At 70.4% G+C, this 94,566-nt stretch carries 84 protein-coding genes, 8 tRNA genes and 7 pseudogenes (1 of these 99 cut by a window edge); 35 read left to right on the forward strand and 64 right to left on the reverse strand.

Annotated elements, in window-relative coordinates; translation table 11 throughout:
* Positions 1-31: the final stretch of an ATP-binding protein gene (locus tag ACFVV1_RS29925; protein WP_389995497.1), read on the forward strand. Its footprint begins 2,174 nt before the window's first position; only the last 31 of its 2,205 coding nucleotides appear in the window; the start codon falls outside the window, past its left edge; it ends in the stop codon at positions 29-31.
* 17 nt (positions 32-48) lie between these two features.
* Here ACFVV1_RS29925 and rpsD read toward each other — a convergent pair whose 3' ends face one another.
* Positions 49-663 carry a 30S ribosomal protein S4 gene (gene rpsD / locus ACFVV1_RS29930; RefSeq protein WP_030918857.1) on the reverse strand — a complete coding sequence of 205 codons (615 nt, stop codon included), beginning with the start codon at positions 661-663 and terminating at the stop codon, positions 49-51.
* A gap of 188 nt (positions 664-851) precedes the next feature.
* On the opposite strand from rpsD, the gene ACFVV1_RS29935 reads away from it, so the two are divergent.
* On the forward strand, positions 852-1,556 hold the full coding sequence (locus tag ACFVV1_RS29935) for a DUF2470 domain-containing protein (RefSeq protein WP_389995500.1): 705 nt from the start codon (positions 852-854) through the stop codon (positions 1,554-1,556).
* Positions 1,557-1,619: 63 nt separating this feature from the next.
* Here the strand turns inward: ACFVV1_RS29935 and ACFVV1_RS29940 are convergent, their stop codons facing one another.
* Complete coding sequence (locus ACFVV1_RS29940; protein WP_389995503.1) at positions 1,620-3,002, reverse strand: replication-associated recombination protein A; 1,383 nt, start codon at positions 3,000-3,002, stop codon at positions 1,620-1,622.
* Between the two features lie 69 nt (positions 3,003-3,071).
* Complete coding sequence (locus ACFVV1_RS29945) at positions 3,072-3,707, reverse strand: vitamin K epoxide reductase family protein (RefSeq protein ID WP_389995506.1); 636 nt, start codon at positions 3,705-3,707, stop codon at positions 3,072-3,074.
* Between the two features lie 163 nt (positions 3,708-3,870).
* On the opposite strand from ACFVV1_RS29945, the pseudogene ACFVV1_RS29950 reads away from it, so the two are divergent.
* A pseudogene (locus ACFVV1_RS29950) lies at positions 3,871-4,609 on the forward strand (ATP-binding cassette domain-containing protein).
* 63 nt (positions 4,610-4,672) lie between these two features.
* Here ACFVV1_RS29950 and hisS read toward each other — a convergent pair.
* Together hisS and ACFVV1_RS29960 are read right to left on the reverse strand one after the other, a co-directional pair.
* The gene (hisS, locus tag ACFVV1_RS29955; RefSeq protein WP_389995509.1) at positions 4,673-5,935 is read right to left on the reverse strand and encodes a histidine--tRNA ligase; all 1,263 of its coding nucleotides are present in this window, start codon (positions 5,933-5,935) and stop codon (positions 4,673-4,675) included.
* A 15-nt stretch (positions 5,936-5,950) separates the two neighbouring features.
* Positions 5,951-6,637 (reverse strand): MBL fold metallo-hydrolase, encoded by a 687-nt coding sequence (locus ACFVV1_RS29960; RefSeq protein ID WP_389995512.1) that lies wholly within the window; start codon positions 6,635-6,637, stop codon positions 5,951-5,953.
* 154 nt (positions 6,638-6,791) lie between these two features.
* Here ACFVV1_RS29960 and ACFVV1_RS29965 point away from each other — a divergent pair, with 154 nt between their 5' ends.
* Both ACFVV1_RS29965 and ACFVV1_RS29970 read left to right on the forward strand, forming a co-directional pair.
* Positions 6,792-7,586 carry a peptidylprolyl isomerase gene (locus tag ACFVV1_RS29965; RefSeq protein WP_389995514.1) on the forward strand — a complete coding sequence of 265 codons (795 nt, stop codon included), beginning with the start codon at positions 6,792-6,794 and terminating at the stop codon, positions 7,584-7,586.
* A 203-nt stretch (positions 7,587-7,789) separates the two neighbouring features.
* Positions 7,790-9,019 (forward strand): DUF349 domain-containing protein, encoded by a 1,230-nt coding sequence (locus ACFVV1_RS29970; protein ID WP_389995517.1) that lies wholly within the window; start codon positions 7,790-7,792, stop codon positions 9,017-9,019.
* A 48-nt stretch (positions 9,020-9,067) separates the two neighbouring features.
* On the opposite strand, the gene ACFVV1_RS29975 is transcribed toward ACFVV1_RS29970, so the two are convergent.
* Positions 9,068-9,388 (reverse strand): hypothetical protein, encoded by a 321-nt coding sequence (locus ACFVV1_RS29975; protein ID WP_389995520.1) that lies wholly within the window; start codon positions 9,386-9,388, stop codon positions 9,068-9,070.
* 66 nt (positions 9,389-9,454) lie between these two features.
* Here ACFVV1_RS29975 and ACFVV1_RS29980 point away from each other — a divergent pair, with 66 nt between their 5' ends.
* Complete coding sequence (locus ACFVV1_RS29980) at positions 9,455-9,958, forward strand: MarR family winged helix-turn-helix transcriptional regulator (RefSeq protein WP_389995523.1); 504 nt, start codon at positions 9,455-9,457, stop codon at positions 9,956-9,958.
* 38 nt (positions 9,959-9,996) lie between these two features.
* Here ACFVV1_RS29980 and ACFVV1_RS29985 read toward each other — a convergent pair whose 3' ends face one another.
* The 15 genes from ACFVV1_RS29985 to pgsA form a co-directional block, all read right to left on the reverse strand.
* Complete coding sequence (locus ACFVV1_RS29985) at positions 9,997-12,576, reverse strand: RelA/SpoT family protein (protein WP_389995525.1); 2,580 nt, start codon at positions 12,574-12,576, stop codon at positions 9,997-9,999.
* Between the two features lie 169 nt (positions 12,577-12,745).
* Positions 12,746-13,300, reverse strand: coding sequence for an adenine phosphoribosyltransferase (locus tag ACFVV1_RS29990; RefSeq protein WP_389995528.1), 555 nt, complete (start codon positions 13,298-13,300; stop codon positions 12,746-12,748).
* Positions 13,297-14,400: a protein translocase subunit SecF gene (secF, locus tag ACFVV1_RS29995; protein WP_389995531.1), complete on the reverse strand. Its 1,104-nt coding sequence runs from the start codon at positions 14,398-14,400 to the stop codon at positions 13,297-13,299. The genes ACFVV1_RS29990 and secF overlap by 4 nt, the downstream gene beginning before the upstream one ends.
* 1 nt (position 14,401) lies before the next feature.
* Positions 14,402-16,150 (reverse strand): protein translocase subunit SecD, encoded by a 1,749-nt coding sequence (gene secD, locus ACFVV1_RS30000; protein WP_389995534.1) that lies wholly within the window; start codon positions 16,148-16,150, stop codon positions 14,402-14,404.
* A gap of 146 nt (positions 16,151-16,296) precedes the next feature.
* The gene (yajC, locus tag ACFVV1_RS30005; RefSeq protein ID WP_389995536.1) at positions 16,297-16,788 is read right to left on the reverse strand and encodes a preprotein translocase subunit YajC; all 492 of its coding nucleotides are present in this window, start codon (positions 16,786-16,788) and stop codon (positions 16,297-16,299) included.
* A 164-nt stretch (positions 16,789-16,952) separates the two neighbouring features.
* Positions 16,953-18,038, reverse strand: coding sequence for a Holliday junction branch migration DNA helicase RuvB (ruvB, locus tag ACFVV1_RS30010; protein WP_389995539.1), 1,086 nt, complete (start codon positions 18,036-18,038; stop codon positions 16,953-16,955).
* An 88-nt stretch (positions 18,039-18,126) separates the two neighbouring features.
* The gene (gene ruvA, locus ACFVV1_RS30015; RefSeq protein WP_389995542.1) at positions 18,127-18,750 is read right to left on the reverse strand and encodes a Holliday junction branch migration protein RuvA; all 624 of its coding nucleotides are present in this window, start codon (positions 18,748-18,750) and stop codon (positions 18,127-18,129) included.
* Positions 18,747-19,322 (reverse strand): crossover junction endodeoxyribonuclease RuvC, encoded by a 576-nt coding sequence (gene ruvC, locus ACFVV1_RS30020; protein ID WP_389995545.1) that lies wholly within the window; start codon positions 19,320-19,322, stop codon positions 18,747-18,749. Before ruvC ends, ruvA begins: the two co-directional genes overlap by 4 nt.
* A gap of 136 nt (positions 19,323-19,458) precedes the next feature.
* Positions 19,459-20,211: a YebC/PmpR family DNA-binding transcriptional regulator gene (locus tag ACFVV1_RS30025; RefSeq protein WP_389995548.1), complete on the reverse strand. Its 753-nt coding sequence runs from the start codon at positions 20,209-20,211 to the stop codon at positions 19,459-19,461.
* Between the two features lie 61 nt (positions 20,212-20,272).
* A complete protein-coding gene (pdxT, locus tag ACFVV1_RS30030; RefSeq protein ID WP_266745124.1) occupies positions 20,273-20,866 on the reverse strand; it encodes a pyridoxal 5'-phosphate synthase glutaminase subunit PdxT in 594 nt (197 codons plus the stop codon).
* A gap of 6 nt (positions 20,867-20,872) precedes the next feature.
* Positions 20,873-21,793, reverse strand: coding sequence for a pyridoxal 5'-phosphate synthase lyase subunit PdxS (pdxS, locus tag ACFVV1_RS30035; RefSeq protein ID WP_389995550.1), 921 nt, complete (start codon positions 21,791-21,793; stop codon positions 20,873-20,875).
* A 167-nt stretch (positions 21,794-21,960) separates the two neighbouring features.
* Positions 21,961-22,458, reverse strand: a complete 498-nt coding sequence (locus ACFVV1_RS30040; RefSeq protein WP_389995719.1) for a hypothetical protein — start codon at positions 22,456-22,458, stop codon at positions 21,961-21,963.
* A 462-nt stretch (positions 22,459-22,920) separates the two neighbouring features.
* Positions 22,921-24,129, reverse strand: coding sequence for a glycosyltransferase family 4 protein (locus ACFVV1_RS30045; RefSeq protein WP_389995553.1), 1,209 nt, complete (start codon positions 24,127-24,129; stop codon positions 22,921-22,923).
* Positions 24,126-25,061, reverse strand: coding sequence for a phosphatidylinositol mannoside acyltransferase (locus tag ACFVV1_RS30050; RefSeq protein WP_389995555.1), 936 nt, complete (start codon positions 25,059-25,061; stop codon positions 24,126-24,128). Before ACFVV1_RS30050 ends, ACFVV1_RS30045 begins: the two co-directional genes overlap by 4 nt.
* Entirely contained in the window at positions 25,058-25,732 is a 675-nt protein-coding gene (gene pgsA, locus ACFVV1_RS30055) for a phosphatidylinositol phosphate synthase (protein ID WP_389995558.1), read from the reverse strand. The genes ACFVV1_RS30050 and pgsA overlap by 4 nt, the downstream gene beginning before the upstream one ends.
* 268 nt (positions 25,733-26,000) lie before the next feature.
* Here pgsA and ACFVV1_RS30060 point away from each other — a divergent pair, with 268 nt between their 5' ends.
* Both ACFVV1_RS30060 and ACFVV1_RS30065 read left to right on the forward strand, forming a co-directional pair.
* Positions 26,001-28,226 carry an elongation factor G-like protein EF-G2 gene (locus tag ACFVV1_RS30060; protein WP_389995561.1) on the forward strand — a complete coding sequence of 742 codons (2,226 nt, stop codon included), beginning with the start codon at positions 26,001-26,003 and terminating at the stop codon, positions 28,224-28,226.
* Positions 28,227-28,373: 147 nt separating this feature from the next.
* Positions 28,374-30,044, forward strand: a complete 1,671-nt coding sequence (locus ACFVV1_RS30065) for a hypothetical protein (protein WP_389995563.1) — start codon at positions 28,374-28,376, stop codon at positions 30,042-30,044.
* Positions 30,045-30,110: 66 nt separating this feature from the next.
* Here ACFVV1_RS30065 and ACFVV1_RS30070 read toward each other — a convergent pair whose 3' ends face one another.
* The gene (locus ACFVV1_RS30070) at positions 30,111-30,671 is read right to left on the reverse strand and encodes an HIT family protein (protein WP_389995566.1); all 561 of its coding nucleotides are present in this window, start codon (positions 30,669-30,671) and stop codon (positions 30,111-30,113) included.
* A 66-nt stretch (positions 30,672-30,737) separates the two neighbouring features.
* Here ACFVV1_RS30070 and ACFVV1_RS30075 point away from each other — a divergent pair, with 66 nt between their 5' ends.
* Entirely contained in the window at positions 30,738-31,415 is a 678-nt protein-coding gene (locus tag ACFVV1_RS30075) for a potassium channel family protein (RefSeq protein WP_389995569.1), read from the forward strand.
* 98 nt (positions 31,416-31,513) lie between these two features.
* Here the strand turns inward: ACFVV1_RS30075 and thrS are convergent, their stop codons facing one another.
* From thrS to ACFVV1_RS30090, 3 genes are all read right to left on the reverse strand, one after another.
* On the reverse strand, positions 31,514-33,499 hold the full coding sequence (gene thrS, locus ACFVV1_RS30080; protein ID WP_389995572.1) for a threonine--tRNA ligase: 1,986 nt from the start codon (positions 33,497-33,499) through the stop codon (positions 31,514-31,516).
* Between the two features lie 184 nt (positions 33,500-33,683).
* Positions 33,684-34,946 carry a hypothetical protein gene (locus tag ACFVV1_RS30085; RefSeq protein ID WP_389995575.1) on the reverse strand — a complete coding sequence of 421 codons (1,263 nt, stop codon included), beginning with the start codon at positions 34,944-34,946 and terminating at the stop codon, positions 33,684-33,686.
* Positions 34,946-35,512 carry a DUF4365 domain-containing protein gene (locus ACFVV1_RS30090; RefSeq protein ID WP_389995578.1) on the reverse strand — a complete coding sequence of 189 codons (567 nt, stop codon included), beginning with the start codon at positions 35,510-35,512 and terminating at the stop codon, positions 34,946-34,948. Before ACFVV1_RS30090 ends, ACFVV1_RS30085 begins: the two co-directional genes overlap by 1 nt.
* Before the next feature lie 206 nt (positions 35,513-35,718).
* Here ACFVV1_RS30090 and ACFVV1_RS30095 point away from each other — a divergent pair, with 206 nt between their 5' ends.
* A complete protein-coding gene (locus tag ACFVV1_RS30095) occupies positions 35,719-36,444 on the forward strand; it encodes a 3'-5' exonuclease (RefSeq protein WP_389995581.1) in 726 nt (241 codons plus the stop codon).
* 97 nt (positions 36,445-36,541) lie between these two features.
* On the opposite strand, the gene ACFVV1_RS30100 is transcribed toward ACFVV1_RS30095, so the two are convergent.
* A tRNA-Val gene (locus ACFVV1_RS30100) sits at positions 36,542-36,613 on the reverse strand.
* Between the two features lie 39 nt (positions 36,614-36,652).
* On the reverse strand, positions 36,653-37,099 hold the full coding sequence (locus tag ACFVV1_RS30105) for an SRPBCC family protein (protein ID WP_389995584.1): 447 nt from the start codon (positions 37,097-37,099) through the stop codon (positions 36,653-36,655).
* An 83-nt stretch (positions 37,100-37,182) separates the two neighbouring features.
* Between ACFVV1_RS30105 and ACFVV1_RS30110 the strand changes: the two genes are divergently transcribed.
* Positions 37,183-39,750 (forward strand): SCO7613 C-terminal domain-containing membrane protein, encoded by a 2,568-nt coding sequence (locus ACFVV1_RS30110; protein WP_389995587.1) that lies wholly within the window; start codon positions 37,183-37,185, stop codon positions 39,748-39,750.
* A gap of 267 nt (positions 39,751-40,017) precedes the next feature.
* Here ACFVV1_RS30110 and ACFVV1_RS30115 read toward each other — a convergent pair.
* Both ACFVV1_RS30115 and ACFVV1_RS30120 read right to left on the reverse strand, forming a co-directional pair.
* Positions 40,018-40,089: transfer RNA gene (locus tag ACFVV1_RS30115), tRNA-Val, on the reverse strand.
* 54 nt (positions 40,090-40,143) lie between these two features.
* Entirely contained in the window at positions 40,144-40,635 is a 492-nt protein-coding gene (locus tag ACFVV1_RS30120; RefSeq protein ID WP_389995589.1) for a TIGR02611 family protein, read from the reverse strand.
* Between the two features lie 190 nt (positions 40,636-40,825).
* Here ACFVV1_RS30120 and ACFVV1_RS30125 point away from each other — a divergent pair, with 190 nt between their 5' ends.
* Together ACFVV1_RS30125 and ACFVV1_RS30130 are read left to right on the forward strand one after the other, a co-directional pair.
* The gene (locus ACFVV1_RS30125) at positions 40,826-41,239 is read left to right on the forward strand and encodes an SsgA family sporulation/cell division regulator (RefSeq protein ID WP_003959770.1); all 414 of its coding nucleotides are present in this window, start codon (positions 40,826-40,828) and stop codon (positions 41,237-41,239) included.
* Positions 41,240-41,592: 353 nt separating this feature from the next.
* Positions 41,593-42,165 (forward strand): CGNR zinc finger domain-containing protein, encoded by a 573-nt coding sequence (locus ACFVV1_RS30130; RefSeq protein ID WP_389995592.1) that lies wholly within the window; start codon positions 41,593-41,595, stop codon positions 42,163-42,165.
* 4 nt (positions 42,166-42,169) lie between these two features.
* On the opposite strand, the gene ACFVV1_RS30135 is transcribed toward ACFVV1_RS30130, so the two are convergent.
* The 3 genes from ACFVV1_RS30135 to ACFVV1_RS30145 all read right to left on the reverse strand — a co-directional run bounded on the left by ACFVV1_RS30135 (position 42,170) and on the right by ACFVV1_RS30145 (position 44,382).
* Entirely contained in the window at positions 42,170-42,325 is a 156-nt protein-coding gene (locus ACFVV1_RS30135; RefSeq protein ID WP_389995594.1) for a hypothetical protein, read from the reverse strand.
* 342 nt (positions 42,326-42,667) lie between these two features.
* Complete coding sequence (locus ACFVV1_RS30140; RefSeq protein ID WP_389995597.1) at positions 42,668-43,687, reverse strand: LacI family DNA-binding transcriptional regulator; 1,020 nt, start codon at positions 43,685-43,687, stop codon at positions 42,668-42,670.
* Positions 43,688-43,920: 233 nt separating this feature from the next.
* The gene (locus tag ACFVV1_RS30145) at positions 43,921-44,382 is read right to left on the reverse strand and encodes a hypothetical protein (protein WP_389995600.1); all 462 of its coding nucleotides are present in this window, start codon (positions 44,380-44,382) and stop codon (positions 43,921-43,923) included.
* Between the two features lie 230 nt (positions 44,383-44,612).
* Between ACFVV1_RS30145 and ACFVV1_RS30150 the strand changes: the two genes are divergently transcribed.
* On the forward strand, positions 44,613-45,128 hold the full coding sequence (locus tag ACFVV1_RS30150) for a DsbA family protein (protein WP_389995603.1): 516 nt from the start codon (positions 44,613-44,615) through the stop codon (positions 45,126-45,128).
* Positions 45,129-45,140: 12 nt separating this feature from the next.
* Here the strand turns inward: ACFVV1_RS30150 and ACFVV1_RS30155 are convergent, their stop codons facing one another.
* The 3 genes from ACFVV1_RS30155 to ACFVV1_RS30165 form a co-directional block, all read right to left on the reverse strand.
* On the reverse strand, positions 45,141-45,977 hold the full coding sequence (locus tag ACFVV1_RS30155) for a GNAT family N-acetyltransferase (RefSeq protein ID WP_389995605.1): 837 nt from the start codon (positions 45,975-45,977) through the stop codon (positions 45,141-45,143).
* 63 nt (positions 45,978-46,040) lie between these two features.
* Positions 46,041-46,862: an aminotransferase class IV gene (locus tag ACFVV1_RS30160; RefSeq protein WP_389995607.1), complete on the reverse strand. Its 822-nt coding sequence runs from the start codon at positions 46,860-46,862 to the stop codon at positions 46,041-46,043.
* Positions 46,862-47,896 carry a chorismate-binding protein gene (locus ACFVV1_RS30165; protein WP_389995722.1) on the reverse strand — a complete coding sequence of 345 codons (1,035 nt, stop codon included), beginning with the start codon at positions 47,894-47,896 and terminating at the stop codon, positions 46,862-46,864. The genes ACFVV1_RS30160 and ACFVV1_RS30165 overlap by 1 nt, the downstream gene beginning before the upstream one ends.
* A 163-nt stretch (positions 47,897-48,059) precedes the next feature.
* Here ACFVV1_RS30165 and ACFVV1_RS30170 point away from each other — a divergent pair.
* The 5 genes from ACFVV1_RS30170 to ACFVV1_RS30190 all read left to right on the forward strand — a co-directional run bounded on the left by ACFVV1_RS30170 (position 48,060) and on the right by ACFVV1_RS30190 (position 48,502).
* A tRNA-Gly gene (locus tag ACFVV1_RS30170) sits at positions 48,060-48,132 on the forward strand.
* Positions 48,133-48,169: 37 nt separating this feature from the next.
* Positions 48,170-48,243 (forward strand) — tRNA-Cys (locus ACFVV1_RS30175).
* A 1-nt stretch (position 48,244) separates the two neighbouring features.
* A tRNA-Val gene (locus ACFVV1_RS30180) sits at positions 48,245-48,316 on the forward strand.
* A 19-nt stretch (positions 48,317-48,335) separates the two neighbouring features.
* Positions 48,336-48,407 (forward strand) — tRNA-Val (locus tag ACFVV1_RS30185).
* Between the two features lie 23 nt (positions 48,408-48,430).
* A tRNA-Val gene (locus ACFVV1_RS30190) sits at positions 48,431-48,502 on the forward strand.
* Between the two features lie 115 nt (positions 48,503-48,617).
* On the opposite strand, the gene ACFVV1_RS30195 is transcribed toward ACFVV1_RS30190, so the two are convergent.
* From ACFVV1_RS30195 to ACFVV1_RS30205, 3 genes are all read right to left on the reverse strand, one after another.
* On the reverse strand, positions 48,618-48,902 hold the full coding sequence (locus tag ACFVV1_RS30195; protein WP_389995610.1) for a zf-TFIIB domain-containing protein: 285 nt from the start codon (positions 48,900-48,902) through the stop codon (positions 48,618-48,620).
* 68 nt (positions 48,903-48,970) lie between these two features.
* Positions 48,971-49,936, reverse strand: coding sequence for a phosphotransferase family protein (locus ACFVV1_RS30200; RefSeq protein WP_389995612.1), 966 nt, complete (start codon positions 49,934-49,936; stop codon positions 48,971-48,973).
* A gap of 214 nt (positions 49,937-50,150) precedes the next feature.
* A complete protein-coding gene (locus ACFVV1_RS30205) occupies positions 50,151-50,360 on the reverse strand; it encodes a hypothetical protein (RefSeq protein ID WP_389995615.1) in 210 nt (69 codons plus the stop codon).
* 638 nt (positions 50,361-50,998) lie between these two features.
* On the opposite strand from ACFVV1_RS30205, the gene ACFVV1_RS30210 reads away from it, so the two are divergent.
* The 8 genes and pseudogenes from ACFVV1_RS30210 (at position 50,999) to ACFVV1_RS30245 (ending at position 57,088) form a co-directional block, all read left to right on the forward strand.
* Positions 50,999-52,378 carry a protein kinase gene (locus ACFVV1_RS30210; RefSeq protein ID WP_389995618.1) on the forward strand — a complete coding sequence of 460 codons (1,380 nt, stop codon included), beginning with the start codon at positions 50,999-51,001 and terminating at the stop codon, positions 52,376-52,378.
* A gap of 43 nt (positions 52,379-52,421) precedes the next feature.
* Positions 52,422-52,760: pseudogene (locus ACFVV1_RS30215) on the forward strand (TrmH family RNA methyltransferase); the annotation flags it as partial.
* A pseudogene (locus tag ACFVV1_RS30220) lies at positions 52,757-53,161 on the forward strand (C40 family peptidase); the annotation flags it as partial. The pseudogenes ACFVV1_RS30215 and ACFVV1_RS30220, both read left to right, overlap by 4 nt.
* Positions 53,162-53,249: 88 nt before the next feature.
* Positions 53,250-53,557: pseudogene (locus ACFVV1_RS30225) on the forward strand (DUF6112 family protein).
* Positions 53,557-54,246: a hypothetical protein gene (locus ACFVV1_RS30230; protein WP_389995621.1), complete on the forward strand. Its 690-nt coding sequence runs from the start codon at positions 53,557-53,559 to the stop codon at positions 54,244-54,246. The pseudogene ACFVV1_RS30225 and the gene ACFVV1_RS30230 overlap by 1 nt, the downstream one beginning before the upstream one ends.
* 27 nt (positions 54,247-54,273) lie before the next feature.
* Entirely contained in the window at positions 54,274-55,665 is a 1,392-nt protein-coding gene (locus tag ACFVV1_RS30235; RefSeq protein WP_389995623.1) for an ATP-binding protein, read from the forward strand.
* Between the two features lie 325 nt (positions 55,666-55,990).
* A complete protein-coding gene (locus ACFVV1_RS30240) occupies positions 55,991-56,500 on the forward strand; it encodes a hypothetical protein (protein ID WP_389995626.1) in 510 nt (169 codons plus the stop codon).
* Between the two features lie 123 nt (positions 56,501-56,623).
* The gene (locus tag ACFVV1_RS30245) at positions 56,624-57,088 is read left to right on the forward strand and encodes a DUF6221 family protein (RefSeq protein WP_389995629.1); all 465 of its coding nucleotides are present in this window, start codon (positions 56,624-56,626) and stop codon (positions 57,086-57,088) included.
* A gap of 95 nt (positions 57,089-57,183) precedes the next feature.
* Here the strand turns inward: ACFVV1_RS30245 and ACFVV1_RS30250 are convergent, their stop codons facing one another.
* From ACFVV1_RS30250 to ACFVV1_RS30295, 10 genes are all read right to left on the reverse strand, one after another.
* Entirely contained in the window at positions 57,184-57,651 is a 468-nt protein-coding gene (locus tag ACFVV1_RS30250; protein WP_389995632.1) for a hypothetical protein, read from the reverse strand.
* Positions 57,652-57,996: 345 nt separating this feature from the next.
* Positions 57,997-58,074: transfer RNA gene (locus tag ACFVV1_RS30255), tRNA-Thr, on the reverse strand.
* A 364-nt stretch (positions 58,075-58,438) separates the two neighbouring features.
* Complete coding sequence (locus ACFVV1_RS30260; RefSeq protein WP_389995635.1) at positions 58,439-59,338, reverse strand: TrmH family RNA methyltransferase; 900 nt, start codon at positions 59,336-59,338, stop codon at positions 58,439-58,441.
* Between the two features lie 102 nt (positions 59,339-59,440).
* Positions 59,441-60,703, reverse strand: coding sequence for a uroporphyrinogen-III C-methyltransferase (cobA, locus tag ACFVV1_RS30265; protein WP_389995639.1), 1,263 nt, complete (start codon positions 60,701-60,703; stop codon positions 59,441-59,443).
* 257 nt (positions 60,704-60,960) lie between these two features.
* The gene (cobT, locus tag ACFVV1_RS30270) at positions 60,961-64,320 is read right to left on the reverse strand and encodes a nicotinate-nucleotide--dimethylbenzimidazole phosphoribosyltransferase (protein ID WP_389995641.1); all 3,360 of its coding nucleotides are present in this window, start codon (positions 64,318-64,320) and stop codon (positions 60,961-60,963) included.
* Between the two features lie 332 nt (positions 64,321-64,652).
* Positions 64,653-65,891 (reverse strand): precorrin-6y C5,15-methyltransferase (decarboxylating) subunit CbiE, encoded by a 1,239-nt coding sequence (gene cbiE / locus ACFVV1_RS30275; protein ID WP_389995644.1) that lies wholly within the window; start codon positions 65,889-65,891, stop codon positions 64,653-64,655.
* Positions 65,892-65,998: 107 nt separating this feature from the next.
* Complete coding sequence (locus tag ACFVV1_RS30280; RefSeq protein WP_389995647.1) at positions 65,999-66,676, reverse strand: GNAT family N-acetyltransferase; 678 nt, start codon at positions 66,674-66,676, stop codon at positions 65,999-66,001.
* Between the two features lie 103 nt (positions 66,677-66,779).
* Positions 66,780-67,646, reverse strand: coding sequence for a MetQ/NlpA family ABC transporter substrate-binding protein (locus ACFVV1_RS30285; RefSeq protein WP_389995650.1), 867 nt, complete (start codon positions 67,644-67,646; stop codon positions 66,780-66,782).
* A 72-nt stretch (positions 67,647-67,718) separates the two neighbouring features.
* Positions 67,719-68,390 (reverse strand): methionine ABC transporter permease, encoded by a 672-nt coding sequence (locus tag ACFVV1_RS30290; RefSeq protein WP_389995653.1) that lies wholly within the window; start codon positions 68,388-68,390, stop codon positions 67,719-67,721.
* A complete protein-coding gene (locus ACFVV1_RS30295) occupies positions 68,387-69,445 on the reverse strand; it encodes a methionine ABC transporter ATP-binding protein (RefSeq protein ID WP_389995655.1) in 1,059 nt (352 codons plus the stop codon). Before ACFVV1_RS30295 ends, ACFVV1_RS30290 begins: the two co-directional genes overlap by 4 nt.
* 593 nt (positions 69,446-70,038) lie before the next feature.
* Between ACFVV1_RS30295 and ACFVV1_RS30300 the strand changes: the two genes are divergently transcribed.
* The gene (locus tag ACFVV1_RS30300) at positions 70,039-70,398 is read left to right on the forward strand and encodes a hypothetical protein (protein WP_389995658.1); all 360 of its coding nucleotides are present in this window, start codon (positions 70,039-70,041) and stop codon (positions 70,396-70,398) included.
* Positions 70,399-70,400: 2 nt separating this feature from the next.
* Positions 70,401-70,838 (forward strand): hypothetical protein, encoded by a 438-nt coding sequence (locus tag ACFVV1_RS30305; RefSeq protein WP_389995660.1) that lies wholly within the window; start codon positions 70,401-70,403, stop codon positions 70,836-70,838.
* Between the two features lie 37 nt (positions 70,839-70,875).
* Here ACFVV1_RS30305 and ACFVV1_RS30310 read toward each other — a convergent pair whose 3' ends face one another.
* The 3 genes from ACFVV1_RS30310 to ACFVV1_RS30320 all read right to left on the reverse strand — a co-directional run bounded on the left by ACFVV1_RS30310 (position 70,876) and on the right by ACFVV1_RS30320 (position 73,254).
* Positions 70,876-71,379 (reverse strand): GNAT family N-acetyltransferase, encoded by a 504-nt coding sequence (locus ACFVV1_RS30310; RefSeq protein ID WP_389995663.1) that lies wholly within the window; start codon positions 71,377-71,379, stop codon positions 70,876-70,878.
* Positions 71,380-71,415: 36 nt separating this feature from the next.
* Positions 71,416-71,982: a sigma-70 family RNA polymerase sigma factor gene (locus tag ACFVV1_RS30315; protein WP_389995666.1), complete on the reverse strand. Its 567-nt coding sequence runs from the start codon at positions 71,980-71,982 to the stop codon at positions 71,416-71,418.
* Between the two features lie 93 nt (positions 71,983-72,075).
* The gene (locus ACFVV1_RS30320) at positions 72,076-73,254 is read right to left on the reverse strand and encodes a glycerophosphodiester phosphodiesterase (protein WP_389995668.1); all 1,179 of its coding nucleotides are present in this window, start codon (positions 73,252-73,254) and stop codon (positions 72,076-72,078) included.
* A gap of 234 nt (positions 73,255-73,488) precedes the next feature.
* Between ACFVV1_RS30320 and ACFVV1_RS30325 the strand changes: the two genes are divergently transcribed.
* Positions 73,489-74,160, forward strand: a complete 672-nt coding sequence (locus ACFVV1_RS30325; protein ID WP_389995671.1) for a lysophospholipid acyltransferase family protein — start codon at positions 73,489-73,491, stop codon at positions 74,158-74,160.
* Positions 74,161-74,260: 100 nt separating this feature from the next.
* On the opposite strand, the gene ACFVV1_RS30330 is transcribed toward ACFVV1_RS30325, so the two are convergent.
* Both ACFVV1_RS30330 and ACFVV1_RS30335 read right to left on the reverse strand, forming a co-directional pair.
* Positions 74,261-75,805 carry an MFS transporter gene (locus ACFVV1_RS30330; protein WP_389995674.1) on the reverse strand — a complete coding sequence of 515 codons (1,545 nt, stop codon included), beginning with the start codon at positions 75,803-75,805 and terminating at the stop codon, positions 74,261-74,263.
* Complete coding sequence (locus ACFVV1_RS30335) at positions 75,802-76,353, reverse strand: TetR/AcrR family transcriptional regulator (protein ID WP_389995677.1); 552 nt, start codon at positions 76,351-76,353, stop codon at positions 75,802-75,804. Before ACFVV1_RS30335 ends, ACFVV1_RS30330 begins: the two co-directional genes overlap by 4 nt.
* Positions 76,354-76,437: 84 nt before the next feature.
* On the opposite strand from ACFVV1_RS30335, the gene ACFVV1_RS30340 reads away from it, so the two are divergent.
* Positions 76,438-76,962, forward strand: coding sequence for a hypothetical protein (locus ACFVV1_RS30340; protein ID WP_389995680.1), 525 nt, complete (start codon positions 76,438-76,440; stop codon positions 76,960-76,962).
* A 39-nt stretch (positions 76,963-77,001) separates the two neighbouring features.
* On the opposite strand, the gene ACFVV1_RS30345 is transcribed toward ACFVV1_RS30340, so the two are convergent.
* The 4 genes from ACFVV1_RS30345 to ACFVV1_RS30360 all read right to left on the reverse strand — a co-directional run bounded on the left by ACFVV1_RS30345 (position 77,002) and on the right by ACFVV1_RS30360 (position 81,911).
* On the reverse strand, positions 77,002-77,910 hold the full coding sequence (locus tag ACFVV1_RS30345) for a sigma-70 family RNA polymerase sigma factor (RefSeq protein WP_389995725.1): 909 nt from the start codon (positions 77,908-77,910) through the stop codon (positions 77,002-77,004).
* Positions 77,911-78,072: 162 nt separating this feature from the next.
* A complete protein-coding gene (locus tag ACFVV1_RS30350) occupies positions 78,073-79,083 on the reverse strand; it encodes an aldo/keto reductase (protein ID WP_389995683.1) in 1,011 nt (336 codons plus the stop codon).
* Positions 79,084-79,195: 112 nt separating this feature from the next.
* Complete coding sequence (argH, locus tag ACFVV1_RS30355; protein WP_389995686.1) at positions 79,196-80,629, reverse strand: argininosuccinate lyase; 1,434 nt, start codon at positions 80,627-80,629, stop codon at positions 79,196-79,198.
* Positions 80,630-80,717: 88 nt separating this feature from the next.
* The gene (locus tag ACFVV1_RS30360) at positions 80,718-81,911 is read right to left on the reverse strand and encodes an argininosuccinate synthase (protein WP_389995688.1); all 1,194 of its coding nucleotides are present in this window, start codon (positions 81,909-81,911) and stop codon (positions 80,718-80,720) included.
* A gap of 231 nt (positions 81,912-82,142) precedes the next feature.
* Here ACFVV1_RS30360 and ACFVV1_RS30365 point away from each other — a divergent pair, with 231 nt between their 5' ends.
* Positions 82,143-82,754: a pyridoxamine 5'-phosphate oxidase family protein gene (locus ACFVV1_RS30365; RefSeq protein ID WP_389995691.1), complete on the forward strand. Its 612-nt coding sequence runs from the start codon at positions 82,143-82,145 to the stop codon at positions 82,752-82,754.
* Positions 82,755-82,810: 56 nt separating this feature from the next.
* Positions 82,811-83,512, forward strand: coding sequence for a L,D-transpeptidase (locus ACFVV1_RS30370; protein WP_389995693.1), 702 nt, complete (start codon positions 82,811-82,813; stop codon positions 83,510-83,512).
* Positions 83,513-83,586: 74 nt separating this feature from the next.
* Here ACFVV1_RS30370 and ACFVV1_RS30375 read toward each other — a convergent pair whose 3' ends face one another.
* From ACFVV1_RS30375 to argC, 5 genes are read right to left on the reverse strand one after another with little or no spacing between them, the layout of a single operon-like run.
* Positions 83,587-84,123: an arginine repressor gene (locus tag ACFVV1_RS30375; RefSeq protein ID WP_266745179.1), complete on the reverse strand. Its 537-nt coding sequence runs from the start codon at positions 84,121-84,123 to the stop codon at positions 83,587-83,589.
* A 10-nt stretch (positions 84,124-84,133) separates the two neighbouring features.
* A complete protein-coding gene (locus tag ACFVV1_RS30380; protein ID WP_389995696.1) occupies positions 84,134-85,330 on the reverse strand; it encodes an acetylornithine transaminase in 1,197 nt (398 codons plus the stop codon).
* Positions 85,327-86,229: an acetylglutamate kinase gene (gene argB / locus ACFVV1_RS30385; RefSeq protein WP_389995699.1), complete on the reverse strand. Its 903-nt coding sequence runs from the start codon at positions 86,227-86,229 to the stop codon at positions 85,327-85,329. The genes ACFVV1_RS30380 and argB overlap by 4 nt, the downstream gene beginning before the upstream one ends.
* Positions 86,226-87,380 (reverse strand): bifunctional glutamate N-acetyltransferase/amino-acid acetyltransferase ArgJ, encoded by a 1,155-nt coding sequence (gene argJ, locus ACFVV1_RS30390; RefSeq protein WP_389995702.1) that lies wholly within the window; start codon positions 87,378-87,380, stop codon positions 86,226-86,228. The genes argB and argJ overlap by 4 nt, the downstream gene beginning before the upstream one ends.
* Entirely contained in the window at positions 87,377-88,405 is a 1,029-nt protein-coding gene (gene argC, locus ACFVV1_RS30395) for an N-acetyl-gamma-glutamyl-phosphate reductase (protein WP_389995704.1), read from the reverse strand. Before argC ends, argJ begins: the two co-directional genes overlap by 4 nt.
* A 453-nt stretch (positions 88,406-88,858) precedes the next feature.
* Between argC and ACFVV1_RS30400 the strand changes: the two are divergent.
* A pseudogene (locus tag ACFVV1_RS30400) lies at positions 88,859-89,422 on the forward strand (transposase); the annotation flags it as partial.
* Positions 89,423-90,026: 604 nt separating this feature from the next.
* Positions 90,027-92,163, forward strand: a pseudogene (locus tag ACFVV1_RS30405) (SpoIIE family protein phosphatase).
* Positions 92,164-92,284: 121 nt separating this feature from the next.
* Here ACFVV1_RS30405 and ACFVV1_RS30410 read toward each other — a convergent pair.
* Together ACFVV1_RS30410 and ACFVV1_RS30415 are read right to left on the reverse strand one after the other, a co-directional pair.
* Positions 92,285-92,554 (reverse strand): annotated as a pseudogene (locus ACFVV1_RS30410) (transposase); the annotation flags it as partial.
* Between the two features lie 271 nt (positions 92,555-92,825).
* The gene (locus ACFVV1_RS30415) at positions 92,826-93,992 is read right to left on the reverse strand and encodes a DNA gyrase subunit B (RefSeq protein WP_389995707.1); all 1,167 of its coding nucleotides are present in this window, start codon (positions 93,990-93,992) and stop codon (positions 92,826-92,828) included.
* Positions 93,993-94,566 lie beyond the last annotated feature (574 nt).

The raw sequence follows: 94,566 nt of genomic DNA on the forward strand, positions 1-94,566 counted from the left end.
GACGGGGAGGGGCGGGCCGGAGCGCTGGTGAGAGCGGCTACGCCTGGATCAGCGGGCGTAGTACTCGACGACGAGCTGCTCGTCGCAGATCACGGGGATTTCCTTGCGGTTCGGGTCCCGGTCAAGGCGGAAGGCCAGGGCCTTCAGGTTCACCTGCAGGTAGCGCGGGGTCTCGCCGTCGGGGGCGTAACCACCCTCGCGGGCAACCTGGAAGGGGTGCTTGTCGCGGCTGCGCTCGCGGACCATCACGATGTTGTCGGGACGGACACGGAAGGACGGCTTGTCGACCTTGCGGCCGTCGACCTCGATGTGACCGTGCACGACCATCTGGCGGGCCTGGTAGATGGTGCGGGCGATACCCGAACGCAGAACCAGGGCGTCGAGACGACGCTCGAGCTCGACGACCAGCGCCTCGCCCGTCTTGCCCTCGGCCTTCTTGGCGCGGTCGTAGGCACGCGCCATCTGGCGCTCGCTGATGTCGTACTGGGCACGCAGACGCTGCTTCTCCAGCAGACGGACCTTGTAGTCCGAGTTCTGCTTGCGACCACGGCCGTGCTCGCCCGGCGGGTAGGGGCGGGCCTCGAAGTACTTGACGGCCTTCGGCGTCAGCGCGATGCCGAGCGCACGGCTCTTCTTGACCTTGGGACGCGACTGGTTAGGCACGTTCTCCAGACCTCCATCGTAGGTTAGGTTAGGCTCACCTTACTTGAGGAGATCGCATGTCTCGCCCGGGGAACACCACACACATCACGGACAGCACTGACAGCGTCGACACCCCTCAGGGTGCCGATACGACGGAGGACCGATCAGATCGTGGTCAGCCGCGTCCCGGCGGGCTTGAAAACACTCGGATGCCGTCAGCAGCCGAGCGCACACGAACTCTCGTACAGAGTACCTGTTCGGCGGTGCTGCTCGTTCCCGGGCTGAACGGGGCCGGCCCGGATCAGCTGATGCCGTCGACCAGGAATGTGGGCCCCGACGGGGGTCTGTTTCTCGAACTCCCCGTGGATTCCCCGGCCGTACGGGCCGCGACACACGCCGAGGGCGACGGGCCGACCGCTGTGCTGGAGATCACGGACGTCGCCCCGGTCTCCGTACCGCACCGCATCCGCGGGCACGCCCGGCTCTCCGGCCGGCTCGCCACCGTACCCGGTGTGTCGGGGCCCGGCCGGATGACGCTCCGGCTGGAGACGGGCGAGGCGTACGTCGACGATCTGTGGGGCGCCGAGGAGGTCGGGCCGGAGGAATTCCGGGACGCGGCGCCCGACCCGCTCGTCGGACACGAGGCGGAGCTGCTGCAGCATCTGCACGCGGCGCACGGCGAACAGCTGGGCACGTTGTGCGGGCTGCTGGGCGAGCATTCGGCCCGTCGCCGCTGCGCGGCCCACCGGCCCTCCGTCGTACCGCTCGCGCTGGACCGGTACGGACTGCGGGTACGCGTCTGCGAGGACCGGCGGCGGTGCTTCGACGCACGCTTCGAATTCCCCGAGCCGGTGCGCGACATCAGCGAACTGCGCCACGCCATGCACACGCTCTTCGAGGCAGCGGCGAACTGAACGGAGGGACCGCTTCCCGACGGCCTTCCGGCCTCGCCCGGCCTCAGGTCCCGCCCGTCCCCGTCAGTCCGTGGACGGGCTCGCGTCGCCCTCGGAGCCCGAGCGGCCGAGGCGCTCGCGGACCCGCTCCACCACATCCGCGTAACGCGCCTCCGCGCCGTAGCGCGTGGGCCGGTAGTAGTGCTTGTCGCGCACGGCGTCCGGGGCGTACTGCTGGGCGGCGATGCCGCCGGGGACGTCGTGCGGATACACATAGCCCTGGGCGTGGCCCAGCTTGGCCGCGCCCTTGTAGTGGCCGTCGCGCAGATGGGCCGGGACAGGGCCCGCGAGCCCCTTCCGTACGTCCTCCTGGGCGGCGAAGATCGCCAGCGTCGCCGCATTGGACTTCGGGGCGAGGGCCAGGGCGATCGTGGCATGGCTCAGGGTGAGGGCCGCCTCCGGGAATCCGATCATGGCCACCGCCTGGGCGGCCGCGACGGCGATGGGCAGTGCCGTGGGGTCGGCGAGACCGATGTCCTCGCTGGCCGAGATCATCAGCCGTCGGGCGATGAACCGAGGATCCTCCCCCGCCTCGATCATCCGGGCCAGGTAATGCAGCGCGGCATCGACGTCGGAGCCGCGGATCGACTTGATGAGTGCGCTCGCCACGTCGTAGTGCTGGTCGCCGTCCCGGTCGTACTTGACGGCCGCGCGGTCGACCGTTTCCTCCAGGGTCAGGAGGGTGATCTCCTTCTCCTGCTTGGACAGCGCCGCACCGGCCGCCGCCTCCAGCGCCGTCAGCGCCCGACGGGCGTCGCCGCCCGCGATACGCAGCAGATGTGCCTCGGCGTCCCCCAGCAGCGCCACCGCGCCGCCCAGCCCGCGCTCGTCGGTGAGGGCGCGCCGCAGCAGGCCGCGCAGATCGTCGTCGGTGAGCGATTCCAGGGTGAGCAGGAGCGAGCGCGACAGCAGCGGCGAGATGACCGAGAAGTACGGATTCTCGGTGGTCGCGGCGATCAGGGTCACCCAGCGGTTCTCCACGGCCGGGAGCAGGGAGTCCTGCTGTGCCTTGGAGAAGCGGTGGATCTCGTCGAGGAAGAGGACGGTCTCCTTGCCGTAGCCGCCGGTGGCGCGGCGGGCACCCTCGATGACGGCCCGTACTTCCTTGACGCCCGCGGTGATCGCGGAGAGCTCGACGAAGCGCTTGTTGGTGGCCTTGCTGACCACGTACGCGAGAGTCGTCTTCCCAATGCCGGGCGGGCCCCAGAGGATCACCGACGAGGGCCCCGCGGGCCCGCCGTTCCCCTCGCCGACGAGGCGGCGCAGCGGCGAGCCCGGCTTGAGCAGATGCTGCTGGCCGACGACCTCGTCGAGGGTGCGGGGGCGCATCCGGACAGCCAGGGGGCTGCTGGACGGGTCCTTCTCCTGGCGGTCTTCGGCGGCTGCGGTAAAGAGGTCGGGCTCCACGTTTTGAAGCCTATGTCACGGCACCGACATCCCTGCCGGGCCGGTTGCCCGGCGGGAGCCGCGGTCCGGTCAGCTGGTCCAGAAGTCCCACCAGCGGGTCAGGATCAGCATGCCGATGATGCCGACCCACAGGACGGGAGGAACCCAGTGGAACTCCGTCAGCCCGTTGCGCAGCCAGTTCGGCGCGGGCAGGATCCGGTGCTTGATGTTGTGCGTGGTGACGTAGCAGAACATGAAGATCGTGGCGACCCAGGCCAGGCAGCACCACAGGCAGAGCGAGTTGATGTTGTAGAGCGACTGGTACTGGAGCCAGGTGCAGAAGCCGACGCCGAACAGCATGCCGGCGTTCATCCCCAGCCAGTACCAGCTGCGGAAGCGGGCACCCGCGAGCAGTGCCAGGCCGATGCCGATGATCACTGAGTAGGTGACCAGACCGAGCATCGGGTTCGGGAAGCCGAAGGCGGCCGCCTGCTCGCTCTTCATGATGTTGCCGCACGCGACGACCGGGTTGAGGCTGCATCCCGGTGTGAAGTTGGGGTCTTCCAGCAGCTTGAACTTGTCGATCGTGATGACCCAGGCGGCGAGGAGTCCGGCGGCGCCCGTGATCACCAGCAGCAGTGCCAACGCCCGGCTGCCGCCGATGGTCCTCTTCCCGCCGTCCTCTTCCTGGTCGGAGGAGGGGTGGTCTACCGCTGCAGTCGTCATATCGCCGTTCCATCAGTGAGTGGCCTGCTGGGCATGGTCATTGTGCCGCACCGCATCGCGGGTCTTCCGTTCGATGGACATAAAGGTGTACGCGAAGCCTCACGCACGACCGGTACGGAACCCGCCGGTCCGCGGGAACATCCGGACCACGACTCGATGTGCGGTGGAGGTGCGCGGACTGCGCACGCGCTACGGCGAACTGACCGCGGTCGACGGCTTGGACCTGGGGATCCGGCGGGGCGAGGTGTTCGGAATCCTCGGACCGAACGGGGCCGGGAAGAGCACGACCGTGAAGATTCTGCAGGGCCGTCGCAGCCGTGACGGGGAACCGTGTCGGTGCTCGGCGTGGCCCCGGCTTCCGCCGACCGCCGTTGGCGTTCGCGGGTCGGAGTCGTCTGGCAGGATGAATCCGCGCCCGCCGAGTTGACGGTGCGCGAGACGGTGACGCATTTCGCCCGCTCCTACCCGAGGCCGCGCGACTGCGAGGACGCCGTCCAGTGGCTGACCTTCGGGTGGATCTTCCTGCTGGGGATCACTGCCTGCGCGCTGCTGGGTATCGCGATCAGCAGTGTGCCGAGGTCGGGGCGGAGCGCGACCTCGGTGGTCGTCCTGCCCTTCCTCGTCCTGCAGTTCATCTCCGGTGTCTGCATCCCGTTGTCTCCGGTGTCTGCATCCCGTTCATCGGGCTGCCCGACTGGATGCGGAACATCGGCGCGCTGTTCCCGCTGAAGTGGATGTGCCAGGGCTTTTGCGGTGTGTTCCTGCCCGAGTCGGCTGCCGTGATCGAGCAGGCGGGAAGCTGGGAGTACGGGAAGACGGCGCTGGTGCTGGGGGCCTGGTGCGTCGCCGGTCCGGTGCTGTGTCTGCTGACCTTCCGGCGGAAGGACCGGCGCGACGACTGAGCGGGGGGGCGTCGCCGGTCGCCGGGCGGGCTGGGATGACAGCCCGCCCGGCGGCCGGGGGCGCTACGCCAGGCGCTCGCGGATCGTCTCGGCCACGTCCGCCAGGGGGACCGCCGTCTGCTCGCCGGACTCCATGTCCTTGAGCTGGACGACGCCCTCGGCCAGGTCCCGCTCGCCCGCGACGATCGTGAACCGGGCGCCCGAGCGGTTCGCGCTCTTCATCGCACCCTTGAGGCCGCGGTTTCCGTACGCGAAGTCCGCCGCCACGCCCTCGCGGCGCAGCTGCGTGACGATCCCGAAGAGCACCCGCCGGGCCTCCTCGCCGAGCGGTACCGCAAAGACGCTGGTGGCCGCGGGCAGTTCGAGCTCGATGCCCTCCGCCTCCAGCGCGAGCACCGTACGGTCCACGCCGAGCGCCCAGCCGACCGACGGGAGCGCAGGGCCGCCGATCATCTCGGACAGGCCGTCGTAGCGGCCGCCGCCGCCCACCGCGGACTGCGAGCCGAGTCCGTCGTGGACGAACTCGAAGGTGGTGCGGGTGTAGTAGTCGAGGCCGCGGACGAGCTTCTCGTCGTCCTCGTACACCACACCGGCCGCGGAGAGCAGGTCGCGTACCTCCTCGTGGTACGCCTTGCAGGCGTCGCACAGGTAGTCGCGCAGTACCGGGACGCCGGCCAGCTGCTTCTGCACCTCGGGCCGCTTGTCGTCGAGGACCCGGAGCGGGTTGATCTCGATGCGGCGGCGGGTGTCCTCGTCCAGGTCGAGCTCGCGCAGGAAGCCCTGGAGCGCGTCCCGGTAGACGGGGCGGCACTCCTTGTCGCCCAGCGAGTTGAGCAGGATGCGGAAGTTCCGCAGACCCAGCGTGCGGTAGGCCTGGTCGGCCAGGATGATCAGCTCGGCGTCGAGCGCCGGGTCCTCGGCGCCGATGGCCTCGGCACCGACCTGCGAGAAGTGCCGGTAGCGGCCCTTCTGCGGGCGCTCGTAGCGGTAGTAGGAGCCGGAGTACCAGAGCTTCACGGGCAGGTTGCCGAGCTTGTGGAGGTTGGCCTCCAGCGCGGCGCGCAGCACGGACGCGGTGCCCTCGGGGCGCAGCGCCAGCTGGGAGCCGCCCTTGGTGGTGAGGGTGTACATCTCCTTGGTCACGATGTCGGTGGACTCACCGACACCGCGCGAGAAGAGGGTGACGTCCTCGAAGCCGGGCGTCTCGATGTAGCCGTAGCCGGAGTTCTTCAGGGGTGCGGCGATCGCCTCGCGCACCGCGAGGTACTTCGCGGAGTCGGGCGGGGTCAGGTCGTACGTGCCCTTGGGGGCCTTGAAGGTGCTCACGGTTTTTTTCTCTCGTCACATTCCTCGTCGGGGCGCGTCCATACCGTGCAGATACGGATTCGAGGCGCGCTCGCGGCCGATGGTCGTCTGGGGGCCGTGGCCGGACAGCACCACGGTCGAGTCGTCGAGCGGCAGGCACACGCGGGCCAGCGACTCGAGCAGCTCGGCGTGGTCGCCGCCGGGCAGGTCGGTGCGTCCGACGGAGCCGGCGAAGAGCAGGTCGCCCGAGAAGAGGATCTGCGGAACATCCGCGGCCTGGGGCATCCTGAACGTCACCGACCCCTTGGTATGGCCGGGCGCATGCGCGACACCGAACTCCAGACCGGCCAGCTTCAGCAGAGCGCCGTCGCTCAGCTCCTTGACGTCGTCCGGCTCCCCCACCGTCAGCTCGCCCATGAGCGGCATCCCGATGGAGCGGCCGAGGGCCTTCTCCGGGTCGCTCATCATGTACCGGTCCTCCGGGTGGATCCAGGCGGGGACGTCGTGCGCTCCGCACACCGGGACGACCGAGGCGACGTGGTCGATGTGGCCGTGGGTCAGTACGACGGCGACGGGCTTCAGCCGATGCTTCTTCAGTGCTTCCTCGACTCCGGATGCGGCCTGATGGCCCGGGTCGATGATCACGCACTCCTCGCCTGCGGCCGGGGCGACCAGGTAACAGTTGGTCCCCCAGGCTCCGGCGGGGAACCCGGCAATGAGCACGATCGTCCTTACTGGTCGTCCGACGATGGATTGCGACTGAGAAGGTCGCGGCAGTTCAGAGCCTACCGGCGCTCCTCATTCCACAGCTAACCCATATACGGTACGGGCAGCCCAGGCCCCATCCCCATCACACGACCAACAAGGAGATCACCCGGTGGTCAGCAGCGATCAGCGGCGGCGGCAGCTCGCCAGGGAGAAGTTCGAGCGGCAGCAGCAGCGCCGGGAGGAGGCCCGTCGCCGGACACGGCGGCTGACGGTCGTCATCGCGTCCGCGGTGGCCGTGGTGGCGGTCGTCGGGGTGGGCGCGTATCTCGCCCTCGACGCAGACGGCGACGGCGACGGCAAGAAGGACAAAAGCGATGCGGCCGCGAGCCCCTCGGCTTCGCCGTCGCCGAGCGAGAGCAGCGCGCCGGAGCCCGCGATGAAGATCGACAAGACGTCGAAGTACGCGATGTCGCTCAAGACGAGCCAGGGCGACATCGCGTTCACGATGGACGCGGCGAAGACCCCGCACACCACGAACTCGTTCAAGTCGCTGGCCGACAAGGGCTTCTTCGGCGGTACGAAGTGCCACCGGCTGACCACGCAGGGCATCTTCGTCCTGCAGTGCGGTGACCCCAAGGGCGACGGCACGGGCGGCCCCGGCTACACCATCCCGGACGAGAATCTGACCGCGCTGGGCAAGGCGGGCAAGGACAGCACGGTGACCTATCCGGCGGGCACGGTGGCGATGGCGAACACCGGACAGGCGCACACCGGCGGCAGCCAGTTCTTCCTGGTGTACAAGGACAGCAAACTGCCGCCCACCTACACCCCGTTCGGCACGATGGACGACGCCTCGCTGAAGGCCGTCAAGGACATCGGTGCGGCGGGTGTGGCCGGCGGTGCCGCTGACGGTGCGCCGAAGAAGGCCGTGGACATCTCGAAGGCCGCTGTCGCGAAGTCGTGACGCGGCCGGGGCGGCCGGACCGTGCCGTCCGGTGGTGACGGCGAAGCGCGGGCCGGATTATTTTCAGCCGCGCTGAGTGCGGACAGCCGGGCGGCCGGTCGCCTAGATTGGCGTTGTGCAGGGCGGGCGCTGCCCGCCCCAGGAAACTGTGGACGATGCCAGGGGGGCGAACCCTCTCGCAGGCATCAGGTGGAGGAGGCGCTGTGAGCAGCGACCCGTGGGGCCGTGTCGATGAGACGGGCACCGTGTACGTGCGTACAGCCGATGGCGAGCAGGTCGTCGGATCGTGGCAGGCGGGTTCCCCCGAGGAGGCTCTGGCCTACTTCGAGCGCAAGTACGAGGGCATTGTGGTCGAGATCGGCCTCCTCGAACGGCGGGTGAAGACCACCGACCTGTCGGCGAAGGACGCCACGACCGCCATCGAGCATCTGCGCGTGCAGGTGGACGAGCATCACGCCGTCGGCGACCTCGACGCGCTCCGTAAGCGACTCGACGCGCTGGCCGCAACGGTCGAGTCGCGGCGCGAGGAGCGCAAGGCCCAGAAGGCGAAGCAGACCGACGAGGCGAAGCACGCCAAGGAGGCGCTGGTCGCCGAGGCCGAGGAGCTGGCGCAGAGCGAGCAGTGGCGCTCCGCGGGCGAGCGGCTGCGCGCGCTCGTCGACACGTGGAAGGGCCTTCCGCGGCTCGACCGCAAGTCCGACGACGAGCTGTGGCACCGCTTCTCGCACGCCCGCTCGGCGTTCTCCAAGCGCCGCAAGGCCCATTTCGCGTCGCTGGACGCCCAGCGCGAGGAGGCCCGTAAGGCCAAGGAGAAGCTGGTCGCGGAGGCCGAGTCGCTGTCCGGTTCCACGGACTGGGGGACCACGGCCGCCCGTTACCGGGACCTGATGACGGAGTGGAAGGCGGTGGGCCGCGCCCAGCGCGAGTCCGAGGACGATCTGTGGAACCGTTTCCGCGGTGCTCAGGACGTCTTCTTCGCCGCCCGCAGCGAGGTCTTCGCCGAGCGGGACGCGGAGCAGGGCGAGAACCTCAAGCTGAAGGAGGAGCTCGCCGCCGAGGCCGAGAAGCTGATGCCGGTGCAGGACCTGAAGGCGGCCAGAGCCGCGTTCCGGGCCATCAACGAGCGCTGGGAGGCCATCGGCCATGTGCCGCGTGACGCCCGCCCGAAGGTCGAGGGGCGGATGCACGCGGTGGAGCGGGCCCTGCAGGAGGCCGAGGAGTCGGAGTGGCGCCGGACGAACCCGGAGGCGCGTGCGCGCGCCGCGGGTCTGACGGGTCAGCTGCAGGCGGCCGTGGACAAGCTGCGTACGCAGATCGACACGGCCCGCGCCTCGGGCAACAATGCCCGGGCCGACAAGCTGGCCAGGGAGCTCGAAGGCCGGCAGGCGCTGCTGGACCAGGCGCTGAAGGGCCTGGAGGAGTTCGGCGGCTGAGCCCGCGGCTGTCCGTTCGCCGTGGTACGTCAGGCCGGAGGGCCCCTGTCATGGACGGGGGCCCTTCGGCCTGTTCGGGGCGAGGAGGTGCGCGCCGTTCTCGGTGGTGGGGCTGGTGGGTGCGGGTCGGTGCCAGTCGGCGGCGCCACCGGTCAGCACGGGGTGGCCGCCCTCGGCCGGGGAGAGTTCCCGCGGGGCCTCGATGGCGGGGTCCTCGACGGCGTCCGGGGCGGCGGCGTCACCGGAATCCGCTCCCGCCGCCCGTTCGGCACGCCGCTGCCCGAGGGCGCCGTACCCGATCAGGGCCGCGCCGGCCGCCATCGGGCCGAGCAGGACCGGCGTCGGCCTGAGCAGCCCCGGCTCGGTCATTTACTTAAGGTATCTACACTCTGCCTCCTCCTTCGCGGAAGCCTCTCCGTGGGGCAGGATGACCTCATGGCGCAACATTCGGACGATCCCCTGGACGACCTGGTGAGAGCAGTGACGACACTCTCGTACGCGATGGGCCGCAGCCGGGTGCACGACCAGCTCACGGCAGCCGTGGGCGTCAGGATCGACCGGCCCGAGGTGGCCCTGCTGCGCGTGCTCTGCGCCGGCGAGGAACCCTTGCGGATCACCGATGTCGCTCAGCGGCTGCTCGTAAGGCCGCCGCATGTCACGCGGCAGGCGGCACGGCTGGAGGAGGGCGGTCTGATCCGCCGCATGCCGGACCCGCGTGACCACCGCGCGCAGCGGCTGGAACCGACGGAGCGCGGCCGCAGCATGGTGGAGCGGCTGTCGGAGGGCGTACGGAACACGTTCGGCGAGGTGCTGGGCGGCGTGCCGGACGAGGAAATCCGCAGCGCGGCGAAGGTCATCGGGCTGCTGGTCGCCGATTCGGCCACTCGGCTGGTCTCGGACCACGCCTGCGGCCACGACGAGCAGCAGCCCCCCGCGTAGTCACGCGAAGGGCTGCTGGGGGGAGTGCCGCCGGCCGGTCAGGGCCTGCGCGCCGAGGTGACGCGATAGACGTCGTAGACGCCCTCCACGCCCCGTACGGCCTTCAGTACGTGTCCGAGGTGCTTCGGGTCGCCCATCTCGAAGGTGAAGCGCGAGGTGGCCACCCGGTCCCGGGAGGTCTGGACGGCCGCCGACAGGATGTTGACGTGCTGGTCGGACAGGACGCGGGTGACGTCCGAGAGCAGTCGCGACCGGTCCAGGGCCTCGACCTGGATGGCGACCAGGAAGACCGAGGACTGGGTCGGCGCCCACTCGACGTCCAGGATCCGTTCCGGCTGCTGCGACAGGGAGTCGACGTTGACGCAGTCGGCGCGGTGCACGGAGACGCCGCTGCCTCGGGTGACGAAGCCGATGATCGGGTCGCCGGGGACCGGCGTGCAGCAGCGGGCCAGTTTGACCCAGACGTCCTCGACGCCCTTGACGACGACACCGGGATCGGCGTTGGAGCGGCGCTTGCCGCGTCCGCGTGAGGGCGGCGAGCTCTCCGCGATGTCCTCGTTGGCGGCGTCCTCGCCGCCGAGCGCCTGGACGAGCTTCTGTACGACACCGGCGGCGGCCACATGGCCCTCGCCGATCGCCGCGTACAGGGACGAGATGTCGGGGTAGCGCATCTCGTGGGCGAGGGTGACCAGGGAGTCGCCGGTGAGGATGCGCTGGATCGGCAGGTTCTGCTTGCGCATGGCGCGCGCGATGGCGTCCTTGCCCTGCTCGATCGCCTCGTCGCGGCGCTCCTTGGAGAACCAGGCGCGGATCTTGTTGCGGGCACGGGGCGACTTGACGAAGCCCAGCCAGTCCCGGGACGGTCCGGCACCGGCCGCCTTCGAGGTGAAGACCTCCACCAGGTCGCCGTTGTCGAGGGTCGATTCGAGCGGTACGAGCCGCCCGTTGACCCGTGCCCCTATGGTCCGGTGGCCGACCTCCGTATGGACGGCGTACGCGAAGTCGACCGGCGTCGCACCCGCGGGGAGCGCTATGACGTCGCCCTTGGGCGTGAAGACGAAGACCTCGTTGCGGGAGAGGTCGAAGCGCAGGGACTCCAAAAACTCGCTGGGGTCCTCGGTCTCCTTCTGCCAGTCCAGGAGCTGGCGCAGCCACGCCATGTCGTTGACGGTGTCCTGGCGCGCGCCCTTGCCCGTGCTCTTGGGTACGTCGGTACGCACCTTGGAGGCGCCCGCGACGGCCTCCTGCTTGTACTTCCAGTGCGCGGCGATGCCGTACTCGGCGCGGCGGTGCATGTCGAACGTACGGATCTGCAGCTCGACCGGCTTGCCGCTGGGACCGATGACCGTGGTGTGCAGCGACTGGTACATGTTGAACTTGGGCATCGCGATGTAGTCCTTGAACCGGCCGGGGACCGGATTCCATCGCGCGTGGACGGTGCCGAGCGCCGCGTAACAGTCGCGGACGGTGTCGACGAGGACCCGGATGCCCACCAGGTCGTAGATCTCGGCGAAGTCCCGGCCGCGCACGATCATCTTCTGGTAGACGCTGTAGTAGTGCTTCGGCCGGCCGGTGACGGTGGCCTTGATCCGGGCGGCACGCAGGTCGGCCTGGACCTCGTCGGTCACTATGGCGAGGTACTCGTCGCGCTTGGGGGCCCGCTCGGCGACGAGACGGACGATCTCGTCGTACATCTTGGGGTAGAGGATCGCGAAGGCGAGGTCCTCCAGCTCCCACTTGATGGTGTTCATGCCCAGGCGGTGCGCCAGCGGGGCATAGATCTCAAGCGTCTCGCGGGCCTTCTTCTCCTGCTTCTCCCGCTTGAGGTAGCGCATGGTGCGCATGTTGTGCAGCCGGTCGGCGAGCTTGATGACGAGGACGCGGGGATCCTTGGCCATGGCCACGACCATCTTGCGTACGGTCTCGGCCTGTGCGGCCTCACCGAACTTGACCTTGTCCAGCTTGGTGACGCCGTCCACGAGCAGGGCGACCTGGTCGCCGAAGTCCCGTCGCAGGGTGTCCAGGCCGTACTCGGTGTCCTCGACCGTGTCGTGCAGCAGGCCGGCCATCAGCGTCGCCGGGTCCATGCCGAGCTCGGCGAGGATCGTCGTGACGGCGAGCGGGTGCGTGATGTACGGGTCGCCGCTCTTGCGCTTCTGGCCGCGGTGCCAGCGCTCGGCGACCTGGTAGGCGCGCTCGATCTGGCGCAGTGTGGCGGTCTCGATCTTGGCGTCGTTGCTGCGGACGATGCGCAGCAGCGGTTCGAGCACCGGGTTGTACGGGCTGGAGCGCTGCACACCGAGGCGGGCGAGCCTGGCCCGTACCCGGTTGGAGGAGCCACCGGAGCGGGTCGCGGGAGCGGCCGGGGTGACCGGCTTGACGGCGGGCTTCGCCGGGGGCTTCGAGGCGGACGCGGCCGGCGAGGAGGGCGCGACCGGCTGGGCGGGGGAAGCGGGCGCGGGCCGCAGCACCGCGGCACCGGCCGTCGCCGGGCCCGTACCGGGCTCGGGTACCGGGGGCTTCGGCTTCTGCGCAGGCTGCTTCTTCCCGGGCGTGGCTGAGGCCGCCGCGGGCTTGTCGGGCTGCGGGGCGGCGACTGGCTGGGCCTCGTCTGGCAAGAGCGCTCCTCGTGCGGATCCGGATACCCGGAAAGGCCATCGTATCGATCCTGTGGCTCGTCCTCCCCCGGGGACCGTGAGACCCCTCACAACGCGAAACGGGCACCCGGTTGTTCCCGGGTGCCCGTCCTTCGCGCATGAGCCGTTGCCACGTACGGTCCGCTGCCGCTCAGACCGTGATCAGAACCTCCAGCGGTGCGCCGCGCAGGCCCTGCTCCAGCCGGGCACGACCGGGCAGGAAACCGAGCTCCATGAGGACCGCGACGCCCGCGACCTCGGCACCGGCCCGCCGGATCAGCTCCAGCGAGGCCTCGGCGGTGCCACCGGTCGCGAGGATGTCGTCGATGACCATGATCCGGTCGTCGGCGGACAGGTCCTCCGCGTGGATCTCGATCTCGGCGGTGCCGTACTCCAGGTCGTACGCCTGGCGGAGCGTGGCTCCGGGCAGCTTCCCCGCCTTGCGGACGGGTACGAAGCCGAGCCCGGCCCGGATCGCGACCGGGGCGGCCAGGATGAAGCCGCGTGCCTCGAGGCCGACGATCTTCGTGGCGCCGTGGCGTACGCACAGTTCCGCGAGGGTCTCGGTGAGGGCCGCGAACGCTGCCGGGTCCGCGAGCAACGGGGTGATGTCCTTGAACAGCACGCCCGGCTTGGGATGGTCCGGCACATCACGGATCCGGCTGAGCAGGAGCTCGCGGGTGCTCTCGGTGGTGCTGCTGGTCATCGACGCTTCCCCGAGGTCCGGCCGTGGCCCCTGGGGGGCTCCTGGCGCTGGCCGACGACCGCGGCGGCGGGTGCGGCGTCCCGGGGGAAGTCGTCGTCCGAGGGCTCGTCCTCGTCGGACTCGCCCTTGGCGGCGGCTGCCGCACGCTTGGCGAGGATCCGCTTCTTCAGGGCCTTCATCTGCGGGTCGCGCTCCTTGAGGTCGGCGACGAGCGGGGTGGCGATGAAGATCGAGGAGTACGCACCGGCGGCGAGACCGACGAAGAGCGCCAGGGAGATGTCGTTCAGCATGCCGGCGCCGAGAACACCGCCGCCGATGAACAGCAGACCGGCGACCGGCAGCAGCGCCACGACGGTGGTGTTGATGGAACGGACCAGCGTGCCGTTGATGGAGCGGTTGGCGATCTCGCTGTACGTCCACCGGGTCTGCTTGGTGATCCCGTGCGTGCCCTCCTTGAGGCTGTCGAAGACGACGACCGTGTCGTAGAGGGAGTAACCGAGGATGGTCAGCAGGCCGATCACGGTGCCCGGGGTGACCTCGAAGCCGACCAGGGCGTAGACACCGACCGTGATGGTGATGTCGTGGATCAGTGCGACCAGGGCCGCGATCGCCATGCGCCACTCGAAGGCGATGGCCAGGTAGATCACCACGAGGACCATGAAGATGCCGAGGCCGGTCCAGGCCTTGTTGGCGATCTGCTCACCCCAGCTGGGGCCGACCAGGTCGGCGGCGATCTTCTCCGTGGGGACGTCGAGGTCCTTGGAGAGCTGTTCCTTGATCTGGTCGGACTTCGCGGTGTCGACCTCGGTGATCTGGATGCGCAGACCGCCGTTGCCGAGCTTCTGGACGATCGCCTGGTGGCCGGAGGCCTCCGTGGCCAGGTCCTCCGCCTGGGAGACGCCGACGCTCGTCTTCGTGGTGGTGAAGACGGCGCCGCCCTTGAACTCGATGCCCATGTTCAGGCCGCTGACCGCCAGGCCGACGATGGCCGTGATGGTGATCAGGATCGAGATCCCGTACCAGATCTTGCGGTTGCCGATGAAGTCGTAGCCGACCTCGCCGCGGTAGAGACGGGCGCCGAGACTGCCGAGTCGCGACATCTCACGCCTCCTTCGGGTCAGTGGGGGCGTTGACACGGCGCGAGCGGCGCAGCGGCGGCTTGGCTCCGAGCCGCTTCGGGTCCAGACCGGACCACGGGTGACCGCTGGAGAAGAACTTCGTACGGGCCATCAGCGTCATGACGGGCTTGGTGAAGAGGAACACCACGACCACGTCGAGCAGGGTGGTGAGACCCAGCGTGAAGGCGAATCCCTGGACCTTGCCGACGGTGACGACGAAGAGCACCGCGGCGGCGAGGAACGACACGAAGTCGGAGACCAGGATGGTACGCCGGGCGCGCGGCCAGGCGCGCTGGACGGCGGGGCGGAGCGTACGGCCGTCGCGGATCTCGTCGCGGATTCTCTCGAAGTACACGATGAAGGAGTCCGCGGTGATACCGATGGCCACGATGGCGCCGCAGACCGCCGGGAGGTTGAGTGCGAAGCCGATGGCCGGGCCGAGCAGCGACATGAGCGTGTAGGTCAGGATGCCGGAGGCCAGCAGGCTCAGGAGCGCGATGAGCGCGAGGCCGCGGTAGTAGGCCACCAGGTAGATGACCACGAGGGCCAGACCGATGGCACCGGCGATCAGACCGGCTTGGAGCTGCTCGCCACCGAGCGCGGCGGTGACGGTGGTGACGCTCTGCTCCTTGAAGGAAAGCGGGAGCGCACCGTAGGAAAGCACGTTGGCCAGGTCATCGGCGGACTGCTGGGTGAAGCTGCCGGAGATCTCGGCGCTGCCGCTGAGCGTCGTGTTCACCTGCGGAGCGGAGACGACCTCGCCGTCCAGGGAGATGGCGAACTGGTTCTGCGGGGACTGCAGTGCGGAGAGCTTCTTGGTGATCGTCTGGAACTCTTTGGAGCCCTTCTTGGTGAACTCCATGTTGACGACCCACATGCCGCGCTGCTGGTCGAAGCCGGCCTTGGCGTTGTCGACCTCGGTGCCGGACACCTCGGCCGGGCCGAGGACGTACTTGGCGTCGCCCTCGGAGCTGCACGCGACGACCGTGTCGGTGGGTTTGGCGCCCCGTGCGGCCTCGGCGCGGGAAGCCTTGCTGGAGCAGTCGAGCGCCGCGAACTGCTTCTGGAGCTTGGCGGCGGCCGCCTCTTCCGCGGCGGAGGGAGCGGATGCGGAGGGCTCCGGTGTGGTGGCGGCGGAGCCGCTCGCCTTGGGGCTCGGCGTGACGTCGGCCTTGAGGCCGTCGGTGACCGCGCGGCCCTGCGTGGAGGCACTCGCGCTGGGCGTCGCCGACGCCTTCTCCTTGTCCGATGCCGAGGCGCTAGGGCTCGCGGACGGGCTGGGCTTGCCGGACGACGAGGCGCTGGGCGTCGGGGTGGGCGTGCCCTGGGCGACGGTCAGCACCGGCCGGAAGTAGAGCTTGGCGGTGGTGCCGACCTGCTCACGGGCCTGGGCGGAGTTCGTGCCCTTGGGGATGTTGACGATGATGTTGCGATCGCCCTGGGTCTGGACCTCGGCCTCGGAGACGCCAAGACCATTGACACGGCGTTCCATGATCTGGACCGCCGTGTCCATGTTGGTCTTGTTGATCGCCGATTCCTGGCCCGGCTCGCTCTTCGCCTCAAGCGTGATGGACGTGCCGCCCGCCAGGTCGATACCCAGACGTGGGGTCGGCTGATCGGCCAGGAACATCCCGCCGGTGAGCGCGACCATGGCGATCAGGATCAGAGCCAGGGAACGCCCCGGCCTGCCCTGACCGCCGGCCGGCCCTCGGCTCTTCTTCGGTGCTGCCACCTTCTCGTTTCTCCCTGTCCAACCGCCCCGCGCCGGGTACGCGCCCGAGCGGCCACGAAGTGTTGTGGGGACCCGCCCCCGCAGAAGATCGCACGGTCCGGGGAGTACCTGATGCCGGTGGGCTCATGGCATCCCCGGGTCGTGGGTTACTTCGCGTCGGCCTCGCCGTCGTTCTTGCCCTCGGACTTCTTGTCGGACGCGGCGTCCGTCGGCTCGGCGTCGTCGGCGTCGGCCTTCTTGCCGAGGTCGATCTTGGCGTCGTCCGAGGTGTCCTCGTCGGCGCCGGCCTCGGTCCCGGTCAGCGAGGAGGCATCGTCCGGCACGACCGCGCCGTCGATGTCGAGGGCGTTCTCGCCGTCGCCGTGCACGATGCGGTTGTACTCCGCGTCGTCCAGGACGGCGCCGATGGCGTTCTTGGCGTAGACGGCGTGGACGCCGGGCGCGATCTCCAGGAGAACCGTGTCGTCGTGAAGTTCCTTGACGGTGGCGTACATGCCCCCGATCGTCCGGACGCCGGTGCCGGGCTGCATATCGTTGCGCATCTGGGCGGCGGCCGCCTGCTTCTTCTTGGCGGACCGCGTCATCAGGAACATGGCCCCGATGAGCACGATGAAGGGGAGAAGAGTCACGGGATTCACGGGACGAGTTTCCTTCGCACGACCGCGCTGGACGGCGGCCTGATCTACGGGGGTGGGTACACCGACCTTTAAGGGCGGCATCGGCGGAGTCTAAGCGAGTCCGCATCGATGGAACAACGCCCGACATCACTCGGTGGTTCCTGTCCGGGTAAACCTGTGACGCATCACGCCCCGAACAGGCCCTGTTGTCCCTTTCCGTCATGCTGCGGCGGTACGAGACCGAGGTGAGCCCACGCCGCGGGTGTCGCGACGCGCCCCCGCGGCGTCCTGGCCAGCAGCCCTTCCCGTACCAGGAAGGGCTCGGCGACCTCCTCGACCGTTTCGCGCTCCTCGCCCACGGCGACCGCGAGGGTGGACAGCCCGACGGGGCCGCCGCCGAAAAGTTTCAGCAGGGCGCCGAGCACTGCCCGGTCCAGCCGGTCGAGACCTCGGGCATCGACCTCGTAGACCGCCAGGGCCGCGGAGGCGACGGCACGGTCGATCCACCCGTCCGCCTTGACCTGGGCGTAGTCCCGGACGCGCCGCAGCAGCCGGTTGGCGATACGGGGGGTGCCGCGGGAGCGCCCGGCGATCTCGGCGGCGCCCTCCGTGTCTATCGCCACGTCGAGGAGGCGGGCGGAACGGTGGATGACGCGTTCCAGTTCGGTGGGGGCGTAGAACTCCATGTGGCCGGTGAAGCCGAAGCGGTCGCGCAGCGGGGGCGGCAGAAGTCCGGCCCTGGTGGTGGCGCCCACCAGGGTGAACGGCGGCAGTTCCAGCGGGATGGCGGTGGCGCCGGGGCCCTTGCCGACGATGACGTCGACCCGGAAGTCCTCCATCGCCATGTAGAGCATCTCCTCGGCGGGCCGCGACATGCGGTGGATCTCGTCGAGGAAGAGGACTTCGCCCTCCTGGAGCGAGGAGAGGATCGCGGCAAGATCACCCGCATGCTGGATGGCGGGGCCGGAGGTGATCCGGATCGGTGCGCCCATCTCGGCCGCGATGATCATGGAGAGGGTGGTCTTGCCGAGGCCGGGGGCGCCGGAGAGCAGGACATGGTCGGCGGTGGCGCCGCGGGCCCTGGCCGCCTTGAGGACCAGGTCGAGCTGTTCGCGCACCTTCTCCTGGCCGACGAATTCGTCGAGGTCCTTCGGCCGCAGCGCCGCTTCGACCGCGGTGTCCTCGCCGTCCGCGTCGGCGTCGACAAGGCGTTCGTCCAGCCGCTCGCCGAGCGGCTCCTCGGTGTCGGGTCCGGTCTCGTCCCAGTTCATTCAGTCTGTCCCGCCTCGGGTGTTTCGGTGCCGTGCGGTGCCCGGCCCGGCGTCGGGGTGTCGGTGCCCCCGGGGTGTCGCGCTCCGGTCAGCGCGCGCGGTTGAGGGTCTGCAGCGCGGCGCGCAGCAGTTGCGGCACGGGCGCCTGCCCGCCCTCGGCCAGCGCCGCCTCGGCCTGCGGGGTGACCGCGGTGACCGCTTCGTCGGCCTCGCGGGTGGCGTAGCCGAGACCGATCAGGGCTGCCTGCAGCTGGTCGCGCCAGGAGGAGGTGACGGCGGTGCCGATGCCCTGCCGGCCGATCCGGGCGACGGGCTCGCCGAGTCTGTCCTTCAGTTCGAGGAGGAGTTTCTGCGCGCCCTTCTTGCCGATACCGGAGACGGCGGTGAGCGCCTTCTCGTCGCCGGTGGCGACCGCGATCCGCAGGGCGTCCGGGGTGTGGGTGGCGAGCATGGCCTGGGCGAGCCGGGGACCGACGCCGCTGGCGGTCTGCAGCAGCTCGAAGACCTGCCGCTCGTCGTCGTCGGCGAAGCCGTAGAGGGTGAGCGAGTCCTCCCGTACGACGAGGGAGGTGGCGAGCCTGGCCTCCTGACCGATCCGGAGACCGGCCAGGGTGTTCGGCGTGCACTGGACGGCCATGCCGATGCCGCCGACCTCGATCACGGCCGTGGTCAGGGCGAGCGCGGCCACGGGGCCGCTGACGAAGGCGATCATCGGGGGACCTTCCGGACGGGAACTGCGGGTGTACGGGGAACACGAGCGGTGCGGGCCGCGGCGGCGGCCGCCGCGTGCGCCTGCTGGAGACGGTTGACGGCGGGGGCGCGCCAAATGTGGCAGATGGCGAGCGCGAGGGCGTCGGCCGCATCGGCCGGTTTCGGTGGGGCGTCGAGTCGCAGCAGCCTGGTGACCATGGCGCCGACCTGTGCCTTGTCGGCGCGACCGCTGCCGGTGACGGCCGCCTTGACTTCGCTGGGGGTGTGCAGGGCGACGGGGATGCCGCGCCGGGACGCGCAGAGCATGGCGACGGCGCTGGCCTGGGCGGTGCCCATCACCGTACGGACGTTGTGCTGGCTGAACACCCGCTCCACGGCGAAGAATTCGGGCCGGTACTCGTCCAGCCACGCCTCAATGCCGCTCTCGATGGCGACCAGCCGCCGGCCGAGCTCCGCATCGGCCGGGGTGCGGACGACGCCGACGCCGAGCATCGTCAGGGGCCGCCCGGCGACGCCTTCGACGACGCCGACACCGCACCGGGTCAGCCCCGGGTCGACGCCGAGTACCCGCATGGGACGCCCCCTCCGTACCGATCGGTCAACTGTTCCCGCAGGCTATCGGCTCGCACTGACAACGCGGCGGGCAACGCGACGGGCCGACGGGGTGTGTCCCCGTCGGCCCGTCCATGAAGGCTGTGCCGATCCCGGCTCAGGCGTCCACCTTCTCCATGACCTCGTCGGAGACATCGAAGTTGGCGAAGACGTTCTGCACGTCGTCGCTGTCCTCCAGCGCGTCGATCAGCTTGAAGATCTTGCGCGCGCCCTCCTCGTCCAGCTCGACCTGCATGGTGGGCAGGAAGTTGGCCTCGGCGGAGTCGTAGTCGATGCCGGCCTGCTGGAGCGCCGTACGGACCGCGACCATGTCGGTGGCCTCGCTGACGACCTCGTAGCTGTCACCGAGGTCGTTGACCTCCTCGGCGCCCGCTTCGAGGACGGCGCCCAGGACATCGTCCTCGGTCAGCCCGCCCTTGGGGACGATCACGACGCCCTTGCGGTTGAAGAGGTACGAGACCGAACCCGGGTCGGCCATCGAACCGCCGTTGCGGGTCATCGCGACACGCACGTCGGAGGCGGCACGGTTGCGGTTGTCGGTCAGGCACTCGATGAGCACAGCGACACCGTTCGGGCCGTAACCCTCGTACATGATCGTCTGGTAGTCGACGCCGCCAGCTTCGAGACCGCCACCGCGCTTGACCGCGGAGTCGATGTTCTTGTTCGGTACGGAGCTCTTCTTGGCCTTCTGGATCGCGTCCACAAGGGTCGGATTTCCATCGGGGTCCACACCGCCGGTGCGCGCCGCGACCTCGATGTTCTTGATCAGCTTTGCGAAGAGCTTGCCGCGCTTGGCATCGATCACGGCCTTCTTGTGCTTCGTCGTAGCCCATTTAGAGTGGCCGGACATCTGCCTTCTCCTTCGCGTCACCAAAATCGATCCGAACCCGAGAGATCCTACCGGGATCGGGTCAGCCGACTGCGCGCACCATATCCACGAACAAGGCGTGAACCCGGTGGTCCCCGGTCAGTTCCGGGTGGAAGGACGTCGCCAGGGCGTTCCCCTGGCGTACGGCGACGATGTGACCGCCGTGCTCCGCCACCACCTCGGCCCGTGCCCCGACCGATTCCACCCACGGGGCGCGGATGAACACGCCCTCGACCGGGCCGCCCTCGATCCCGGCGACCTCCACGGCCGCCTCGAAGGACTCGTTCTGCCGCCCGAAGGCGTTGCGGCGCACGATCATGTCGATCCCGCCGACCGTCTCCTGGCCCGCACGCGGGTCGAGGATCTTGTCGGCGAGCAGGATCATTCCGGCGCAGGTGCCGTAGACCGGCATCCCGTCCCGGACCCGTTCGCGCAGCGGTTCCAGCATGCCGAACAAGGCAGCCAGTTTGGACATCGTGGTGGACTCGCCACCGGGAATGACCAGGCCGTCGACCTCGGCGAGCTCCTCGGGACGCCGGACCGGCCTGGCCAGGGCATCCGCCGAGGCCAGGGCGATCAGGTGTTCCCGTACGTCGCCCTGGAGAGCCAGGACTCCGATCACAGGGGTGTCGCTCATCAGTGACTACCAGCCGCGGTTGGCGTAGCGCTCGGCCTCGGGCAGGGTGTCGCAGTTGATGCCGACCATGGCCTCGCCCAGGTTCCGGGAGGCGTCCGCGATGATCTTCGGGTCGTCGTAGAAGGTGGTGGCCTTCACGATGGCGGCGGCGCGCTTGGCGGGGTCGCCGGACTTGAAGATGCCGGAGCCGACGAAGACGCCCTCGGCGCCGAGCTGGCGCATCAGCGCGGCGTCGGCGGGGGTGGCGACGCCGCCCGCGGAGAACAGCACGACGGGCAGCTTGCCGAGCTCGGCGACCTCCTTGACCAGCTCGTACGGGGCGCGGAGCTCCTTGGCGGCGGCGTACAGCTCGTTGTTGTCGTAGCCGCGCAGCCGGGCGATCTCGTTCTTGATCTGGCGCAGGTGACGGACGGCCTCGACGACGTTGCCGGTGCCGGCCTCGCCCTTCGAACGGATCATGGCCGCGCCCTCGGCGATACGGCGCAGGGCCTCGCCCAGGTTGGTGGCGCCGCAGACGAACGGAGTGGTGAAGGCGAACTTGTCGCTGTGGTTGACCTCGTCGGCCGGGGTGAGGACCTCGGACTCGTCGATGTAGTCGACGCCGAGGGACTGCAGGACCTGGGCCTCGACGAAGTGCCCGATGCGGGACTTCGCCATCACCGGGATGGAGACGGCCCCGATGATCTCCTCGATCATGTTCGGGTCCGACATCCGGGCCACGCCGCCGTCCTTACGGATGTCGGCCGGCACCCGCTCCAGGGCCATGACGGCCACGGCGCCCGCGTCCTCGGCGATCTTCGCCTGCTCGGCATCGACGACATCCATGATCACACCGCCCTTGAGCTGCTCGGCCATGCCTCGCTTGACGCGGGCGGTGCCGGTGGCCGGGGAGTCGGCGGACTGCGGGGTGGTGGGAAGCGTGGACATGGATCGACCTCACTCGGAGAAAAGTTGCTGAATGCGCTGATTGGTGCAGAGCAGAGCCAACTCTCCGGGACCAGTCCACAGCAAGGGCCAATGGAAGGCCGGTGGATCGTTTTGAACTCGTACGGGACGGCCTGTGGCCCCGGTCACGTACGGGTGAGGCCGCCGGATCAGCTGACGGGGCGGTCCGCCAGGGCGACCGGCGGTTCGTCGTCCATCTCGAAGGCGAGCGGGAAAGGGGCGTGCCCGGCCAGCCGGAACCACCGCACCGTACGGTGCCTGCGCAGCGCGCGCGCCGCGCGCACCGCGTCGTTGTGGAACCGCCGGGCCATCGGGACCCTGCGCACTGCTGCGGCGAGTTCGGACGCCGCTTCCTCGCCGCCGGGGATCTCCTTCACGGTCTCCACCTGCGCCCGCTCGCCGAAGACCGCCCGCAGCGCGGTGCTCAGCTCGCTCTCCGCGACCTCGCGGTGTTCCTCCTCCGCCTGGCGGGCGGCGTGCGCGGCCTCGTACAGCACGATGGACGCGGCCGGGTCGAGAACACCCGAGGTGGCCAGTTCCTGGGTGACCGAGGCGCGACGCAGGAGCTGCGCGTCGAGGGCCGCGCGGGCGGCGTCGATACGGGTGTGCAGCCGGTCCAGCCGTCCGGCGGTCCAGCTGAGGTACATGCCGATCGCGATGACCGCGACGGCGATCCAGATGAGGGTTTCGATCACGGGCGGCAAGGCTACCGTCGGGGCGCGGGCGGTGCGGCCGTCCGGCCCGGGTACGTGGGCGGGCGGGGACAGGCCGGGTTGCCGCCGGAGCGCGGCTCCGGACGCCGGTCCTCACTCGCCGGAGGGCTTGAAATCGCCGCGCGCCTCACTCTGCGTGCCCTGATGCGCCGCGCGGACCGGCCACGCGCTTGAACCGGCGCCCTGGGGTCTTTCGTTTGGATCAGGCCGGACCAGGGAGCGGCCCGCCGCGGAGCGGCTGATGTCACCGTGGTGCCGTGCATCGCAAGGCGGAGGAAGGAGCCCGATGGGGTCTCCCCCTGGTCGAGCGGAGCCGAGAGCTGGGGAAGACCGACGACAACGCGGCGAGGCGCGGTGCCGGGGCACGCGAGCCCGGCATGATCCGAACGTGAGGCCCTACTCCCGCGCCAGTCCGAAGCGGGCGCGCAGGCCCGTGCGTTCGTCGGCCGCCACGGATGCCGCGCCGTCCGTCACCGTCTCGTACACCGCGAGGATGTCCGCCCCGACCGTCGACCAGTCGAAGCGCCGCACGTGCGCGGCTCCCCGCTCGCGCAGCTCCGTACGCCGCTCCGGATCACCGAGCAGCCGGATCGCCGCCGACGCCAGCGCGTCCGCGTCCTCGTTGGTGAAGAGTTCGCCCGCCGCGCCCAGATCCAGGACCTGCGCGAACGCGTCCAGATCGCTGGCCAGGACCGGCGCGCCGGCCGACATCGCCTCGACCAGGATGATGCCGAAGCTCTCGCCGCCCGTATTGGGCGCGACGTACACATCGACGCTGCGCAGCAGCCGCGCCTTGTCCTCGTCGCTCACCATGCCGAGGAATTCGACGCGCCCGCGCATCTCCTCGGGCAGCGAGGCGACGGCCTCCTCCTCGTCGCCGCGGCCCGCCACCAGCAGCCTGGTGTCCGGACGTGCGGCGAGGATCGCGGGCAGCGCCCTCATCAGGACGGGCAGGCCCTTGCGGGGCTCGTCGATGCGCCCGATGAAACCGATCGTGCCGCCCTCCCGTCTCCCACCACCGCCCTCACCCGAGCCTCGCGCCCCCTCTGACTGCCACTCGGGCTTGGGCTCGGCTCCGGCGAAGAAGCCGACATCGACCCCGTTCGGGATGACGACCGCGTCACCGCCGAGGTGCTCGACCAGGGTCCGGCGCGCGTACTCGCTCACCGCGATGCGCGCGCTGATCTTCTCCAGTGCGGGCTGCAGGATCGGATACGCGGCGAGCATCGCCCGGGAGCGCGGGTTCGAGGTGTGGAACGTCGCGACGATGGGGCCCTGCGCGGCCCAGCAGGCGAGCAGCCCCAGCGACGGCGACGTCGGCTCATGGATGTGGATCACGTCGAAGGTGCCGTCGTGCAGCCAGCGGCGTACCCGGGCGGCCGAGAGGAAGCCGAAGTTCAGCCGGGCCACGGAGCCGTTGTACGGGACGGGCACGGCCCGGCCCGCGGAGACCACGTACGGCGGAAGCGGCGTCTCGTCGTCGGCGGGCGCCAGCACCGACACCTGATGCCCCAGCCGGATCAGGTGCTCGGCCAGGTCCCGGATGTGGAACTGCACGCCGCCCGGCACGTCCCAGGAGTACGGGCACACGATGCCGATCTTCACAGTCGGTCCTCCCGGTTCTCCAGATCGGCCGACCAGAGCCGCTGCAGCATGTGCCAGTCCTCCGGATGCTCGGCGATCCCGACGGCGAAGGCATCGGCCAGCGCCTGTGTCATGGAGGACGTCTTCTCGTCACGGTTGCCTGACTCGGGCACCTCGACCGGCGGATGGATGCGCGCCTTCATCACGGGCGTCTCGTCGTACGAGAGCGTCACGGGCAGCAGCAGTGCCCCGGTCTGCTGGGCGAGCAGCGCCGGTCCTGCGGGCATGCGCGCGGCGTCCCCGAAGAACGTCACCTCGACGCCGGAGGCCGACAGGTCGCGGTCGGCGACCAGACAGACCAGGCCGCCCGCGCGCAGCCGTCGTGCCAGGGTGCCGAAGGCGGAGCCGCCGCTGTGCGGCAGGACCTCCATGCCGAGCCCCTCGCGGTAGGCCACGAACCGGTCGTACAGCGTCTCGGGCTTGAGCCGCTCGGCGACCGTGGTGAAGGGCACCTCGAGATCGGTGGTGACCCAGGCTCCCGCCAGGTCCCAGTTCCCCAGGTGCGGCAGGGCGAGGATGACGCCGCGGCCGGTGTCCAGCCCGTCGGTCAGCCGGTGCGCGTCCGTCACCTCTATGGACGCCTTGATCCGCGCCGGACTCCAGGTGGGCAGCCGGAACGACTCCATCCAGTAGCGCATGTACGAGCGCATCCCGGCCTTGGAGAGCGCGGCGAGCCGGGCCGGCGACGCCCCGGGCACGACCCGCGCCAGATTCGACTCCAGCCGCAGCACGCCCTTGCCCCGCCGCTTCCACGCCTGGTCGGCGATGGTGCGGAAGAGGGCCCGGGCGACCGGCTCGGGAAGCTTCTTCACAGCGGCCCAGCCGAACCCGTACAGCCCGTCGGTCAGCCGGTCCCGCAGGCCGGTCCGCGCGTCACCCGGTGCACCGCTCACTGCGCGGCCCCGCTCCCCCGGTCCGCGGCGTCGGCCTCGGCGGCATCGGCCTCGGCGGACTCACGGCGCACCGTCACGACCCGCTGCACGAGCGTCACCAGGCTGCCCGCGGCGACGATCCACAGCGCGATCGGCAGCAGGACCTGGATCCCGGGGACACCGAACTTGTGCAGACCGGCGAACCCGGCCGCGACCAGCGAGATCACCAGCCGCTCGGCGCGCTCCACGAGCCCGTTGACCGCGACCGGCAGCCCGATCGACTCGCCACGCGCCTTCGTGTACGAGACCACCTGGCCGCTCGCCAGGCAGAAGATCGCGACCGCACACATCACGTTGTCGTCGCCCTTGCCCGCGTACCAGAGCGCGAATCCGCCGAAGATCGCCCCGTCGGCGACCCGGTCGAGGGTCGAGTCCAGGAACGCGCCCCAGCGGCTGGAGATACCGGCCTGCCGGGCCATGTTGCCGTCGACGAGGTCGGAGAAGACGAAGATCGTGATGACGATCGTGCCCCAGAAGAACTCCCCCATCGGGAAGAAGACCAGCGCACCTGCCATCACCCCGGCCGTACCGATCAGAGTGACCGCGTCGGGGCTCACGCCGAGACGGAGCAACAGTGCGGCGAACGGTGTGAGGACACGCGTAAAAAATGCACGCGCGTACTTGTTCAGCATGGCCTTCCCGAGGGTCGGTGGGCCGAGCGGCCCCTTCGGCCACCGGCTGGCCCATCGTAGTCACGCCCGCCGGACTCCACCGTCCGGGCACCCGGCCTCGCGCGGCGGCGCTCGACGTATGGACGCGACCCGGCGGGAGTGGAAAGCTCGAATTACCGCGGGCGTCGCCGTAGCCGCCGCGGCGGCTCCCCCGTGCCCGTGCACCCTTCTCCCCACACCGCGCCGGCTTTTCTTCCCGCTCCGCGCCACTATCTGGGAGGCACGCATCATGGGCGACAAGGCACACGTACACACCGGGGCCGCCGGCAGGGCAGCGACGGCCGACCAGCCCTCATCGATACGGAATGTGGCGCTGGTCGGCCACAGCGGCTCCGGCAAGACGACCCTCGTCGAGGCCCTCGCACTGACCGCGGGTGCGGTCAACCGGGCAGGCCGGGTCGAGGACGGCACGACGATCTCCGACTACGACGAGATCGAGCACCGCCAGCAACGCTCCGTACAGCTCTCCCTCGTCCCCGTCGAATGGGGCGGATACAAGATCAATCTGCTGGATACCCCGGGGTACGCGGATTTCGTCGGGGAACTCAGGGCCGGTCTGCGCGCAGCGGACGCGGCCCTGTTCATCGTGTCCGCCGCCCAGGAGGCCGACGCCGTGGCGGGCGCCACCCGCGCCGTGTGGGACGAGTGCGCCGCCGTCGGCATGCCCCGCGCCATCGTCGTCACCCACCTGGACACCGCGCGCACCTCGTTCGACCGGATGACCCGGATCTGCGGCGAGATCTTCGGCGGCGACGACCCCGACGCCGTACTCCCGCTCTATCTGCCCGTCCTCGGCCCCGAGGGCCCCGACGGGCACGCCCCGCTCACCGGCCTCACCGGACTCCTCACCCAGCGGATCTTCGACTACTCCTCGGGCGAGCGGCAGGAGCACCCGCCCGCCGACGCCCAGCAGCCCCCGCTCCAGGAGGCCCGCAACCGGCTCATCGAGGGAATCATCGCCGAGAGCGAGGACGAGACCCTGATGGACCGCTACCTCGACGGGGCCGACATCGACATCAAGACACTCATCGACGACCTGGAACGCGCCGTCGCCCGGGACGCCTTCCACCCCGTACTCACCGCGGCCCCCGCCGCCGAGGGCGCCCGCCAGGGCGTCGGTACCGTCGAGCTCCTCGACCTCATCACCGGCGGCTTCCCGACCCCCCGGGAGCGCCCGCTTCCCGAAGTCACCCCCCTGCACGGCGCGCCCCGACCGGTCCTCACCTGCGACCCGCAGGGCCCGCTCCTCGCGGAGGTCGTCAAGACGGCCTCCGACCCGTACGTCGGCCGCGTCTCGCTCGTACGCGTCTTCTCCGGCACCCTGCGGCCCGACGAAACCGTCCATGTCTTCGGCCACGGCCTCACCGACCCCGGCCACGAGACCCGCCCCTTCCACGAGGCGGAGGTACGCGTCGGCGCCCTCTCCGCCCCCTCCGGCAAGCAGCAGCAGCCCCTCACCGCATGCATCGCCGGAGATCTGGCCTGCGTCGCCAAACTGGCCGGCGCCGAGACCGGGGACACCCTCTCCGCCAAGGACCAGCCGCTGCTGATGGACCCCTGGGCCACACCCGACCCACTGCTGCCGCTCGCCATCCAGGCACACAGCAAGGCCGACGAGGACAAGCTCTCCCAGGGGCTCTCCCGGCTGGTCGCCGAGGACCCGACCATGCGCCTCGAACAGAACCAGGACACCCACCAGGTGGTCCTGTGGTGCCTCGGCGAGGCCCATCAGGACGTGGCGCTGGACCGGCTGCGCAGCCACTACGGAGTCCAGGTCGACGCCGTGCCCCACAAGGTGCCGCTGCGCGAGACCTTCGCCGCCCCCGCGACCGGGCGCGGCCGGCATGTGAAACAGTCCGGCGGCCACGGCCAGTACGCCATCTGCGAGATCGATGTGGAGCCGCTGCCCCCTGGTTCGGGCATCGAATTCGTCGACAAGGTGGTCGGCGGAGCGGTACCGCGCCAGTTCATCCCGTCCGTCGAGAAGGGCGTGCGCGCCCAGGCCGCGCGCGGAGTGGCGGCCGGACATCCGCTCGTCGACGTGCGCATCACCCTGCGGGACGGAAAGTCCCACTCCGTGGACTCCTCCGACGCCGCGTTCCAGACCGCGGGCGCCCTGGCCCTGCGCGAAGCGGCCGCGGACACCCGCATCCGGCTCCTCGAACCCGTCGCCGAGGTCCGGGTCCTGGTCCCCGACGACTACGTCGGGCCGGTCATGAGTGATCTGTCCGGGCGGCGCGGCAGAGTGATCGGGACCGAACAGTCCGGCCCCGGACGCACCCTCGTACGGGCCGAGGTGCCCGAGCTGGAGATCGGCCGGTACGCCATCGAGCTCCGCTCCCTCTCCCATGGCGCCGGTCGCTTCGACCGGGCGTACGCCCGGCACGAAGCCATGCCCCCACAGCTCGCGGAACGCATCCGCGAACAGCAGCAGAACAATCCGAATGACGCGTAATCGACTGTGCCGCCCGCCCTTGTCCACAGGGGCGGGCGGGGTGTTGATCCGGACGATACGCTGTGGTCCCAGCTCAGAAGGTGTGCCGGGCACGGCAGTTGGGAAACAGCCGCAGGAGCGGTTCCTTGGCGGCGAGTGGGGGCGGCAGTGGCCAACGACGGATTCGATTTCTCTCCTGGAGCGCAGATCCCGCTCCAGGGCTCGGGCGGACAGGCGGTGGCGACGAACGCCCTCGCCTCCGCCGCGTACCGCGACAGCCCGGTGGAGACGATCCTTGACGCCAACAGCGAATGGCACAAGTCCGCAGTCAAAGCAGGCCGTTCCAAGCTCTTCAAGTCCGACTACTTCAAGCCCAATCTCGGCGAGGCATTCTCCCGCGCCGTCCAGGAACGCATGCTGGGCGGCGCCCGGAAGGCCCTCATCCAGTCCTTCGGTACCGACCCGCAGACCGTCGTCGAACACTGCCTGTCCGCGACCCGCCTCCGCAAGGCACGCGACACCAGACTGACCGCCGTCACCGCCCTGTTCGGCTTCCTCTTCCTGCCCGGCATGCTCCTGTGGGTCATCGCCTTCCGACTGCGCGACGGGCTCGGTAGCACCAAGGACAAGGCGCTCGCCACCCTGGGCAACGCCCTGCTCCCGGTCATCGGCATCGTGGCCCTGTTCTTCCTGATCAAACTGCCGCTCACCGGATTCCTGTCGCTCTACGTACGGGCGATGATCGTCGCCCCCGTCATCGGCTGGCTCATCGCCAAGCGGATCGCCGAATCCTCCGCCAAGGACATGCGCGCCCGCTGGGAAGGACTGCTCTCCGGCGGCGGCGTCAGCGCCAAGATCCCCGAGGCCGTGCCCAAGAACCCCAACGAGACGTCCCGCGAAGCACTCCGCCAGGGCCTGGAGAAGCTCTCCGCCGAGCAGCAGTCCAACTCGGTCTTCTACGCGGGCCCCAAGGGAATCCTCGGCATGGGGACCCGCTGGGGCAGCTGGCAGCTCGCCGAAGAGCTCGTCTCCAAGGAACCCGGCAAGGAATTCCACCGGTTCCGCAGCTGGGACCTGATACGCGTCATCCACGACCAGCTCAAGGTGCTGGAGCGCGGCCCGCTGAACACCGGCGGATTCCCCACCCCGTCGGTCACCCACTGGATCGTCTCACCCGTCGGCGAGAACGCCGACTCGGTCTCCCGCCCCGACGGCGAGGACGTCGCCACCTTCCAGGTCAAGCCGCACGAGATACAGCGGATCTGCAACCACCAGCAGTTCGGCGGCGGCGACCGGCACTACCTGGGCGTCCAGTTCACCCTCTGGGACGGCCAGCTGGTCATCACCATGATGATCACGGTCACGGTGCTCTACGAAACCCTCCGCATCGAAGTCACCGGACACGCACTCGGCCCGGTCCATTCGCTCTTCACCAGCAAGCCCGCGGCCAAGACCAAGACCGTCAACAAGACCGTCCGGTTCTGGGAGACCCGCGACATCACCCTCGCACTGGTCGAGCCCCGCGAAGTCGTCCGCCTCGCTCTGCGCGCACCCTTCACCTGGTACCCGCCGCTCCTCGACTACCTGGGTGGCAAGATCGCCCTGCCGGAGCCGTTCGGCCTGCGCCACGCCTGGGCCGAGAAGCCTTGGCGCCACCGCTTCATGGCCGACGACGCGATGCGCGCCGCCACCCCCGTCCTGCGCGCCGTGCACAGCGCCGCCCTGCGCGTCCTGGAGGAGAACGGGGTGGACACCGAACGCTTCGACAACCGCTCGATGATACTGAGCGGCCTGGTCCAGGACCCGACACCGCGCAAGGCCGACCTGTACGACGCGTAGACGGCGAAAGGCCGCCCCGGCAATAGAGCGATGACCGGGGCGGCCCCTTCGAAGCGACAGCCCGGATCAGCCCACCGGCCAGGCGTCGGCCAGCATCTTGCGCGTATCGGCGAGCAATTGCGGCAGCACCTTCGTGTGCCCGATCACCGGCATGAAGTTGGTGTCACCACCCCAGCGCGGCACCAGGTGCTGATGCAAGTGGGCCGCGATACCGGCCCCCGCGGAAGCACCCTGGTTGAGCCCGATATTGAACCCGTGCGCCCCCGACGCCGCCCGCAGCGCCACCATCGCCCGCTTGGTGAACTCGGCCAGCTCCATGGTCTCCGGGCCGTCCAGCTCCGTGTAGTCCGCGACATGCCGGTACGGCACCACCATCAGGTGGCCACCGTTGTACGGGTACAGATTGAGCACGGCATAGACATGCTTGCCGCGCGCCACGACAAGCCCGTCCTCGTCCGACTGCGACGGAATCGCGCAGAACGGACAGCCATCGCCGGCCTCCGGACCGGACGGCTTGTTCTCGCCCTGGATGTATGCCATCCGGTGGGGCGTCCACAGGCGCTGGAACGCGTCGGGCGTCCCGACTCCGATCTGCTGCTCCGGCTCACTCGTCATGCCGATCAGCATATTGCTTCGCTCCCGGGCAGCGTGTCGCCGGGGCCGCACCCGTCTGCGCCCGGCGATGCTGAGGCGATGATCGACCAGCGCGCGGACTCCACCCCTCCTCGTTTCAGGCGTTGGGAGCAGCGCACGGAAGTGCCCCTCTTCGGCGCCTCGCTGCTCTTCCTGCTCGGTTACGCGGTCCGCGTGCTCGCCCCGCACGACGCCCGGCCCTGGCGCGAGATCGCCCTCGCGCTGGTCTGCGCGACCTGGCTGGTCTTCGCCGCGGACTATGCGGTACGGCTCCGCCTCAGCGGCCTCGGTCACCGTTTCGTCCGTGTGCACTGGCTGGACACGGTGGTCCTGCTGCTTCCCCTGCTGCGGCCGCTGCGCCTGATCCGGCTCTACACGGCGGTCCAGAAGCGCAGGGAGCAGCCGCGGCTGAGCCTGTACACGCGCGTGATCGCTTACGCCGGTGCGAGCGCCCTGCTGCTCGGCTTCGCCGCCGCGCTCGCCGTGTACCACCAGGAGCACACCGCGCAGGATGCCTCGATCCGCACGTTCGGCGACGCGGTGTGGTGGGCCTGCGAGACGCTCACGACGGTGGGGTACGGGGACACGGTGCCGGTCACCCCGAGCGGCCGGGTCGTGGCGACGGGCCTGATGGCCTGCGGTCTGGCGCTGCTGGGGGCGGTGACGGGTTCGTTCTCGTCGTGGCTGCTGCAGGTCTTCCGGCGGGAGGACGAGAAGAGACCCCCGGAGGGCGGGTAGCTCTCCGGGGGCCGAAAACCCCGCGTGCGCGGGGAGCACGGCGCCTTCGCCCTGTGCTGTTTCCGAATCGGATCATCCCCGCCGCAGGCGGGGAACGTTCACGACTGCACCCGGCGCTCCACCACGTCGACGAGCTTCGCCAGCGCCTGGTCACGCGGAACACCGTTCTCCTGCGAGCCATCGCGGTACCGGAACGACACCGTGCCCGCGTTCATGTCCTCGTCACCAACGATGATCATGAACGGAACTTTCTGCTTCTGCGCGTTCCGGATCTTCTTCTGCATCCGGTCGGACGAGGCGTCCACCTCGACCCGCAGCCCCTTCTTCCTCGCCTCCGCCGCGAACTCCTGGAGGTACGGAATGTGCGCGTCACCGATCGGGATGCCGACCGCCTGGACCGGAGCCAGCCAGACCGGAAACGCACCCGCGTAGTGCTCCAGCAGCACGGCGAAGAAGCGCTCGATGGAGCCGAACAGAGCACGGTGGATCATGACCGGGCGCTGCTTGGTGCCGTCCGGGCCGGTGTACTCCAGGTTGAAGCGCTCCGGCAGGTTGAAGTCGAGCTGGACGGTCGACATCTGCCAGGTACGGCCGATGGCGTCGCGTGCCTGCACGGAGATCTTCGGGCCGTAGAACGCGGCGCCGCCCGGGTCCGGAACCAGCGGCAGGCCCTGCTTCTCGGCGACCTGGCGCAGCGTCTCGGTGGCCTCTTCCCACACCTCGTCGGAGCCGACGAACTTGACCGGGTCCTTGGTGGAGAGCTCCAGGTAGAAGTCGGTCAGACCGTAGTCGCGGAGCAGGTTCAGGACGAAGGTGAGCGTCTTGTCGAGCTCCTCCGCCATCTGCTCCTTGGTGCAGTAGATGTGCGCGTCGTCCTGCGTGAAGCCGCGGGCCCGGGTGAGGCCGTGCACGACGCCGGACTTCTCGTACCGGTACACGGTCCCGAACTCAAAGAGCCTCAAGGGCAGTTCACGGTACGAACGCCCGCGCGCATCGAAGATCAGGTTGTGCATCGGGCAGTTCATGGGCTTGAGGTAGTAGTCCACGCCCTCGTCGAGCTGCATGGGCGGGTACATGCCTTCGGAGTACCAGTCCAGGTGGCCGGACTTCTCGAAGAGCTTGCCCTTGGTGGCGTGCGGCGAGTAGACGAACTCGTAGCCCTCCTCCTCGTGACGCCGGCGCGAGTAGTCCTCCATGGTGCGGCGGATGATGCCGCCCTTGGGGTGGAAGACCGCGAGACCGGAGCCGATCTCGTCCGGGAAGGAGAAGAGGTCCAGCTCGTTGCCGAGCTTGCGGTGGTCGCGCTTGGCGGCCTCCTCCAGGAACTCCAGGTGCGCCTTCAGCTGGTCCTTGGTGGGCCAGGCCGTCCCGTAGATCCGCTGGAGCATGGGGTTCTTCTCGCTGCCCCGCCAGTACGCCGCGGCGTTCCGCATCAGCTTGAACGCCGGGATGAACCGGGTGGTGGGCAGGTGCGGACCTCGGCAGAGGTCCTTCCAGCACAGCTCGCCGGTCTTCGGGTCGAGGTTGTCGTAGATGGTCAGCTCGCCGCCGCCCACCTCGACATCCGCGCCGTCGCCGGCGTTCTCGACGGAGTCGGAGCCCTTGATGCCGATGAGCTCCAGCTTGTACGGCTCGTCCGCCAGTTCCTCGCGCGCGGCCTCGTCCGTCACGACCCGGCGGGAGAACCGCTGCCCCCGCTTCTGGATCTCCTGCATTCGCTTCTCGATGGCCTTGAGGTCCTCGGGAGTGAACGGCTTCTCGACGTCGAAGTCGTAGTAGAAGCCGTCCTTGACCGGCGGGCCGATGCCCAGCTTGGCCTCGGGGAAGAGCTGCTGAACGGCCTGCGCCATGACGTGCGCGGTGGAGTGCCGGAGGATGTTCAGGCCGTCCTCGGAGGAGATCTCGACGGGCTCGACGACCTCGCCGTCGGCGACGGCGTACGCGAGGTCCTTCAGCTCACCGGCGACCCGGGCGGCGACAACGGTGCGCTCGCCGGGGAAGAGCTCGGCTGCCGTAGTGCCCGTCGTCACCACGCGCTCTTCCCGCTCGGAATCGCGTTGGATGATCACACGGACGTCTGACACCGGTCTCTCCTGACTCAGGGGGTACGCACGCATGCGTGGTGCGCGTGCGATACGAATCGTACCGAGCCGCGGGCCCCCTCCGCGAAACGGTGGAGCCGCGAAGGCCCCCGGCTCCCCCGCGGGCCGCCCGCCACGCCCCCTGTTCGCCGTGCGTGTACGGCCCTGTCCGCCACGCGCACCGCCCCTATTCGCCCGTGCACGCCTCCTCGAAATAGTCGACGTTCTCCTGGAGCGACTTCATCAGCCGGTCCCGTTCCGCCTCGTCCACCTGCACGGGCACCACCTGCGCGGTCCGGGTCAGCCGCCGGAAGCCGCCGCGGCTCTCCAGCCTGCCCTCCACCCTGATCGGCAGCCCCACCAGGTGGGCGTGGCCGGCGATCCGGTACGCCTCCTCGTCCAGCTCCAGCCGTACGTGCGGCACCTCGGCGCCGGCCAGCACCCGCAGCCGTACGATTCCGGCGCCACGCGGTCCCGAGCGGCGCAGCCGGACGACCGCGCCGGTGATCCGTACCGTCACGGCGGGCTCGTTCCGAAGGTAGCGGGCTCCCGCCCGGCGCAGGGCGGGCAGGTCGCCCGGGGAGAATTCCACCGGCTCGGGACGGGCCGGGCAGCCCTCGGGGATCCCGGCGGCGGGCGCCCACTCCAGGGCGATCCCGGCCCCTTCCGAGCCCTGGACCAGCGCGATGAGGGCCTCGGTGAGTTCCCGGCCGGCTCCTGCCCCGACGGCGGTGTCGAAGGCGTCGAACCCGCCGGTGGCCCGCTGGTAGTCCACGGCTTCGCGGGTGGCGTGCAGGGCGTGGTGGAGCCGCACGGCGACGGGTCGGCCCGGTTCGACGGGGACGAACGCGGCGAGATCGCGGCCACCGGGCGCGGGCCCGACGAGGATGCCGTCGAGGGCCGCCCGGGCCCTGCGGCGGTGGCGTGCGCCGTGGTAGCCGGCGCGTGCCCGGACGGCGAGGGCTCCGGCGAGCAGGGTCTGCCGGGCGGCGCTGTGCAGTTGCTCCGCTCCCGCCCAGCCTGCTGCTCCGGCCGCTCCCCCGACGGGTTCGGGGACCTCGCGCCACCACCGGATCTCGTCGCTGGGCACGGCGAGGGAGACCAGGACCTCGCGGGCGGAGGGTGCGGCGCTGCGGGCGAGGGCGGTCAGCGCCTCGCCGAGGAGGTCCTCGCTGTCGGGGAAGGCGGTGGTGTCGGGAACGAGGAGGCTCGTACCGCCGCCGGGCGGGGCCGGTGGTCCCGGTGGGGTCCAGCGGCTGTACCGTCCGCCCGCTCCGCCGCGGCGGAGCCAGCCGTGCCGGTCGAGCAGGGCGGCGAGGACCGCGGGGTCGACCCGGGCGGGGTCGGGGATGTCCCCGGGCTGCCGGGGAGCGGTGGACCACGGTCCCACGGATTCGCCGGGGTGCGGACGTGTGGCGGAGTTGACGGACTCGTCCATCGGCCGGTGCATCAGGGTCTCCCTCCCGCCCCTACGCGGGTCATGATCTCGCAGAGCGCCCGGTCGTCGAAGATGCGCGAGGTCGGGATCCGCACGGTGGTCCGGTGCCGGCCCGTGACCGCGTGACCGGCCAGGTTGGTCCAGTAACAGCAGTGCCGAAGGTCGAGCCGGTCGTGGCCGGCGCGCAGCCACTCGTCCTGGCTGCGCGGCACGATCATCACGACGAGGATCTTGTGCACCGACACGGGGGTCCGGGCGAGCTTCACGAGATGTGCGTTGTCGAGTGTGAAGGAGAACGTCGGTCCCGCCGGGTGCGGCGGGATCTGGTAGGTGCATTTGAGCTGCACCTTTATGGTCACTTCGTCGTCCACGGCATGGCCGGGGGCGCCATGGCTGACGTGCCAGTCGATGCCGTTGTCGGGGAAGGGCTGTGACAGGGAACACCCCGCCGCGGCCGCGACCGCGTGCAAGTAGCCCACCTGGAGCGTCTCCATGCAGGCGGTGGTGGCGAGTGTGCCGCGCAGCGGTGCGATCCGCTGGGGCAGCAGCCCGCTCGGTTCGGGCTGCGCGAGCGCCATGGCTGCGTGGGCCTTCCGGGCTGTACCGATCGGTTCTTCGACGGAGAGATCTCGATGGCGGGGTGACGGACAACTTCCGTTCCCCCCACCTGTGTTGTCACCGCACGGAACGGCGCGCAAACGGCGTATCAGGCAAAGGGTGCGGGTATCACCGGACCGGGCAGGGGAATCACGCCATCTGCCGTTCGGGCACGAGGAGTTCGGGGATGACTCACTGGTACGAAGGGCCACTGGCCGCATTTGACACCGAGACAACGGGAGTGGACGTCGAGGAGGACCGGATCGTTTCGGCCGCCCTGGTCGTCCAGGACACGGCGGGCGGACGGGTGCGGGTCACCCGCTGGCTGGTGAATCCGGGGGTTCCGGTGCCCGTGGGGGCGACCGCGATCCACGGTCTGACCGACGATCATCTTCAGCGCAACGGCCGCTGGCCGGCGCCGGTGGTGGAGGAGATAGCCCGTGCGCTCGCCGAGCAGCGCGCGGCCGGCCGGCCGCTCGTCGTGATGAACGCACCGTTCGATCTGACCCTGCTGGACCGGGAGTTGAGGCGCCACCGCGCGTCTTCACTCACCCGGTATCTGCAGAACACACCGCTGTGCGTGCTGGATCCGCGCGTGCTCGACAAGCATCTGGACCGCTACCGGAAGGGGCGGCGGACCCTCACCGATCTCTGCGAGCTGTACGGGGTGGTGCTGGACGGCGCGCACGACGCGGCGGCCGATGCGGCGGCCTCGCTGGAGCTGGTACGGGCGGTGGGGCGGCGGTTCTCGTCCCGGCTGGAGCGGCTGTCCCCGCCGGAGCTGCACACGTTGCAGACCGTGTGGCATGCGGCACAGGCGCGTGGGCTGCAGGCGTGGTTCGCGAAGAACGGCACGGTCGAGGCGGTGGATCCCGCGTGGCCGCTGCGCCCGGACCTGCCCGCCGCGGCGTGATCGGACGGGTCGGGCCGATGGACACCGGCACGGCTCCCGCATCTGGACACGCAGAGGCCGGTCCGTCGATTCTGCTGACGGACCGGCCTCTTCCCGGTGGGCGATACTGGGTTCGAACCAGTGACCTCTTCGGTGTGAACGAAGCGCTCTCCCACTGAGCTAATCGCCCGGGAACGGGTTGAACCATACAGGGCTCGCGGCGTCCGGTTCAAACTCCTTCCAGCCAGGCCGTGAGGCCCCGGCGCCCGGCGCGCATCATCAGGGCGTGGTTGGCCCGGAACACGGCGCGTCCGGGCACGGCGAGGAGCCGCATCAGCCGTCGGTGCACCTCGACGTCCTGCTCGTACGTGGCGCGGCTGCCGGCGCCGTGCGCGGTGACCGTCCACCGGGCCCAGCCGACGAGGTCGCCGCCGAGGGCCGCTTCGAGGACCCGGGCCGCGGGGTCGCGGTGGCGTTCGCGGACGGTCATGACGAGGTCGTACGGGAGGAAGGAGCGGATCCGGGTGGTGCCGGTGGTGCCGTCGACCGAGGTGACCTCGCGGACCTGCGGCCACCATCGCGGGTAGTCGTCGGGGCGTCCGAGGATCTCGTACACGGTGTCGGGCGGTCCCGGCAGGTCCCAGATACTCACGAATCGGTAGTGACTCCAGTCCATGGCCCCAGTCTGCGCGTACTCAGCCGGGGAACTGAGTATCCGAGCCCATGTCCGGTCCTGTTGCTCGCGCCACACTCCCGTTCATGGAACATGTGCCGCCGCCCGCCGAGGAATTGGCGCTCCTCGATCGCGAGCTGGTCCGGCTGGATGCCCGCCGGTCCCAGTTGCTGGTTCGTCGTGCCTGGCTGGTCAGTGTGCTGGCGCAGCCCGCCGCGCGCCGCGCCGTGCCGCCCGTGCCGCCGTTCGCCGCTCCGTCCGTGCCGCCTGCGCCGGTCCGGTCGTCGGCGCCGTTCGCGGCTCCCTTCGGCCCTCCCGCCGCGCCGGCCGGGCCGCGCAGCGCGCAGAATGTGCTGCTCACCCTGGGCGGTCTGCTGCTCACGATCGCCGCGATCGCGTTCACCCTGGTCAGCTGGGGTCAGCTGGGCATCGGTGGCCGCTCGGCGGTGTTGGCGATGCTGACGGTCGCGGCGCTCTCCGCTCCGGCCGTGCTGCTGCGACGCGGGCTGCCCTCGACGGCCGAGTCGCTCGCCGCTCTGGCGTCGGTGCTGATGGTGCTGGACGCGTACGCGCTGCACCGGGTGGCGGTGCCGGAGGCCGGCGGTCCCGGTTTCGCCGCGGTCGCCTCGGCGGTGCTGGCGGTGCTCTGGAGTGCGTACGGGCTGCTGCTCGGCCGGCTTCGGCTGCCGCTGCCCCTGGCCGTGGTGACCGTGCAGCTGCCGCTGCCGCTGTGGGCGTGGTCGGCGGGTGCGGGGGCCACGGTCTTCGGCTGGGCGTTGCTGGCGACAGCAGCGCTGGACTGTGCGATCGCGGTGTGGGGCAAGGGAGTTGCGGTACGGGTGACGGCCTGCGTCTGCTGCTGGGCGACGGGCCTGCTGGGCCTGCTGGTGGGCCTGGGGCAGTCGGTGTCCGCCGATGCGGTGTCGGCCGCGGTGGCGCCGGGTGTGCTGTTGCTCGTGGGTGCGGCGGTCGCGGTGGCCGGGGCGTGGCGTGCGCCGGCGGGACTCGCGGTGGCCGGTGGGGCGGTGGCCGGGCTCAGCGGGGTGGCCGCGGTGGGCGGTGTGCCGGGTGCCGGGGTGGCCGGGGGCTGGTCGGTGCCGCTGTACCTGCTGTGCGGTGTGGTGCTGCTGGCGGCGGTGCGCGCTCCGCTGCCCCGCCCGGTCGGGAAGGGGCTGCTGTGGGCCTCGTCGGCGGTGACGGTGGGCTCGGTGCTGGCTGCGGTGCCGCCGGTCGGCCTGTCGCTGGTGGGCACGGTGTCGCAGGCGGCCCGGATGTGGTCGGGGGTGCCGGACGGCGGGGTCCGGGGCGCGTTGGGTATGGAAGGTATGGCGTGGTCCGAAATGGCTTCGGCCCCGGTGGTGCTGTTGGCGGTGGCCGCTCTGTCGGGGGCAGCGTACCGGTCGTGGGCGTCGTGGCTGCGGGTGGCCGGGCCGGGCGTCGCGCCGGGGGCGGCGTGGCGGGGTGCGGCGGGGGCCGGTGCGGTGGCGCTCGGCTGGGCGGGGTTCACCGCGTTGCCCGCGGTGCTGGGACTGTCGTATGCGGCTGCTGTGTCGGTGCAGTCGGTGCTGGTCGCCGGGGTGTTCGCGGTGACGGTGCGGGAATGGCGCCGGGGGACGGGCGGGGTGGGGCCGACCGCGCTGGTGTGCGGTCTGCTCGGTGCGGTGAGCGTGGGAATGCTGTCGCTCGCCACGGAGACCGCCACGTACGCGGTGTTCACGGTGTTGCTGGTGGTGTTCGGGGCGGCTGCGGTGCTGCTCGGCGGTGCCGCGGTCCCGGCGGCGCGGGCCTTGCCACCGCTGCCGGCCGCTCAGGCCGCGCGTGCGGCAGGGGTGTTGCGGATGGCGCAGGCGGTGCCGGCGTGCGGTGCGGTGGTGTGCGGGATGGTGCTGGCCCGTGCGGTAGGGGCGTCGTGGGGGCTCGCCGGGTATCGGGCGGCGCCGGTCATGCTGGTCGTCCCTGCGGTGACGGTATTGCTCGGGGCGCGGCTGCGGGGCCGCCCGCCGGCTCTGCCGGTCGAGCTGACCGGGGCCGTGGCGGGTGTCGTGGCCGTGGGCATGGCGGTGCCTGACCGGCCGTTCCTGGCGTTGGTGCTGGCGCTGTGCGGGGTACTGGCGGCAGGCACGGCCGTACGGGCCGAGCGCCGGCCGGTGGCCGGGTATCTGGCGACGGCGCTGTTCGTCCTGGCGGCCTGGCTGCGGTTGTCGGCTTCGGGGGTGTCGGCCCCGGAGGCGTACACCCTGCCCGTGACGGTGCCCGCTCTGGCGGTCGGTGTGCTGCGCCGGCGCCGTGATCCCGAGGCGTCGTCGTGGACGGCGTACGGGGCGGGTCTCGCGGCGACTTCGGTGCCGAGTCTCTTCGCGGCATGGGTCGATCCGTACTGGGTACGGCCGCTGCTGCTCGGTGCGGCGGCGCTGGTGATCACCCTGGCGGGCGCGCGGCTGCGGCTGCAGGCTCTGCTGCTGCTCGGTGGTGCGGTGCTGGCGCTGGACGCCGTGCACGAACTCGCGCCGTACGTGGTCCAGGTCGTCGGCGCGCTGCCGCGCTGGCTGCCGCCCGCGCTCGCCGGGGTGCTGCTGCTGGTGGTCGGGGCGACGTACGAGCAACGGCTGCGCGATGCGCGGCGCCTGAAGGACGCCCTGGGCCGGATGCGTTGACGGTGTGCCGTACAGCCGGCCCGGGGCGCCCTCGGCGCGGGCCGGCCAGCGGTCCGCGCCGAGGGGGCGCCGGCCGGGACAAGTCAGGCATCCGAAGCAGGCGACGTCAGCGATTGCGCCGCGTCTGCGGTCGAAGCGCTTCGACCGCAGACGCGCGTACCGCGCCCGCGGGCGCGACCCGCTCCGTACGGAGAACGGGTCCCTACCTGCGCGGGAAACGCAGAGGGCCCGTGAGACTCTGCGGTCTCACGGGCCCTCTGTCCCGGGTGGGCGATACTGGGTTCGAACCAGTGACCTCTTCGGTGTGAACGAAGCGCTCTCCCACTGAGCTAATCGCCCGGGCGCAGGCCAAACATTACCGCATGTCAGCAGCGCCCCATGACCATCCCCCGGTCACTCGTGGATCTTCCACGGCATGGTCACGCCGAACTTCCAGACGTAGATCCCCACAAGCACCGCGATGATCACCAGACCGGTCACGGTGAGGATGATGTTGCGCCGCCGGACCTTGGGATCGAGCGCCCGCTGGGCGGCCTCGGTGACCTTGCGCCGCGTCCAGCGCAGCACCAGCTGCGCCCAGACGAACTCGGTGGCCCAGATCGCCATGCCGCCGAAGATCACCAGCCAGCCGGGGCCGGGCAGCGGCAGCATGATGATCCCCGCGACGACCACCGCGAGGCCGGCCACGAAGACGCCGACCTGCCAGCTCAGATGCAGCGCCCGCGACGCCTTGATGAACCCGGGCGCCCGGGAACCGAGCTCCCGGTCCTCCTTCGTCACACCCTCCGTGATCTCTCCCGTCACGCTCCCCGTCACATCCCCCGCGGCGGACAACGGTTTCGCCGGTACGGCGCCCCCGTCCCGCTCGTCACTCTCCGCGTTCATGGGAGCCAACTTACCGGAACGCCCTTCGTCACCGGAATGGCCGCATAACCCAAAGTTACACACCGCTGTACGAGCTACCTGAAGGTACACAAAAAGGTCAGAGGGGTTTACAACGCCACCGTAGGTGGCATGTCGATTTCGCCGACGTGCGAATCCCCGAGCGCACACTGAGCGAAAGGCCCTGGCGCTTATGAACACCACGGTCAGCTGCGAGCTGCACCTGCGCCTCGTTGTGTCGAGCGAGTCCTCACTGCCTGTACCCGCGGGCCTGCGGTATGACACGGCCGATCCTTATGCCGTGCACGCCACCTTCCACACCGGAGCGGAGGAAACGGTCGAATGGGTTTTCGCCCGCGACCTCCTTGCCGAGGGGCTGCATCGGCCCACCGGCACCGGAGACGTCCGCGTCTGGCCTTCACGTAGTCACGGCCAGGGCGTCGTCTGCATCGCACTGAGCTCCCCAGAGGGCGAAGCCCTGCTCGAAGCCCCGGCGAGGGCCCTGGAGTCGTTCCTGAAAAGGACCGACGCCGCGGTTCCGCCAGGCACCGAGCATCGTCACTTCGATCTGGACACGGAGCTCTCACACATCCTGGCCGAGAGCTGAGCCAGGCCGAGAGCTGCACGGCGCCGTCCGACTCGGGGAGACGGCGCCGCGCGGACAACCTCATAGGGCTGACACCGACGCCGTCATCACGGAATCCACCGTGGTGACGGCGTCGGTGCGCGTTCCCGCCCACCCGTGCGGCCACGCTCCGCGCACCGGTACGCGCCCCGCAGGCCCAGCCGCCCGCCACGGCCCGGACGGGCGGCCACCGGCCCATGGATACCCACAGATGGCCGGTACGCGCTCCTCACGCCCCGCATGGGCCCTCTCGGGCCTCTGTGCGGCGGCACCGAGCCAGTAGAGTCAGCCGGCATCGGCGGGCACCCGCCCGCCGAAGGCCAGGGAGCGAAAGCGTGCTGATCCCCCACGACACCCGGATCGCCCTCGACACGGTGGTCGACCTGCTGAACACGGCGCCGGAGAGCGGGCAGCCGGAGGGCGGGCCGGTCGACGGTCTCGCCGACATCGAAGCGCTGTACGACTTCGCGCGCCGTCATCGCATCAGCGGCGTGGGCGAGCTCCACGAGAAGGACCTGCAGGCCGTACGGGACGTACGGACACGCTTCGCCGAGATCTTCGCGACGGACGACGCCCGGACCGCAGCCTCGCTCGTCAACGCCCTCGTCGCAGCCGCCGGCACCACACCGCAGCTCAGCAACCACGACGGCTACGACTGGCATGTGCACTACTTCGCACCGGACGCCTCGGTCGCCGACCACCTCGCGGCCGACTGCGGCATGGCCCTGGCGTTCATCGTGGTGGCGGGCGAGCAGGAACGGCTGCGTCGCTGCGAGGCGCCGGACTGCCGGCACGCCTTCGTCGACCTCTCCCGCAACCGCTCCCGGCGCTACTGTTCAAGCCGCACCTGCGGTAACCGTCTGCATGTGGCCGCGTACCGGGCACGCCGCAAGGAAGCGGCCGGCTGACCGTTCACAGCATGAAGAGATCATGCACCGCGGCCATCAGCAGCAGGCTGCCGATCACCGCGAGGAAGATCATCAAAGGGGGCTGGGAAAGCGCGAAGAGGCAGCCGCGCGGCTCTTCGTCAGGGGGTGCGGGGGCATCGCCCCGGGAGGTGTCCACCATCTCGAGACGATCATGACTCAGACCGGGCCCCGTTGGCGATCAACACGCGTTTTTACGCCGGGAGTTCACCCACCCCGGAGTGGGGCGCGATTCGCTCCGGCGTCCGACCATCCGCCAGATTTTCGGTACGACGGCCCCTGAACCACTCGCCGTTGACGTCGGCGCTGCACAACACCGCAGCATGCTCGCCGACTTCGAGTCCACCGGGCACTGGGCCGGGCGGCGTCCGGTGCTCCGTGGGATCGTCCCGGAGCCGCGCCATTCACCGGACTCCGGGCTCCGGGCGCGGAGTTGGGCAGGAAGCTGCGGGCGGGAATCGCGAGGAGGCGGCAGAACCCGGTCTCAGCGTGGTGTCGCGCTGGAGGCGCGCACCACGAGCTCGGGCTGGAGCACCACACTGCGGTGCTCGTGGGTACCGCCCTCGTCGTCCGCCTCCTCCAGCAGGAGCTCCGCGGCCATCCTGCCCATCACGACGGCGGGCTGACGGACCGAGGTCAGCGGTACGACAGCGGCCGCCGCGAACTCGATGTCGTCGTAGCCGACGATGGCGATGTCGTGCGGCACCCGCACGCCCGCCGCGTACAGCGACTGCAGCACACCGAGGGCGAGCAGGTCGTTGGCGCAGAACACCGCGGTCGGCCGGGGCACGAGTCCGAGCAGCCGGGCCCCCGCATCACGCCCCGCCGCCACGTCCAGACGGTCGGAGGGGATCTCGACAAGTGCCTCGGGCGGCAGTCCGGCGTCGGCGAGGGCCGACAGGGCGCCCTCGCGCCGGTCCCTGATCTGGTGGAGGTCGCCGGGGCCGCTGACGTACGCCACCGAGCGATGCCCGGCCGAGACCAGGTGACCGGCGGCGAGCGCGCCACCGCGGACATCGTCGACGGAGACCGCGCAGGTCCCCGTGCCGGACGCCACGCGGTCCACCAGCACGAAGGGGATCCGGTGCCGGCGGAACGTCTCCAGGTTGCGGCCGGTCGCGTCGGCCGGGGTGACCAGGACACCGCACACCCGCTGCTCGGCGAAGAGTCCGAGGTACTCGGCCTCCTCCGCCGGGCTCTGGCCGCTGTTGCAGACCATGACACCGAGGCCGGCCGCACGGGCCGCGCGCTCGGCGCCACGGGCCACGTCGACGAAGAACGGATTGCCCATGTCCAGGACGAGCAGTGCCATGATCCGGCTGCGGCCGGCCCTGAGCTGGCGGGCGGACTCGCTGCGCACGTACCCGAGCTCCTCGATGGCGGCCAGCACCCGGGTACGGGTCTCCGGCAGCACCGCCTCGGGCCGGTTGATCACATTGGACACGGTGCCCACGGAGACTCCGGCCTGCCGGGCCACATCCTTGATCCCTGCCACACGCGCCACTTGCCCTGCCCCACTGATGCCCTCGGCCGCACCGGTCCGCGGCGTCATCCCATCGTACGGACGCCGTCGCGGGCCACTCCGTCGTCCCGGGCCGCCTCCCCGGCAGCACCCGCCGGTCCGAATGAATTGTTTCAATCCGATCGGGACGCTAGCTCCATCGGGTACCACCGTCAAGGCAATCAGTGAATCGATTCAGTCACATCATCGCCGCACCCCCGCCGCGGTGGTGCGGGTCAGATGCCGTGCTTCTTCAGGATGGCCTCGATGTCGCTGAAGTCCTCGCCCGAGGACGCGGACTGCTTCTTCGCGGTCGTCTTCGGAGCTGCCTGCGCCCGGGTAGCCGGGAGCCCGGAGCCGAGGGAGGGCGCCGAAGCCGCCGGAGCGACGGCCCCGCCCTGCGCCGCCCGTGCGGCGGCCTTGCGTTCCTTACGGGTACCGACGCCTCGGCGCTCGATCGCGCGCGTGGTCATGAACAGCAGCCAGGCCACGGCGAGCAGCCCGAAGCCGAGCCAGACGCTCGGCTTGAAGGCGATTCCGGCGACCCAGTCCACGATCCCGGTCAGCACCAGCCCGATCGGGACCAGGGAGTAGGCGGCGATCCGGGCCGCGGCGAGGAAGCGCTTCCGGTACGCGGTGACGGCCGCGATGCCCAGGCCCGCCGCGGACACCGCTGAGCAAATGGTCTCGGCAAGCATCGGGGCCTCCAAGCACAAGGGGAAACGTCCCTTCCATCCTGCACCGCCCACCGCCCGGGCGGCCACGATCCGGGACCACATCAGGGACATTTCAGGGCCGGGATCCTCCCCAGGTGCCGATTCGGAAGCACTCCGGTCGCCCGAAGCCGGAGCGGACCGGATGGGGATGGGCGGGATGGGGATGCGGATGCGGATTGGGACGCTCGCGCGCGCCCTGGGAGACTGGCCGCATGAGCGATTCCACCGCCGCAGCGCCGGTCGTCCTCGACCTCTGGTGCGAGCTCCAGTGCCCCGACTGTCACCAGGCCCTCACCGATGTGCACGCCCTACGGGCCAAGTACGGCGACCGGCTGGAGGTGCGGCTGCGGCACTTCCCGCTGGAGAAGCACAAGCACGCCTACGCCGCCGCGCAGGCCGCCGAGGAGGCGACGGCCCAGGGCAGGGGCTGGCCGTACATCGAGGCGGTTCTCGCCCGCACCGCCGACCTCGGCCGCACCGGCGAGCCGCTGCTGATCGAGGTGGCGCGGGAAATCGGCCTGGACGCCGAGGAGATGGACACCGCCCTGATCGACGGCCGCCACATGCTGATCGTCGACGCCGACCAGGCCGAGGGCAAGGCGATCGGGGTCACCGGCACGCCGACGTATGTGCTCGGCGACGAGCGGCTGGACGGCGGCAAGAGCCAGGACGGGCTGCGCGAACGCATCGAGGAGATCGCCGACCGGCTGCTCGCCGAGCAGGGCTGAGCCGGCGGAGGGTCAGAGCGTCTTGGCCAGGTTGTACTGAGTCGTCCGGTAACCGAGCGACTCGTACAGCCGCTGGGCCGGTGTGTTGCCGGCGAAGACATGCAGCCCGAGGCGGTGGGCGCCCGCGTCCAGGGTGATGTGCTCCGCCTGCCACATCAGGGCACGTCCGTAGCTTCGGCCCCGGTACTCCTCGTCCACTTCGACGTCGAAGACGTATCCGGCCTTTTCGCCCGGGCTTTCTTCGCTCACCGACACCCACACATGGCCGACGACCGCGTCCTCGTGAACGAGGACGCGGAAATGCATGCCCACGGTGTCGATGCCGTCCGGCAGGTTTCGGGCATGGTCGGTGCGGGACTTCTCCATGGCCTGCTCGGCCGGGATGCCCTGGTTCACCCAGGACTGCGCGTACGTGTCGACGCTGGTGCGCTGCCAGCGCGCGAACTCCTCGGCACTCATCTGCCGGGCGACGACACCGTCCGGCAGCGCCGGAGCCGTCCGGTCGAGTTCCTTGAGCATGTTCCGGCCGCGTTCGGTGTAGCCGAGCGCGGCCGCCAGGCCCTGCGCTCCCTCGTTGCCCTCGGGTGCCGCCAGGCGCACCTGGGTGCAGCCCCAGCCACGCAGCACCTCTTCGGCCGCCAGCGCCGCGATGGTGCCGCGGCCGCGCCTGCGGCGGGATTCGTCGACGCTCAGGGAACGCAGCACGCCGACCGAGGCACCGAACCGCGGATCCGTGCCGATCTCGACGGCGCCGACGGGCCGCCCGTTGTCGCACACGTCGTACGCGCGGCTCTTCGCGCCGTCGGCGCCTTGCTGGATCGGCCCGGTCGGCCGGAGGGTCGTAGTCATCGGAGTTGTTCTATCCGCTGGGCCCCGGCCCGTCACCCGGTTTTACGGAGTCGAGGTGCGGTTCTACGGGTCGAGGTCGTTCCCGGCCCGCTCGTCGAAGATCCGCATGGCCTTGGCGGTCACCGGTCCGGGCCCGCCGGGCAGTTCCCGGTCGTCCACCCGGTGGACGGCCTGCACATCACGCAGGGTGGAGGTCAGGAAGATCTCCTCGGCCCGTTCCAGGACATCGAACGGCAGGTCGGTCTCCTGGGCCCCCGTCCACTCCACGGCCAGTGCGCGGGTGATCCCGGCGAGGCAGCCGGAGGCGACCGGCGGGGTGTGCACCTGCCCGTCGAGCACGACGAAGACATTGGACCCGGTGCCTTCGCAGAGCCGTCCGACCGTGTTGGCAAAGAGCGCCTCGGACGCACCGTGCTCATGCGCGTGGGCGAGGGCGACGACGTTCTCGGCGTACGAGGTGGTCTTCAGCCCGGCGAGCGCACCGCGTTCGTTGCGCGTCCAGGGGACGGTGATCACGGCGGTGGTGTCGGGACGGCGGCGCGCCTCCCCGAGGGCGACGACGAGGCCGGGACCGGCGTCGCCGCGGTCGGAGCCGAGCGGGGAGAGCCCTCCCGTGTAGGTGATGCGCAGCCGGCCGAGCGCCATCGGGTTGGCGTCGATGACGGCGGCGCAGGCGCGGCGCACCTCGTCGAGGTCGGGCGCGGGGAGGCCGAGGCCGCGGGCCGAGCGGGTCAGCCGGTCGAGGTGGCGGGTGAGGGCGAAGGGCCTGCCGTCGACGGTCTTGACCGTCTCGAAGATGCCGTCCCCCACAGTGAGTCCGTGGTCGAGTACGGACACCCGGGCGTCGTCGGCGTCCCGCAGTTCGCCGTTGACCCAAATCCTCATCACGCGGTCCTTCCAGTCGCTTCGTGAGCGCCCGACGCTACAGCGAGCAGCCGGGAGGCCTTCAGTTCGGTCTCGTCCCATTCGCGTTCCGGGTCGGAGCCCCAGGTGATGCCGGCCCCGGTACCGAAGCGAAGGACCGGGGCGGCTGCGGTCCGGTCGATCCAGAACGTACGTATGCCGACGGCCAGGGAGGCGGTGCGGCGGTCGGCGTCGACCCAGCCGATGCCGCCGCAGTAGGGCCCACGCGGTGCGGTCTCCAGTTCCTCGATGATCCTGAGAGCGCTGGACTTGGGTGCTCCGGTGACGGAGCCGGGCGGAAACGCGGCGTCGAGGAGTTCGGGCCAGCCGGCCCCCTCGGCGAGCTCCCCGCGCACGGTGGAGACGAGGTGGACGAGCCCGGGGTGCTTCTCCACCACGCAGAGGTCGGGGACCGTGACCGATCCGGTGGCGCAGACCCGCCCGAGGTCGTTGCGGACCAGGTCGACGATCATCACGTTCTCGGCGTGGTCCTTCTCCAGCAGATCGTCCTCGGTCCGCCCGGTGCCCTTGATCGGTCCGGACTCGATGGTCCGGCCGTCCCGCTTCAGGAAGAGTTCCGGGGACGCGGTGGCGATCTCCACGCCGTGCGCGGGCAGCCGGATCGTTCCTGCGTAAGGGGCGGGGTTGCCACGCGCGAGCAGCGCGGTGAGCGCGTCCACGTCCGAGGCGGCCGGGTCGGGCAGTGGAGCGGTCATCACCCGGCAGAGGTTGGCCTGGTAGACCTCGCCGGCCGCGATGTACTCGCGGATCCGCCGTACGCCCGCGATGTACGCGGCACGGTCCAGGGACGAGTTCCAGTCACCGGCCGCGGGCCCGCGCCAGCCGCCGCGCACCGGGGCGGCCGCCGCCTCCGTACGTACGGAGGCGAAGCGGGCGCAGACGAGGCGCCCCTCGAAATCGGCGGACACGGCCCAGAAGCCGGACGAGTCGAGGGCGGTGGGATCACTGGTCACGTCCTGCAGTTCGGACGCGACGAGGCCGCCGAAGCGGGCCATCGGAGCGAGGTCGTGCACGCCGTTGAGTCTAGGGCGGCGCACGACGACCTGCGCCGGGGCGAACGCACCTCAGCACGCTGCACAAACGCGTTTTTGTACTGGCCCGGGAATCCGCTAGAGTTCAACACGTCGCCGGGACGCGCAAGCGGGCCGGAAAAGACAAGCGGACGTAGCTCAGTTGGTAGAGCGCAACCTTGCCAAGGTTGAGGTCGCCAGTTCGAACCTGGTCGTCCGCTCGCAGAAAGTGGGGGATCTTCCCGAACCCCCACTCCTGGTGGAGTGGCCGAGAGGCGAGGCAACGGCCTGCAAAGCCGTCTACACGGGTTCAAATCCCGTCTCCACCTCCAAGGACGATTAGCTCAGCGGGAGAGCGCTTCCCTGACACGGAAGAGGTCACTGGTTCAATCCCAGTATCGTCCACCGGTCCGCAAGGATCCCCGCGCGATTAGCTCAGCGGGAGAGCGCTTCCCTGACACGGAAGAGGTCACTGGTTCAATCCCAGTATCGCGCACGCAGTACACACAGGTTCACCCTGCGCGATTAGCTCAGCGGGAGAGCGCTTCCCTGACACGGAAGAGGTCACTGGTTCAATCCCAGTATCGCGCACACAGCACAAGCCCCGGTCGTCTCCGCGACCGGGGCTTTGTCGTCTCCTCGGTGAGCAGCGGTGCGTGCAGCGGCGGGCCCGGACTTCTACCGTCCGGGCCCGCCGTGCGTTCGCTCAGGACGAGAAGAGCATGCGGCCGAAGCTCTTGTGCCGGTAGTGACCGCCGTGGTGGCCGCCGTGGTGCTGAGGAGCGCCCCAGGCGGGCGCCGGGGCGGCCGGGTAGGCCTGCGGGGCGGGCGGTGCGGGCGGGGCCTGCTGCGTCCACTGCGCCTCGATGCGGGTCAGGGTCTCCAGCTCGCCGTAGTCGAGGAAGATCCCCCGGCAGCCGCTGCACTGCTCGATCTGTATGCCATTGCGGTTGTACGCCTGCATCTGTGCGTGGCACTTGGGACACTGCATGGTTCGGCTCACTCCTCGCCGTCGGGTCGCCGTCCCCGGAATGCATGCCCGGCGACGGTCGGTTCAGCCTACGACGAGTGCTCGGCGGCCAACTCGGATTGGAGGGAGGCAATTCGGGCACAGGCATCGATCATCGCCTGCTCCACTTCATCCGGACTCCGGCCCTCCGCCGCGGACTTGGCGAGTGCGAGCGCCGCGGTCTGCACGGTCAGGGCGCGGGCCGGGACGTCCAGTTCGGGCCAGGGGTCACCCTCGGCCCGTACGGCGGGTCCGCCCGCCGCCCGGTAGGCGTCCAGGAAGCGGAGCCAGACATCGGGGGGCAGCAGCCCGGCCGCGTACCAGGCGGCGGGGCGGGCGAGGTCCCAGGCGGGGTCGCCGAGGCCCGTGTCGTCGATGTCGATGAGCAGCCAGGGGCCGTGCGGCGCGGGGTGGCGGACGAGTTGGCCGAGGTGCAGATCGCCGTGGCAGAGGAAGCCCGAGCGGTGCGGGGGCGCGGCGGCTTCGTCGCGGGCCCAGGCCGGCAGGCGGCGCCAGGCTTCGAGTACGGGGGCGGTGGCCGGTTCGCCGGGCCGGGCGGCGCGCATCCGGGCAACGGCGAGCGCGGCCTTGGCGGGGCCCCGCATGGGCGGGAGCGGGACGGTGGGCGGGGTCCGGTGCAGTCCGGCGAGCAGGACGGCGGCCTCTTCCCAGGGGGCGGCGTCGGGGTCGTCGGGATCGACGGGCCGGCCGTGGGGCCACAGGGTGACGGGGCGGCCGTGGAGCGGGGTGGCGGAGGTGGCGGGCCGGGGCCGCAGGGGAGCGAGCAGGATGCCGGTCAGGCGGGAGTCGTTCGCGAGGGTCAGGCGGGTCAGCAGATCGGGGGTGTCCGTGCCGGGGGCGTGTGCCTTGGCGACGACGGGCCCGCTGCGGACCACCGTGCCGTCCGCACGGTCCGCGAGCACGGCCGGTGGCGGGCAGGCGCAGTCGGCCGAGGGTCCGGTGTGGGCGGCCCGGTGGGCGAGGGCGCCCAGCGCGCGTACGACTGCGGTGGTCACGGTCTCCCCCGGTGGCGGGCAGGTGCGGGCGGGCCGGTCCGCGCCGGGCCCGTCGACGAGCGTACGCGCGCCGCGGAAAGGTCCCGGACAGCGCGATGTCCGGTCAGCTCCCCAGCTGACCGGACAAACGCTGCCGTCCGCCGCACCCCCGTCCCCACGGGGTTGTTGGCCGGATGTCCCGGTCCGGACCGCTCTTCCGGACCCGGGGCGCCGCTCAGCGCCCCAGCATCACGCCCACGGACGACGCCTGTGTGACCACTGCGTCCCAGCCGCCGAAGACGACTACGAGCAGGGCCGCCAGGGGAAGAACCATCGCCGTCGCCACCAGTGGGTGGCGCGTACCGGACGACGGGCGGCTGCCGAACGCGGCATGGGTCCTGCGTCCTCGCGTGCGGATCATGGTCCGCGTTGCCGTGTCCGCCATGGTTCCTCTCCTGACCGGATGTGCAGCGGCGGGCATGTGACCTCGGGGGACGAGTGCTGCGCCCGCCGCTTGACCTCAACATTAGGGAAGCGGAGGGCGCACGACGTCATGCCCTCGTACCGAATGCCGGGCCTCCCGGAGGATGAGCCGTGGGTAGCCGACGTACTCCCCTGGGTGGAGATTTGGCGCCTGATCCCGGGGTCGTCCCGGAGGGGTGCCCGGAATGTTGCGGATCAGGTGGGCGGACGGGGTACCGCGGCCGGTCGCCGCCGAGGGCCCGGACGAGGCCGTCGGCAGGTCGGGCGACGACCGTGACTTCACTCACTCGCCCGCGTCCCGGCTCCCGGCGGCGGGCCGGTGCCGCGTCGCCCCCGGTCGGCGCGGTCCTGGCCGGGTCGGTGTGCCGCGCCGCCCCGTCGGGGCCGTGGCCCTCATGGCACCAACCTCTCGTCACCGCAACCGGTTTGAGCATCCGGCGCCGTCCGGTGCACGAACGGCCGCGCCCCCACACCCCGTCATGCGCCGTGCTGCGCACCGACAATCGATCGGCGGGCGAGGGCGCGGCCTCTGAGCACCCCGGGCGCCGGGTACGTAAGCTGTGCCTCGTCAGGCGTACCAGGCAGCGGGGATGGGCAGACATGGCGATGATGCGGCTCCGGCGCGAGGACCCGCGTGTCGTCGGCTCGTTCAGGCTGCACCGGCGGCTCGGAGCGGGCGGCATGGGTGTCGTCTACCTCGGTTCGGACCGGCGGGGCCAGCGGGTGGCCCTGAAGGTGATCCGCCCGGATCTGGCGGAGGACCAGGAATTCCGCTCGCGGTTCGCGCGCGAGGTGTCCGCCGCACGGCGGATCCGCGGCGGCTGTACGGCACGCCTGGTGGCCGCCGACCTGGAGGCGGACCGCCCATGGTTCGCCACGCAGTACGTCCCGGGGCCCTCGCTGCACGACAAGGTGGCCGAGGAGGGTCCGCTGTCGGCGGCCGAGGTGGCCTCGATCGGGGCGGCGCTCTCCGAGGGGCTGGTGGCGGTGCACGAGGCCGGTGTCGTCCACCGCGACCTGAAGCCGTCGAACATCCTCCTCTCCCCCAAGGGCCCCCGGATCATCGACTTCGGGATCGCCTGGGCGACCGGGGCGTCCACCCTCACCCATGTCGGTACGGCGGTGGGCTCGCCGGGATTCCTGGCTCCCGAACAGGTACGCGGCGCGGCGGTGACGCCCGCGACGGACGTGTTCTCACTCGGTGCCACGCTGGCGTACGCCGCGATGGCCGACTCGCCTTTCGGGCACGGCAGTTCCGAGGTGATGCTGTACCGCGTGGTGCACGAGGAACCTCAGTTGTACGACGTGCACGACGCGCTCGCGCCGCTGGTGAGCGCCTGCCTGGCGAAGGACCCCGAGGAGCGGCCGAGCACGCTCCAACTCTCCATGCGGCTCAAGGAGATCGCGGCACGGGAGGCGCAGGGTCTGCACGAGAGCCGTCCGCCCGTCCAGCGTTCGGCACAGGAGCTGGACCGCCCGACCGGCCGGATGGACGGCCCGTACACCGAGCAGCAGACCCGGCGTACGGCTCCTCCGGCGCCCCGCCAGCAGAAGCAACCGCAGAGCGGCCGGCAGGCCACGTCGTCGCGAGCCGGGTCGCCCCGTACCGGTGGTTCACGCCCTCGGCAGCATCAGCCGCCGCGCAACACGACACGGTCCGGCAAGCGCTCGCAGAGCACGAACGGGACGAACGGCCGGCCGGGAACGCGCCCCGGGGCCCGCAAGACGTCGGCCGGGCGGCGTCCCGCCAATCCGCGGCTGCTGCGGCAGCGGCTCGTCGTCTTCGTCGTGGTGACGCTGCTGGTGGCGCTGGGCATCGCGGCGGCACAGGGCTGCCAGGGTCCGGCCCGCGGGCTGGGCACGGACCGCCCCCGGGGCCAGGCGCAGAGCCAGGGTGCGGCAGGGGCCCAGGCGCAGGGTCTGAATGAGGCGCAGAGTGGGAGTCCGGGGCTTCGTTATGGAAGTCCGGGACTTCGGTAGCCGGTCAGCTCTGCGGGCGGCCCGATGCCACGGCGTAGAACGCGGGCGCTCGGTCAAGGTCTCGATGGGCGCGGTCTTCTCCGTCCCCTACGCCCGTCTCGACACCTGGCCCAAGGCCCTGGAGACCGTACGGGAAGCGGGTTTCGAACTCCTCGCGCTGACCCCGGACGAAAAGGCCAGCAGCATCGACGAGGCGGCACCGCACCGGATGGACAAGGTGGCGCTGATGCTCGGTGCCGAGGGCGACGGGCTGTCCACCCAGGCTCTGGTCGCCGCCGACGAATGGGTGCGCATCCCGATGGCGCACGGCGTCGACTCGCTGAACGTGGGAGCCGCCGCCGCGGTCTCCGGTGAGAGCAGCACGGCGTCCATGCCGAGGGCGCGGTGCCTGACGGGTACGAGATCCCCGCGGACGCTCCGCGAGAGGTCCAGACGGCGGTCCGCTGGGCGCTCGGCCAGCTCGACACCCCGTATCAGTGGGGTGGGAGCTGCACCGATTCCCATGGGCCGGACCCCATGGGCCGGTGCGACTGCTCCTCGCTGATGCAGCAGGCGTACAAGGCTGCCGGGGTCACCCTGACTCGGACGACGTACACGCAGGTCAAGGACGGCAAGTCGGTATCGGTCGACGCTCTTCGGCCAGGTGACCTCCTCTTCACCGAAGGGACAGCCAACACTCCGGAGCATGTCGGCATGCTCATCGGCCAGGGCCTGATCATCCACGCGCCGCGCACTGGTGACGTGGTCCGCGTCACAACCCTCGCGGCCCGCCGAGTCGCCTGACCTGCCTTTCCTTCGCCCTCTTCCTCCTCGCACCGCCGCTCCGCCCGCTCGGGCTTTGGCACGCATTGAATCGAACTGGAGTTCTTACATGTATCTCGCTGACAAGGTCGTCCAGCTCGCCTACGACCCCGGGATCAAGCCGAACGAGGGCGGGCTGCCCGGCCTCGCCGTCCTCAAGCAGGTGATAGCTCCATCAACCTCTTCGGCATCATCGCCGTGGTCGGCGCGCTCGCCGTCAGTGCGGGCGTGTGGGCGTGGGGCCACCACTCCGGCGGCCACCAGGCCGAGGCCAACGGCAAGAAGGGTGTGCTGGTCAGCGCCGGTGCGGCGCTCCTGTTGGGTGCCGCGAACGGAGTGGTGGCGTTCTTCAGCACGCTGGGGACGCAGGTCCGCTGATGTCTTCCCGTTTCTCGACCCCCGGCGGCGCATCGAGCGTGCGCCGCCGGGCGCTGCTCGGCACCGCTGTCCTGGTGGTGCTCGTCGCCCTGGCCGGTCTGGCCGCCTACCTCACCCGCGACGGCAGGGAACCCACCAAGCCCTCTGCGGCGCAGGCGACTTCGGCTTCCCCTTCTGCCCCGGCCGTCTCACCGTCCGGGTCGCCGTCGCCGAGCGCACGCTCCGCCGCCCTCCCGGTCCCGCCGGACACGCACGATCCGATCGCGTTCGGGAAAGCAGCCGCCACAGCTCTGTGGTCCTACGACACCCGTGCGTACTCCCAGGCGGAGTTGCTGGCCTCTCTGCACGGGTGGCTGACCGCCGAGAGCAAGTACGCCGACCCTGACTCGGTCGACGCGGTCGTTCCCTCGCCCGTGCTGTGGAAGAACATGGCCGCCAACGGCCAGTTCGCCACCGCGACCGTGAACGAGGGGCACTTCCCGGACGCGTTCACCCAGGCCCTTCAGGCGAATCCCGGAACAATCACGCAGGCGTACGTCTACGCCGTGACCGTCTCCGGTAAGCAGTCGATCGCCTGGAACGGCTCGCCCGCCGGCGGTGCGGAGAACCGCGTCACCACCCTCGCGGTCCAGTGCCGACCCAACCATTCTTGCGCCTTGGCCGGCGCCATGCCGTCCGTCGCGCCCTGATCCCCAGCCCGGAAAGGAGGTACCACCATGGGAGTCTGCGACTTTCCGCTGATGGACAAGGTCTGCGGCGCTGTCGACTTCGCCACCAACCCCGCCGGGGCCGTCACCGACGGCATCGGAGCATGGATCGCGAAGTCCATGGGTGAACTGGCCGCCAGCGCGGCCGACCTCGCCGCCAGGACCGTCAACGCCACTACCGCAATCGATCTCAACGCGTCGTGGTTCAGGGAGAACTACGAACTGCTGCTGCCCATCGGGCTCGCACTGACCGTCGGCACGTTCTGCATCCAGTTGATGCTCGCGGCCTGGCGACGCGACGAGCGGGCCTTGGCCCAGGCCGCGATGGGCACCATGACCGGTGTCCTGTTCAGCTTCTGTGCCATCGCCTTCACCTCCGTCGCCATCACCGTGGTCGACGCCTTGTCCGACGGCCTGTTCCAAGCGGCCAACAGCTCGGTCGACGACGCGATCCGCCGGGTGGTGAAGGTCACCGAGTTGGGGGCCATGTACGGCCTCGGCTGGGGAGTCCCAGCCATGGTCGCCCTCGGATGCGCGATCGGCGCGTTCCTGTACTGGGGCGTCATGGTCGCGCGCAAGGTGGGCGTCCTCGTCATGGTCTCCCTCGCTGTCTTCGCCGGAGCCGGCGGAGGTTGGGAGGCCGCCAAGCGATGGCGGCGTGGCTGGATCGAGGCCACCGCGACCCTGGTCGTCTCGAAGCTGTTGATGACCGTGGTCTTCCTCATCGGCGTCTCGGCGATGGGTAAGTCGGATAGCCACGACGGCATGGCCGCCCTGTCCGACGCGATGGCCGGCATCGTCGTGATGGTCCTGGTCCTGCTGTGCCCGTACGCGACGTACAAGTTCGTCCACTGGGCGAGCGATGGCGGCGGACATGACGACCTGCACCGCACCGGCGTCGCCGGCATGGCGGTCGCCGCAGGGGCCGCGAAGACCGCGGGCAGCATGGCGATGCGGGCCGGCACCGGCGCCGGCGCCCCTTCGCCTCAGGGCCCGAGCCAGGTCCCCGGCGCAGGCACCGGCGGTGTCGCTTCCGGCATCAACCCCGCCGGTGGCAACCTCAGCAAGGAAGGCATCGACTCCGGCCCGCCCAAGCCGCAGACCAACTTCCGCTACGGCGAGGACCCGAACGCCTCCGGCGACAAGGGCCGCGCCCTGATCCAGCGCCCCGGCATCCCTCCGCTCATCACCCGGCCCAGCGAGGGCGAAACGGAGGATGCCGAAGGAGCCGCCCCGAGCGATCAGTTCGCCGGCGTGTCGGCTCCGGTCAGCAGCTTCTCCCACGCTGGTGTCGCGCCGCCCGCTCACCCTGCACCCGGGGGAACGAGCAGCCCTTCCGCACCGTCGCTGTTGTCCACGGGGCCGTCGGCAGCAGGCTCCCCGACGCCGACGAGCGGTTGACTGACCTGCGACCCCCGCCCGCCCACAATCCGAAGGACTCGGAGAACCCGACCATTGCGCCGGGACTCCACCATGCCCAGGCAACAGAAGCGCCTCGACCACCCAGCAGTTGATGATCAACGCAGCCGCCTCAGCCCAACCGAAACGGCGAGGCTAGTCACCACAATGATCACGAACCCCCGTGCCTGCACCGCTACCCGCCCCTACCGGCCCCGATCGCCAACCACCCACACATCCCCGGAACTTGACGCAGCCCTGACCCGGCATGTCCATATCCGTGGTGGTTGGCTTCCCTCGAACCGTACAGCGCCGGTAGAAGTGGTGCATGAACCTGAACTCCGCGGTATCGGTCGCATTGATCGCCGCAGTTGTATCCATCCTGGGAACACTACTGACGGTCCGCGCCACTACCCGGACCAACCGCAACTCGGTGGTTCAGACTCAAATTCAAGAGATCCTCAAGAAGAGGATCGAGTTGTACCCTCAAATTTGGAAGACATGTATCCGCTACGAAGTGAACTGGGAATTCACCAACCAGGACAAGACCCGTGAGTGGGCCGAGCGGTATGCTCAGGAACTTAACGAGTTCAATCTTGAGTGCGGCGTCTTCTTCTCCCAGGCTGTTTACAAGAAGTTCTTCGATTTGCGTGAGCTACTCCACCAAGCCATCGATGAAACACCTCCCGGTATCAAGGTCTCGCGCCGTCTCGTTGACGGTATACGGGGGAGCTTCTACGGTGACCACGTCAAGAGCCCAGGGTTGTCCACCCTCCTGAAAGATGACCTTGGTAGCTACCAAGACGCGCTCCTCGCACGTCGCAGTGAAGGGCGCTGAGATTCTTCGAAGTGGTTGAGGCCTCGAGCGGTGGGTAGCAAGTAGCGGAACGTCTGGATTGCCCGTCCGACTGAACTCCGGGCGAAGCATCGGATCCTGGAGGTCACACCCTTGGTCCACCTCGTGGAATTTCTTCAAACCCGGCTCGACGAGCAAGAGGCGCGCGCACGCGCAATGCCCAAGGGCCCGTGGACGTGGCGGGAAAATGGCCTGGCCGGCGAGGAGGGCTGGGTGCTCCATTCCGTCGGCAGTGATGCGCGGATTCACCGCTCGGCCGGTTGCGACTCATACCTTCAGGACATCCAGCGACCCCGTGTCCTCGCTGACATCCGCTCCAAGCGGCGACTGCTGGAGCTGCACGCTCATACGGTTGTGGAAGCCGAACGGGGGTCCGCAGGCATAGAGCAGCACTACAGGCGACGGCGACGGGCTTCCAGCGCCAGGCGCTCGCAGTCGGGCGCATACGATGTCCACTGTGCCGTCTGTGGCTGGGCAAGCGACGATCCGACATCTGGCTGCGAGACCCTAAGAATCCTCGCGCTGCCGTACACAACTCACGCCGACTACAGCGACGAGTGGAGGCCGTAGCCCGCCGCGTGGCGGAGGCCCCGCCACGCCGCCCCGCGTGCCCCCTCTGCGGGCACACTTGCTGTGCCACGGGACTACGAGCGGCCCGCCAGCCGTCAGGGCTGCGTCAAGATCCGTGGATGTGTAGGTGGTTGGCAATCGGGGCCGGTAGGGGCGGGGATCTCGGTCGCCAGGTCCAGGACATGTGAGGCGGTGTGGCCGTCGCCGTTCAGCGTCGCGTACTTACCGGCCTGCGCGGCAGCCATCACTAGCCGGCCCGCCACCCCCACAGGCAGTACGACGGTGCGGGCGTCGACTCGTACCGGCCGCACCGCATACACATGCTCGGCACCCTCGCGGCCAGGGTCCGCGGCGGCGGCGATCGCCTCAGCAACCGGCTCCGGCCGGACCAGGTGGAGCGCCTCCTCCTGATCCACGCCCATCCGCTCGGCAACCGAGCGGACCATCAGCGCCACCACGTCGCGCACAGCCCCCGGCTCGACCTCGACACCGCGCGTCAACAGCACCGCGCTCGTCTGGGCGACGATCGCCTTGAACTCCACGCTCTGCTGAATATCCGGCACCTCTCCAGCCTACGGATTCATCCTTGTCGGAATGCGACAACCCGACAGGCCACCGCAGCGCCCTGCGCACCGGGCCATGAGCGGTCTCGTTCCACCTGCCGGACGCTCTCCCGTGTCTGCGACCGCTACAGAAGCGCCCAAGGAAAGGGACCTAAAACGGCCTTCCGCCGCGCACGCCGTGCGCTCCCCGGGAACAGCCCGTTGTCCTTCCCCTGTCCTGATGCGCTCCCCTCGCGCTCCCCTGACCCTGCGGAGCCGTCCTCCGGCCGGACCGGAGGAACCACAAGGCGCAGAAAAAAGAAAAACCCCAGGTCACGGCGAGTGAGTCCTGGGGTTAATCCGAGCCGCCTTCGGGATTCGAACCCGAGACCTACGCATTACGAGTGCACCAGCCCCAGACCACCCACACTCCGCCGCAGACCCCCTCCTACCTCACCGCAGTTGCAGACTGCGGGATGGAGCGACAGCCTGATTTCACATCGACCCGACCCAGCTCAGAGGCGTCATCCGCCCTTTCGCTCCAGGGACTTTTCAGGGACTTTCAGCGCTGCCCGAGGGACTTTCGAGGGACTTTTTGTCGCCCAAAGCAGCAACCTACTGAAAGACCGGAAAGGGCCTCCGACGCAGGTCAGAGGCCCTTTCAGTGGCAAAACCGCTGGGAGCGGCAGACGAGTCGGGCTGTACGCCGGGAACAGTCCTTCCGGGGGCAGCGACCTGGTGTCTTCCCTGTCCAGCACCTCGGAACGCCGCAGCAGGCGGGCTCATGATCCTCATCTTCCGAGGTCAGTCATACCTCGGTCGGCCGGGTGGCGTAGAAGGCGACAGCTGAGGCAGCGGCCACGTTCAGGGAGTCGACACCGGCATCCATCGGGATGCGTACATGCTCGTCGGCAGCCAGTAGCGCTCCGGCCGACAACCCCTCCCCCTCCGTGCCCAGCATCAGGGCAAGCTTCTCGTAACGGCGACCGGCGAGCTCGTCGAGAGTGATGGACCTCCCCGAGAGGCAGAGGGCCGCGAGCACGAAGCCGTGCTTCCGGACGACATCGGCGTCACGCGGCCATGCCTCAAACCTGGCGTACGGGACCGCGAGGACAGCCCCCATGGACACCTTCACGGCCCGCCTGTAAAGGGGGTCGGCACAGCGCGGGGTGAGGAATACGGCGTCCACTCCCAGAGCCGCCGCATTGCGGAAGGCGGCACCCAGGTTGGCGTGGTCAACGATATCCTCGAAGATCGCAATACGACATTGACCAGCACGCTCTTGTAGACCCAAAGGCAACACCGCGCCGATGTTGGTGTGGTCGTTGACGGCCTCCATGACGACCACCCGGCGGGTCGTCGCCAGCAGTTCGTCGGCCGTCGGCAGCGGTTTGCGCTGCATCGAGGCGAGGGCGCCGCGGTGGACGTGGTAGCCGGTGACGCGTTCGGCGAGTTCGGGGCTGACCGCGTACACCGGGGCCGGGACCTCGTCGATGACGTCGCGCATGAGGTCGACCCACTTCGCCGAGAGCAGCATCGAGCGCATCTCGTACCCGGCGTGCCTGGCGCGTCTGATCACCTTTTCGCCCTCGGCGATGAAGAGGCCCTCGGCGGGCTCACGCCTGCGCCGGAGTTCGACATCGGTCAGTCCGGTGTAGTCGCGCAGGCGGGGGTCGTCGGGGTCGTCGACGGTGATGAGATCGGCCACGGGTTCGATACTGCCTTGTCCGGTGTGTGATGCCAACGGCTTGGGGGAAGATCTGTTACCGCTGGTTACTCGGTGGGTGCGGGCGGCGGGCGCTCGGGCCGGTTATTCGGCGGTCGGCGGTGCGGCGCTCGTGCCGACGGTGACGACGTCGCCGATAACGATGACGGCCGGGGGGCGTACGTCCTCGGCGACGGCCCGTTCGGCGACGGTCGCGAGCGTCGCGTCGACCCGGCGCTGGGCTGCCGTGGTGCCCTCCTGGACCAGGGCGACCGGGGTCTCGGGGGCCTTGCCGTGGGCGATGAGGGTACGGGCGATGGCGCCGATCTTGTCGACGGCCATCAGGAGCACGAGGGTGCCGCGCAGCTTGGCGAGGGCCTGCCAGTCGACCAGCGAGCGTTCGTCGTCGGGGGCGACATGGCCGCTCACGACGGTGAACTCATGGGCCACACCGCGGTGGGTGACGGGGATGCCGGCAGCGCCGGGCACGGAGATCGAACTGGAGATGCCGGGGACGACGGTGCAGGCGATGCCTTCGGCGGCGAGCGCCTGGGCCTCCTCCATGCCGCGGCCGAAGACGAACGGGTCGCCGCCCTTGAGCCGCACGACGGCCTTGCCCGCCTTGGCGTGCTCGATGAGCGCCTGGTTGATGGCCTCCTGGGCCATGTAGCGGCCGTACGGGATCTTCGCGGCGTCGATCACCTCGACGTGCGGCGGGAGTTCGTCGAGCAGGTCGCGCGGGCCGAGGCGGTCGGCGATGACGACGTCGGCCTCGGCGAGAAGGCGGCGGCCGCGCACCGTGATCAGGTCCGGGTCACCGGGGCCGCCGCCGACCAGGGCGACGCCGGGGGTCCGGGTGCGGTGGTGGGGTGCGGCGAGGGTGCCGTCGCGCAGGCCCTCGACGATGGCGTCGCGGACGGCGGCGGAGTGGCGCGGGTCGCGGCCGTGGGTGTCGGTGGTGAGGACCGCGACGGTCACGCCCTCGCTGCGGCCGGTGGCCGGGGTCCAGGCCGTGGCGGCGTCGGCGTTGTCGCTGCGGACGCACCAGGTGCGGGTGCGCTCGGCCTCGGCGGAGGCGGCGTCGTTCGCCGCGGTGTCGTCGGACGCGATCAGGGCGTACCAGGCGCCGGCCAGGTCCCCGTCGGCGTACGGGCGGCGCTCCCAGCGGATCTCGCCGGCGTCGGCCATCGCCTCGACGGACGGGGTCGCGGCCGGCGACACGAGGACGATGTCGGCGCCCGCCGCGATGAGCGCGGGGAGCCGGCGCTGGGCGACCTGGCCGCCGCCGACCACGACGACTCGGCGTCCGCCGAGACGCAGTCCGACGGGGTACGCAGGGTGATCGGCGTGATCCGCGTGCTCGGCCATGGCGGTGCGGGCTCCTCGTGCAGGGGACGGAGTGCGGCGGCCGCTGCGGCGGTGGAGCGGCTGTGACGTGCGGGTTTGTGGGATGGGGTCAACGATACGGGGTGGGTGCGGGGGTGGGGCCGGGTGCGGGTGGGGGCGCCTGCGGCGGGCTTGTTCCCCTACCCGCCCCTTCCCGTGACCGGGGGCTCCGCCCCGGAACCCCGCTCCTCGATCGCCGGAGGGGCTGAAGGTGTCCGGGGGCGGAGATCCAGGCCTGGCTACTTCTCCGTGACGCCTGCCGAGTCGAACGTCGCCACCTCGTGCATCGCCCGCGCCGCGCTCTGCACGATCGGCAGCGCCAGCAACGCGCCCGTACCCTCGCCGAGGCGGAGGTCGAGGTCGACCAGTGGGCGCAGGCCCAGCTTGTTGAGTGCGGCGACATGGCCGGGCTCGGCGCTGCGGTGGCCCGCGATGCAGGCGGCGAGGGCCTCGGGGGCGATCGCCCGGGCGACCAGGGCCGCGGCGCCCGCGCTCACGCCGTCGAGGATGACCGGCGTACGGAGCGAGGCACCGCCCAGCAGGAAGCCGGCCATCGCCGCGTGTTCGAGGCCGCCGACCGATGCCAGGACGCCGATCGGGTCGGCCGGGTCGGGCTGGTGGAGTTCGAGTGCCCGGCGGACGACATCGACCTTGCGGGCGTGCATCTCGTCGTTGATGCCGGTACCGCGACCGGTCACCTCGGCCGGGTCCATGCCCGTGTACACGCAGATCAGAGCGGCCGACGCGGTGGTGTTGGCGATGCCCATCTCGCCGGTAAGCAGGCCCTTGTTGCCTGCCGCGACGAGATCGCGGGCGGTCTCGATGCCGACCTCGACGGCCGCCAGGACTTCTTCGCGGGTGAGCGCGGGGCCGGTCGTGAAGTCGGCCGTTCCGGCGCGCACCTTGCGGGGAAGGAGGCCCGGTGTCGCGGGCAGCTCCATGGCCACGCCGACATCGACCACGCACACCTCGGCGCCGACCTGGGCCGCGAACGCGTTGCAGACCGCGCCGCCGCCGAGGAAGTTGGCGACCATCTGGCCGGTGACCTCCTGCGGCCAGGCGGTGACGCCCTGGGCGTGCACCCCGTGGTCGCCCGCGAAGATCGCGACGGCCGCGGGCTCCGGGATCGGCGGCGGGCACATCCGGGAGAGCCCCGACAACTGCGCGGAAATGATCTCCAGCATGCCGAGCGCACCGGCGGGCTTGGTCATCCGCTTCTGGCGTTCCCACGCCTCGCCGAGCGCCTTGGCGTCCAGCGGGCGGATGTTGGAGATGGTCTCCTGCAGCAGGTCGTGCGGTTCCTCGCCGGGCAGGGCGCGGCGGCCGTACGTCTCCTCATGGACGACCCAGGACAGCGGGCGGCGCTTCGACCAGCCCGCCTGCATGAGCTCGGGCTCCTCGGGGAACTCGTCGACGTAACCGACACAGAGGTACGCGACGACTTCGAGGTGCTCGGGCAGCCCCAGTGCGCGGACCATCTCGCGCTCGTCGAAGAAGCTGACCCAGCCGACGCCGAGGCCCTCGGCGCGGGCGGCGAGCCAGAGGTTCTCGACGGCGAGTGCCGAGGAGTACGGGGCCATCTGCGGCTGGGTGTGCCGGCCGAGGGTGTGGCGGCCACCACGGGTGGGGTCTGCGGTGACGACAATGTTGACCGGGGTGTCGAGGATGGCCTCGATCTTCAGTTCCTTGAACTGCTTGGCCCGGCCCTTGGGAAGCGACGTGGCGTAGGCGTCACGTTGACGCTGTGCCAGTTCGTGCATCGAACGGCGGGTCTCCGCCGAGCGGATGACCACGAAGTCCCAGGGCTGCGAGTGGCCGACGCTGGGCGCCGTGTGCGCGGCTTCGAGGACGCGGAGCAGGACCTCGTGCGGAATCGGGTCGCTGCGGAAGCCGTTGCGGATGTCGCGGCGTTCGCGCATGACGCGGAGCACTGCCTCGCGCTCGGCGTCGTCGTAGCCGGGAGCGGGCGGGCCGGCGGGAGCAGCGGTCTCCTCGGACGCGGGCGCCTCGGGGGCTGCCGCCTCCTCGGCGAGGGGCTGGGCCTCGGGCCGGGGCTCGGGCTGGACGGACTCCACGGCCGTAACTTCCGCGGTCTCCGTGGGGGCCGTGATGTCCGGGGCGGCCGTGATGTCCGGGGTCTCGATGACCTCCGGGCCCGGCTCCGGCTCGGACTCGGGCAGAACCTCGGCCTCGGGTGCGGTGACCGTCTCAGGAGCTTCGGCGGTCTCGACGGCTGCCACGGCCTCGGCGGTACCGGACTCGGCGGGCCGGACCGGCTCCATGACGATCGCGACCCGCTCGGGTTCGGGCTCGGCCTCCACGGCCTGCTCCACCACGGGCGTCGGCGCCAGGTGCGGAGTCGTCGGCACCGACCCCTCCACGGGCACGAACCGGCCCATGGAAGCGGCTTCCACGGCCTCCTCCGGTGCGGCCTCCGCAGGCGCGGTCTCCACCGACGCGGTCTCCACCGACGCGGTCTCCACCGACGCGACGGGGGCGACCTCGGTGGCAGGCGCCTCGGCGACAGCCTCGGCCGGAGCTTCGACGGCAACCGGCGCCGCATCGGCCACCGGCGCGCTCACGGCTTCCGGCGCCGCATCGACCACTGGCGCGACCTGCTCGGGCTGCGCCGCAGGTACCGGCTCGGCGACCGGGTCCGGGACGACGACCGGCTCCGGGACGACCGGCTCCGGGACGACCGTTTCTGCCGGCGCCGGGGCGACGACCGCCTCCGGCGCCTGGGCCGCCCACGGGCTTCCGCCCTGCGGCAGGATCTCACCGAGCTGCGGGCCCGGCAGTACGGCCGCCCCGTCGCCCGGCGTCTCGAAGTACTCGGGTCCGATCGTGGGCGGTCCGGCGTGCCGTGCGGGTGCCTGGGTCTGTGTCTGGGTCTGTGTCTGGGTCTGTGTCTGGGTCTGTGTCTGGGTCTGTGTCTGTGTCTGGGTCTGTGTCTGGGGCGCGCCCGCGGGTCCGCGGTCGGCGAGCGAGCGGACCACTCCGCCGGTCGGCGATCCGCCGTAGGTCGGCCCGCCGTCGGCCGCGACCGGACCGCGGTGCAGCGGTCGACGCACCGGGGTCTGGGGCTGCAGCTGGCTCTGGGCCGCCGGGGCGGGAGCCGGGGTGGGCGCGGGGATGCGTACGCCCCTCAGATCGACCGAACCGGAGTTGCGGCCACCGGACTCGTGCGTCCCCTGACCGGTCTCGGGCACGGGGCCGGGCGCCGCCTGCTGCGCGGCGTACGCGTCCGGGGTCTGGACCTGGACCTGACTCCGGACGGGTTCCTGCGCCTGTACCTGCACGGGCCCCTGGGGCTGCCCCGGAGCCTCGAAGGCGAGCTGCGGCTGGGCCTGGTAGGTGGTTTGTTCGGGCAGTGGTGCCTGCACGGCGACGCCGTCGGGGTACTGGCCGGGGGCCGGTACCGCCTGCGGGTCGCTCCAGGCGCCCTGGGGGCTCGGCATCAGCAGGAGATCGTCGTCCTCGGAGACATGCTCGGAGGGAGCGAGGTAGGTGTAGGCATCCGGGGCGGCGATGCCCGGCTGCTCCACCATGCCTGCGTTCTCCGGCAGTCCCTCACCCGGGATCTGGCCGGTGTCACTCATGCGTACCCCTCGCCCATCGTCAGTGCTCCTTCGGCCCTTCGCCCGGGACGCCCGAACACGGCACGCCGGCGCTCGTCAACAAGAACGAGCGGGCGCGCCGCGCGGCACGAAACGGTCGCGGACATACTGCATTCTCGCGGCCGTTCGCCGCCGCGGCAGCTCATTTCGCCACGGCCCGCTGTGGACTGCGCCACGTCGCGCACCCCCCGGTCTGCCGTACCACAACCGGGGCCAAAACGGTCCCCTTTTCCGGACATTGACGAACGAAGCGACGAACATCCAGGCGCGGTGCAACAATCGGCCAGCCTACCTCGCGCCGTACGCCGAACGGGTCACGGGGCGAGGTCCGAACGGAGTGCGGAGAGCAGGAACACGACCGAGCGTTCGCGCTCCGACCATGCGGCCGTGTCGAGTTCGACGGACTGGAGGAGCGAACACCGGACGGTGTATCCGTTCCCGGCGAGTGCCGCGCCGAGCGCCTCGGCCTCGTCGCGCGTGGAGGCATGGGTCACGATGCGTTCCGGCCGGCGTTCGGTGACTGCGGTGACGACGGGTACTCCGCCGCCTCCGATCCGTACGACGTCGGGCTCCGGCAGCCGCTCCAGGACATGCGGTGCCCGGCCCTCGACGACCTGGAGCTGGACACCGAAGGACCGGGCCGCCGCCGCGGTGCGGGCGCAGGCCGCCGGGTCGCTGTCGATCGCCAGGACCGCCGCCCCGAAGCGGGCGGCCTCCACGGCCAGGGCCCCGCTGCCGGAGCCGATGTCCCACAGGAGGTCTCCGGTGCGGGGGCCCAGGCGGGCCAGTTGGGCGGCGCGCAGCCCCGGGGACTCGCCCTCGCCGCTCTCGTCCCCGGCGTCGGTGGCGCCGCCCGGGTAGGCCTCCGGGGGCAGTGCCCAGCCACGTACGCCACGGGGGTAGGCGGGGTGGCGGCCGGCGATCCAGGCGCCGGTGGCCTGCGGTTCGGGGCCGCCGCCGATGACGATCACCACGTTGGGGTCGCGCCAGACGTGGTCGGCGGCGTTCTCGGAGGTGACGACGCTGACCTGTTCGCGCCCGGTGCCGAGTTCCTCGCAGATGACGAAGGTGCGGTGGACGCCTTCGAGGAGCAGGGCGAGTTCGGCGGGGCCCGCGCCGGGCGAGGTGAGGACGGCGACCTTGTGGTGGGCGCGGCAGACGTTGACGGCGCGGCGCAGGGTGCGGGGGTGGGCGACGACGACCTGGGCGTCCTCCCACGGCATTCCGGCACGGGCGAACGCGGTGGCGACGGAGGACACGGCGGGCACCACTTCGACTTCGAGGCCGTGTTCGGGTGCGCGGAGGTTGCGTACGACTCCGAAGAAGCCGGGGTCTCCGTCGGCGAGGACCACGGCGCTGCCGCGGTGGCCGGCGATCCGGCGGGCGGCCAGGTCGATGGAGCCCAGGCGGATCCGTTCGGCGTGCGCCGGGACCTCGGGGAGTGCCAGGTGGTGGGCGGCTCCGGCGACGAGCGTGGCAGCCGAGAGGGCGGCGGTGGCCGCTCCGGTCAGTGGCGAGCCGTCCCAGCCGATCACGGTGACCCGATCGGCCATCTGTCGTCAGTCTCCTGGAGTTGTCGCAGGTGGGGCTGCCCACGAAGGGCGGACAAAGCGAGAGTACCCGGGTCTGTACCGGCACGGTGCCGGGGCCCCTGTGGGGATCAGTTCCAGTCGTTGTAGGCGCCGTAGCCGCCCGCGTCGGCGAGTTGCTCGGCGACTCCTTCGAGATCCTCGGGGAGCAGGCCCCAGACGATCAGGTCGGTCCTGATGTCGGTCCAGCTGCCGTCTTCCGTCTGGGTGCGCGCTATGCGGGCGTTGCGCAGGACTCCCTCGCTGATGCATCCGAGCTTCTGGGCGACCTGCTGGGAGGCGGTGTTGTCGGCGGCGGTGCGCAGTTCGATGCGCTCGAAGCCCTGGTCGCGGAAGAGCCACTGGGCCAGCGCGAGTACGGACTCGGTGGCGTAGCCCTCGCCGCGTGCCCAGGGGGCGGTGATGTACGCGGCCTCGGTGGCGAGGGTGCGCCAGTCCGTGTTGCGCAGGCGGACCGAGCCGACGAGTCGCTGGGTGAGGAATTCGGTGACGGCGAAGACGATGCCGTCACCGGTGGTGCGCTGTGCGGGAGCGATCCTGCGGACCCAGCGTTCGGCGTCGACCTGGGTGTAAGGGTGGGGGGCCTCGGTCCAGGCGGTGACGAGTTCGTCGTTCATCATCTCGATGTACGCGGGGATGTCCGCCATGTCGAACGGGCGCAGCACCAACCGATCCGTGCTGATGGAGATGGACGGAAAGGTGGAAGTCATGCGCAGCTCCATGCCGAGGACCGTGTAAAGGCACAGCATGCAGCATCGGGCGGGCATTGTGCATGGGCGGGGCCCACGACGGAGCCCCGCGCACCCCGTGGTGGGGTGGGCGGGGCTCCGTCGGACAAATGCGGTGCGGGTGTCAGGACTTGGCCGCGGTGCCGAAGGCCGGGACGACCGAGCCCTGGTAGGTGTCCTCGATGAACTTCTTGACCTCGTCGGAGTGCAGGAGCTTCACGAGCTTCTCGACCCGGACGTCCTTCTCGTTGCCCTTCTTCACGGCGATGATGTTGGCGTACGGGTTGCCGTCGGCCTTCTCCAGCGCCAGGGCGTCCTTGGCGGGCTTGAGGTCGGCCTCGATGGCGTAGTTGCCGTTGATGACGGCGGCGTCCACATCGTTCAGGGCGCGGGGCACGGTCGCGGCCTCCAGCTCCTTGAACTCCAGGCCCTTCTTGTCGGTGATGTCGCTCAGCTTGGCGTCGGTGCCGACGCCGGACTTGAGGGTGATCAGACCGTTCTCGGCGAGCAGCTGGAGGGCGCGGCCCTCGTTCGTGGTGTCGTTGGGCACCGCGATGGTCTGGCCGGGCTTGATGTCGCCGATGGCCTTGACCTTCTTGGAGTAGAGGCCGAGGGGCTCCAGGTGAACGGTGCCGACGGAGACGAGGTGGGTGTTGTTCTTCTTGTTGAAGTCGTCGAGGTACGGCTGGTGCTGGAAGAAGTTGGCGTCGACCTGGCCGGTCTCGGTGGCGGTGTTCGGCAGGACGTAGTCGGTGAACTCCTTGACCTCCAGCTTGAGTCCCTCCTTCGCCGCCAGGTTCTTCTTGACGAAGTTCAGGATGTCGGCGTGCGGCGTCGGGGACGCGGCGACGACGAGCGCCTTGGAGGTGTCTGCCTTGGCACCGGTCTCGCTCTTGGAGGCCGGGTCGGACGACGTGCCGCAGGCGGTGAGGCCGAAGGCCAGGGCGGCGGTGGCGGCGGCAGCTGCGGTGATCTTGATGTTCTTGCGCACGAAAAGTGCCTCTTTCGGTGGTGAGGGTGGTGCGCCCGGACAAGGAGTTCGGGCTTGAGAGGAGAGGAGGTCTCAGGTGGTGGTGCGGCCCCGGCGGGCCAGCAGGCGTACGGCTCCGTCGCCGATCAGCTGGATCACGGTCACGATGACGACGAGCAGCGCGACGGTGATGAGCATGAACTGGTTGTCGAAGCGCTGGAATCCGTAGGTGACGGCCTTGGAGCCGAGTCCTTCGCCGCCGACCGCGCCGGCCATCGCGGAGTAGCCGATGAGCACGATGACGGTGGTGGTGACGCCGGAGACGAGCGAGGGCAGCGCCTGCGGGAGCAGCACCTTGCGGACGATCGTCGGGATGGATCCGCCCATCGACTGGACGGCCTCGACGAGCCCGTGGTCGACCTCGCGGACGGCTGTCTCGACGAGCCGTGCGAAGAACGGGATGGCGCCGACGGCGAGCGGCACGATCATCGCGGTCGGGCCGATGAAGGTGCCGACGACCCAGGTGGTGAAGGGGATCAGGGCGATCAGCAGGATGATGAACGGCAGCGACCGGCCGATGTTCACGATCACGCCGATGATCTTGTTGACCGGAGTGTTCCGGAGCAGTCCGCCCTTGTCGGTGAGGACCAGCAGGACGCCGAGCGGCAGTCCCACGAGGACGGTGACGACCGCGGACCAGAGCACCATGTAGAGGGTGTCGATGGTTCCCTGGGTGAGCAGCGGCTGCATTTCGGACCAGGTCACTTCGCCACCTCCTTGGTGAGCGGGGCGGGGGTCTGTGCGGGGATGGCGGCGTCGTGCTCCACGACCTCGGCCTGGAGGCCCTGTTCGCGCAGGAAGCCGATCGGGACGACGTTCTCCTCGAAGCGGCCGGGCAGTTCGATGCGCATCCGGCCGATCTGCTTGCCGCCGACGGTGTCCATCGCGGCGCCCAGGATCGAGATGTCGATGTTGTACGTACGGGAGAGCTGCGAGATCACCGGCTGGGTGGCGGCCTCGCCGTGGAAGGTGACGTCGACGACCGTGCGGTCGGGGCCGGAGGCCGTACCGCCGACGGGGAACAGCTCGTGGGCCAGTTCGGAGCCGGGGGTGGCGAGGAGTTCGCCGACGGTGCCCGACTCGACGATGCGCCCCTGCTGCATCAGCGCGGCGGAGTCGCAGATCGTCTTGACGACGTCCATCTCGTGCGTGATGAGCAGGACGGTCAGGCCGAGCTGCTGGTTGAGGTCGCGCAGCAGCTGGAGGATGGAGCGGGTGGTCTCGGGGTCGAGGGCGGAGGTCGCCTCGTCGGAGAGCAGCACCTTGGGGTCGCCGGCGAGTGCGCGGGCGATGCCGACGCGCTGCTTCTGGCCGCCGGAGAGCTGGCCCGGGTAGGACTTGGCCTTGTCGGCGAGGCCGACGAGGTCGAGGAGTTCGAGGGCCTTGCGGGCGCGGTCCTTGCCGGATACGCCGAGGATCTCCAGCGGGAGTTCGACGTTGTCCTGGACGGTGCGGGAGGCCAGCAGGTTGAAGTGCTGGAAGACCATGCCGATGCGGCTGCGTGCCTCGCGCAGTTCCTTGCCGGCCCGGCGGCCCCGGCCGGCGAGGGCGGTGAGGTCCTGGCCGGCCACGGTGACGGTGCCGGAGGTGGGGCGTTCCAGGAGGTTGATGCAGCGGATGAGGGAGGATTTTCCGGCGCCGCTCTGTCCGATGACGCCGTACACCTCGCCCTCGCGGACGTGCAGGTCGACGCCGTCCAGGGCAGTGACCTCGCGGTCGCGCGACTGGTAGACCTTCGTGAGGCCCGTAGTGGTGATCACAGGGTTTCCGTCACTGTCGAGTGCGCGGCGCGGTGTCCGCCGGGCACGGGGCATTCGTCTGATGAGACTGTCCGGGCGTTTCGATCGGATGTCCCGAGCGGGGGGTCCCGGCACGGCTGCGGGCGGCGGATGGCCGGGCAGCGGTGCTCGGGCAGGCTCGTTCCGCCAGGTGCGGACGGCTCGGGCTCGGTCTCGCTTCGGGGCGCGAGGATCGGGCGGGGGCCCTCAGAGGGTGCGCATTCGACACATACAACGAGCACCGGGCGTCGTGATCGCCTCGGTCGCAAGGATGCGGTCGCTCGTCGTGGTCATGCGGCAAGTAAAACAGACGTAACGTTCCGCCCGACCCGCCTGTCCGAATAGCGGACAGGCGTGGATGGTGGCGCGAGACAGTTCGGCCGTCCGTCAAAATTCCTCTTTCCAGGGCTGTGACCTGCACCGATACGACGGAAAGGGCATCGACGACGAATTCCGCGGCCGGCGCGGAGCGGTCGCGTGTTGTGGTCAAGGCCACGGTCCCACCCAGGTGCGGGCGGCGCCCCGGGTGCGGGGGCGCACGCAGGGGGCCGTGTGGTCCGTAATACCCTCGCCTCATGCTTGACGCCCTGACGGTCGCGGTCGCCGTGACCGCGCTCGCCCTCACCGCCTGGTGCGGATTCGCCGCCTACCGGGACCAGCCGACCAAGGACTGGCACTTCATCGGGATGGCCGTGGTCTCGCTGCTGGCGCTGGCCCAGCTGGTGGTGGGCATCGTGCAGCTGTCCCGGGGCGAACGGCCGGAGCAGGGCATGACGATCTTCATCGCGTATCTGATCGGGTCCTTCCTCGCCGTGCCCGCGGCCGGATTCCTGTCGCTCACCGAGCGGACCCGGTGGGGTTCGGTGACGGTGGCGGCGGGTGCGGTCGTGCTGGCCGTCCTCGAGGTACGGCTCTACGACATCTGGGGAAACTGACCGTGACCGACACCGATCGCACCCCCGCCGCTGCCACCGGTGAGAAGCGGCCCTTCGACCTCGGCACCGGTCCCGGCCGGGTACTGGTCTGGTTCTACGGGGTGTTCACCGTCGCGGCGGCCTCCCGCTCGATCGTCCAGATGATCCTGGACTTCGGCAGGGCGCCGCTCGCCTATGTGCTGTCGGCCGCCGCCGCCGTCGTGTACGGGTTCATCACGTACTCCCTGGTGCGTGGCGGCGAGAGGGCGCGCAGGTCGGCACTGGTGTGCTGCGCCGCCGAGCTCCTGGGTGTGCTGGTCGTCGGGACCTGGACGATGGTGGAGCCCTCGGCCTTCGCCGACGCCACGGTCTGGTCCGACTTCGGCATGGGCTATCTGTTCATCCCGGTGATCCTGCCGATCACCGGGATGATGTGGCTGCGCCGCGCGAAGAACGCGTAGGACGGGCGCGGGACGCACGGCGTACGCGCAACCGGTGCTACGCGCTCGCCACGTAGACGGGCGCGGTCGCGTCCTTCTCCAGCAGGATCATCCGGACACCGTCCTGGCTCACCTCGTTGCCCACGGGGGCGTAACCGGCCCGCCGGTAGAGGCGCAGGTTGCCCTCGCTGCGATGCCCGGTGTGCAGCCGGAAGCGGGTGGCCGACCGCTCGTCGGCGAGTCCCGACTCCGCGGCCCGCAGCAGCCGGGCGCCGAGGCCGTGCCCCTGGAGCCGCGGGTGGACGCAGAGCCTGCCGATCTGCCCGGCGCCGTCCTGATCGATGGATCCGCGGACCGAACCGACGACTTCGTCACCCAGCCGCGCCACGAACACCAGATTCGTGGCGATCTCGGCGCGCACCGAATCGAGCGTCTGGACGAGCGGGTCGATCCGGTAGTTCCCGTACAGCTCCGCCTCGGTCTGGAAACAGAGGTACTGAAGTTTCAAGATCTCTTCGGCATCCTGTGCCGTCGCCGCCGAGATGATCACACTCATGCCCATGTGCGCATGCCTCCGCCCACCTGATCCACCGGTTGTCTAACGCTCCTTTCCCCGCGGTTCAGGAGCGACAACCTCCGCCGCGAGCATTCTGCGCAGACATCCAAGGCATCGGGAACGGATCGGACCCAAACTCCCCTGTGACATACCCAACTGCCCTGCGATTTCCCGGTAGGTGGGGTCACCGGGCGCCAGCATCGCCGCCAGCAGCCGGGAGCAGCGGCCGGGCAGCCGGCCCACCGCGGCGTGCAGCGCCCGGCGTTCGTAGGCACCGACGGCGATCCGTTCGGGGCAGCCGGCCGGGTCCGCGGAGATCTCGTCGCGGTAGGGGCGTTCATGCCGGGCGGTGCGGCGGGCCCGGCGGGCCTCCGCCCGTACGGCGTTGCGCACCCAGCGCGCCGGGTCCGGCGGCGGTCCGTCCAGCGCGAGCCGCTCCAGCAGCCTCAGCCAGACGGCCTGTTCGAGGTCGGCGGGTTCGATCGCCGCGCCCGTCGCCGAGGCGGCCGCCTCGGCCGTGGCCTCGGCGCTCACCAGCGGATGGAGGATGCGGACGACGGCCGCGGGGGCGGCCTCGGTCCCTGCGGGGGCATGATCGAGAAGCGTCATGCCCCGGCCAACGCGCCGTACCGGCAGCCGGTTGCCGTACCCGGCGCGCACCACCCGACCGGGGCACGCCCCGGCCGGGTGCTGACGCCGGTCTCACTTCGCGGCGAAGTCCGCCGCGGCGAGAAGAGCGGTGTCCGGGTTGTCGGAGAAGATCCCGTCGATACCCGTCGCGAAGTACGCCTGGAACGCGCCGAACGCGTCACCGTACGCGGTGGGGTCCGTGCCGCGCCGGAAATCGGCGGGCAGGAAGGTGTTCTCGTTGCGCAAGGTGTACGGGTGCAGGACCAGGCCCTGGGCGTGCGCGTCCGCCACGAGGGTGGTGGGTGCGGTGAGCCGCCCCGAGGCGTCCTTGGGAATGATCAGGTCCAGGGTGGGTCCGATGCCCTGGGCGAAGGACGCCATCCACTTCAGGCCCTCGGGCCTCACCAGGTCGGCGACGGTGCGCGGATCGCCGGACGTGACGAAGTCCCAGGGGCGCTCGCCCGCGCCGGAGAGCAGGACGACGCGCGGAGTGGCGACGAGTCCGGCCAGGCGCTGGATGCTGCCGGGCTCGAAGGACTGGAGGATGAGCGGCGACTGCTTGCGGTGGCGGTTGTAGCGGCGCAGCAGCTTGGCGAGGGGCTCTTCGAGGCCGAGGCCGAGGCCCCGGAAGTAGGTGGGGTGCTTGGTCTCGACGTACAGCCAGACCGGCTTGCCGCGCCTGCGTCCCTCGCGGTCGGCCCAGCGCAGCACCTCTTCGAAGGTGGGGATCTCCCAGCGGCCGTCGTAGAGGGTGTTCTTCTGACGGGTGCCGGGGATGCGCTCCTTGGCCCGCAGTGTCTTCAGTTCGGCGAGGGTGAAGTCCTCGGTGAACCAGCCGGTGAGCGAGACCCCGTCGACCTTCTTCGTGGTCCTGCGGCTCGCGAACTCGGGGTGGGCGGAGACATCGGTGGTCGCGGTGATGTCGTTCTCGTGACGGCAGACGAGATGGCCGTCCTTGGTCGGCACCAGGTCCTGCTCGATGATGTGCGCGCCCATGTCGAGGGCCAGCTGGTAGGAGCCGAGGGTGTGCTCGGGCCGGTAGCCGCTGGTGCCGCGGTGCCCGATGACGGTGGGCACCGGCAGATCGAGGCGGAAGCCGTGGCCGCCCGGCCGTCCGTCGGTGTTCCCGGCCGCGTTCCCGGCGGCATCGGCCGGGCCGCCGGCCAGTCCGAGGGCGGCCGTGCCCAGTACGGCGGCCCCCGCACCGAGCAGGGTTCTGCGGCCGGGACCTGCCTGCGCGCGCTCTGTCATGAATGCTCCTCGCGTGTGATGTCTCGCACCTGTCGGGCGCGGCCCGAGCGTAGGCAGTCGTAACGTCTCAGGAGCAGCTCCTGGACGAACATGGCGGAAACACGCGTCAACACTGCGTATCCACTCGGTGAACCCGATGTGCGGTGAGCGAGAACCCGCGAGTATCGTCCTCACCTGCATGGACCGTCACCATCCCGCGCCTCGGCCGGCCCGGCCACTACACCGGAGGAACCGTTGTCCCGACACGCACTCATCAAGGCAGTGCTCGGACCGATCTTGCGCCTGATGTTCCGCCCCCAGGTGGAGGGCGTGGAGAACATCCCCGGGGACGGTCCGGTGATCCTCGCGGGCAACCATCTGACGTTCATCGACTCGATGATCATGCCGATCTGCTGCGACCGGCCGGTGTCCTACATCGGCAAGGACGAGTACGTGACGGGCAAGGGGCTCAAGGGCCGGGCGATGGCCTGGTTCTTCACGGGCTGCGGCATGATCCCGGTGGACCGGGACGGCGGCCGCGGCGGTGTCGCGGCGCTGATGACGGGCCGCCGGGTGCTGGAGGAGGGCAAGGCCTTCGCCATCTACCCGGAGGGCACCCGCTCCCCCGACGGCCGCCTCTACCGGGGCCGTACGGGCATCGCCCGGCTGACGCTGATGACGGGTGCGCCGGTGGTGCCGTTCGCGATGATCGGCACGGACAAGCTGCAGCCCGGTGGTACCGGTCTGCCCCGCCCCGGCAAGGTGACGGTCCGCTTCGGTGAGCCGATGGAGTTCTCCCGCTACGAGGGCATGGACCGCGACCGTTATGTGCTGCGGGCGGTCACCGACTCCGTGATGGCCGAAGTGATGCGGCTGTCCGGTCAGGAGTACGTCGACATGTACGCCACGAAGGCGAAGGCCGCGTGAGCTGACGCACCGCGCAGGATACGCGGATGGCCCGTACCCCGGTTGGCGGTACGGGCCATCCGCATGTCGTCCCGGCCCGTACGGGCCGGGACGCGGGCGGCTACTGGTGGACGATGCCCTCCTCCAGCTTCTGCCCGCGCAGCAGGAACCAGGCGGTGACGGCCGTCGCCAGCAGGACCGCCGCGCCGACACCCGCGGCGAGCCGCAGCCCGTCGACGAACGACTCCTGTGCGGCGGAGACCAGCGCGCTCGCCTGCTGCGCCGGAAGGCCGTGGGCCGCTTCGACGGCGCCGCCCAGCGATTCGTGGGCCGCTGCGGCGTTGGCGGACGGGACGCCCTGCGGGGTGGCGAAGCCCTGGTAGACGCCGGTGACGATGGAGCCGAGCAGGGCGATACCGAGGGCCGCGCCGAGTTCGTACGCCGTCTCGGAGACCGCGGCCGCGGAGCCCGCCTGCTCCTTCGGGACGCTGGAGAGGATCACATCGGAGGTGACGGTGAAGGCGAAGCCCGCGCCGACGCCGACGACCAGCATCACCGCGCCGATCAGCGGGTAGGCGGTCTCCTTGTGGATCAAGGTGACGACGGCGAGCGCCAGGCCGATCGCCCCGAGACCTCCGGACACCACCGACCGTACGGAGCAGCGGCGGGCCGCCACACCGGCGAGCAGTCCCGCGGTCACCGCGCCGATGGCCGCGGGCAGCTCGGCGAGCCCTGCCTCCAACGGCCCGCGCCCCTGGACCAGTTGCAGGAACTGGGAGAGGAAGAAGACCAGTCCGGACAGGCCGAGGATGGCCAGCAGATCGGCGAGGACCGCACCCGAGAAGCCCCGGTGGTGGAAGAGCCGCATGTCCAGCAGGGGCGCGGGGAGCGTGAGTTGTCTGCGGACGAACCAGCGGAGCGCGGCCAGGCCGCCGAGGCCCGCGACGGCGACTGCCCAGCTCGTCCCGTGCGCGGCCAGCTCCTTGACGGCGTATACGACGCCGATCATGCCGACGAGGGAGAGCGCCACGCTGCCCAGGTCCCAGGGGCCCGGCACCGGATTCTTCGACTCGGGGATCATCTTGACGCCGACGACCACCAGCACGGCCATGACGGGCAGGTTGATCAGGAAGACCGAGCCCCACCAGAAGTGTTCCAGGAGGAATCCGCCGACGACGGGGCCGACGGCCGCGCCCGCCGAGGCCATGGCGCCCCAGATGCCGATGGCGAGGCTGCGCTCGCGCGGATCGTGGAAGAGGTTGCGGATCAGGGCGAGCGTGGACGGCATCAGGGTGGCGCCCGCGACACCGAGCAGCGCCCGCGCCAGGATCATCATCTCGGGGGTGCTCGCGTACGCGTTGAGCACGGAGACCCCGCCGAAGGCGACGGCACCGCTCAGCAGCAGCTTCTTGCGGCCGACGCGGTCACCGAGGCTGCCCATGGAGACCAGGAGTCCGGCGATGACGAAGGAGTAGACGTCGCCGATCCAGAGCAGCTGGGTGCCGGACGGCTTGAGGTCCTCGGTGAGGAAGGGGGTGGCGAGGCCGAGGACTGTGGCGTCCACGGCCACGAGCAGCACGGCGAGAACGAGGACGGCCAGGGCGATCCACCGCCCCGGACGGCGCAGCTCTTCGGAGGTTTCCGCGTGCTGTTCGAGACTGCTCATTGCTCCACGCTCCGGCGTGCGCCGCCGAGCAGCAACTCGACGATCATGTGCTGGAAGTCCTGCCCGGCGACCCGGCCCGTCTGGACGGCCCAGGCGCCGGAGGAGATGAGCCCGTAGAGGGCCTCGGTCAGCCAGGCGGGCGTGAGGTCGATGCGGAACTCGCCGCGTTCCTGGCCGCGCCGGAAGAAGGCGGAGACCCGGGCGTCGAGCCGGCTCCAGCCTTCGTTCACCCCGTCGCCCTCGAAGAGCTGGTTCTCGGTGACGAGGAAGGAGAGGAGTCCGGCGCTCGGCTCGACGGCGGCGACCAGTCGGCGCAGCGCCTCCTCGGAGGTCCCCTCGTCGAGCGCCGCGGCGTCCAGAGCCGCTCCGAACTCCTGGATGCCCAGGTTCTCCAATGCCTTGACCAGGGCGTCCCGTCCGGCGAAGTGCCGGTGCAGGGTGGCGCGTCCGATGCCTGCGGCTCTGGCGACCTCGTCCATGGTGGCGGTCGATTTACGGGTCAGCAGGGCGGCTGCGCTGCGCAGCACCTGCTCACGGTCGAGAGTCATGAGACAACCATAACCCATGTGAGACATGAATGTCTCACAGCACGGCCGTCGCCCCCCGCCGACGCGAGAGAGGACCATGTCGGCATGAAGCCGCTGCTGCTGATCGACATCGACGGCCCGCTCAATCCGTACGCGGCACTGACGCGCCGCCGGGTTCCGGACGGCTATGCGCTGTATCTGATGCGGCCGACGGGGTGGGACTACGGGATGCCGCTGCCCGTCCTCCTCAACCCGGAACACGGGAAGGCGCTGCGCGGCCTGGCCGGCCGTTACGAGCTGGTCTGGGCGACGACCTGGAAGGACGAGGCCAACGAATGGATCGGGCCGCGTCTCGGACTGCCTCCGCTGCCGTACATCGACTGGCCGTCGATGCACGGCAGCGCGCCGGACGGCACGTACTGGAAGACGCAGTACGTGGTGGAGTACGCAGCGGGCCGGCCCTTCGCCTGGGTCGACGACGAGATCTCCGAGCAGGACCGGGAATGGGCCGCCGAGCAGGGGGCGGCCGAGGCTCTCCTGCGGTGGATCGATCCGTGGATCGGGCTGCTGCCGGCCGACTTCGAGGTGCTCGCCGCGTGGGCGGACGGCCGCCGGGGCGGCGGGGACTGAGTCCGCCACCCCGGTCGAGTCGCCGCCGCCCGCCCCGAGTCAGTCGTTGAGGACCGTCAGATCGAGGTCGGGCAGGCGGGCCGGATCGTTGACCACGAACATCTCGGTGATCTTCCCGCGCGCGATGGTGAAGATCATGACCGAGAAGCGACGGCCGTCGAGCGCCGAGATGACGGCCGGTTCCCCGTCGACCAGCGCGGGGAGCGACGACCGGGCGAACGGTGCGAACATCATCGCCTGGCGGGCCACGGTCGCGGCGCCCCGCACCAGGGACGGCGCACCGACGCCACCGGCTTCGGCGTCGGACCGCACGGCGACGTCCGGGTCGAGCACGGCGACGAGGGCCTCGAAGTCACCGCCGCGGGCGGCGGCCAGGAAGGCGTCGACGACTTCGCGCTTGCGGGTGAGATCGGGGTCCGGATCCGGGTCCACGCCCCGCACCCGGCGACGGGCCCGGCTGGCGAGCTGCCGGGCCGCGGCCGGGCTGCGGTCCACGATGCGGGCGATCTCGTCGAAGGGCACGGCGAACATGTCGTGCAGGACGAAGGCGAGCCGCTCGGCGGGGTCGAGCGTTTCGAGTACGACCAGCATCGCGAGACCCACCGAATCGGCCATCACCGCCTGCTGTTCCGGGTCGGCCTCCGGCTCGGCGCCGAGGACGGGGTCCGGGGCGTGGGCCTCGGGCGCGCGCGTGTCGAGCAGCTCCTCGCGGCGGGAGCGGCGGGAGCGGCGGGAGCGGAGCATGTCGAGGCACACCCGCCCGACCACCGTCGTCAGCCAGCCGCCCAGGTTCTCGATCGCCCGGCTGTCCGTACGGCTGAGCCGGATCCAGGCTTCCTGGACGGCGTCCTCCGCCTCGTTCGTCGAGCCGAGCATCCGGTAGGCCACGGCCTTCAGCTGGGTCCGGTTCCCCTCGAAGCGTTCGGCCAGGAACTCGCGCCCGTCCACCTCGCGTCCGTTCACCCCGCGTCCGTTCACCCCGCGTCCGCCCCACTCATGTCCGCCCACAGTCGCATTCCTCCGTAGTGTGCCGTCACTGCGATGACGAACCGGGCCCCACCGATGTGACAGGTGGATCAGCGCCCCTTCACCGGCGCCGGGCGCACCCGCTCAGCTCCACGGCAGCGTGGCGCGGTACCGCCAGTACGCCTCCGGCTCCTCCACGAGCGCGTCGAGCCGGGCGCGCCGCGCCTCGTCGAGGTCGACGACGGCCGCGTGCAGGTTTCCGGCGAGCTGATCGAGGGTCGCCGCGCCGGAGAGCACCACTGAGGCCCACGGCCGGTGCAGTACGAGTGCCAGCGCGATCGCGTCGCTGCCCACGCCGGCGTCGGCGGCGATCTCCTGGACCACGGCGGGGGCGTCCGTTCCGGCGAGCCGGCCGTTGGCCATGGCTTCCTTGACGATCACGGTGAGCCCGGCGTCATGGGCCTCGGCGAGCGCGGCTCCGGCCGAGGTCTCCAGGGCGTTGTAGGTGGCCTGGACGGTGCGGAAGAGCGGTTCGCCGTCGACGGTGACGGCGAGGGCGGCCCGGATGGCGTCGGCCTGGGCGGGTCCGCTGGTGGACAGCCCGACGCCGACCCCTGCCGCGGCGAGTTCGGCGAGCCGCGCGTGCAGCTCCTTGTCGGTGAGGGCCGGGCTGTCGGCGGTGACCGAGTGGATCTGGTAGAGGTCGAGCCGGTCCCCGAGCAGCGCGTCGGTCTCGGCGCGCTGGCGCAGATACGTGGCCAGGCTGTGGTCCTTGACCTCGTGCACCTCGGCTTCCACACTCCAGTCGGCGGTGTAGGTGTAGCCCCACTTGCTGCCGATGACGACATCGTCCGCCTCCGGGTGCGCCGTCAGCCAGCCGGCCAGGAACTCCTCCGAACGACCGTAGGAGCGGGCCGCGTCGAAGTAACGGACACCCTGCGCGTAGGCGGCGTCCAGCAGTTCGTGGGTGCGCCCGCGCAGCGCCTCGACGCCGCGGTCGGCGGGCAGATCGCAGTCGCGGTGCAGATTGATGTAGCCGGGCCTGCCGACCGCTGCCAGGCCGAGCCCGATGTGGGCGGTCGGAGTCTTCGCTGTGGCCGATGGGGCCTCCCCTGGCCGAGCGAAGCCGAGAGCTCGGGGAAGGTCGAAAGGCATCGTGGGCTCCTCGTCGATCGGGTGCGCTCCCCCGTCAACGTAACTCAGCTCCCGGAAACCGGAAGGCGGGGAGCGTACGACCGCTCCCCGCCCCGAAGCCGCCTGCGCGCCGTCAGTTCTTCGCGGTGGCCCACGCCTGCTGGACGGCGAGGTCGGCCTTGACCTCGGCGAGCTGGACGGCGACGGCGGACGGGGCCGTACCGCCGCGACCGCTGCGGGAGGCGAGGGCGCCGGGCACGTCGAGGACCGTGCGGACCTCGGGGGTGAGGTGCTCGGAGATCTTCGCGAACTGCTCGTCGGTCAGCTCGTCGAGCTCGATGCCCTGCTGCTCGCACGTCTTGACGCACTCGCCCGCGACCTCGTGGGCGACGCGGAACGGCACGCCCTGCTTGACCAGCCACTCGGCGACGTCGGTGGCGAGCGAGAAGCCGGCCGGGGCCAGCTCCTCCATGCGCTCGCGGTTGACGGTGAGGGTGGCCATCATTCCGGTGAAGGCGGGCAGCAGGACCTCGAGCTGGTCGCAGGAGTCGAAGACCGGCTCCTTGTCCTCCTGGAGGTCACGGTTGTACGCGAGCGGGAGGGCCTTCAGCGTGGCCATCAGGCCCGTCAGATTGCCGATCAGCCGGCCGGACTTGCCGCGGGCCAGCTCGGCGATGTCCGGGTTCTTCTTCTGCGGCATGATCGAGGAGCCGGTGGAGAAGGCGTCGTGCAGGGTGACGAAGGAGAACTCCTTCGTGTTCCAGATGATGACCTCCTCCGCGATCCGGGAGAGGTTCACGCCGATCATCGCGGTGATGAAGGCGAACTCGGCGACGAAGTCGCGGGAGGCCGTACCGTCGATGGAGTTGGCGACGGAGCCGTGCTCGAAGCCGAGGTCGGCGGCGACCGCTTCCGGGTCCAGCCCGAGGGACGACCCGGCCAGTGCGCCGGAGCCGTACGGGGAGACCGCGGTCCGCTCGTCCCACTGGCGCAGCCGCTCGGCGTCCCGGGACAGGGACTGCACATGGGCCAGGACGTGGTGGGCGAAGAGCACCGGCTGGGCGTGCTGCAGATGCGTACGGCCGGGCATCGCGACGTCCGGGTGCGCCTCGGCGAGGCCGACCAGGGCGCCCTGGAGCTCGGCGATCAGACCGCCGATGATCCGGGCGTGGTCGCGCAGGTACATCCGGAAGAGGGTGGCGATCTGGTCGTTCCGCGACCGGCCGGCGCGCAGCTTGCCGCCCAGGTCCGGGCCGAGGCGTTCCAGCAGGCCGCGCTCCAGCGCGGTGTGCACGTCCTCGTCGGCGACGGTGCCGGTGAACGAGCCGTCGGCGACGTCGGCCTCGAGCTGGTCGAGACCGGCGATCATGCGGTTCAGCTCGTCCTCGGTGAGCAGACCCGCCTTGTTCAGGACGCGCGCGTGGGCGCGGGAGCCGGCGATGTCGTACGGCGCGAGCCGCCAGTCGAAGTGGACGGAGGCGGACAGCTTGGCCAGCGCCTCGGCCGGACCGTCGGCGAAGCGGGCGCCCCAGAGGCGTACGTCGCTGTTGCCGTTGCCGTTGCTCACTGCATGCTCCTCGGAAGAACAAGGGGGTGGATGTGCGACCGCCTCCCCGTGCGAAGGGCCGGGGAGGCGGTGACGTAACTACTGGGGGTCAGGCGAGGTCACGCTTCGCGGCGATCTTCGACGAGAGGCCGAAGATCTCGATGAAGCCCTGCGCCTTGGACTGGTCGAACGTGTCGCCCGAGTCGTAGGTGGCGAGGTTGAAGTCGTAGAGCGACTGCTCGGACTTCCGGCCGGTGACGACGGCGCGGCCCGCGTGCATGGTCATCCGGATGTCACCGGTGACGTGCTGGTTGGCCTCGTCGATGAAGCCGTCCAGGGCGCGCTTGAGCGGGGAGAACCACAGGCCGTCGTAGACCAGCTCGCCCCAGCGCTGCTCGACCTGCCGCTTGTAGCGGGCCAGCTCGCGCTCGACGGTGACGTTCTCCAGCTCCTGGTGGGCGGTGATCAGCGCGATCGCGCCCGGGGCCTCGTACACTTCGCGGGACTTGATGCCGACGAGACGGTCCTCGACCATGTCGATCCGGCCGATTCCCTGGGCGCCGGCCCGCTGGTTCAGCTGCTGGATCGCCTGGAGGACGGTGACGGGCTTGCCGTCGATGGCGACGGGCACGCCCTCCTTGAAGGAGATGACGACCTCGTCGGCCTCGCGCGGGGCGGCGGGGTTCTCGGTGTACTCGTAGATGTCCTCGATCGGCGCGTTCCAGATGTCCTCCAGGAAGCCCGTCTCGACGGCCCGCCCGAAGACGTTCTGGTCGATGGAGTACGGGGACTTCTTGGTGGTCGCGATCGGGAGGTTCTTCTCCTCGCAGAAGGCGATCGCCTTGTCCCGGGTCATCGCGTAGTCACGGACCGGGGCGATGCACTTCAGGTCGGGGCCGAGCGCGGAGATGCCGGCCTCGAAGCGGACCTGGTCGTTGCCCTTGCCGGTGCAGCCGTGGGCGACGATGCCGGCGTTGTGCTTGTTGGCGGCGGCGACGAGGTGCTTGACGATGGTCGGCCGGGACAGGGCCGAGACCAGCGGGTAGCGGTCCATGTAGAGGGCGTTGGCCTTGATCGCCGGGAGGCAGTACTCCTCGGCGAACTCGTCCTTGGCGTCCGCGACCTCGGCCTCGACGGCACCGCAGGCGAGTGCGCGCTTGCGGATGACGTCCAGGTCCTCGCCGCCCTGGCCGACGTCCACGGCAACGGCGATGACCTCGGCGCCCGTCTCCTCGGCGATCCAGCCGATGGCGACGGAGGTGTCCAGGCCGCCCGAGTAGGCGAGTACGACGCGCTCGGTCACGGGTTTCTCCTTACGGTGCAATCACTGATGGGTATAACTATGCAGTCCTCCGTATGCTTTGTCAAAGGCGCAGGTGGGAGTGGCGTGTCACGGGGCCCTCGCCAGCGGAGATCAGCGGCCACGAAGACTGCGAAGCGGTGCGGCGGCGGTTGCGGGCGGCGGGCCCGTACCGGCATCCCACCAGCTGAAATGGCCCCGGCCACGCCGGAATTGGCGACGATAATGGCCGCCATGGGAAAAACGTACGAGCGAATCGACGGACGGATCAGGACCTTCATCGAGGAGCAGCACATCTTCTTCACGGCGACGGCGCCCCTGGACGGCGAGGGCACGGTCAACCTCTCCCCCAAGGGCGTCAGCGGCTCGTTCGCCGTCGTCGACGAGCTGACCGTGGCCTATCTGGACTTCGCGGGCAGCAATGCCGAGACCATCGCCCATCTGCGCGAGAACGGCCGCATCACGCTGATGTGGTGCGCCTTCCAGGGGCCGCCGAACATCGTGCGGGTGCACGGTCGCGGCGAGCCGGTCTTCCGTGACGATCCGCGGTTCGGCCCGCTGCTCGGCCACTTCCCCGACGTGGACCCCGGCCCGCACGGGCTGCGCGCCATCGTCGTGGTCAGGGCCGAGCTGGTCCGGGACACCTGTGGATTCGCCGTGCCGTTCATGTCGTACGACGAGGACCGGCCACTGCACGCCCAGCGCTTCGCCCGCGAGGACGACGCGTCGCTCAGTGGCTACTTCGAGAAGAAGGAGCACGTCGCGACGAGTATCGACGGGCTGCCGGGGCTGCCGCTCCCGCTGCCGGCCATGCCGGGCGCAAAAGGAGACGTGGTAGGGAATTGAGCCGTCCGGAGCAGATCCGGAGGTGACGCCCCGCCGGGGGGTCTAGCGTCCGTGGCATGCGCAGATCTCTGGTGATCGGTTCGGTACTGCTCGCGCTGGCGGGCTCGGTCGCGGCCCGGCCCGCCGCGGCGCCGGCTCTCCCGGAACGGCTCGCCGACACCGGCGGCGGCACCCAGCTGATCACGGCCGAGGCGCCGGCCGCGGGGTCCATCACAGGTACCGTCACCTGGTGGAATCTACGCCGGGGCACCTGGGTGAAGGGCGGCTCCACCCCGGCCCGGTTCGGTGCAAAGGGCCTGGCCGAGGGGGTGTCACGCAAGCAGGGCACCGACACCACACCCACCGGCCTGTACGACCTGCCGTTCGCCTTCGGGATCAAGGTGGCACCGGCCGGCACCGTCCACCCGTACCGCCGGGTCGACAACCGGTCGTGGTGGTGCCAGGACGACCGGGCGCGGTCCTACAACCGCTGGGTGGAGCCGCGGCCGGCGGACTGCCGGGCGAGCGAGGCGGAGCACCTGATCGCGTATCCGACGCAGTACGCCCGCGCGCTCGTCATCGGCTTCAACTACGCGCGGCCGGTGCGGGGGCGCGGCGCCGGGATCTTCCTGCATGTCAACGGGCTCGGCGCGACCGCCGGTTGTGTGTCCGTACCGGCGGCCGCGATGGACCGGATCCTGGACTGGGTGGATCCGGCCCGCCGTCCGCACATCGCGATCGGGACCCGTTCGGGACCGCTCGCGATCACGCGCTACTGAGACCGACCGGCAATTTTCCCGCGCCGCCCCCGATTGCGGTCGGTCCGAGGCGCCCCGGACCGGCTCCGGCCCGCTCAGCGTTCTTTCTGGGCCAGTCGCAGCAGGTGGTCGGCGAGCGCCTGGCCGCCCGCCGGGTCACGGCTGATCAGCATGAGGGTGTCGTCGCCCGCGATGGTGCCGAGGATGTCGTGCAGTTCGGCCTGGTCGATGGCCGAGGCGAGGAACTGGGCCGCGCCCGGCGGGGTGCGCAGCACCACGAGGTTGGCCGAGGCCTCCGCCGAGATGAGCAGTTCGGCGGAGAGGCGCCGCATCCGCTCCTCCTTCGCGGACCCGCCCAGCGGTGCCTGCGGGGTGCGGAATCCGCCCTCGCTCGGCACCGCGTAGATCAGCTCGCCGCCGGTGTTGCGGATCTTCACCGCGCCCAGCTCGTCCAGATCGCGGGAGAGCGTCGCCTGAGTGACGCTCAGCCCGTCGTCGGCGAGGAGCTTGGCCAGCTGACTCTGCGAGCGCACCGGCTGCCGGTTCAGGATGTCCACGATCCGGCGGTGGCGTGCGGTGCGGGTCTGCGGCACGGACGGCCCGCCGTGCTCGGTCTCCTGCGCCTCGGTCATCGTCGTCGCCTCATTCTCCGGATCGTCCGTCCCCTTTTGCCGCGTCGAGAGCGCCCGGCAGCGCCCGGAGGAACGCGTCCACCTCCGTGTCACCGATGATCAGCGGCGGCATCAGCCGCAGCACATCGGGGGCGGGTGCGTTCACCAGGATTCCGGCTCCCTGAGCCGCCTGTTGCACCTGAGGCGCGAGGGGCTCGGTGAGCACGATACCCAGCAGCAGCCCGGAGCCGCGGACATGGGAGACCAGAGAGTGCCCGAGACCCTCCACTCCGTTCCGGATCTTCTCGCCGAGCTGCTTCACCCGGTCCAGGGCGCCGTCGGCCGCCAGGGTGTCCAGGACGGCGAGACCGGCGGCGCAGGCGATCGGGTTGCCACCGAACGTCGTGCCGTGCCGGCCCGGCTTCAGCAGGTCGGCCGCCGGACCGAACGCGACGGTCGCACCGATCGGCAGTCCGCCGCCGAGGCCCTTGGCGAGGGTGACGATGTCGGGCTCGACGCCCTGGTGGGCCTGGTGCTCGAACCACTGGCCGCAGCGGCCGATACCGGTCTGCACCTCGTCGAGGACGAGCAGGGTGCCGGTGGCCCGGGTGATCTCGCGGGCGGCTTCCAGGTAGCCCCTGGGCGGCACGACCACACCGTTCTCGCCCTGGATGGGCTCGATGATCACCAGGGCGGTGTCGGTGGTCACGGCGGCCCGCAGCGCCTCGGCGTCCCCGTAGGGGACATGGGTGACATCGCCGGGCAGCGGTTCGAAGGGCTCGCGCTTCCCGGGCTGGCCGGTGAGCGCGAGTGCGCCCATGGTCCGGCCGTGGAAGCCGCCGTCGGTGGCGACCATGTGGGTCCGCCCGGTCAGTCGGCCGATCTTGAAGGCGGCCTCGTTGGCCTCGGCGCCCGAGTTGGCGAAGTAGACCCTGCCTTCGCGGCCGAAGAGCTGGAGCAGCCGTTCGGCGAGGGCGACGGGCGGCGGCGCGATGTAGAGGTTGGAGACGTGGCCGAGGGAGGCGATCTGGGTGGAGACGGCCTCGACGACGGCGGGGTGGGCGTGGCCCAGCGCGTTCACCGCGATACCGCCGACGAAGTCGAGGTACTCGGTGCCGTCGGCGTCCCACACATGGGCGCCCTCGCCTCGGACGAGGGACAGCTGGGGGGTGCCGTAGTTGTCCATCAGCGCGTGGCTCCAGCGCTGCGAGAACTCCTGGTTGCTCATGAATCCCCCTCTGCGTCGGGCACGACCATCGTGCCGATTCCTTCGTCGGTGAAGATCTCCAGCAGGATCGAGTGCTGGACCCGGCCGTCGATGACACGGGCGGTCTCGACGCCGTTGCGCACGGCGTGCAGGCAGCCCTGCATCTTCGGGACCATGCCACTGGACAGCTCGGGCAGCAGCTTCTCCAGCTCGGTGGCGGTGAGGCGGCTGATCACGTCGTCGCTGTTGGGCCAGTCCTCGTAGAGGCCCTCGACATCGGTGAGGACCATCAGCGTCTCGGCGTTCAGCGCGGCGGCGAGTGCGGCGGCCGCGGTGTCGGCGTTGACGTTGTAGACGTGGTTGTCGTCGGCGGAGCGTGCGATGGAGGAGACGACCGGGATCCGGCCGTCGTCCAGCAGCGCCTGGATCGCCCCGGTGTCGATGGCGGTGATCTCGCCGACCCGGCCGATGTCGACGAGTTCGCCGTCGATGATCGGCCGGTGCTGGGTGGCGGTGATCGTGTGGGCGTCCTCGCCGGTCAGGCCGACGGCGAGCGGGCCGTGCTGGTTGAGCAGGCCGACGAGCTCGCGCTGGACCTGTCCGGCCAGCACCATCCGTACGACGTCCATGGCCTCGGGCGTGGTGACGCGCAGACCGGCTTTGAACTCGCTGACCAGGCCCTGCTTGTCGAGCTGGGCGCTGATCTGCGGGCCGCCGCCGTGCACGACGACGGGCTTGAGGCCGGCCTGGCGCAGGAAGACGACGTCCTGGGCGAAAGCCGCCTTCAGCTCCTCGTCGATCATGGCGTTGCCGCCGAACTTGATGACGACGGTCTTGCCGTTGTGCCGGGTCAGCCAGGGCAGCGCCTCGATGAGGATCTGAGCCTTCGGGAGTGCGGTGTGCTTCCGCGCCGGGGTCATGAGCTGTACGCGCTGTTCTCGTGGACGTAGTCCGCGGTGAGGTCGTTGGCCCAGATGACGGCCGACTCGGTGCCTGCTGCCAGGTCGGCGGTGATCCTGACCTCGCGGTAGCGCATGTCGACCAGGTCGCGGTCCTCGCCGACTCCCCCGTTCTTGCAGACCCAGACGCCGTTGATGGCGACATTCAGCTGGTCGGGCTCGAAGGCGGCCTTCGTCGTACCGATCGCGGACAGGACGCGGCCCCAGTTGGGGTCCTCGCCGTGGATGGCGCACTTCAGGAGGTTGTTACGGGCGATGGAGCGGCCCACCTCGACGGCGTCGTCCTCGGTCGCGGCGTTGATGACCTCGATCCGGATGTCCTTGGAGGCACCCTCGGCGTCACCGATGAGCTGCCGGGCGAGGTCGGCGCAGACGGTCCGTACGGCCTCGGCGAACTCGCCCTGGTCCGGGGTGATTCCACTGGCGCCGGAGGCCAGCAGCAGGACGGTGTCGTTGGTCGACATGCAGCCGTCGGAGTCGACCCGGTCGAAGGTGGTGCGGGTGGCGGCGCGCAGCGCGGTGTCCAGCGCCGGGGCGGCCACATCGGCGTCGGTGGTGAGGACGACCAGCATGGTGGCGAGGCCCGGGGCGAGCATGCCCGCGCCCTTGGCCATGCCGCCGACGGTCCATCCCTCGCCGCCCGCGACGGCGGTCTTGTGGACGGTGTCGGTGGTCTTGATCGCGATGGCGGCCTTCTCGCCACCGTGCTCGCTCAGCGCCGCGGCGGCGGTCTCGATGCCGGGCAGCAGCTTGTCCATCGGGAGCAGCGTCCCGATCAGTCCGGTCGAGGCGACCGCGATCTCTCCCGCGCTGTGGCCGGGGAGGACCTCGGCGGCCTTCTCCGCGGTGGCGTGGGTGTCCTGGAAGCCCTGTGGGCCCGTACAGGCGTTGGCACCACCGGAGTTGAGCACGACGGCGCCGACTTCGCCGCCCTTCAGCACCTGCTCCGACCAGAGGACGGGGGCGGCCTTGACACGGTTGGAGGTGAAGACGCCCGCGGCGGCGTGACGCGGACCGTTGTTGACCACGAGGGCCAGGTCCGGGTTACCGCTCTCCTTGATTCCCGCGGCGATGCCCGCCGCGGAGAACCCCTGTGCTGCCGTGACACTCACGGTGCGACTCCGATCGTGGAAAGACCTGTGTCCTCGGGGAGTCCGAGGGCGATGTTCATGCTCTGCAGGGCGCCGCCGGCGGTGCCCTTGGTGAGGTTGTCGATGGCGCTGATGACGATGATCCGGCCCGCCGCTTCGTCGTACGCGACCTGGATCTGCACCGCGTTGGAACCGTGGACGGCCGCCGTGGCGGGCCACTGCCCCTCGGGGAGCAGGTCGACGAACGGCTCGTCGGCGAACGCCTTCTCGTACGCGGCGCGGAGGGATTCGGCGCTCACGCCCGGCTTCGCCTTCGCGCTGCAGGTGGCGAGGATGCCGCGGGGCATCGGCGCCAGGGTCGGCGTGAAGGAGACGGTGACCGGTGCGCCGGCTGCCGCGCTGAGGTTCTGGATCATCTCGGGGGTGTGCCGGTGGCCCCCGCCGACGCCGTACGGGGACATGTTGCCCATCACCTCGGAGCCGAGCAGATGCGGCTTGGCCGCCTTGCCCGCCCCGGAGGTGCCGGACGCGGCGACGATCACGGCCTCGGGCTCGGCCAGCTGGGCCGCGTACGCCGGGAAGAGCGCGAGCGAGACGGCCGTCGGGTAGCAGCCGGGCACCGCGATGCGCTTGGACCCCGCCAACGCCGAGCGTCCGCCCGGCAGTTCGGGCAGACCGTAGGGCCAGGTCCCGGCGTGCGGCGAACCGTAGAACTTCTCCCAGTCCGCAGCGTCCTCGAGCCGGAAGTCGGCGCCCATGTCCACGACGAGCACCTCGTCGCCGAGCTGCTCGGCAACGGCGGCGGACTGGCCGTGCGGAAGGGCGAGGAAGACGACATCGTGGCCGGCGAGCACCTCGGCCGCGGTCGGCTGCAGCACCCGGTCGGCCAGCGGCCGCAGATGCGGTTGCAGCGCACCGAGCTTCTGCCCCGCGTTGGAATTGGCGGTGAGGGCCCCGATCTCGACCTGGGGGTGGACCAGCAGGAGACGGAGCAGTTCCCCACCGGCGTATCCGCTCGCCCCTGCCACTGCTGCACGTACCACCATCGAAATCCTCCTCGTCGATGGCATGACTATACGCAGCGATGCACTTTTATGCAAAGCATGCAGCCATCGCGGCGGGTCCCTTGTGTGACATAGCGCCGTAGTTGGCCAGTTAGCGGTCTAGTTGGCCGGCGTGAGCGCCGAAGTTGGCCGCAGGGTAGTGAGTGCGGAGCTTTGAGTGACGAATTTCGCGAAAGTTCGGCAGGAGTGCCCGGCCGACCTGTGGGCTGAGGGCATGGCTACTGCCTCCGATCAGCCCCTTTCTGTGGTGGGACCGGTGTGGTCCCACAACTGCACCTTCGACGATCTCGTGGTCTCTTTCGCTGTCCCGGAAGCGACTGACGCGCTGGACACCGGCGCGGGTTGGGCACAGAGGTGGACGGCCAAATGGCGGGCTGGTCAGGGAGAGGTCGTCACTCCTGTACGCGATCTTGCCGCGTTTGAGTGGCCTTCTTCGCGGCCCGCCGGATCGTCGGGCTCGTGCTCGACCAGATCGCCGTCGACGGCTCCATCACCAAGGCCCCCGGCGGCGGAGAAGCGGCCGGGCGCTCGCCGGTCGACCGCGGCAAACAGGGCCTGAAACGCTCCGGCATGACGGATGGCTATGGGATCCCGCTCGGCAGGGTCCTCGCCGGAGCGAACCGCCACGACTCTCCGCTGCTGGCTCCGACCCTGGACCTGCTGGTGGACCTGGGACCGCTGCCCGAGGCCATCACCGTGCACCTGGACGCCGGCTACGACTCGGACAAGACCCGCGCCGAACTCGCCGCGCGCAGTCTGCACGGCCGCATCGCGCACAAGGGCGAGAAGGTACCGATCCAGGCGAGCCAGCGGTGGCACGTCGAGCGCACCCACGCCTGGCAGAACGCCTTCCACCGGCTCGCCCGATGCTACGAACGCCGTGTCGCGGTCATCGACGCGTTCTTCGACCTCGCCGATACGATCATCACCGTCCGTAGCCTGCTCCGCAGGGCGTGGACGACCCACCGCTGGGACAACCGTCCGAACCGCCGCCCATGAGCGAGTGCCGATCTACGCAGCGTCCGAGTGCAGCAGTTTGGGCATCTTGATGCCGACATGATCGGTACGTATGCCTGCCGACGTATAGGTACGGCCGCCACCGCCCCGGGGGACGTGTGCAGCACGTCGTCACGGCAGTAGAGCATATTTTCCCTATATGGGCGACGATCGGTATATGGGTGACGATCGGTGTGGCTGGTGCGGAGCTCCACTGCCGGAGTCGGCAGGCCCGGGTCGGCGGTATTGCCGTCAGGCGCATCGGCAGGCGGCCTGGCGAGCCAGGCATCGCTGGCAGGCGGCGGCGGAGGCGCGGCAGGCGCTGGTGTTCGCGGAAGCGGATCTCCTGACGCAGGTGCAGGCCGCAACCCAGCAGGCGAGCGACTCGCGCCCGGGGCGAGGAGCGGAGGGCGGCCATGTTGCCGCGGTGGCGGAGGTGCCCGGGTTGGCCGGGCAGCTGGTGCGCTGTGCGGTGTTGGCGGACCGACGAACCGGGGTGAGCTGGGCGCAGATCGGTGCTGGCCTGGGCATCAGCGCGGAGGCGGCCAGATGCCGCTTCAGGCGCCTGGAGGGATCCCTGCCTGGTGCCGCTCGGGAGGGTGAGAGCATGAGGGACCTTGCCGGCTTCGGCACTGGCACAGGCTCGGGCACGCATCTACTCTGCGTCGCTTTGGACCAGTTCATGCGGGAGACAGACGCTTCCGGGGGCCTGGTATACCTGCTGCCGCCGGGCGAGCGGGTGCTGCGGCTGGCGATGCTGAGGGGGGTTCCCCGAAAGATCGCCGCGCACTGGACACAGGTGCCGCTGGCGGCCCGCACCCCGGCGACCGACGCTGTGCGCGAGCGGCGTCTGGTGTGGATAGGCGGCCAGGAAGAGATGGCGCGGCACTACCCGCAGATGGCGCTCGCGCTGCCCTACCCCTTCTCGGCGGCCGCTGCCCCGATCACCACCGGCACCGCCGTCTGGGGCGCGCTGGTGGTGCGGTGGCCCAGCTCGCATCCATCGACGCTGACCCGACACGAACGCAACGCGGTCCGTACCTCGTGCCGCCGCCTGGGCCTTTTCCTGCGGCAGGCCGCCGACAGCGGCCACCCGCTGCTGCCCGGGTCCGAGCCGCAGGTCCTGCGCCCCCCTGCGTGCCCGCGCTCGCGGGCCGACCCAGGAGGCGGCAGCGGCGGACTTCGCCGAGCGCCTGCCCGGAGGATGCTGCACCTTGGACCTTGACGGCCGGATCACCTTCATCACAACCACCGCCGCCGACCTCCTCGGCGCCAGCGCCGTCGACCTGCTGGGCGTCCTGCCCCGGCAGGTCCTGCCGTGGCTGGACGACCCAGTCGTCGAAGACCGCTACCGGGCCGCGGTGCTCAGCCAGGAGTCCACCTCCTTCACCGTCCTACGCCCACCGGACCGGTGGCTGTCCTTCCACCTGTACCCGGACGTCTGCGGCATCAGCGTCCGGATCGCCCCGGCCTCCCCGCCCCCTGCCTCGGAGACGTCAGAGGTTCTGCACCCCGCACCGCCGGCCGCACCGGGCCGGTCGACCGCCCACCACCACCTGATGCACCTCGCCGCCACGCTGACCGAGGCCGTCGGGGTCATGGACGTGATCGCCCGGATCGATGACCTGATCCCGACCGCCTTCGAGGCCCAAGCCCTCGCCCTGATGATCGCCGAGGAGGGCCGGCTGCGGATCATCGGTTACCGCGGCTACACCGCCGAACTCATGGACCGCTTCGACGGCACCCCCCTGGCCTCGGACACCCCTGCCGTGCGTGTCCTGACCAGCGGCGTCCCCAGCTTCTACGCCACCTTCGCGGACCTCAAGCGCGCTCATCCCCCCGCCGTCCTGCAGGACGGCAAGGCCGCCTGGGCCTTCCTGCCCCTGATCACCTCCGGCCGCCCCGTCGGCTCGCTGGTCCTCGCGTACGACCGGCCGCATCCCTTCACGCCCGAGGAACGAGCTGTCCTCACCGCGACCGCCGGGCTGATCGCCCAGGCCCTGGACCGCGCCCGCCTCTACGACACCAATCAGGCTCTCGCCCACAGCTTGCAAGCCAGCCTGCTGCCCCAAGCACTGCCCCGCGTCCCCGGCCTGGACGTGGCCACCCGCTACCTCCCCACCGCTCACGGCATCGACGTCGGCGGCGACTTCTACGACCTCATTCATCTCGACACCGACCTCGCCGCCGCAGCAATCGGCGACGTCCAAGGCCACAACGTGAACGCCGCCGCCCTCATGGGGCAGGTCCGCACCGCCGTCCACGCCACCGCCGGCGCATCGCCCGGCCAAGTCCTCGCCCGCACCAACCGCCTGCTCACCGACCTCGACCCCGGCCTGTTCACCAGCTGCCTCTACGCCCAGCTCGACCTGGCACGCCACCGCGCCTGCCTGGCCACCGCCGGCCACCCACCCCCACTCCTGCGCCACCCCGACCTACACACTGAGATCCTTCCGCTGACGCCTGGGCTCCTGCTCGGCATTGACCCCGCGGCCGACTACCCGGAGACCGACATCCCCCTACCGCCCGGGGCCGTGCTTGCCCTGTACACCGATGGACTCGTCGAAACCCCCGGCATCGACATCGAGGACGCCACCGCCGACCTCGCCGCCCAGCTCGCACAGGCCCAGGGCCAGACCCTGGACGCCCTCGCCGACACCCTCATCCACCACGCCCAACGGTCCGCCCCCCGCAACGACGACATCGCCCTGCTCCTCATCCGGCCTCAACAACACGGCCGCTGACACCAAAGGCCCGCCCGGCTCGGCGGGGCTCCAGGCTCCGCCCCGCCGACGCCGCCGGGCTCGGTGAAGCATGCCTCACCGCCGATCGGAGCCGGTGGAAGGCGTTCTGCCAGACGTGCGCGATCTGTTTGAGTCGGGCGAAGACGCCGAGCCGGATCCACTCGTTGCGGCGGTTGCGGATCGTGGTCGCCGAGCAGGTCGTGTCGGAGACCGCCTGGTAGGAGCAGCCAAACCGCAGGAGCTGGAGCAGCTTGTCGAACACGATCCGGTCGCTGATACGGCGGCGGTGGCAACCCAGCGGGTGGGCCGGATCGACCGCAGGGCGCTTGGGCAGCAGTGCCGCGAATTGATCCCAGAGCGGGTCGGTCAGCCATGATGGAAGGACGGGCACAGATCTCCCCAGTGGTCACAGAGCGTCGCAGCTCCATGATCACCGGGACCTGTTCCCACCTTGTTGCCGGGGCTGCCCACACCGCCTATCTGCGCGAGCTCTTAGTCACACCTTTTGTGACTTAGCGCTGTAGCGGAACAGGATCGTCATCGCCCCTGGCGACTCCCGGTCCATGACCCTGATCCCCGAGAAGTGCGAGGGCCCGGTCAGCAGTGCCCTGCCGGCGCCCCCGCCGGGCGTCCGCGCCGCTTCGCATGGCTCTGCGGGCTGTTCAGTCCTGGTGAGTGTTCCGGAGGATTCGGTCGACGACCTGTGCGGCGTGCTTCGGCTGCTCCTTGAGCCAGCTGCCGAGGTGTTCGCGGACAGCCTCCCCGACACAGCCGCGTACGTCGGTGTTGCCCAGCAGCTCGTGCGTGGCGCCGAGGTATTCGGGGTGTTCGAGTTTCACCGACACGACTGCCGTGAGGCCATCGTTGATCCGGTCGGCCCAGGGAGCGTTGTCCCCCGTCAGCAGCCCTCGTTCACGCGCGTACGCGGTGACCGCCGCCGCCACTCCGTCTCGGAAGCCGTCCACGTGCGTGCCGCCCTGGCGAGTGGCCCGGCTGTTGGCGAAGCTGCGTATTCGCTCCCGGCAGGAGCCGCTCCACAGCAAGGCCACCTCCACCGTCCCCGCCATACGCGGATCCTCGTGCTCGAAGCCGATGACGTCCGGATGGAGGGCGGCCCCCGTTTCCGCGTCGAGGGCGGCCACGAAGTCCCGCACGCCGTCCGGAAACCGGAAGCTCACCGCCCGGGCCCCGCCCGCCGGGCGTTCGTCGGTCAGCGAGATCCCCAGGCCCCGGTTGAGGAAGGCCACCTGCCGGAAACGCTCCGCCAGCACGGCGAACGAGCACCACGTCGTTTCGAAGACCTCGGTGTCGGGCCAGAAGGCAATGATCGTCTTGCTTCCGGCCATCGGCCCCGTGGCGGCGGGCTGGGCGGCCGCGACACCGCGCGCGTACTCCTGGACCCGGCAGGTCCCCCCGCGCTGCACCTCGGCCGTCAGTCTGCTCGACAGGGCGTTGGCTACGAAGAGCCCCGCATGGCCGCCATGGCTCACGTGCGCGATGTGCCGACCACCGCGCTCGGCGGCGGACATACCGGTCAGCAGGGCTTCGAGACCGCGGCCGCCGGTGTCCCCGTCGGCCGCGAAGGGACCCCCAGGCCCATTGTCGGCGACCCGCACGCCGCCGTCGTGGGTCAGCGTGACATCGACGGAGCCGCCTTCGCGGCCGGCCAGGACACGGTTCACGGACCAGCCCACGACCTGGAGCACCAACTCGTGCAGCCCGTGTTCGCTCGTCGAGCCAACCCACATACCGGGCCGTTTCCGAACGGCTTCCCGCCCCTCCAGCGCCTCGATCCTGACAGCGTCGTACCCCATTCTCTTCCCACTCACGAAGACCCCTCCCATGGTGTTCGGCAGATCTCCGCAGCCTATGCAGGATCCATGAGAACACCAGGCCAGAGGCATTCCGGCGAAGCTGTGGGCGGGTGGGTGAGAGCGTGCCGGGAAGTAGTTGGCCCAGGTGCCGTAGACCACGCCCGGAACATGGCCGCGGCCCCGGCGAAGCCGCGTACGCCCTCACTCCGGGCACCCCTGAGGCTTCCAATTCCATCGACGACGGGCAGACAGCACGCGAAGCTCCAGGCGGACACGGGTGATCTTGTTGACAATCCGCCTACGAGCAGCTTCGTAGTTCCCCATGCGTGTCCAACTCGTGGCCAGTGCCACAAGAATCGACACCGACTGGGGCCGGGTCTGGAGCGTCATGCGCATCCTCAGCGAAGTCCACGGAGCGGAGAACGTACGCCTAGAAGACCGCTGAAAATCTTGTCGAGAGGTTGTCCGGCCGTAGGCCGGACGGCCCCTTTTGCTATGCGGTGGCCGGGGCGAGATGCCAGGTGTTGTTGGTGCGGGTGAGTTTGAGGGTGATCAGTCGGCGGAGGTTGAGGGCGGCGGCGCGGTGGTG

Source organism: Streptomyces sp. NPDC058092 (assembly GCF_042884935.1).
In the GTDB taxonomy this organism is placed as follows: domain Bacteria; phylum Actinomycetota; class Actinomycetes; order Streptomycetales; family Streptomycetaceae; genus Streptomyces.

What these genes read in the sequence shown, in the direction of transcription:
- ACFVV1_RS30105 (WP_389995584.1), bottom strand. Translation starts at nt 37,099, where the DNA reads ATGGACTGGAGTCACTACCGATTCGTGAGTATCTGGGACCTGCCGGGA.
- ACFVV1_RS30040 (WP_389995719.1), bottom strand. Translation starts at nt 22,458, where the DNA reads ATGTACCTCAGCTGGACCGCCGGACGGCTGGACCGGCTGCACACCCGT.
- ACFVV1_RS30085 (WP_389995575.1), bottom strand. Translation starts at nt 34,946, where the DNA reads ATGCACCGGCCGATGGACGAGTCCGTCAACTCCGCCACACGTCCGCAC.
- ACFVV1_RS30060 (WP_389995561.1), top strand. Translation starts at nt 26,001, where the DNA reads ATGGGCGACAAGGCACACGTACACACCGGGGCCGCCGGCAGGGCAGCG.
- ACFVV1_RS30300 (WP_389995658.1), top strand. Translation starts at nt 70,039, where the DNA reads ATGCTTGACGCCCTGACGGTCGCGGTCGCCGTGACCGCGCTCGCCCTC.
- argB (WP_389995699.1), bottom strand. Translation starts at nt 86,229, where the DNA reads ATGACCCCGGCGCGGAAGCACACCGCACTCCCGAAGGCTCAGATCCTC.
- cobT (WP_389995641.1), bottom strand. Translation starts at nt 64,320, where the DNA reads ATGAGTGACACCGGCCAGATCCCGGGTGAGGGACTGCCGGAGAACGCA.
- ACFVV1_RS30235 (WP_389995623.1), top strand. Translation starts at nt 54,274, where the DNA reads ATGGGAGTCTGCGACTTTCCGCTGATGGACAAGGTCTGCGGCGCTGTC.
- ACFVV1_RS30145 (WP_389995600.1), bottom strand. Translation starts at nt 44,382, where the DNA reads ATGCTTGCCGAGACCATTTGCTCAGCGGTGTCCGCGGCGGGCCTGGGC.
- ACFVV1_RS30090 (WP_389995578.1), bottom strand. Translation starts at nt 35,512, where the DNA reads ATGGCGCTCGCGCAGCCCGAACCGAGCGGGCTGCTGCCCCAGCGGATC.
- secF (WP_389995531.1), bottom strand. Translation starts at nt 14,400, where the DNA reads ATGTCGCGACTCGGCAGTCTCGGCGCCCGTCTCTACCGCGGCGAGGTC.
- ACFVV1_RS30120 (WP_389995589.1), bottom strand. Translation starts at nt 40,635, where the DNA reads ATGAACGCGGAGAGTGACGAGCGGGACGGGGGCGCCGTACCGGCGAAA.
- ACFVV1_RS29975 (WP_389995520.1), bottom strand. Translation starts at nt 9,388, where the DNA reads ATGACCGAGCCGGGGCTGCTCAGGCCGACGCCGGTCCTGCTCGGCCCG.
- ACFVV1_RS30160 (WP_389995607.1), bottom strand. Translation starts at nt 46,862, where the DNA reads ATGAGGATTTGGGTCAACGGCGAACTGCGGGACGCCGACGACGCCCGG.
- ACFVV1_RS30195 (WP_389995610.1), bottom strand. Translation starts at nt 48,902, where the DNA reads ATGCAGTGTCCCAAGTGCCACGCACAGATGCAGGCGTACAACCGCAAT.
- ACFVV1_RS30165 (WP_389995722.1), bottom strand. Translation starts at nt 47,896, where the DNA reads ATGGCCCGCTTCGGCGGCCTCGTCGCGTCCGAACTGCAGGACGTGACC.
- cbiE (WP_389995644.1), bottom strand. Translation starts at nt 65,891, where the DNA reads ATGGCCGATCGGGTCACCGTGATCGGCTGGGACGGCTCGCCACTGACC.
- ACFVV1_RS30210 (WP_389995618.1), top strand. Translation starts at nt 50,999, where the DNA reads ATGGCGATGATGCGGCTCCGGCGCGAGGACCCGCGTGTCGTCGGCTCG.
- pgsA (WP_389995558.1), bottom strand. Translation starts at nt 25,732, where the DNA reads ATGCTGAACAAGTACGCGCGTGCATTTTTTACGCGTGTCCTCACACCG.
- ACFVV1_RS30350 (WP_389995683.1), bottom strand. Translation starts at nt 79,083, where the DNA reads ATGCCTTTCGACCTTCCCCGAGCTCTCGGCTTCGCTCGGCCAGGGGAG.
- ACFVV1_RS30370 (WP_389995693.1), top strand. Translation starts at nt 82,811, where the DNA reads ATGCGCAGATCTCTGGTGATCGGTTCGGTACTGCTCGCGCTGGCGGGC.
- ACFVV1_RS30340 (WP_389995680.1), top strand. Translation starts at nt 76,438, where the DNA reads ATGAAGCCGCTGCTGCTGATCGACATCGACGGCCCGCTCAATCCGTAC.
- ACFVV1_RS30310 (WP_389995663.1), bottom strand. Translation starts at nt 71,379, where the DNA reads ATGGGCATGAGTGTGATCATCTCGGCGGCGACGGCACAGGATGCCGAA.
- ACFVV1_RS30070 (WP_389995566.1), bottom strand. Translation starts at nt 30,671, where the DNA reads ATGCTGATCGGCATGACGAGTGAGCCGGAGCAGCAGATCGGAGTCGGG.
- ACFVV1_RS30155 (WP_389995605.1), bottom strand. Translation starts at nt 45,977, where the DNA reads ATGACTACGACCCTCCGGCCGACCGGGCCGATCCAGCAAGGCGCCGAC.
- ACFVV1_RS30375 (WP_266745179.1), bottom strand. Translation starts at nt 84,123, where the DNA reads ATGACCGAGGCGCAGGAGACCGAGCACGGCGGGCCGTCCGTGCCGCAG.
- cobA (WP_389995639.1), bottom strand. Translation starts at nt 60,703, where the DNA reads ATGGCCGAGCACGCGGATCACGCCGATCACCCTGCGTACCCCGTCGGA.
- pdxS (WP_389995550.1), bottom strand. Translation starts at nt 21,793, where the DNA reads ATGTCCACGCTTCCCACCACCCCGCAGTCCGCCGACTCCCCGGCCACC.
- ACFVV1_RS30280 (WP_389995647.1), bottom strand. Translation starts at nt 66,676, where the DNA reads ATGCTGTGCCTTTACACGGTCCTCGGCATGGAGCTGCGCATGACTTCC.
- ACFVV1_RS29990 (WP_389995528.1), bottom strand. Translation starts at nt 13,300, where the DNA reads ATGACCAGCAGCACCACCGAGAGCACCCGCGAGCTCCTGCTCAGCCGG.
- ACFVV1_RS30230 (WP_389995621.1), top strand. Translation starts at nt 53,557, where the DNA reads ATGTCTTCCCGTTTCTCGACCCCCGGCGGCGCATCGAGCGTGCGCCGC.
- ACFVV1_RS30075 (WP_389995569.1), top strand. Translation starts at nt 30,738, where the DNA reads ATGATCGACCAGCGCGCGGACTCCACCCCTCCTCGTTTCAGGCGTTGG.
- argC (WP_389995704.1), bottom strand. Translation starts at nt 88,405, where the DNA reads ATGGTGGTACGTGCAGCAGTGGCAGGGGCGAGCGGATACGCCGGTGGG.
- ACFVV1_RS29935 (WP_389995500.1), top strand. Translation starts at nt 852, where the DNA reads ATGCCGTCAGCAGCCGAGCGCACACGAACTCTCGTACAGAGTACCTGT.
- ACFVV1_RS30205 (WP_389995615.1), bottom strand. Translation starts at nt 50,360, where the DNA reads ATGGCGGACACGGCAACGCGGACCATGATCCGCACGCGAGGACGCAGG.
- ACFVV1_RS30095 (WP_389995581.1), top strand. Translation starts at nt 35,719, where the DNA reads ATGACTCACTGGTACGAAGGGCCACTGGCCGCATTTGACACCGAGACA.
- ACFVV1_RS30135 (WP_389995594.1), bottom strand. Translation starts at nt 42,325, where the DNA reads ATGGTGGACACCTCCCGGGGCGATGCCCCCGCACCCCCTGACGAAGAG.
- ruvC (WP_389995545.1), bottom strand. Translation starts at nt 19,322, where the DNA reads ATGCGGGTACTCGGCGTCGACCCGGGGCTGACCCGGTGCGGTGTCGGC.
- ACFVV1_RS29945 (WP_389995506.1), bottom strand. Translation starts at nt 3,707, where the DNA reads ATGACGACTGCAGCGGTAGACCACCCCTCCTCCGACCAGGAAGAGGAC.
- pdxT (WP_266745124.1), bottom strand. Translation starts at nt 20,866, where the DNA reads ATGAGCGACACCCCTGTGATCGGAGTCCTGGCTCTCCAGGGCGACGTA.
- ACFVV1_RS30315 (WP_389995666.1), bottom strand. Translation starts at nt 71,982, where the DNA reads ATGACGCTTCTCGATCATGCCCCCGCAGGGACCGAGGCCGCCCCCGCG.
- ruvA (WP_389995542.1), bottom strand. Translation starts at nt 18,750, where the DNA reads ATGATCGCCTTCGTCAGCGGCCCCGTGGCCGCGCTCGCCCTGACCACG.
- ACFVV1_RS30025 (WP_389995548.1), bottom strand. Translation starts at nt 20,211, where the DNA reads ATGTCCGGCCACTCTAAATGGGCTACGACGAAGCACAAGAAGGCCGTG.
- ruvB (WP_389995539.1), bottom strand. Translation starts at nt 18,038, where the DNA reads ATGAACTGGGACGAGACCGGACCCGACACCGAGGAGCCGCTCGGCGAG.
- ACFVV1_RS30125 (WP_003959770.1), top strand. Translation starts at nt 40,826, where the DNA reads ATGAACACCACGGTCAGCTGCGAGCTGCACCTGCGCCTCGTTGTGTCG.
- ACFVV1_RS30110 (WP_389995587.1), top strand. Translation starts at nt 37,183, where the DNA reads ATGGAACATGTGCCGCCGCCCGCCGAGGAATTGGCGCTCCTCGATCGC.
- ACFVV1_RS30365 (WP_389995691.1), top strand. Translation starts at nt 82,143, where the DNA reads ATGGGAAAAACGTACGAGCGAATCGACGGACGGATCAGGACCTTCATC.
- ACFVV1_RS30335 (WP_389995677.1), bottom strand. Translation starts at nt 76,353, where the DNA reads ATGACTCTCGACCGTGAGCAGGTGCTGCGCAGCGCAGCCGCCCTGCTG.
- ACFVV1_RS29980 (WP_389995523.1), top strand. Translation starts at nt 9,455, where the DNA reads ATGGCGCAACATTCGGACGATCCCCTGGACGACCTGGTGAGAGCAGTG.
- ACFVV1_RS30330 (WP_389995674.1), bottom strand. Translation starts at nt 75,805, where the DNA reads ATGAGCAGTCTCGAACAGCACGCGGAAACCTCCGAAGAGCTGCGCCGT.
- ACFVV1_RS30380 (WP_389995696.1), bottom strand. Translation starts at nt 85,330, where the DNA reads ATGAGCAACCAGGAGTTCTCGCAGCGCTGGAGCCACGCGCTGATGGAC.
- ACFVV1_RS30240 (WP_389995626.1), top strand. Translation starts at nt 55,991, where the DNA reads ATGAACCTGAACTCCGCGGTATCGGTCGCATTGATCGCCGCAGTTGTA.
- ACFVV1_RS30320 (WP_389995668.1), bottom strand. Translation starts at nt 73,254, where the DNA reads ATGACAGAGCGCGCGCAGGCAGGTCCCGGCCGCAGAACCCTGCTCGGT.
- ACFVV1_RS30150 (WP_389995603.1), top strand. Translation starts at nt 44,613, where the DNA reads ATGAGCGATTCCACCGCCGCAGCGCCGGTCGTCCTCGACCTCTGGTGC.